Genomic DNA, 112,169 nt, shown 5'->3' on the forward strand with positions numbered 1-112,169 from the left:
TACGCAGTACGTGGCGACGCTGACGGGTCTGTTCACCGGCAGTCTCGGCTACTCCGTGCGCACTGGTACGCCGGTGGGCCAGCTCATCGCCGACGCCCTGCCGCATACGCTGGCGTTGGCCGCGACCTCGGTCGGGCTCGCGATCATCGTGGCACTCATCACCGCATTCGTCGCGACGCTGCCCGGCGCCGGGCGCATCGGCGCGCTGTTTCGCGCGGTGCCCTCCCTGATGGTGTCGCTGCCAGGGTTCTGGATCGCGATCGTGCTGCTGCAGCTCGTGTCCTTCGAGCTCGGCTGGATCAACGTGATTGCGCCGGGCCCGCTCGAGGGGCTCGTGCTGCCGACGCTCACGCTGTCCGTCCCGATGGCGGCCCCGCTCGCACAGGTGCTGATCCGCTCCATCGACGAGGTGCAGCGCAGCCCATTCGTGCAGGTGGCGCGTGCGCGCGGCGCGAGCGAGACCCGCATCTTCTGGTCCGATGTGCTGCGAAACGCGCTGCTGCCGGCGCTGACCATGGCGGGCCTGCTCTTCGGCGAGCTCGTCGGCGGTGCTGTGGTGACGGAAACCGTCTTCGGGCGCACGGGGTTGGGCTCCATGGTGGTCACCGCCGTGTCGAACCGCGACACGCCGGTGCTGCTGGGCGTAGTCCTCATCGCCGCGGTGGCGTACGTGACCATCAACCTCATCATTGACCTGCTCTACCCGGTGCTTGACGTGCGGCTGCGCACCGCCGGCGGACCGTTTGCCGCAACACCGAAGCAGTACGCCAGCCAGTCCGCCGACGCCATCGACGTGCGGGCAATCGAAACGGGACGGGAGTAGCAACCATGCGAACGACGAATTGGAAACAGCATTGGAAACAACCAGGCACGGTTCTCGCACTGCTCGTGCTGCTGCTTGCGTGCGCGTGGGCCCTGCTGCCGGGCATATTTGCCACGCACGACCCATACAAGGGCGTCGACGTAGCCCTTGCAGCGCCGAGCGCGGAGCACTTCTTCGGCACCGACGCCGTGGGGCGCGACGTGTACTCGCGCGTGGTCTACGGCGCGCGCCAGTCGCTGCTCGGCGCGGTGATCGCGGTGGCGGTCGGGCTGGTGTTCGGCACGCTGATTGGCCTGGTGGCGGGCGCGCTGCGAGGCAAAGTCGACACCGTACTGATGCGGATCGTGGACGTCCTGCTCGCTATCCCAGGCATCCTGCTGTCTCTGTCCATCATCATCGTGCTGGGCTTCGGCTCACTACAGGCGGCCTTCGCTGTCGGCATGACCACGGTGGCGACGTTCGCCCGCCTCGCCCGTTCACAGGTGATGCAGGTTGCAGGCACCGACTACGTTGAGGCCGCCTACGGCTCTGGAGCGACGAAGTCCCAGGTGCTGGTGCGCCACATCCTGCCGAACTCGCTCACCCCGGTCATCGCGCTGGCGGCCCTGCAGTTCGGCACGGCGATCCTGCAGCTGTCCATCCTCGGGTTCCTCGGCTACGGTGCCCCGCCGCCGATCCCGGAGTGGGGCCTCATCATCGCCGAAGGCCGCGACTTCATGGCCACCGCCTGGTGGATCATCGTCCTGCCCGGCGTGGCGATCATCGCCACCGTCATGAGCGCGAACCACCTGTCCCAACTCATTCGTACGGAGGCCTAACCCATGCAACCCCTGCAACCTTTACTTGAAGTACGTGGCCTGACCGTCGCGTACGGCAATCAGCCGCCATCGGCGCAAGACGTGTCCTTTTCCGTCGCGCCTGGCAAACTCACCGCGATCGTGGGGGAGTCCGGCTCTGGCAAGACGACCTCGGTGATGGCGACTCTGGGACTCCTCGGCGGATCCGCGCGGGTGCTGGACGGCGCAGTCTATTTCCAAGGCAAGGACATCACGCAGTTGTCTCCGCGGCAGTGGCGTCAGCTGCGCGGTGCGAAGATTGGCTTGGTGCCGCAGGACCCGAACAATTCGCTCAACCCGCTCAAGCCCGTCGGGGCCTCGATCGAGGAGGCGATGGCGGTCCACGGTATTGGCACAGCCGCCTCCCGTCGCGCACGCGCGCTGGAGCTCATGGAGGCCGTCGGCATCGACGACCCGCAGCGCCGCCACGGCCAGTACCCGCACGAGCTCTCGGGCGGGATGAAGCAGCGCGTGCTCATCGCAGCAGCCATCGCGCCCGAGCCGCAGGTACTGATCGCCGACGAGCCGACGTCCGCCCTGGATGTGACCGTGCAGGAAAAGGTGCTGGACGTGCTCGACGAGATGCGTGAGCGCCTCAACCTCGGCATCGTGCTGATCACGCACGACTTGGCGGTGGCGGGTGACCGTGCCGACGACGTGGTGATTATGCAGCGCGGCGTCGTCGTGGAGGAAGGCCCCGCCGCGGAGGTGCTCGCCGACCCGCAAGAGGAGTATTCACAGCGCCTGCTTGCCGACGCCCCTTCGCTCGCCGTCGCGAACGCCTACCACCGGCCAGCGCCGGACGGCGACGTGCTGGTGCGCGTGGATCACCTGCGCCAGGAGTATGGGGACTTCGTGGCCGTCAATGACGTCTCCTTCGAAGTGAAGCGAGGGTCCACGCACGCGATTGTGGGCGAATCCGGCTCCGGGAAGACCACGACTGGGCGGGCGATCTCCCTGTTCCGGGATCCGACGAGCGGCAGCGTCACCATCGGCGGCAACGTCGTGACCGGCGTCGACGACGCCACCCGCCGGAAGCTGCGCTCCACGGTGCAGCTGGTGCACCAGAACCCGTTTTCTTCCCTGAACCCTAAAATGACGGTGGAGGCCATCGTGGCCGAGCCGGTTCGGAACCTGACGGGGGCGTCGAAACGCGAGGCGCGCGCGAAGGCGCACGAGGTGCTGGCGCGCGTGGCGCTGGACCCGCAGCTCTCCTTTGTACCTATCTTCTCGTGTATCAGTGGCCCGCAGCAGTTCGCGCGGCGCACCCCGTCGCAGCTTTCCGGCGGGCAGCGCCAGCGTGTCGCCATTGCGCGTGCGCTCGTGGTGGAGCCGGAGCTCGTCGTGTTCGATGAGGCGGTTTCCGCGCTCGACGTGACGGTGCAGGCGCAGATCCTCCGGCTGCTGGAAGACCTGCAGCAAGAGCTGGGCCTGACCTATATCTTTATTTCCCACGATTTGGCGGTGGTGCGCCAGGTTTCGGACACGGTCAGCGTGCTCAGCCGTGGTACCCAGGTGGAGTACGGCCCGACGGACGACGTCTTCCAGTGGCCGCGCCACGAAGTGACAAAGAACCTGATCCATGCAATCCCGGGCGCGCGCTTCCGCGCCCGGCAGTTAGGAGAATTTAGTGTCTAACATCATCGATACGCTTGCCGACGCCTCTCCGGAACTCGCGCGCCTTCGCAGGCGCCGCCCGGAAGCAGTCGAGAACGCAGAGCTCACGTTTACGGCCCTCTTCGAGCCTGACGACGAGGGCGACGTGCCACTGGCCTGGCGCTATGGTGTCGCCGCGTTCGTGGCCGGGCTCACCGGGCTGACAACTGCGAGCGCGTTCTACCGGGAGTTGCTCGAGGACCTCGAAGACCAAGCCCCCGGCCTCGCCGAGGCCGTCGACGCCGCTATTGCGCGCGGTGCATCCGAGGGGCCGTACTGGCACGGCGACTTCGTCCTGTTCGGTGACGTCATTGGGGAGGCGTCGGAGCAGTTCGCCGCCGCCCTGGACTTCGCACACCTGCTGGTTGTCCACCCGAAGGATTCCACCGCCGCAGCGATTGGGCACCTGCAGTCCGCCGGGTGGAGCGACAACGGCATCGTGACGTTGGGGCAGCTCATCGCGTTCGTGGCGTTCCAGTTGCGTGTCGTACACGGCGTGCGGGTGCTCGGCGGGGTTGACGCTGGTGGGGCGCAGCGGGCGTCGATTAGCGGGCGCGCGCACGGCGTGGCTGACCCCGGCTGGGAGCCCGGGCCGCGCACCCTGCTGCCCGAAGTTGTGGCGCCGACGAAGTTCGTCGAGCACTCCCTGGGCTGGCGCGCGTGGGTGCCCAGCCTGGACAAGTCCGAGTTCACCGACGAGCACCGCGACGCGCTGCTTAAGCCCGAGCGCATCGACATGGAGTACTTCCGGCTGCTCGCGCGCGACCCGGCGGTGCTCAAGGCGCGCACCCTGACTGACCTGGACATTTTCTACAACACCGACGGTGGACTGGGCCGTGCCGAGCGTGAACTCGCCGCGACCGTGGTCTCCCGACTCAACGGGTGCGAGTACTGTGCCTCCGTGCACCAGGGGCGCGCGAAGCAGGAAGGCGGCGACGCCGAGGCGATCTCGCGGCTCCTTGCCGAAGGCGTGACCGCGGACCTGGGCACCCCGCTGTGGAACGCGCTGCGCGACGCCGCCGTGGCGCTCACGCACACCCCGATCGCGTTCTCGCAACAGCACGTCGAAGCCCTCCGCGAGGTCGGCTGCGGCGAGCTCGAGATCCTCGACCTGATCAACTCGGCGGCGTTCTTCAACTGGGCCAACCGCCTCATGCTCAGCCTGGGTGCGGCTGATGTGCCGAAGCGCTACCGCTAGCGCTTCTGGGTGGGCGCTGCAGGGGCTGCGGGCGCGTATGCGAGGCGTCGCGTGCCGTCGACGTGCGGCATGAGCACCCACGCCACCACAAACAACCCACCCGCAAGCAGTGCCAGCCCCCAGCCGGGCAGCGGCGCGATCAGCGGGCTCAGCATGAGCGCCAGCCACCACAGCATCAGCGGCACCACCATGCTGAGCGACGGCACCTGCGAGACGTTGCGGCTGCGCGCAAACTCGGCCATGGCCTTGCGGTACGGGTGTGCCCGGGTGGTGGCGCGGGCGACGAGCACCGCGGCGAGAGCAACGCCAACTTTCACGGCTGCGGGTAGCGGTGCCGCCATCACGCTTATCGACGCCGCTACGCACCCCGCCGCCACCGCCCGCACAACGGGCGGCGTGGGAATTGGGGTGACGCGGTTGCGGAAGTCTGCGTAATACATAGGGCAGAGCGTACCGCATAGGGGCCTGCCTTGTGGCGCTACTATTCGAAATAGTGTTCGACCTTTACTGTTGCCCGTGTCAGGGGCGCGTTGCATACTTACATGCATGAATGGAACACCTATTCGCTTGCGTGAGTTCGCCTCGGACGATGGCGGACAGCTCAGCAAAGCTGAGCAGATTGCGCAACTCCGAGCACAATTAGCCGAGCTCGACGGTGGTGCCGTGCAGGAGCAGATCGGGGGCGAAGGTGTTGTTCCGCTGTCTGCAGAGTTGGCGCGCGTGCTCCCGAACGGGGGTTTACCAAGACGGCAAGTCACACAGGTGAGCGATACGCCGTCGCTTATCGTAGAGATCCTGCGGCAGGTCACGGAAGCCGGAGGATACGCGGCCGTGGTGGGGTGGCCGGAGTTGTCCTACGCAGAGCTCTCGGAGCAAGCGCTGCGCAGAACTGTAGCGGTTCCGGAACCGGGGATGGACGCCATGCATGCCGCAGGGGTGCTCGCCGAGGGGCTAGACGTGGTGGTGCTACACACCCGATGCGAAATCCAGTACACGCCCGCCCAGGCCCGCCCGCTCCTCGCACGTGTGCGCGCCGGGGAGGCGGCGATGCTGTGCGTGAACGCGACGGTGCCTTCGCCTGCATTGCGCATGAGCGCGGACATTGCTAGCTTCCACGGCATCGGGCGCGGCCGCGGGCGCATCGCAGGCATTGACCTGGAGGTGTCCGCGCACGCGAAAGGCTGGAAGCGGCCACCGGCATTACTGACGCTTGGGGTTGTGGCGGGCGGTGGTGCGCACCTGAAGGCGGTGCCCTCATGAGGGTTGCGGCGCTCTGGTTCCCGGATTGGCCCGTGCAAGCAGCCAAGCTCGAAGCCGAGGACACGCTGGAGGAACCGATCGCGATCGCGGTGCAGCACCGTATCAAGGTGTGTTCGCAGGAGGCGCGGCGCGCCGGGGTCCGCCGTGGGATGCGGGTGCGCAACGCGCAGGCCGTCGCGCCTGAGCTGACGGTGGTGGAGGACAACCCGGAGCGCGACGGCCGCACGTTCAGCGCGCTCGCGGGATCCCTGGATGACGTGGCGGCCTCCGTGGAGGTGCTGCGCCCTGGTCTGGTGGTTGCGGACCTCGCCGCGGCGGGGAAGTTCCACGGCGATGAAGATACGGCGCTTGAGATGCTTCTCGACGCCGCCGCACGCCACGGCATTGACGTCATGGCAGGGGCGGCGGATGAGATCGCCACGGCCGTGATCGCCACCCGGAGCTCGCACGTGGTTGCAGCGGGGGAGTCGGCGCAGTTCCTTGCAGTACAGCCACTTCGGGTGCTCACAGCGGAGGCGGCACTCGGCGCGGACCCGGAAACGGTCCGTACCCTGGGCCAGCTGGGCATCCAGACGCTGGGGCAGCTCGCGCAACTGCCGGCCTCTGCCGTGATGACTCGCTTCGGGGTCGCAGGCATCCACCTCCACCGGATCTCCAGCGCGGCCCCGGACCGGCGCGTCGCCCCGGAGCTACCCGTGGAGGACTTCGCCGTCGAGATGACGCCGGAGGCTCTCTCTTCTACACATCTAGATGTGTCTCAGAGACAGATCGTGGGGGAGTCCGGCTCTGGCAAGACGAACTCGGTGATGGCGACTCTGGGCCCACTCGGCGGACCAGCGGGCGTGTTGGTAAAAGAGACACCGCTGCACCAGCGCCTCAAGGGGGCCGGGGTGCACTGCCTCCGGCTGAAAATCTCCGCCGAGCTTGTCGACGCCACCCGGGTCGAGCGCGTGTGGCGCACCCGGGAAGCACTGACAGAGGCTGGCACCGCCGACCGGGTGCGCTGGCAGCTCGACGGCTGGCTCACCAACGGGGGCGCAGGGCCGATCGCCTCGCTCATGCTGGAACCACTTGAGCTTGCGCAACCCGACATGGTGGGGGAGCTGTGGTCCGACGGGGCGTCGGATGAGGGGGCGCGGCGCGTGATCGAGCGGGTGCAGTCCCAGCTCGGAATGGAGGCGGTGCTGCAGCCGGTCGCGGTTGGAGGTCGCGGCGTGGCCGAGCGTATTCAGCTGGTGCCCTATGGGGAGGTGCCGCCGCAGGGCCGCGGGGCGTTCGTCGGCGCCGTTCCGTCACCACTTCCAGCCCGGCTCGGCGGTGGGATCGAACACCCGTCATCGCGGGTGCAGCTGCTGGACAGCGCCGACCAGCCGATACTGCTCAACGCCGAAGTCCTGCTCAGCGGCCAGCCGACAACGCTAGTGTGGGGCAAGCGCTGCTACGACATCACCGCGTGGGCAGGGCCTTGGCCCGTTGACGAAGAGTGGTGGGGTGCGCATCCGACCCGGCTTGCGCGCCTCCAGGTGCTGGGCCACGACCAGGCGGTAGGAACAGGGCAGCGCGGGTGGTTGTTGGTGTGGCACCGGCAGCGATGGAGCGTCGAGGCGCTCTACCACTAGGTGTTAGGACTGCACGATGTCGACGACCAGGCGCAGCGGGTGCTCCAGAATCTGCACCGAATACGGCAGGTCAGAGCGTAGCCCTACGACCACGCGGCTGCGACCCTCGTAGGTGCCGGCGTTGACGACGTCGATAATGTTGCCGGTCTCTGCCGGGGTATCCACCTTGATCTGGTCCGCGTCCAGGCCAAGTTCGTAGGGGTAGACGGTGCCGTCGATGTTGATATTGAGGAACGCGTTGCCGGTCACCTTCAGTGGTTTGCCGGTGATCTCCTGCATCGGGGTGGAGGTGTAATCCACGAACCAGCCCGGCTTGCCCTCGCCGACGAGGTCCACGACAACGCGGTCGAACCCCTCGTGGGTGCCCACACGCACGCCAGCCACGGCGAGCTGAGTAGGCGCGGAAGGCCGCTGAGTCTTCGGGCTCGCGTTCGCGGTACCGAGCGGGCGAAGCTGCGTCGTTGATGGCGCAGCAAGCATCGAGCCGACGCGGGTCGCGGCCTGGTCCTGAGCAGGAGAGGACACGCACCCAGCGAGCACGGCGCCAGCAATACAGGGCGTCAGCGCCGCAACGGCGAACTTCGGTAAGGGAAACACGCAAAATACCGTAGCTAGAACGAATCTCGAAGAGCAAAGCAGAACGGCGAAAAATCAAAAAGGTTATCAAAATGTTAACTGCCCGACTCGGCCCGGTTTAGGTATACCTAATCAATCGGGAAATTTTCGCTACAGTAGGTGACATGACTACAGCCCATGCACGCACACTCTGCTCCGATACGGACAGTGAGCCGCTGCCGGGTACCGCGAAACCCGGCTCGACCTACGTTTTGTTTGAGTGGCCACACAAGTGGAGCCACGACGTACTCGACGGCGACACCTTCGGGGACGAACTGACCGAAAAGTTGAAAGCGCACATGCAGCGCTACAACGCCACCTTGCTGCTTATCCGCCACCCAACGAGGGAAGGCCGCCAGATTGAAGACCACCACGTCTACCTGGTCTTCGCCGACCAGGCAGCAACCGAGGTGCTGCATGTCGATGGGCCTGAGGCGATCCTGGATCTCGACCTGTCAGGCCCAGGGCAAAACAGCGCCAAGTCGCGTACGAAGCCACTCGTCCTGGTCTGTACCCACGCGAAGCGCGACATGTGCTGCGCCATCAAGGGCCGCCCCATCGTCAACGAGCTCGTAGAGAAGTACCCGTTTGGGCATGGCAACGACGTGGTGTGGGAAACCTCGCACATCAAGGGGCACCGTTTCGCCGCCACGATGCTGCTCATGCCGTGGGCGTACAGTTTTGGCCGGATGAACCTCGAGGCTACTGAGGCCATGCTTGAAGCTGCGATGCGCGGCGAGTACTTCGTGCCGGGCAACCGCGGCCGCGGCACCTTCAGCCCGGTAGGCCAGGTGGCGGAAGTGGACGTCGCAACGCAGCTCGCCACCCGAGGGGACAAGGTGCGCTACGGCCAGCTCGAAGTCACCGCCGAGCGTATCGACGGCCCCTCCGCCCACGTCACCGTGACCGACACCGCGACCGACACCGCCTACGAGGTGATGTTGGAGCAGCGCGACGTTGATGCCGTGATGGCATCATGCGGGAAGGACCCGAAGCCCGGCAAGAGCTGGGTCGTCGCTAGTCGCTCCTAGATGTAGCTGGGCAGCACGTCAGCGACCCTGTTGATCACGTGGTCGGTGCGCTGCTGCACCTCGGCGGGCGAGTGGCGGAAGCTATGCGAGTGATCTGCGATTTCGTGCATGGACAGGTCATTCCACGAGTCGCCGAAGGTGTACAGCTCGATGTCTTCGCGTGGGACGTCGAGTAGCTGCAACAGGTCCTGGATGCCCGCACCCTTCGTGCGGCCCGGCGCCATGATGTCGATGAAGTCCTGGTTCTGGGCCACTGACACATGCGGCAGCGCGCGCGTCCACTCGTAGACTTCCGCGCGCAGGTCTTCGTCGTTCGGGATCCACAAGGGGACGACGGCGAACTCGTGGTGGGGAATGTCGGCCGTGGTCATCCTGTCGAAGTTGACGGTAAAGCTACTGCGAGCCTGGGTGTTGTTGCTGAACTCACCATCGACGTGGCCGATCGTGGTGCCGAACACCGCCACCCCATCCGTGTCAGCGAAGTGCGTGACCACCTGTTCGACGATCTCCGGGTCTACAAGGTGTGAGTAGAGCAGGCGCTCGTTGTCGCCGGTGGTTGCGGAGCCACCGTTCGAGAGCACCTGGTAGTCGAAGCGGATGGGGCAGTGGCGCATTCCGAACTCGAGCGCGGTGCGCGAGCGTCCGGTGGCAGAAATGGCGATGTGCCCGGCGTCGCGCCAGGCCTGGATCGCGGCCATGTCGGCCGGGTCGAAGCCGTGCTCGCCCGTGTCAGTGTCCGTGGAATGATGAAGGGTGCCATCAAAATCAAACGCTGCGATTTTCATGGCACCCATCCTAACCAACTGGTCACACCTTAGCGGCGCATCACCTTCTTGGACAGCCAGTTGCCCAAGAACTGCGCCAGCTGCACGATGACGACGATGACGATCACAGCCGCCCACGTCACCTGCGGTTCGAACTGGCGGTAGCCGTACACGATGGCGAAGTCACCGAGGCCGCCACCGCCGATGTAGCCTGCCATCGCGGACATATCGATCACCGCGATGAAGATGAACGTGTAGCCGAGGATCAGCGGACCGAGCGCCTCGGGGAGGATCACGGTGCGGATGATCGTCCACGGTCCTGCGCCCATCGAACGTGCGGCCTCAATCATGCCGGGATCGATGGATACCAGGTTCTGCTCGACAATACGGGCCACGGTAAAGGTCGCGGAGAAACACATCACAAACGTAGCTGCGCCCCGGCCAATCGTGGTGCCCACCACCGACAGGGTGATGGGGTAGAGCATCGCGATCATGATGATGAACGGGATCGGCCGGAAGAAGTTCACGGCGAAGTTAATCACCCAGTACACGACGTTGTTCTGCAGGATGCCACCCGGGCGGGTGGTGTACAAGAACACGCCGAGGATCAGGCCACAGATACCACCGACGAGCAGGGTGATGCCCACCATCCAAAGGGTATCGCCGATGGCGTCTACGAACGTGGGGCCGAGCCGGTCCCAGTTCGGCTGCGCCAGAATGAATTCGTTGACAGCACTGTTCATCGACGTATCTCCTGAATATCCGTGGTGCCCTGCAGCGTGTGCAGGAACTCGTTAATCGCTGCATCGTCGCCGTTGAGGCGGACCGTCATCTTGCCGAAGGAGTGCTCCTGCAGGGTCGTAATACCCGCGTGCACCGGCTGAATCGACACGCCGCGTTGGCGCGCCTTCTCCGCCGCACCGAAGAATCCCGAGTGTTCGGTCAGGTCGACGGTGAAGAGGCGCCCAGGCGCCGCGTTCAGCAACTCGAGCTCCTCGTGCTTGTCTGGGGTGTTGCGAAGCGACGTCGATACGAAGCGCTGCGCGACCTTCGTTTTCGGGTCCGAGAACACCTCGTAGACGGAGCCATACTCGACGACCTTGCCGGCCTCCATTACGGCGACCTTGTCCGCAATCGCGCGGATCACGTCCATCTCGTGGGTAATCACCACGATCGTGATGCCGAGCTCCGCGTTGACGCGGCGCAGTAGCTCGAGCACCTCGTGGGTGGTCTCGGGGTCGAGGGCGGAGGTGGCTTCGTCGGCAAGCAAGAGCGAGGGATTCGTGGCGAGCGCACGAGCGATGCCCACGCGCTGCTTCTGACCACCCGAAAGTTGCTCGGGGTAGTTCTTGCCGCGATCCGACAGGCCGACGAACTCGAGGAGCTCCTCGACGCGCGCCCGGCGCTCCTGCTTGCCCAAACCGGCAAGCTGCAGCGGGTACTCAATGTTGCCCGCCGCAGTTCGGGAAGAGAACAGGTTGAACTGCTGGAAAATCATCCCAACGTTTCGGCGCACTTCCCGCAGACGCTTCTCGCTCTTGCCGACGATATTGGTGCCGTCGAGGAGGAGTTCGCCGCTGGTAGGCATGTCGAGCCCGTTGATCAGCCGCACCAGCGTGGACTTGCCAGCGCCGGAGTAGCCGATCACTCCAAGGATCTCACCAGGCTCGACCGTCAGCGACGCATTGTCGACGGCCACAACCTCGCGCCCACCCGTTGTAAAGACTTTCGATACGTCCCGGAACTCAACCCGGGTGCCGGTTTTCGTCACGGATTACTTCTCCTGAAGGCGTGCGAGGATAGCGTTTGCGTCATCACGGGAGCGCTCAACAGCGACCGCGGTGCCGCGGGAATCCTCCTGGACGGCAGCTGCGACCTCTGGGGAGTTCCACAGCTCTGCGAGGCGGTTGTAGGTCGGGTTGTCCAGGTCCTCAGCGCGTGCAGCGAAGACGTTGATGTATGGCTCGCCCTGCTCGGAAGCCGGGTCATCCTGGAAGATAGCCTGCTTTGGCTCAATGCCAGCGCGCTCCAGCCAGGAGTTGTTGATGATGGCCGGGCGACCCTCCTTGTATGCGGAGGTCGTCTGGGAAGCGTCGACCGGAACGACCTTCACCTTCGACGCTGCCTCGTCGATATCTGCTGGGGACGGTGCCAGTTCATCAGCGCCGTCCTTCAGCGTGATCAAGTCAGCCTGGACGAGGACGTTGATTGCACGGCCCTGGTTCGAGTCATCGTTCGGGATAGCAACCTCGGTGCCTTCGATGCCGTCGAGGGAATCGTGATCCTTCCAGAACAGTGCCAGCGGGTAGATCTCCGTGGTGGACAGCACCTTTAGGTCGTTGCCGGAAGCCTCGTTGTAGGTGGCGAGGTAGAGGATGTGCTGGAACTTGTTCAGGTCAATCTCGCCCTGGGCAAGCGCCTCGTTGACTGGTGCGTAGTCAGAGAACTGCACGATGTCGAGGGTGATGCCGTTGTCTGCCGCGAGGTCCTCGAAGACGGACCATGCCTTCTGGTCAGCGTCGGTGGTACCAATCTTGACGACGGTGTCCTCGCCGCCACCGGCAGCGTCGGTGGTCTTCTCGGCAGAGTCGTTGGAGCAAGCTACCAGGCTGGTAGCGGCGAGGGCTGAAGCTGCGATGGTTGCAATCACACGGTTGAGGCGCATGATGTCTCCTTTATGTCTTTCGTTGGGGAATCATTGATGGTTTGAAAACTTAGCATCTATTGGACCGCTTAGTCTATCCCTGGCTGCAAACGTTGAATATAAATCCACTTGCGCGAGCATTCGAACATGTTTACACTATCGAACATGCGATTCAATGGGGGTGCTCCACTGACATGGTCAAAGCTGGAGCGGATACTGTCTGGGAACGACGTCGGTCCTGTCGTTCCGGTAGATCACCTCACCTTTGCTGGTGAAGCGGAGGGTGAGGGGGTCGGTGGGCGGCGCGGTGGGGTGCCATTCGCCGAGTTGCACGCGGTGTCGTCCTATAGCTTCCTTGGCGGGGCGAGCGAGCCTGAACAGCTGGTCGCGCGCGCTCGGTCGCTCGGTCTTTCGGCGCTTGGCCTGTGTGATCGTGACGGTTTCTACGGTGCAGTGAAGTTTGCGGAAGCTGCTGCTGCGGCCGGGATGCCCACGGTGTTTGGTGCAGAGCTGACGCTGAAAGAGGGGGTGCTGCCCGTCCTGGCCCGTGGTGCGGAAGGGTACCGGAGGTTATCGCATCTGATGTCGCGCGCACACATGGAGGGTAGGCAAAAAGGCGAGCTCTCGTACCCGCCGATGTGGGAAATCGGGGAGTGGCTTGATGGCTCCTGCTTAGCGCTTGGCGGGTGGGAGTGGACCCCGCTATTCGATAAATTGAGCGAGAGCTTCGGGGTGGAAAATGTGGTGAGGGAGTACGTGGTCTCACTCATGCCGGATGACGCCGATCATCACCAACAATTAGACCGCTTCGTTCATCTTCCCGCCATAGTGAGTACCCGGCCTGCCGCTGCGACGCGCCGACACGCGCGCCTCGCTGCAGCGAAACATGCGCTTGGCCAGCGCCGCGCGCTGCGGCAAGACGTTGCTGACCTGCACCCCATGGGGGCGCACTGGCTGCGCAGCGGGCAGCAGCTCGCCCGGCTGCTGCCGGGATGTGAGCCGATGCTGGCCACCACCGTGGAGCTTGCCGAACAGTGCGCGTTTACGCTCGACCTTGTCGCGCCAAACCTACCGGACTACGACACTCCTGCTGGCCACAATGAGATGAGCTATCTGAAGGAGTTGACCTACGCGAGTGCGCAGGTGCGGTACGCGACGCGCCCGGAAAACATCCGTGAGCAGGCGATGAAGCAGATTGCTTACGAACTCAGCGTGATTGAGGAGCTCCAATTCCCCGGCTACTTCTTAATCGTGTACGACCTGGTCGACTTTTGTCGGCGCAGCAATATCCTGTGCCAAGGCCGTGGGTCGGCGGCGAACTCAGCGGTCTGCTTTGCTCTCGGGATCACGAACGCCGAGCCGATCAGCGCTGGCCTTCTTTTTGAGCGTTTCCTGTCGCCGGACCGCGATGGCCCACCGGATATCGATATTGATATTGAGTCCGGCAGGCGCGAAGAAGTAATCCAGTACGTTTACCGGCGCTACGGCCGCGAGCGTGCCGCGCAGGTGGCGAACGTGATTACGTACCGGAGGAAGGGTGCTGTTCGTGACGCTTCCCGGGCGCTCGGGTACCCACAAGGTGCTGCGGATGCCTGGTCAAAAGGACTCAGCGACCCGCCGGAGCAGGTATGTACGTTGGCGGAGGAGTTCATTGGCCAGCCACGCCACCTCGGGATCCACTCGGGCGGGATGGTGATCTGCGACCGGCCGATCGCGGACGTCGTTCCCATCGAGTGGGCGCGCAAGGAACAGCGCTCTGTGGTGCAGTGGGACAAAGACGATTGCGCTTCGGCGGGGTTGGTGAAGTTTGACCTGCTCGGGCTCGGCATGCTGGAGGCCCTGCATCACATGGTGGACCTCGTACGCGATACAACGGGCACCGAGGTGCACCTGTGGGAGCTCGACCTCGCCGACACCAACGTCTACGACATGCTGTGCCGCGCGGACGCCGTCGGGGTATTCCAGGTGGAGTCGCGCGCGCAACTTTCCACGCTGCCACGGCTGAAACCACAGCGCTTCTTTGACCTCGTGGTAGAGGTGGCCCTCATTCGCCCAGGCCCAATTCAAGGCGGATCCGTTCACCCATATCTACGGCGCCGCGATGGCCTCGAGCCCGTTATCTACGACCACCCGGTGCTGGAAAAGTCCCTCGGGAAGACGCTGGGTATTCCGTTGTTCCAGGAGCAGCTCATGCAGATCGCCGTCGACGCCGCAGGATTCAGCGGCCGGGAGGCCGACGCGCTGCGCCGCGCGATGGGTTCGAAGCGTTCTCCAGCAAAAATGGCGGCGCTCAAAGCCCGGTTCTTCGAGGGCTGCAACACCACGAACGGGATCGGGGCGGACGTCGCGGAAAAGCTCTGGAACAAGATCGTCGCGTTTGCCGCCTACGGATTTCCGGAGTCGCACTCGCAATCGTTTGCGTCGCTTGTGTACTTCTCCGCGTGGATGAAGTACTACTACCCGGCGCAGTTCTGCGTCGGCCTGCTGCGGGCACAGCCGATGGGCTTCTACTCGCCCCAGTCCCTGATTCAAGACGCCCGCCGCCACGGCATCACGGTGTTGCCGGTGAGCGTGAATGGGTCCGGCGTACAGGCGCGCTGTATAAATAATGACACAATTCGGATCGGGCTGAATTTGGTGAAGGGGGTCGGGGAGAAGGCTGCGGCCAGGATCGAGGAGGCCGCGCCGTTTACGGACATCGCGGACCTGGCGCGTCGGGCGGAGCTGACCGTGGAGCACGTCGAGGCGCTCGCTAAGGCCGGTGCGCTGGACTGCTTCGGAGGGGAGCGTCGACAAGCAGTGTGGGCTGCGGGTATCGCAGCAACAGAGCGCGACGGGATGCTTCCTGGGCTTTCAGGTATCGACGCCCCAGTGCTGCCCGGGATGACCGCGTTCGAGCTACTCGCGGCCGATGTTGCCGCGACCGGCGTCACCCCTGATGCTCAACCGATGCAGCTGCTGCGCGAACACTTGCAACGGGAGGGGATTCTCCGAGCGGTCGACCTTCGTAGCGTGGAAGACGGTACCCGCGTCCGCGTCGCAGGCGTGGTCACGCACAGGCAGCGGCCGCAGACGGCATCAGGCCTGACGTTTCTGGGGATGGAGGACGAAACCGGGCTGCTGAACATCATGGTGTCGCCGGGGCTGTGGAAGCGGCAGCGTGTAGTGGCGCGCACAGCGCACGCGCTGGTGGTGCGCGGGATTGTCCAAAATGCGTCAGGTGCGGTCAGCGTCGTGGCGGACCGTCTGGAGCAAATCGATGTCGGCCAGTGGCTCTCGCGTGGTTCACGTGATTTTCGGTGAAGTCGCTAGGGTAGGGCCCATGGAACAGCAGACTGACGCACTCGCGAGACCACCGCTACCGGCCTCGGTTGAGCAGATGCACCGCGTATCACCGAAGTACATGGTGCCCATGCTGGTGACCAATACGGTGTGGGCGCTGATTGTCATCGGCGGCTTGCTGTGGGCGCAATGGAAGTACGGCGGCTGGTGGATGTGGGGAGCGGCCGTCTGCGGAGTGTTCTTCATCTGGAAGTACTTCCTTATCCCGTTTCAGGTACGCAACCTGGCGTGGCTGGAAACGAACAACGAGCTGATCCTGAGCCAGGGGAAGATGTGGCACACGCTCACCGTTATCCCTTACGGGCGCATCCAGTTCGTGGACGTCAACACGGGACCGGTGATGCGGATGCTTGGGCTCAAGAAGTTGGTGGTGAACACGGCATCGGTCAGTTCGGTGACCACACTGCCTGGGCTTCCCGCCCACGACGCCGACGCGCTGCGTGACCGGCTTGTGGTCAAAGCACGCGAACAGATGAGTGGCCTATGACGGCGGCCTCTGAGTACCGGCGGGTTCACCGACTGACCCCGTTGCTGCGCGTGTGGGCGACGCTGCTTGCGCTGCTCACGATCGCTGTCTTCAACTTCACGATGCCCCTAGTCAACTGGCTGCAGGACGAAGGCATCGGCATCATGGATGTGGGCGTGGCCGTCGGCGTGTTCGTCGTTGGCCTGCTCGTAGTATTCATTATTTCGCAGCTGTGGTGGGCCAAGATCGGATTCCGCGTTGGCGAAGAAGACATCGAGCTGACGCGAGGGGTGCTCACCACTAAGGTGCGCACCGCTCGCTACGACCGGATCCAGGCAGTCGACGTCATCGAACCGTTCGCGCCACGTCTGTTCGGGCTTGCGGCGGTGCGCGTCGAGGCGGCCGGCGGCAATAATTCGGCCATCGAGATCGCCTACCTGCCCCGCGCGGAAGCGGACGAACTACGCGCCGAGATCCTGCAGGCCATCGCTGCCCGCCCCGGCGCAGCTGCGTCGGCGTTGACGCCCACCGAGCAAGACGTCGAACCGGCTAATACGCTGGTGCCACCAATCCCGATTGGTCGTTCGCTGCTTGCTGCAGCGTTCCAACTCTCAACCATCATTACTGTCGTCTCGAGCGCCGTCCCGCTCTTCACCGATCTCTCGATCACCGCGGCAGTACCGATCCTCGTCGGGTTCGTGCCACAGATCTGGCGCACCATCGACCACTCGTGGCGCTTCAATTCAGTGCTTGACGACGCCACCTCCGGCAGCAACGGGGCCGTCATCAACATGACGTACGGGCTTGCGAACCGCAGGCACCAAGCGGTCCCGCTGCACCGCATCCACGCGGTACAGCTTCGCCAGCCACTGCTGTGGCGCATGTTTGGGTGGTGGACCGTCTCGGTGACTGTGGCCGGGTACGGGTCCGAGCGCAACAAGGCAACTGGCACGTCCAAGCTGCTGCCGGTCGGGACCTTGGAGCAGGCCATGCAGGTCATCGACGCGATCGCGCCACTGTCCGGCGAGGCCATGCGTGACATGTCGTGTGCGCAGCTGCGCTCCCCGCGCACGGCGCGATGGGTCTCACCGATCGACTGGCGACGGCAGACGGTCACGCTGTACCCGGAGGTCACCGTGGTCACGTTCGGTCGCCTGTCCCAGCGGTACCAGATGGTGGAAAACACACACATCCAGGAGCTTTCCTTCACGCAAGGACCTTTGCAGCGCGGGCTTGGCCTGGCGCATGTGCGCTTCGACCTGGTCCCGGGCGCTGTCAAAATGGTGGCGCGGGATGTGCGCGCGGGGGAGGGGCGCTGGCTCGTCGACACCCTGCGCACCCGTACGCTGCCTGGCATGGACGATGCGGTAGCGCTCGCCGAAGAGCCTTAATTGTGGATGGTCAGGCCCCAGTATTGGATGGCGCTGCCGATCTCCATGGCGCCTACGCGAGTCTTATTCGCATCGGACACGTTGGAGTTGACGCCTACGGCCCACACTCCAGAGTTGTCGGCGGCGAAGACCGCACCGCCTGAGTCTCCGCGATCGGTGATGCTGCGGAAGTAGAAGAGGCCGTTGTTTCCGATGCTTTCGAACTCTCCACATGAGTAACCGGTGGTGGCGCCGAGACGGCAGATGGCCATGCCGCGTGCCTGTGCTTCTTGCGGGGTGATCCAGCCGCGGAGCGGAAGATCCAACGGGAGTGTTGAGGAGTACCGCGCATCGCCGGTGATTTCGATCAGCCCGATATCGGCGCCGACGATACCGCCGTATGCGTCCTTCTCCAGATAGGACTCCACCATCTCTCCGACATACGACCAGTTGCCTTGGGCGTCCTGCACGTAGAACTGATCGCCGCGATCGCCACAGTGGCCCGCAGTGATGATGAAGATCCGCTCGCCTTTGGATGCAAGGAAGCCCGTCGAACAGCCCGAGCTTTGTGTCTCGTTGATGATCCTGCCGCCAGGTACGATCCCGCCAGGCTGCTCCAGCCACTTCCAGTCGACGGAGTTGTGGTAGTACACGCCACGGTTGTCGTCGCGGCCCCGCTGCCCAGATGAGTCGTTTCTCGGATCGATGACGTTGCGTTGAATCGGTGGCTCGACGCGTTGGCTGGGGGCGCTTGGGCGTTCGCGGTAGTCCGGCTCTGAACGGTACTGCGTCTGCTGGGCAGAGGTGGTAACAGCTGGTGTCGGAGAGTTCTCGTTAAGCATTGAGGCTATGTCCGAGACTGCGGCGTCTTGCTCGGCGCGCCACGCGTCGAGCTCTTCATCGGAGGACCCCGAACAACCGACCAACAGGGCAGAGACGGCGAGTACAGCGGTCAAACGGGCACGGGATGCAGTCGTAGAGAGCATGGCGGACTCGTTTCAATTAAGGGGCAGGGTAACAGGCACAGATCTTAACAGCTGTAGCAACCCTTCCGCTTAGACTCCGCCGACGAATCCCAACTGCCGCCAGGCCTCGAAGACGGCGACGGACGCGGAGTTGGAAAGGTTCATTGACCTGCGGCTCGGCAGCATCGGGATGCGTAGCTGCTTGGTCACGCGCGGGTGGCTGCGGTGTGCTTCGGGGAGACCGGTCGGCTCGGTGCCGAAGAGGAGGGCGTCGCCGTCGCGGTACTCGACGTCCTGGTAGTAGTCGGTTGCCTGCGTGGTGAACGCGAAGATGCGGGCGCCCGGGATGGAGGCGAAGCAGGCGTCGATAGTCGGGTGAATCTGCACATCCGCTAGGTCGTGGTAGTCAAGGCCTGCGCGCTTCAGGTGCTTGTCTTCGAAGTTGAACCCGAGTGGCTCCACCAGGTGCAGTACGGCGCCGGTGTTTGCGCACAGCCGGATTGCGTTGCCGGTGTTGCCTGGGATGACGGGATTGTCAAAGATAACGTGAAAAGCGCACATGGTTACAGTCTAGGATGGTCACCGTGACTGCGATTAAATTAGACGGAAAACTGTACCGCGAGGAGATCTTTGCGGATCTCAAAACACGAGTTGCCGCCCTGCGCGAGCGTGGGATCACGCCGGGGCTGGCCACCGTGCTGGTTGGCGATGATCCGGCGAGCCAGAACTACGTGCGCATGAAGCACCGCGACTGTGAGGAGCTGGGCATTGCCTCCATCATGAAGGAGCTGCCGGGGGACATCACGCAGGAAGCACTCGAGGAAGTCATCGAGGAGCTCAACAACGACGACGCCGTCACCGGCTACATCGTGCAGCTGCCGCTGCCGAAGCACCTGGATGAGAACCGCATCCTGGAACTGATCGACCCGGACAAGGACGCCGACGGCCTGCACCCGGTCAACCTGGGCAAGCTGGTACTCAACGAGCCTGCGCCACTGCCGTGCACCCCGAACGGTTCCATCAAGCTGCTGGAGCGCTTCGGCGTGGATCTTAACGGCGCGATTGTGTGCGTCATCGGCCGCGGAGTGACCGTGGGCCGCCCAATCTCGCTGATGTTGACCTCGCGCAACGTCAACGCCACGACGGTGCTGTGCCACACCGGCACCAAGGACCTGGCTGCGGAGACGCGCCGGGCGGACGTGGTCATCGCGGCGGCCGGTAAGCCGCACATGATTACGGCGGACATGATTAAGGAAGGCGCCGCGTTGCTGGACGTGGGCGTCTCGCGTGTCGACGGCAAAACGGTCGGCGATCTGCACCCGGATGTGTGGGAGAAGGCCGGTTGGGTCTCGCCGAACCCTGGTGGCGTTGGCCCGATGACTCGCACGTTCCTGGTCCGCAATATTGTGGAGCGGGCTGAGCAGCTTGCCTAACTCGGCAGAAGGGTTGTCGCTGGACAACCCTCATGACATTGGGAACCCGCCCTCGCCTCTGCCTCGGAACGTGCAGGTGGCGATGGTCGGCGTGTTCATCCTGGGGTTTGTCGCCGCAGGGGTGTGGTCGCTGACGGATCATTGGCGGCGTGCCACGTTCACACTCGGGGCGACCATGCTGTGGTGCGCTCTGCTGCGCCTGACGTGCGACTCGCAAGTCATTGGTCTGCTGGCAGTGCGCTCCAAGCGTTTCGATATCGCGTTTGCCACCGGCCTGGGCGCCGCGATGGTGTGGCTAGCCTGGTCGGTGGACGCGCTGGGCTCCTAAAGGGATCTTACGCGCTGGTCAGCGCGATGAAGTTGCGCAAGATGTTGTCCATCTGGCGGGCCTCGACGAGAAACGCGTCGTGGCCAACCGGGGATGACAGCTTGTGCATCCCCAGCAGGTTCCCCAGGTTGCGGGACATGTGTTCCTGCTGGTGGTAGGGGTACAAAATATCCGTATCGACGCCCACAATCATCGTCGGCACCGTCGACGAGTGCAGCGCCTTGTTCAGGCCTCCGCGACCGCGGCCGATGTCGTGGCGGTTCATGGCTTCAGTGAGTGTGACGTAGGCGCCAGCGTCGAAACGTTTGACGAGCTTTTGCCCCTGGTAGTCCAGGTAGCTTTGCACAGCGAAGCGCTGGTCGTGCTCGCGGTAGGGGCCGAGTGGGTTTTCGCCTTCTTGGGCGCTGGTGCCGAAGCGCTCGTCGATTTCGAGCTCACCGCGGTAGGTGAGGTGTGCGATGCGCCGGGCGGCAGCCAGTCCCTCATCGGGGGAGGTGCCGGTGGAGTAGTAGTCGCCGCCGTGCCAGTTGGGGTCGCGCACGATGGCGTAAATCTGAGCCTCCTGGATGCCGATCTGCCAGGCGCTTGCGCGCGCGGAGACCGCCATGACGCAGGCGTAGCCGACAGATTCGGGGTACAGCAGCGTCCACTCCAGGGTGCGCGCCCCGCCCATGGAGCCTCCCATGATGGCATGCACACGGTGGATACCGAGCTGGGTGAACAGGGTGTGTTCGGCGCGGACCTGGTCGCGGACTGAAAGTGCGGGGAAGCGGGACCCCCACGCGGCGCCGTCGGGATGCGTGCTCGCAGGGCCAGTCGAGCCGTAGCAGGACCCGATCACGTTGGTGCAGATCACGCACCAAGTGTCGGTGTCGAGTGCTTTGCCGGGGCCGATCGCCCCGCCCCACCACTCGGCGGCGTTGGAATCGCCGGTTAAGGCGTGCTCAACAACAAGGATGTTGTTGTCGCCCTTCGGGTCACCCCGGAACTGCCCCCACCGCTGGTACGCGATGTGGGCGTCCTGGATAGTGGCTCCGGCTTCTGTGGTGAAGTCACCAATCGGGACTATCTGCAGCTCGCCTTCAGGCGCCAGGTTGGGCATGTTAGATCGCTGCGAATCCGCGCTCGAGGTCCGCAATGATGTCGTCGGCGTCTTCGATACCGACGCTCAGGCGGATGGTTGCTTGGGAGATGCCGGCGCGTGCCAGGCCCTCCGCGTCCGACTGGGAGTGCGTCGTCGTGGCCGGGTGGACCACCAGGGAGCGGACGTCGCCGATGTTCGCCAGGTTCGAGTGCAGCTTGAGGGCGTCGATAAACTTCCAGGCGTTGGTGTGGTCGTCCTTGTCGCCTGCGATCTCGAAGGAGAGCACCGAGCCGGTGTAGCGCAGTCCGAGCTTTTCCTTGACCGCGTAGTACGGAGAGGACTCGAGGCCGGCGAAGTTCACCTTGGCTACCTTGTCGTGCTCGCTGAGGAACTTCGCTACCTTCAGTGCGTTCTCGTTGTGACGCTCCACGCGCAGGCTGAGCGTGTCCAGCCCCTGCAGCGCAACCCACGCGTTGAACGGGGAGAGTGCTGCGCCGGTGTCGCGCAGGATGCCAGCGCGAGCCTTCAGCGCGAAGGCCGGTGCACCGAGGTCCGCGTACTTCAGACCGTGGTAGGCCGGGTCTGGGGTGACGAAGTACGGGAAGACTGGCTTGCCGTCGCGCTCGACGGTCCAGTCGAACTTGCCGCCGTCGACGAGGACGCCTCCGATGGCAGTGCCATTGCCGGTGTAGAACTTCGTAGTCGAAGCGACGACAATGTCTGCACCGAGCTCCAGTGGGCGGACCAAGGCGGCGGTGGCCATGGTGTTGTCAATAATCAGTGGCACCTGGTTGCGGTGCGCGACCTCCGCGACGGTCGGGATGTCGAGGACGTCGGCGATCGGGTTGCCGAAGGTCTCGCCGTAGAACGCCTTCGTGTTCGGCTGGACAGCCGCCTGCCAGCTCTCTGGATCGTCAGGGTTGTCCACGAACGTGACGTCGATGCCGAGGCGTGGCAGCGTCACCTGGAACAGGGTCTCGGTGCCGCCGTAGATGCGAGGCGAGGTGACGATGTGGTCACCTGCTGACGCCAGGTTCGTGATGGCGGCGGTCTCTGCAGCCATGCCAGAGGCGAATGCGGTAGCTGCGACGCCACCCTCGAGGTCCGCGATGCGGTCTTCGAGCGCTTGCTGGGTCGGGTTGGTCAGGCGAGTGTAGATCGGGCCTGGGTTGGAGAGGTTGAAGCGGTCTGCTGCGTGCTGAGCGTTGTCGAACACGTAGGAGGTGGTCATGTAAATAGGCTGGTTACGGGCCCCGTAGTCGCTATCGACGGCCTGCCCGGCGTGGATAGAGCGTGTGGTGAAGGACCAGTCTTTCGTATTGCTGTTGTCGTATTGTGTCATGGGGAACAATGTAACGCTTGGTAGGTTCTGTGTGAACCAAGCTGTCTAGCAATACTGTTTAACCAGGCGATATATGTGAATATAAATAGAATAGTGAAGAGCGTCCAGCGTCACGCTCACCCCGGGCGGTAGTCATGCCAACTTGCTGGTTCAACCATGTTGACAATAGTGACGGTGATGTACGTTCGTGAACCTTCGCGTCGCGCAACGCGGGGTAGGCCTTCGGCGACGGGAGGGAACCGGTGCCGGGTTTTCGCCGTCAGAAAAGACATGGGGATTGACAGAGCACATAAGGCACAACAGCAACGGTGGGAGGAACGGAAGGAAGAGCTACGGCGGGGGATTGTGGACAAGCGGGTTCTTTCCCACAAGGAACTCGACAAACTCCGAGGGCCGTATCGGGTGCTCGACACGAGCATTGTGTATGCAGAGAAGGGCTGGAAAGAGCTGAGGTTCCACGAACGTCAGTGGCTGCGCGTCGAAGCTGCTGCGATGATGAGCAGGGAAGCGGTGTTGGTCGGAAGATCGGCCGCGCGCATGCACGGCATTTGGGTGATTAGTACGACGGAAGAACCCGTCGAACTGTGTCTGCTTTCGAGGGGGAGCCCGCCATCTCGCCGAAACCGGGAGGGGATAATGTTTCGGCGCATGGTGCTGCGTAGCAACGAAATCTCGTTGCGCGACGGCCACCGGGTTACTAACGGTTTCCGAACGTTTGCTGACATCGCCCGCCATTACGGCTTCGTCGAAGGGCTCGTCGCTGCCGACTACCTTCGGTGTAGTGGGTTTACGTTTGAACTTCTTGAACGGGAGGCATCCCAACTTGGCAGGCTAAAGGGCGTTGCCGTGGTCCGGGAGTGCATCCGGCACTGTGTCGCGGATTCCGGTTCGCCCTACGAATCTTTCGCACGTGCCCTGCTGATCCGGGCGGGGATCGGCCCTTTGCTTACGCAGTACGAAGTGGCTGGACGCTACGCGGACCTCTGCGTCGACGGCTGGCTGCTCATCGAGATCGACGGCAACGTGAAATACCAGGGACCCAACGCCGAACGCGCGCGGCAGGAAGAGTTCGAGCGGCAGAAGATGATCGCCAACAGGGGGTATGTCTTCCTCCGCTACTCGCCGTCGTTCTTGCGTCGGTACCCCGATCAGTTCGTCCGCGAGGTCCGCGACACCATCGCTGGCCGCCGGGCTGCGCTCGCGTGAGCAGTCGCTTCTCGACGCCACCACACCCGCAGCCCGCTCTTTGCCGAGGATGGTAACCAGAGGACGGTAATCAGCCGAGTAGAGGTGATCGCCGTCGGCCCAGTTACTCGGCTGATTACCATCCTCTGGTTACCACGTAGAGGTACCATCCTGGGCGCCAGGTCAAGAACCGTAAACGAAACCCCGGCCGCCGCGAAAACGCAGCAACCGGGGCCGATCAAACCGAGGGTTTACTTCAAACCGTCAATCACCTTGTTAAACGTTGCCGACGGACGCATGACGGCAGTGACCTTGGCCTCCTCAGGCCAGTAGTAGCCACCCAAGTCGGCAGGGGAGCCCTGCACCGCGAGCAGCTCTGCGTCGATGGTCTCGGCGTTCTCTGCCAGCGCTGCAGCAACCGGGGCGAACGTGGCCGCCAGGTCCGCGTCCTCAGACTGCGCGGCGAGCTCTTCGGCCCAGTAGCGTGCCAGCCAGAAGTGGGAGCCGCGGTCGTCGATCTCGCCGACCTTGCGCGATGGCGACTTGCCTTCGTTGAGCAGCTTCTCCGTTGCGCGGTCCAGCGCGTCACCGAGGACGCCTGCCTTCTCGTTGCCCTTGGTGTTCTTCTCGTGGCGGAAGGACTCTGCAAGTGCGAGGTACTCGCCGAGGGAGTCCCAGCGCAGGTGGTTCTCCTCCTGGACCTGCTGCACGTGCTTCGGTGCGGAGCCGCCAGCACCGGTTTCGAAGAGGCCGCCGCCAGCCATCAGTGGAACGACGGAGAGCATCTTCGCGGAGGTGCCCAGCTCCAGAATCGGGAACAGGTCGGTGTTGTAGTCGCGCAGGACGTTACCGGTCACGGAGATGGTGTCCTCGCCGCGGCGGATGCGCTCGACGGAGACCTTCGTTGCCTCAACTGGGTTCAAGATGGAGATGTCCAGGCCGTCCGTGTCGTGGTCCTGCAGATATTTCTCAACAAGGGAGATGAGGTTGCGGTCGTGTGCGCGCTCCTCGTCGAGCCAGAAGATGGCCTTCATGCCGGACAGGCGTGCGCGGTTGACCGCGAGTTTGACCCAGTCCTGGATCGGGGCGTCCTTGGTCTGGCATGCGCGCCAGATGTCGCCGGCCTCGACGTCGTGCTCAATGAGTACGTCGCCGGCCTTGTTTACAACCTGGACCTTGCCGTCGGCAGGGATCTTGAAGGTCTTGTCGTGGGAGCCGTACTCCTCAGCCTTCTTCGCCATCAGGCCGACGTTTGGCACGGTGCCCATGGTGGTTGGGTCGTAGGCGCCGTTGGCGCGGCAGTCGTCGATAACCGCCTGGTAGACGCCCGCGTAGGAGGAATCCGGGATGGTCGCCAGGGTGTCCTGCTCCTGGTCGGCAGCGTTCCACATGTGGCCCGAAGTGCGGATCATCGCAGGCATCGAGGCGTCGATAATCACGTCGGATGGTACGTGCAGGTTGGTGATGCCCTTGTGGGAGTTGACCATCGCCAACGCCGGGCCGTCCTTCAGTGCCTGCTCGAAGGCCGCGCGGATCTCCTCACCATTATCGACGCCAGCAAGGCCATCGAGGATCGCGCCCAGGCCGTTCTCGCCGTTCAGGCCAGCAGCGAAAAGGGTCTCGCCGTACTTGTCGTAGACGTCCTTGAAGTACGCGCGGACGACGTGGCCGAAGATGATTGGGTCGGAGACCTTCATCATCGTTGCCTTCAGGTGAGCGGAGAAGAGCACGCCCTCTTCCTTGGCGCGCTTGACCGCGTCGAGAAGGAACGCGTCGAGCGCCTTGGCGGACATGAAGGTGCCGTCCACGACTTCGCCAGCTTCGACAGCCAGGGAGTCCTTGAGGACGGTCTCGGTGCCATCATTGGCGACCAGCTTGATGGTCAGGGAATCGGCCGCCGGCATGATGACGGACTTCTCGTTGTGGCGGAAGTCTCCAGCATCCATGGTCGCAACGTTGGTCTTGGAGTCCTTCGACCACGCGCCCATCGAGTGTGGGTGCTTCTTTGTGAAGTTCTTGACGGCCTCCGGCGCACGGCGATCGGAGTTGCCCTCGCGCAGGACGGGGTTCACGGCGGAGCCCTTCACGGCGTCGTAACGCTTCTGTACTTCGCGCTCTTCGTCGGTGGAAGGATTGTCCGGGTACTCCGGCAGGTCGAAGCCAGCGGCCTGCAGCTCTGCGATGGCCTTCTTCAGCTGGACCAGGGAAGCCGAGATGTTCGGAAGCTTGATGATGTTCGCTTCGGGGGTAGTAGCAAGCTGGCCGAGCTGCGCAAGTGCGTCGTCCATCTTCTGCTCGTCGGTGAGACGCTCCGGGAACTGCGCAATGATGCGGCCTGCAAGCGAGATGTCAGCGGTGGTGACATCGAGTCCCGCCTGAGCGGCGAATGCCTCAACGATTGGCTTGAGGGAATAGGTTGCCAGCAGTGGCGCTTCATCGGTGCGTGTCCAAATGATTTGAGCCATGGTTCTCCTTAAGTATCGCGTCAAATGTGTTGCCTAAACCCACAGCGTACAGCTTTTACATACCGCGTGTCTTGTATTAGCGGGGAAAGGTAGGGTCATGGGCATGGTTTTAAGCATTGCTTCGGTCAACGTCAACGGAATCCGCGCGGCCACGAAGGTCCGCAACGAGCTTAATCACGGGATGCACGCATGGCTCGACGCCTCGTCTGTCGACGTCGTGCTGATGCAAGAGGTGCGGGCAACGCAGCAACAAACCGAGCTCGCGCTGGCGCCTGCGCTTGAGCAAGGGTGGTATCTCGCCGTCGCCCCGGCAGAAACTCCGGGCGCGAAAGGCCGCGCGGGTGTGGGAATTCTCTCACGAACCCCCCTATCTGAGGTAAGTGTTGGTATCCCAGGATTCGAGGACGCGGGGCGCTTCATTGCGGCGACGCTCGAAAATGGTGTGCGGGTGGCATCGCTCTACCTGCCGTCGGGTGCGGCGGAGACGGCCAAGCAGGACGAGAAGTACCGCTTCTTCGACCAGTTCGGCCCGGTGCTCGAGGAACTGCCCGCGAAGTACCCCGACATGGTGATCGCAGGCGACTGGAACATCTGCCACCGCCGCGAAGACTTGAAGAACTGGAAGACGAACCGGAAGAAGTCCGGCTTCCTGCCCGACGAGCGCGCGTTCATGGACTCCGTCTTCGGTGCGTTCCCGGATGACGCCGCGCAGGACCTCGAAGACAAGGAAGCAAGCCGGTGGGCTGGGGCGGTGGAGTATGAGTCGGAGGGGCGTCGACAAGCGAATGAGAGCCCGCAGTGGTTCGACGTCGCGCGCCGCCTGCAGCCCGAGGACGCGCCGTACACATGGTGGACCTACCGTGGCCAGGCGTTTAACAACGACGCCGGCTGGCGCATCGACTACCAGGCCGCAACGAAGTCCATGCTCGAGCGCGCGCAGCGTAGCTGGGTGGAAAAGGCGCCTACGGTTGAGCAGCGCTGGTCGGATCACTCCCCACTCATCGTGGAATACGACATTTAATATGGACGCAGTCAGCACCGATCAGCTCATCACCGCGCTCTTCATCATCGGCATCGTCGCAGAGGCCATGACCGCCGCCGTGTCCGCGGGCCGCATGCGCATGGACCTCTTCGGGGTCATCACCCTCGGCGCGTTGACCGCGCTCGGCGGCGGCACGGTGCGCAACCTGCTGCTGGGGATTTACCCGATGGTGTGGGTGGAAAAACCCGAGTATCTGCTGCTCGTCGTAGTTGCTTCCGTACTGACTGTCCGCATTAGTTGGCTGATGCACCAGCTGCGTCGCGGCTTCTTAGTTGCCGACGCCATCGGGCTCGCCGCGTTCGTTGTTGTTGGTATTCGAATCGCGATTGAGAACGGCCACGGGTTCATCATTGCCTGCGTGGCCGCCATCACCACCGGTGTGTCCGGCGGTATCATTCGCGACGTCCTCTCCGATCGTGTGCCGCTGGTGTTCCGGAAAGAGCTGTATGCGTCGGCGGCGGTGATTGGCACCGTGGCGTGGTGGCTCATGATGATGGCGAGGGTCCCGGAGTGGGTCAACGTCATTGTTACCGTGCTGCTCGTGCTGGGTATCCGCCTGGTTTCCCTGAAGCGTGGCTGGTCACTGCCGGTCTATGTGTACGACGACGAGCGCGTCGCCGAGATCGACCCGAAGTACGCGCTGACCTCTTACTTCTACCGGCGAGCGCGGATGGTGCCGGGGGCGCGCCAGGTCTACCGCGGCATCAAGCGCATGCGCCGAACCGACCCGCGGCCAAACAATAAGACCGACAAAGAGGAAAAAGAATAGGGCAGGTACCGCACGCGCACGTTCCGGTCTACAGTAGGTAGGCATGACTAAAAAACAGCGCGTACTTTCCGGCATTCAACCCACGGCAGATTCCTACCACCTCGGCAACTACCTTGGGGCATTGAAGCAGTGGATTGACCTGCAAGACGGGTACGACGCGTTTTATTTCATCCCGGACCTGCACGCCATCACGGTCGACCAGGATCCGAAGGAGCTGCGCGAGCGCACCATCGCGGGCTGCGCGCAGCTGATCGCGCTCGGCATCGACCCAGAGAAGTCCACTCTGTTCGTGCAGTCGCATGTGCCTGAGCACACGGAGCTGACCTGGGTGCTGCAGTGCCTCACCGGCTTCGGCGAGGCAAGCCGCATGACGCAGTTTAAGGACAAGAGCCAGAAGCAGGGCCAGGATCGCACCTCGGTCGGTCTGTTCACCTACCCGGTGTTGATGGCCGCCGATATTTTGCTGTACTCGCCACAGGTTGTGCCCGTTGGTGAAGATCAGCGTCAGCACCTTGAGCTGACCCGCACGCTCGCCGAGCGTTTCAACTCCCGCTACGGCTCCACGTTCGTTGTGCCGGAGGGGCTGATTCCGGAAGGCTCGGCAAAGATTTACGACTTGCAGGACCCGACGTCGAAGATGAGCAAGTCTGGGCAGAACCCCAAGGGTCTGATTAACCTGCTGGATGATCCGAAGGTGTCCGCGAAGCGGATCCGTTCCGCGGTGACGGATGATGATGGCGTCGTCGCCTATGACAAGGAAAACAAGCCAGGTGTTTCCAACCTCTTAGTGATCCAGTCTGCGCTGACCGGCACCCCGATCGACTCGCTGGTGGCCAGCTACGAGGGCAAGGGCTACGGCGCACTGAAGGTTGACACGGCCGATGCACTTGAGGCCTTTACGACGCCACTTCGCGCCCGCTACGACGAACTCATGAACGACCGTGGACAGCTGGAACGCATCCTTGCGGACGGAGCGCAGCGCGCACGCGAGATCGCGGCGCCGTTGGTAAAAGACGTGTATGAGAAGGTTGGTTTTCTCGCGGGAGCCTAGCAATTCGGTGGCTAGATGGTGGACCTTTCCTCTACGATGGTGTGCTTAACGTAACAAACCAGAAGTAGGGAAGGGACTGTGATGGCCACTTCGACGTCGCCACAGACGGAGTACACCGATCGGCAGGGCATTGAGCGCGCCACGAAGCAGCAAACAGAGGGCGCTGCGGACGAGATTGCGAAGAAGGCTCCGGCGGTCGGGCACCTGATGCGGATGAACGAGCGTTTCTCCGCGCAGGGCGGAAACCAGCTTTCAGCAGGTATTACGTACTTCTCGGTACTGTCACTCTTCCCGCTGGCGATGTTGCTGTTCGCTGCCCTCGGTATGTTTTTGAACGGGCGCCCGGACATCATGCAGCAGGTGCAGGACCAAATCACTGAGAACCTCGAAGGGGGACTCGGCGAGACCGTCAACGAGTTGCTACAGGCAGCGATCGACCAGCGTGGAGCCGTCGCAGGTGTCGGTTTGCTCACAACCCTCTGGTCCGGCTTGGGATGGATGAACAACCTGCGAGTCGGCGTTTCGGCGATGTGGAACCTTGACGCGAATGATGGTGGAAACTTCGTCGTGAAGAAGCTGACGGACCTGTTGGGCTTGATCGGTTTGATTCTGCTCTTCATCGTGGCGTTCGGTGTGACCGCTGTAGGTGCATCCTCCTGGACCTCGCAGGCGATGGAGCACTTCGGTCTCGGTGACTTCCCGGGGGCCCGCCTCGTGGTGTGGGCCGTCGGCCTGTTGGTCGGTGTGCTGGCGAACTTCCTGGTTATGTGGTGGATGGTCACGTACATGCCGCGCACGAAGGTGCCGATGAAGTCCGGCCTGAAGGGCGCGCTGCTCGGCGCGGTCGCGTTCGAGCTGGTGAAGCAGTTCGCAACCGTGATCGTCAGCTCGGCGACGGGCAACCCAGCCGGCGCGATCTTCGGCCCAGTGATTGTGCTGATGGTGGTGCTCTATCTCATCTGGCGCGTTGTGCTCTATGTTTCTGCCTGGACCGCAACTACAGAGGAGTCGTTGGAGCTCGAGCCGGTTGAGGTCCCGGAGTCCGCGATCATTAATGTGCGCGCGGGCGCGTACCAGGACCCTGCTAGCAGCGCCTCGGCATCGGGCAAGGCGCTAGGCATTGGGGCCGCGATTGGTGCTATTGGCGTCGGGATCGTTTCTTTGCTGACGCGAAACTAAGCGCGACGGCGAGTGCGGTAACCACCAGCACGCCGCCGACGAGCGCGATGGAAAGCCAGGGAATGCCACCCTGGCTTTTTGCTGTTCCAGGCTGCTCATCAGCGGTATCGGTCGGCTGCGATGTTGTCGTCGGCGTTCCCTCGACAGGGTTCAGCGACGCCACGTGGGTGTGGCCCTCGGAGGCGTAGGCGTAGGACTCGTGGAGAAGCGCCTGCGCCTGCTGCCACGCGCGCATTTTATCCACCGTGGTGTCCAGCACTACCGCCACCAGACGCACGCCGTCGTGGTCGACTGCGCCTACAAACGTGTGGTTCGCGTCATCCGTGTAGCCGGTCTTGCCGCCGATGCCGTCTGGGTCGTTGAGGTAGAGCTTGTTGTCATTCCACAGCTCGTAGCCCGGGATGTCGCCGTAGCCGGGGAAGGGGTAGGAGGCGGTGTCTGCGATTTCGGCGAACGTCGGGTTGGAAAACGCGGCCCGGTAGGCGAGCGCCATATCCCATGCCGAAGTGGACATCCCAGCCCGATCCAGGCCGGAGTAGGAGGTTGCGCGGGTGTCGAGCATGCCGAGCTCACGGGCCTTCGCGTTGATCTTCGTCAGGGTGGCGTCGTCACCGCCGAGCGCCTGCGCGAGCGCATGGGCGGCGTCGTTGCCCGAGGCCATCAGTAGGCCGTGTAGCAGGTCGTTGACGGTGTACTCGCCGCCGGCCCCGATGCCGACGGCGGAGCCCTCCTGGCCAGCGGACTCCTCGCTGACCACAACGCGCTGCTCGCGGGGCAGCTCGTCAATCGCCACGAGTGCGAGCAGCACCTTAATAATCGACGCCGGTCTGTACCTGCCGTGCGGATCCTTCATCGCAATCACGTCGCCGGTATCGAGGTTGGCGACCAGCCACGCGGACGCGAGCACCCCCTCATCGACATGGAATCCCTCGGGCGCCTCGATGCCGCAGGAGCCCTCGTAGGTTACGGGGAGTGGTTGGAGCGTCTCGGTTTCGCGGGCCTCGGACGTCGATACTGGCTCGGGTGGCCACAGGGAGCGCTCGCAATTGTTCGTGTCCGGCGCGTGGAGGCGGACAGGAGGGACCCAGTTGCCGTAGTCGTCGTAAAACCCGGGGCGGGGTGTGACCGTGGTCGTGACCGTCGTATCCTCCGCCTGCGCAAGCGGGGCAGGGGCGAGAGTCAGGCACAGGGGCGCGCACACGGCGCTTGCGATGCGTATTGCAGTGTTCATCGCAGGCTATCGTACGCCAGGTCACCCACGATATTGGTGAGGCTGCGCTTTGTTGCGCGGGTGTGTAGTTTCAGCCACGATGTAGCGCATGGTTGCGGTTGAAGGCATGAATGAGCGGCTGAACAAGCTGCGCGCGGCGGTGCTCGGCGCGAATGACGGCATCGTCTCGACGGCCGCGGTCGTCGTCGGCGTCGCGGGTGCTACCCCGAACGTTCCCGCGATCGCTACGGCCGGCATCGCCGCGCTGATCGGTGGCGCAGTGTCGATGGCGCTCGGCGAGTACGTGTCCGTGTCCTCCCAGCGAGATATGGAAAACGCCTTCATTGAGCGCGAGCTCGAGCTGCACAAGGAGGACCCGCACGAGGAGTTCGAGCACCTGGTCGCAGGCTACGTCGCGTCTGGTTTGAGCTCGAAGACGGCGCTGAAGGTGGCGAAGGAGCGCACCGCCGAGGACCCCATCAAGGCCCACTTGGAAATGCACTACGGCATCGACGAGGACGACCTTGCGAACCCATGGTCCGCGGCCATTGCGTCGTTCATTTCCTTCTTCCTCGGTGCGTTGCTGCCGCTCGCTGCGGTGCTACTTCCGCCAGACTCGTGGCGTGTGGCGTCGACGTTCATTGTGACTCTCGTGGCGCTGGCGGCAACTGGCGCGATCTCTGCCCGCATCGGTGGCGCGAGCGTGACGCGCGCCGTGCTGCGCCTGGTCATTGGTGGCGCACTCGGCCTTGCTATCACCTTCGGCGCCGGCTGGGCCTTCGGCACCGCGGCGCTCTAAGAGTTTCGCGCTTCGTACTGCTTGACCAGCCGCTCGATGAGTTCGTCGGTGAGTTTGTCGTCCTGCAGAATCATGTCCAGCATCTTGCTGGCGGTCTGATCAAGGTTGCGGTCTTCGTCGTAGGAATCGCCGGAGAGATCCACCCCGATGCCGTCGAGCAGCGACTCGCTTGTCGACGCCCCCTCCGTCACATCCTGCTTGTCCTCAGCATCAATCGCCTCGAACTGGGAGGTGAATTCCTGCAGGAATGCGTCTGCCTCGTGCACGGCCTCTTTACGCCCTTTGCCGCGCTTGACCTCCGATTCGATCCTGCGCTGGAGCGCCTTTTCCATCTGGCGGTGGCGCCAGGAGCGCACGCGGGTCGGCTCGAGTTCACGCGCGATGTTGCGTGAGCGACGCTCCGCTTTCCGAGCCAGTTCCGCGAGGTGTGCCGCGGTCTGGTTTACCGGAGCGAACTCGGAGTTCGTGGAGATCCGCCAGTTTCCGTAGTAGCCGAGCAGGAAGAGTCCGAAACTCACCATCGGGCCAAACACCATCCCGATCGCCATGTGGCCCGTGGCGTGCCCAAGCAACACGATGACAGAGCATGCCACGGCTGGAATGACCGTTGGTTGGTTGTTGCCGAAGACACTCGGCTCGCGGCCGGTGACGACGTCGCGGATCATGCCGCCGCCCGTCGCGGTGAACACGCCCATCATGATCGCAGGCAGGACCGGCAGCCCGTACGTCAGGGCTTTCGACGCCCCGGTGGCCGCCCACAGCGCTGAGACGAAGGCGTCGCCATGGCTTTCAAGCACGCTCCACGCGCGCCCTTTGAAGTATGTAAAGCGCGCGATCACCGCGCCGGTAAAAGCCAGGATGAGGTACTCCGGCTGGCTCATTGCCGCCACGGTGCCTTCGTTGATGAGGACGTCGCGAAGCATGCCTCCGCCGAGTGCGGAGAGCATCGCGATGAAGAAAAACCCGATGATGTCGTAGCCACGGTGGCGTGCGATTGTGCCACCGATGATGCCCATCAGTAAGACACCGGATACATCGAACCAACGATAAATAGCGGAGATTAACGGATCGACCTGGTCCATGGTGGCACATTTTACGTGTGCCAGAATCCGGCGTCTTCGACGGCCTCAGGAATTTAGGCTGCGACTAGAACTTGGAGAAGCGCTTGATGAGCTGCAGCTCCATCTCGTTCCACGCCTCAGCCTTATCCGTAAACGGCGCAGATGGGACGTAGCCTGCGGCTTCGGTGGAGCCTAGCATGTACGCCAGGTAGTCCTGCATGCGTGGGTTTGCCAGGAGGAATGAATTGAGCGAGTCGTCCTTGGCCCAGTCGGCGGCGTCGGCAAGCAGCTCGTAGGCCTTCGCCATCTGCTTGGTATCGACGCTATCGACGCCCTGCTTGATGTCCTGCGCGATGCCGTTGAAGGAGTAGGAGTTGTCCGGGTGGACGGTGACCTCGAGCTCACCAGCGTTGGCCAGGGTAACCAGGTCAGGCCAGGTTGCTACTGCGGCGAGGTCATGGTCATCGTTCTCGATAATCCAGCGTCCAAGGTGTTTGGTTGACGGGAACGTGAAGATTTCACCGTACTTGCCCAGGAATACTGGGTTGGAGCCCAAGTAGGTGCGCAACGTGTAGACGCTCTTGCCCTGGATGGAAACCTTCACTGGGTCGATTCCGGCACGTGCCCACGCGGAGTTGTCGTATGGGTCTTGCGCTTCCTGCTCAGCACGCTCGGCCTCGCTGGCTTGCTGCTTCGCCTCTTCGCGGGCCTTTCGTGCGGCCTCGATAGCTGTGGCAGCCGCGCTGACCGCTGCCGCGTCGATGGAGTCCGTCTGCACCACGCGGACCGACTCATCGAGGGATTTGACTACCTCTTCCCAGTTCGCCAGCACGACGCGGCCGACACCAGACCACTCGTCCAGGCCGTTCTCACCCTGGTAGTGATCAGAGCCGCGGTTGACGTTGCCCAAAATCGAGTGAGAGGCGAAGAAGATCAGTGCTGGCTCTGCCGCCGCTACCTCCGCGAGGGAGCGCGAAATCTGCAACACGCGGGACAGGTGCGAGACGTTCTCGTGGCTTGGGCGGCCAGCCAGCAACTCCGGTGCACCAATGATGTCGAAGTACTGCTTGTCATTCGGCACCACACGGTCGTCGCCCTGGTTGGAGAACTGCTCCCACTTGGGGTGGTCCGCCAGGTCATGCTTCGGCGTGTTATTGACGTATGCGAGCAGCGCCTCGGGAGATTCGAAGACGAGCACCGAGTTTTCATCGCCGAAAAAGGCCTGCCACTCGGAGCCGTGCTCCTTCCAGGTTGGCGCCCACAGGGTGTAGAAATCGCCGTCGGTCAGTGAAAGCTTGACGGGCAAAATAGCACGGGTAATCATGCAGCAAATCTATCACGCTGTTGGACGCCAGAAACCTTTGAAGGCCATTCCCATGTTTTCTGTTCGTACTGGGTTCATCTGAACTGGGTCGCCAGCTTCGATGAGCATCCCGTCACCGGCGTACATGGCAACGTGTCCATCCCACACCGCGAGGTCGCCCGGTTGTAGGTCCTCGTAGCGGACCTGTTGCCCGATATTCTGCTCTTGAGCTAGGCGTGGTAGCTCCACACCGGCCTGCCGATACGCCCAGCTTGTCAGCCCGGAGCAGTCGAACCCGCCGGGCGCAGATCCACCCCACGCGTACCGTGTTCCGAGCTGTTGTTTCGCCGCCGCGACCGCAGCCTCACCAGTTGCCGAGCCACCCCGGGAGGGAGGAGGTCCCGCCTGCTGAACGGCGGCGAGCTGGGTGACCTCGTTCTTAGCGTGAGGGAGTTCGCGGGCTGTGATGTGGCGCTCGAGCTCGTACATGGCGGCTTTTGCTTGCGAGGATGCGGCAATAGCGGGTTGGCTCGCTGCGTATGCCACGATCCCTGAGAGCTGCTTGGCCAGTGGTGCGAGGTCGTTCGCCAGTCCGTTGAGCGTGAGCCCAGCCTGGGTGACCGCCCACGCGACCTGGGCGGCGATCTTGATCCCCGCTCCGATCGCAGTTGCAGGGTTGAGTAGCAGTGGGATGAGCGGCTGGGTGTCTCGGATGAGGTCAACCACGATATTGCTCAGGTCTTTGGCGGCAAAGAACACGAGGCTGCTTGCCTGGCCGAACATCTTCACAATGGTGTCGCGATCTTTCCCCAGCAGGTTCGCAGCATTGCGCAGCGTCTGGCCCGCAGGGTGCGCCCCTACGAACGCGGCAAGGGGCTCGATGGCGGAAAAATCTGGAGTGGACAGGAATGGGAGTTGGGGAAGTGGGGCAGGGACGTGTCGCAGAATGAGCTGCGCTGCCGCGATCGGGTCAATGCCCGCAGCCAGTGCAGCCATCACAACACCGCCTGAAGAAGGTTGCTGAATCGCTCATCAACGCTGATGGCCGCTTTTACAGCCAGGAGCATCGCGAAAGCGACGCGGCTTGCTTCCTCACTCAAAGCCTCGCTTCTCGCGTTTTCCTGCTCCACGGCCTGCGAGAGCGCCTGGCTGAACTCCGCGAGCGGCCACACATTGGGAACCGGAACGTTTGGCAGTGGTTGGAGCGCAGCGGCGTCGTCGCGTAGCGAGTCAGCGTGCGAATGGATCGTTGATTGGTCAAAAGCGAAAGTAGTCATAAGAGGTTGGACGCACAGAGTCAGTAAACGGTTCCCTCCGAATTTCAATTACCATGTGAATCATGGAAATTACCGTTGTTGACCACCCCCTAGCAGCCTCCCGTCTGACACTGATGCGCGATGAGCGAAGCGACAACACCGCGTTTCGTGCCGCACTCGCTGACCTAGGCGCGATGCTGATTTATGAGGCGTCGCGTGACCTGAAAACCGAAACCTTTGAAACCAAAACGCCGGTTGCAACAGCCACCGGCGTTCGCTTGGAAAAGCCCCCAATTATTGTTCCGATCATCCGTGCCGGCCTCGGAATGATTGACCCGGCGTTGTCCATGATCCCGGACGCGCAGGTCGGCTTCATCGGCATGGCGCGCGACGAGAAGACGCACGAGCCGGTTCCATACCTCGAGGCGCTGCCCGACGACCTGTCGGGACAGCCGGTGTTCTTGGTTGATCCGATGCTGGCCACGGGCGGTTCCCTCATCCACGCGATTGAACTGTTGGAAGGCCGTGGGGCAGACGACATTACCTGTGTGTGCATGGTCAGTGCGCAGCCGGGCGTCGACAAGCTGAAGCAGCACGGCGGATCGGTGCGACTGATCACCGCCGTCATTGACCCAGGGCTCAACGAGGACGCGTACATCGTGCCGGGCCTCGGTGACGCCGGAGATAGGTTGTACGGGCCACGCAATATTGACCTCTAGTCAAAGTAACGTGCGTCGGATATAATCACCGGAAGTTTGTTACGTACACGAGGGGGTATACGTGTTCTTTCAGGGGAGTCTTGGCGCACGTTTTTCGGACGTGGATTCGGACCAGTACTGGGCCAGCTATGCGTTTGCGTTAGGGGAGAAGATCCGCGCGCTGCGAACAATGCAGGGGCTATCGCAGGCGTACCTGGCGGAGCGGGCGGGGATCTCTCGTTCGCTGCTCTCTAACCTGGAGCGCAATAGCTACAACAGGAATAGGGCTGCTGATCCCACGCTTTCGACGATCTACCGGATCGCTGCCGCGCTCGATGTTTCGCCCCTGCAGCTGCTTCCAGCGGACGAGGAGCAGATGGACGAACACGACCAGTCGCAAGATTCGGCGGAGATGAGCGTAGAATCATTGCCACAATAAGGCGCAGTGGGAGCCACGCGCACAAATGCTGGGTGAAGGGTGAACATACACAATGACGGCCGGAGGAATTGCGCGCGCGGTAGACCAATGGGTGAAGGAACATCACTTGACAATGGTGGAGTGGCGCCGTCACTTCCACTCCTACCCGGAGCTTTCCAACCAAGAGTTCGCCACCACCGAGTTCATTGCGAAGGTGCTGCGTGAGCACGGTCTTGAGCCCGTCCTCTTTCCCGGCACGGGACTCTACGTCGACCTGGGCCCAAAAGACGGCAAGCGGCTCGCGTTCCGCGGCGACATCGACGCTCTGAAAGTGCCTGAGCAAACCGGTTTGCCGTTCGCATCCCAGCACCCGGGCGTTTCCCACTCGTGCGGCCACGACGTGCATACGACGGTGGCGCTCGCGCTGGCGTGCGCCTTATCGACGGTCCAGCTGCCGCTCGGCGTACGCATCATCTTTCAGCCGGCGGAAGAAGTGATGAACGGCGGTGCGCTCGACGTGATCGAGTGGGGCGCGCTGCAGGATGTCGCGAGCATTTACGCCCTCCACGCTGAACCGAAACTGCGCGTAGGCCAGATCGGTGTGCGCACGGGCGCGATTACCTCGGCGTCGGACGTGCTGCGCATTACGGTCAACGGGCCTGGCGGCCACACCTCTCGCCCGCAGCTTTCGGCGGACGTGGTCTACGCGCTCGGGGCGCTGATTACGCAGTTGCCGGCGCTGCTGTCGCGCCGGGTCGACCCGCGTACGGGCACGGTGATGGTGTTCGGGCACGTCGAGTCGGGCGACGCGGCGAACGCGATCCCGAAGACAGGCGAGCTACTGGGCACGTTGCGGACAGCGGATATCGGGACGTGGCGGATCCTCGAAGATCTGGTCACTGACCTGATTGACCTCGTCGTCGCACCGACCGGGTGCACGTACCACCTCGACTACATGCGGGGCGTGCCACCGGTGCTCAACGATGACGCCGCGACGGCGATCGGGGTACAGGCAGGGCGCAGGATCGACCCACACGCGGTGGTGACCGCGCCGCAGTCCTCGGGCGGGGAGGACTTCTCTTGGTACCTGGAGCGCGTCCCCGGGTCGATGTTCCGGCTCGGTGCCTGGAGCGGTGAGGGAGAGATGCAGGACCTGCACCAAGGCAACCTTGATATTGATGAGCGAGCACTTGAAGTTGGGGTGCGTTTGTTCGGAGGGGTCGTCGAAAAGTACGCCGAAAACCTCAGCTAGTGCAACTTTTGGTTGGTAACGAAGCCGTGGGCGGCCGTGTAGACTAGCCAGGTATTTGTGCGAACGACGAAGACCGTTGAGGAGTATGTAGGTGTCGAAGAAGATCGTCATCATTGGCGGAGGGCCAGCTGGTTACGAGGCTGCGCTGGTTGCATCAAAGTACGGGGCCGATATCACCATTGTGGAAGACAATGGTTTGGGCGGCTCCGCTATCCGCAAGGACGTTGTTCCTTCGAAGAGCTTTATCGCCGGCGCCAACATTAAGACGGACCTTCGCCGTGCAGACGACATGGGGCTCAACCACGGGCTTGGGGAAGCCCAGCTTTCGCTGACCGCCCTGAACGCACGCGTGATCGCGCTGGCTGATAAGCAGTCCAGTGACATCGCTAAGCAGTTGGAGCAGCGTGGCGTGCGCCTTATCCAGGGGCGCGCTCGTTTTACGGACCAACAGCACGGTCACACCACGCACCGCGTGGAGGTGCACTGCGAGGGTAAAGACACCGAGATTATTGATTGCGACATGGTGCTGGTGTGCACCGGCGCGAACCCGCGCGTGCTGCCGGGCGCTGAGCCGGACGGCGAGCGCATCCTGAACTGGCGTCAGATGTACAGCCTGCAGGAGATGCCGACGCACCTGATCGTGGTCGGTTCCGGTGTGACCGGTGCTGAGTTTGTTTCTGCGTTCGCTGAGTTGGGCGTCGAGGTGACCATGGTTGCTTCGCGTGACCGCATCCTGCCGCACGATGACGCCGATGCCGCTGACGTGCTCGAGGAGGTGCTCGCGGGCCGTGGCGTCCACTTGGAGAAACACGCTCGCGTGGAGTCGGTGACGAACACCGGCGACGGCGTGGTTGTGCGCACGACGGACGGGCGCGAGATCGCCGGTTCGCACGTGATGATGTCCATTGGTTCGATTCCGAACACGGCGGACCTCAACCTGGAGGCGGCCGGTGTGGAAGTCGCCCCGTCGGGCCACATCATTGTTGACCGTGTGTCGCGTACCAACGTTGCAGGTATTTACGCTGCGGGTGACTGCAGCGACCTGATGCCGCTGGCATCCGTCGCGGCGCAGCAGGGCCGCATTGCGGTCGACCACGCGTTGGGCGAGGGCGTGTCACCGGTGCGCCTGAAGACGGTGGGCAACGCGGTCTTTACCCGCCCGGAGATCGCCGCGGTCGGTGTGACGCAGCAGCAGATCACCGACGGCGAGGTTGACGCGGACATCTACAAGCTAGACTTGGCGACGAACCCTCGCGCAAAGATGCGTTCCCTCCAGCACGGTTTTGTGAAGATCTTCGCCCGCAAGGGCTCCGGCCAGGTACTCGGCGGCGTGATCGTCGCACCGACTGCCTCCGAACTGATTCTGTCGCTGACCATCGCGGTAGCCAACGACCTGACTGTGCGCCAGCTGGCGAACTCGATGGCGGTATACCCGTCCCTGTCCGGTTCGATTACGGAGGCGGCACGCAGGCTGATCTCTAAGTCTGATCTGGACTAGCGCTCCGGCTAGAACTAGGCGGCCCCGGAAACGCTCGCTGCGGACAGGATGTTCGTGGGCAGGTAGCGCAGCCGGGGCCGATTTTTGTTGCCGATTCGGGGGAGATGTTCAGCCCGTCGGCGTAAATCATGCGCTGGGCGAATGCGATATCGCAGCCCAGCACCACCGCGTGTTCCCGCCGCGGGGAATCGAACCCCACGACGGGGCCCTGCACCATCCGCGCAATCCATAGGTAGGTCCGGCCGTCCGGCATGACGGCGACCTGACGCGTCACTCTATTCGAAGTTTCAAACGCGCGGTGCACGACCCACAACGGGCAGCCCCCACCGTGGCGCGAGAAGTGGAAGGCTGTCGATGACTGCCGCTTCGAAATGTTGCCTGCCCGGTCGGTGCGCACGAAGACGAACGGAATCGCCTCTGCGCCGGGGCGCTGCAACGTCGCGAGGCGTTGGCAGGTTGACTCGAAACCAGTGCCGAAGCGCGCGGAGATGACGTCGATGTCGTAGCGGGTTTCTTCGGCAGCTTGGAGGAGCTCAGCGTAGGGCATGGTGACAGCGGCGGCGAAGTACTGCGCCAACCCGTGGCGCGCGAGCTGGACGGGCTCGGGCTGTGTCGATTCGTCGAAAGTGTCGCGGACGTACTCGTCGATGAGCTCCGCGAAGGCGGTGCGGCCGTAGTGGTAGGCGAGTTCAAAGCACTGCTGGGACTCGGTGAGTCCGGTGCGTAGGCGGATCTCGCGCTGGTCGTGCTGCAGGGTCGAGCGGGGGCCGTGGGCGTATTGGTTGAAGCGCACTTGGATGCCGTATTCCCTGTCGAAGGTTGCCGCGAGGCGTGTCAGTCGCAGTTGCCGGTTCGCGGCGTGCGCTGCGAGCTGTTCGGCAGCAACGTCGAGCTCGTGGAAGTAGTTCTTGTGGTTCTGGAAGAATTCACGCACGAGTGCGTGGGGGTGTTCGGAGTCGGTGGTCTCGGGTGAAGTCAGCGCCCGTAAGGAGTTGGCGATGTCGGGGAAGCGCTGTGCGAACTCGTGCAGTTTCGGCTGCGGGACGTCGGGGAGTAGCTCGGAAAGCTCGTTGACCACGCGTTGGTCTTCATCGGGGGAGAAGAACGTGGTGGAGAGCTGAAACGCGTGGGTGAGTTGGAGGAGCACGCTGACGGTGAGTGGACGCTGGTCGTTTTCGAGCTGGTTGAGGTAGCTCGTTGAGATGTCTATGCGGCGGGCCATTTCGCCTTGTGTGAGTTCGAGTTCATGGCGGAGCGTCTGTATCTTTGCCCCCGCGTACAGCTTTGCCATCGTACCTTTCTCCCATTTTGTATGCGTGTACTGCGTAGTTAACAGAATTTGCACAAGTAGCAGAATTTGTACGCAGAAGTTTACATGCGAAAATCATGGCCCGCATCACATTTGGCTCCCTAGTATGAGCTGCAACATCAACGAGGTTTCGCGGTAGCGGAACTACAACGAAGACGAAGGAGCCAAGATGATCGAACACAACGTGCGCACGCACCGTTCGGCAGAAGATTTCCCGATTGAAGAGCACCTCGCATACAAGATCGCCAAGGTTGCAGCAGACCCGGTAGAGGTTCCAGCTGATACGACTGAGATGATCATCAACCGCATTATCGACAATGCGTCGGTCGCCGTCGCTTCCTACGGTCGCCGCCCAGTCGCGACCGCTCGCGTGATGGCGGAGGCACATCCAGTATCCGAAGGCGGTGCGCAGATTTTTGGTGTCGACGGCTCCTACTCCGCAGAGTGGGCCGCATTCGCCAACGGTACAGCGGTCCGCGAGCTGGACTTCCACGACACCTTCCTCGCGGCGGAGTACTCCCACCCGGGCGACAACATTCCGCCGATCCTCGCAGTAGCACAGCACAAGGGCCTCGACGGTAAGGCGCTGATCCGTGGTATCGCGACCGGTTACGAGATCCAGGTCAACCTGGTCAAGGGTATTTGCCTGCACGAGTGGAAGATTGACCACGTGGCGCACCTCGGCCCATCTGTTGCGGCGGGTCTGGGCACCATGCTGAACCTGGACATTGATACCATCTACCAGGCGGTTGGCCAGGCGCTGCACACTACGACGGCGACGCGCCAGTCCCGCAAGGGCCTCATCTCTTCTTGGAAGGCGTCCGCCCCGGCATTCGCGGGCAAGATGGGCATCGAGGCCGTCGACCGCGCGATGCGCGGCGAGGGCGCACCCGCTCCGATTTGGGAGGGCGAGGACGGCTTCATCGCCTGGATGCTGCACTCCCCAGAACGCACCTACGTGGTGCCACTGCCTGCAGACGGTGAGGCAAAGCGCGCAATCCTGGATACCTACACCAAGGAGCATTCGGCTGAGTACCAGTCGCAGGCCCCAATCGACCTGGCGCGCCGCATGAAGCAGACCATCGCGGATGCCGGTAAGTCCACCGCCGATATCGAGTCGATCGTGCTGCACACCTCGCACCACACGCACTACGTCATCGGTACCGGCGCGAACGACCCGCAGAAGATGGACCCGAAGGCGTCCCGCGAGACCCTCGACCACTCGATCATGTACATCTTCGCCGTAGCGCTCGAGGACGGCACGTGGCACCACGTCGATTCCTACGCTCCTGAGCGCGCGAACCGCCCTGAGACGATCACGCTGTGGCACAAGATCTCCACGGTCGAGGACCCAGAGTGGACGCGTCGATACCACTCGCAGGACCCGGCCGAGAAGGCGTTCGGCGCAAAGGCCGTCATCACCTTCAACGACGGCACCGTCATCGAGGATGAGATGGCCGTGGCGGACGCTCACCCACTGGGGGCGCGCCCGTTTGCCCGTGAGCAGTACATCCAGAAGTTCCGCACGCTGGCGGAGGGGATCGTCGATAAGGAAGAGCAGGACCGTTTCCTTGCGGACGTGCAGAACCTCGAGCAGCTCACCGACTTGAGCAAGCTCAACATCAAGGTGAACGCGGACGCGCAAGCCAATGCTCCTCAGATCCCAGGAGGGATTTTCTAAGATGTTTGTTCCTGATACAACGCCAAATGAGCGCCGACTGGCGCTGCGGGCCTCACTCGAGTCCGCCGAAATTACAAAACTGCCCGGCGCGTTCAATCCGCTGACGGCTCGACTCATCGAGGACATCGGTGGCTTCGAAGGTGTCTACGTCTCCGGCGCGGTGCTTGCCAACGACCTAGGCCTGCCGGATATCGGGCTGACCACACTGACGGAGGTCGCGCAGCGCGGCGGGCACATCGCTCGCGCTACGAACCTTCCAGTGCTTATCGACGCCGACACCGGCTTCGGCGAACCGATGTCCGCAGCACGCACTGTGGCTGAGTTCGAGGCCGCGGGGCTTGCCTCGCTGCACCTGGAGGACCAGGTCAACCCGAAGCGCTGCGGGCACCTCGACGGCAAGGAAGTAGTGCCGCGCGACCTGATGGTGCGACGCATCAGCGCCGCAGTAAAGGAGCGCCACGACGATGCATTCGTCATCTGCGCGCGTACCGACGCAGCTGGCATCGAGGGCATCGACTCCGCAATCGAGCGGGCCAAGGCTTACGCAGATGCCGGCGCGGACCTTATCTTTACGGAAGCGCTCTATACCGAGAAGGACTTCGAGACCTTCCGCAAGGCCGTCGATATCCCGTTGCTGGCGAACATGACGGAGTTCGGTAAGACCAAGCTGCTCTCCGCCGGAACCTTGCAGGACCTCGGCTATAACGCGGTGATCTGGCCGGTGACCACGTTCCGCCTCGCAATGGGGCAGACCGAGGCCATGCTCCGCGACATCGCGGAAACCGGCACGCAGGAGCCGTGGTTGGACCGCATGCAGCACAGGTCCCGCCTATACGAGCTGGTCAAGTACGAAGACTTCAACCAGTTCGACCAGTCCGTCTTCACATATTCCAAGGACACCTACTCGTCCACATTCGAGTAATCCCTATCCCGCATCCCTAACCCAATCCCTATCCCGAAAGGACTTCATCCCATGACCACTCAAGAAATCAAGAAGGGCCTCGCTGGCGTCGTTGCGGACTACACCGCAATCTCCAAGGTCAACCCTGAGACCAACTCCCTGCTGTACTACGGTTACCCGGTCCACGAGCTGGCAGAGCACTGCACCTTCGAAGAGGTTGCGTACCTGCTTTGGCACGGCGAGCTGCCAGACAAGTCGGGCGCAGAGGAGTTCCGCCTCGGATGCATGAACAACCGCGACATCGATGAGGAACTCATCCAGGTCATTAACTACCTGCCGAAGGACTGCCACCCGATGGACGTGCTGCGCACCGCAGTGTCCTTCCTGGGCACCCGCGACGAGTACAAGTTCACCCCGGATGCTGACCACATCCGCAAGATCGGTACCGAGCTGCTGGCGAAGCTGCCGACCATCGTGGCCACCGACATTCGCCGCCGCCAGGGCAAGGGCTACATCGCCCCGAGCAAGGACAAGGGCTTCTCGGAGAACTTCCTCTGGATGGTCTTCGGTGACGAAGAAGGGGCCCCGGCAACCATCCCGTCGGATATCGAGGCATTCGAGAAGACCATGATTCTCTACGCGGAGCACTCCTTCAACGCGTCCACCTTCACCGCCCGCACGGTGACCTCGACGCAGTCCGACGCCTGGTCTGCGATCACCGCGGCGATCGGCGCACTGAAGGGCCCGCTGCACGGTGGCGCGAACGAGTTCGTCATGCACCACATGAAGGAAATCGACGACCTAGCAAACGCGGAGCAGTGGTGCCTGAACAAGCTGAAGAACAAGGAGCTCGTCATGGGCTTCGGCCACCGCGTGTACAAGAAGGGCGACTCGCGCGTGCCGACCATGGAAGCCGCGTTCAAGAAGCTCGCCGCGGAGCACAAGGACCAGGGCGCCGAGAAGTGGGTGGAAATCTACGACATCATGGCGAAGACGATGTACGAGAACACGTCCATCAACATCCGCCCGAACCTGGACTTCCCGTCCGGCCCGTCCTACTACATCCTGGGCTTTGACATCGAGTTCTTCACGCCGCTGTTCGTGATGAGCCGCATCACCGGCTGGACCGCGCACATCATTGAGCAGTACGAGAACAACTCGCTGATCCGCCCACTGTCCGCGTACAACGGCCCGGAGGAGCGTCACCTGGACGGCACCTACCAGCCGCAGTAAGCCAGAACGACGGGTGGTCTGCCTTTGGGGCGGACCATCCGTTTTGTTTGTTTTTATATGAGAGGCGTTGACCGCTGACCCCAACTTGGGGGGTAATCGCTATGGGAACAGATGCAATTGTGCATTTTCCCGTGGTGTGGCGCCAACCTGCGTTAGGATTGTCAGGCCAACCAAATAACATTCAAACTGTCACGTATGTCACAGTATGGAAGGATTGCATCGATGGAGCAGCTCCCCCTGAATGACCTCCCGGCATTCAAAAAGATCTTGGTAGCAAACCGTGGCGAAATCGCGGTTCGTGCCTTCCGCGCAGCATTTGAGACTGGCGCAAAAACCGTCGCGGTGTACCCGCGCGAGGACCGAAAGTCCTACCACCGACCGTTCGCCGACGAAGCCGTACGAATTGGTGTTGAGGGCCAGCCAGTCAAGGCGTACCTGGACATCGACGAAATTATCCGTGCGGCGAAAGAGACCGGCGCCGATGCAATTTACCCGGGCTATGGGTTCCTCTCGGAGCGCGCAGACCTTGCGCGCGCTTGCCGCGACAACGGCATTAAGTTCATCGGCCCAAGCCCAGAGGCGCTTGAGCTGACTGGTGACAAGGCGGCCGCTGTGCACGCTGCTGAGCGCGCCGGGCTGCCGACGTTGAAGGACTCCGAGCCGTCAACTGACCCGGCGGAGCTCGCCGAGATTGCGAAGGAATTCACCTTCCCGGTCTTCGTCAAGGCAGTCGCCGGTGGTGGTGGGCGCGGTATGCGCTTCATCGAGAAGATCGAAGATGTCGAGCGCCTCGCGGCAGAGGCATCCCGCGAGGCGGAGGCAGCGTTTGGCGACGGCCACGTGTACCTCGAGCGAGCGGTCATCCGCCCGCAGCACATTGAGGTGCAGATCATGGCGGACTCCTACGGCAACGTGGTGCACCTGTTTGAGCGCGACTGCTCGCTGCAGCGCCGTCACCAGAAGGTCGTCGAAATCGCTCCGGCACAGCACATCACGCAGGAACAGCGTGAACGCATCTGCCAGGACGCGGTGAACTTCTGTAAGGAGATCAACTACGAGGGCGCCGGTACCGTCGAGTTCCTCGTCGACGAGCAGGGCAACCACGTCTTCATTGAGATGAACCCGCGTGTCCAGGTGGAGCACACCGTCACCGAGGAAATCACCGGCGTGGACATCGTGAAGAACCAGATGTACATCGCTGCGGGCGCGAAGCTCGAGGACGTGCACCTGACCCAGGACCTCATCGAGATGAACGGTGCCGCGCTGCAGTGCCGTATCACCACGGAGGACCCGAACAACGGGTTCCGTCCGGACTCCGGTGTGATCACCGGCTACAGCTCCCCAGGCGGTGCGGGTGTGCGTCTCGACGGCTCCGCAAACGTCGGTACCGAGATCACCCCGAACTTCGACTCCCTGCTTGTGAAAATGACGTGCCGTGGCCGTAACTTCCAGGTCGCCGTCGACCGCGCACTGCGCGCGCTTAACGAGTTCACCGTCACCGGTGTCTCCACCAATATTGGCTTCCTGCGCGCGCTGCTGTCCGACGAGGACTTCCGCTTCAAGCGCATCAACACCGGCTTTATCAACGATCACCCGTTCTTGCTTGAGGCTCCTGCCGCGGCTGACGATGCCGGCAAGATCCTCGACTACCTGGCGAACGTGACCGTCAATAAGCCAAACGGCCCACGCCCGACCTTGATTCGTCCTTCGAAGAAACTGCCGGAGTTCGATTACGGCGACCTGCCACGTGGCTCCCGCGACGACCTGCTGGAGCTCGGCCCGACGAAGTGGGCGGAAAAGATCCGCAACCAGACGGCTCTCGGGGTGACCGAGACGACGTTCCGCGATGCGCACCAGTCGCTGCTGGCAACCCGCATCCGTACGAACACGCTGGTCGCTGCGGCGAAGCACGTCGGCCACATGACGCCACAGCTCGCCTCTGTAGAGGCGTGGGGCGGCGCCACCTACGACGTGGGCATGCGCTTCCTGCACGAGTCTCCGTGGATGCGTCTCGACGCCCTGCGTGAAGCCATCCCGAACGTGAATATCCAGATGCTGCTGCGCGGCCGCAACACCGTGGGCTACACGCCGTACCCGGACTCGGTGACGAAGGCGTTCGTGAACGAGGCGGCGTCGTCAGGCATTGATATCTTCCGCATCTTCGACGCCCTCAACGACGTTTCCCAGATGCGCCCCGCTATCGAGGCTGTTCTGGAGACCAACACCACCGTCGCCGAGGTTGCGATGGCGTACTCGGGCAACCTGCTCGACCCCGCCGAGGACATCTACACGCTGGACTACTACCTGCGTCTGGCCGAAGAGATTGTCGACGCCGGCGCGCACGTCCTGGCGATCAAGGATATGGCCGGCCTGATGCGTCCGGGCGCTGCCGCGAAACTGGTCAAGGCGCTGCGCGAGCGCTTCGACCTGCCTGTTCACGTGCACACTCACGACACGGCTGGCGGCCAGCTAGCGACCTACCTGGCGGCCGCAAATGCTGGCGCGGACATTGTGGATGTGGCGTCGGCACCGCTGGCGGGTACCACCTCGCAGCCGTCGCTGTCCGCACTCGTTGCTGCCTTCGCGAACACCGAGCGTGACACCGGCATTGACCTGCAGGCTGTCAGCGACCTCGAGCCGTACTGGGAGGCCGTGCGCCAGGTTTACGCTCCGTTTGAATCTGGTATTCCTGGCCCGACCGGTCGTGTGTACAAGCACGAAATCCCGGGCGGTCAGCTTTCCAACCTGCGTACGCAGGCGAAGGCGCTGGGCCTGGGCAACCGCTTCGAGCTCATCGAGGACTACTATGCCGCGGTGAACGAGATCCTCGGCCGCCCGACGAAGGTCACGCCGTCGTCGAAGGTTGTGGGTGACCTTGCGCTGCACCTGGTGGGTGCGGGCGTGGACCCGAAGGACTTCGCGGAGAACCCGCGCAAGTACGACATCCCTGAGTCCGTCATCGGCTTCCTGCAGGGTGAACTGGGTACGCCTCCGGGTGGCTGGCCGCTGCTGCGCGACAAGGCGCTCGAGGACCGCCAGGAAGTCGACCACACGGTGGACGTGCCGGAAGAGCTCGCTGGTGACCTTGATTCCGAGGACCACGTGACGCGCCGTGCTGCGCTGGACCAGCTGCTGTTCCCGAAGCAGTACAAGGAGTTCCTGGAACACCGCCGCACCTACGGCATCACGGACCACCTGTCGGACCGCACCTTCTTCTACGGCCTTGTTGAGGGTGAGGAGACGATGATCTGGTACGGCGAGCTCGAGGATCACCTGCCGCCGCTCGTGGTCAACCTTGACGCCGTGGGCGAGCCCGATGAGAAGGGCATGCGCCAGGTCATCCTGACGGTCAACGGCCAGATCCGTCCGATGCAGGTCAGGGACGAGAACGCCGAGTCCACAGTCGCCGAGGTGGAGAAGGCTGATCCGTCGCAGGAAGGCCACGTTGCGGCACCGTTCGCTGGTGTGGTGAACGTGACCGTCAAGCCTGGCGACGAAGTCAAGGCCGGCGACCAGGTTGCTTCTATCGAAGCGATGAAGATGGAGGCCGCGATCTCGGCGACGAAGGACGGCACCATCGAGCGAGTCGCCTTCACGCAGGCAACCAAGGTGGAGGGCGGCGACCTGGTCGTCGTGATCTCCTAAAGGGTTTCTCGCCGCAGTTAGCCGACGTTGCAGTCAAACACCATGACATTGGCATCGTCGGCAACCGTGGTGAAGCCGAACTGCTCGTAACGGTGGCGCGCACGCTCGTTGTCTGGGTCAACCCAGAGAGCGACGCGGGGCGCGCCTTGTTGCGCTGCAAGCTCAATGACTGCGCGTAGCAGTTTCGAGCCGAGCCGGTGGCCTGCGAAGCGGCGTTCCACCGCGATGGCGAGCTCCGGCACGTCGGGGCCGAGGTTTGCGTGGCCTGCATCCGGGTCATCCCAGTAGCGCAGCCACACGCCACCGGCGGGGGTGCGGAACTCATCGCAGGCGATAATGCCGCCGTCGCGCTCCGGGTCCCAGTGGTCCACGTAGTCGGTCACCCCGAGGCGCTCCTCGTGCCCGACGGGCGCGGTTTCATCGCCGAATACGTCCGCAAGAAAGTTCAGGCGCTGCAGGTACATGCGGTCTGATTCGGTGGCTTGGCGTAGAGTAAACGACTTGTTTTGTGTCATGGTGCCACTGTAACGCGACTACTACGGATAGGCGCAGCCAGGGCCGTGCGGTACTCTGTGGCCTATGCGAGGAGGAACTGCACGCGGCATCGGGGCCGTCACTGTGGCGTTGGCCCTTGGTATCTCACACGGGGCTGCGGTCGCGGCGCCGGTGGTGCAGCAGGGGGGTCTGATTGTTGTTGGTAGCAACGTGAAATGCACCGTCGCGATGAATGACAAAAACCAGGGCGTGAGCTACACCAGCGCCCACTGTGGCAGCAACGGGGATCGTGTCACCGTCCAGGGGGCCGAAGGCCTCACCGGAACGTTTATCCCCTCGCCGTTGTACCGCGATGAGGAGGATTACACCGCGAACGACTGGGCCATGGTGGTCTGGGGCGACGGCGTGGCCCTCGGCCCGAACTGGCTCAGCGGAGACACCCTTATTTCCCCAGGCACGACGCTGACCTCGAAGGATCGCGTGTGTACCTACGGCGGGGTGACGAAGGCGAAGCGCTGCGGTTCGTTCGCTGCGCGCCTCGGCAACACGGTGTTCAGTACGCTCCCAAATGGCCAGGCAGGCGACTCCGGTGCACCCGTGTGGGTCGAAGGCAAAGGAATGATCGGGCCGTACTCGGGCGTGAGCAACATCTCCTCATCGTCGGGCGTGCGCGGGCTTTCCCGCGCGGTTCACCCGGAAGACGGCCGCGACTACGGCAGCGATGACGAAATCGAGGTGCTCAAGCGCTGGTTCCATATCGACGGCCCCGTGGTGCACACCGCCAAGCGCCCAGTAGAAACGGCCGCGAAGGCAGGGGCGCAGTTGGGCAAGCGCCTGGACTCGCTGTCCTCCGAGGATGACTCCGCAGTGCGCGGTGTGTTGCCAGTCGTGCTGGCAATCGTGTTGGGCGTACTCGTCGCCGCGGCACCCGACATCGTCTCTATCGTCGAATCGTGGCGCTCAATAGCAGCGGCTAGAGGTCAATAACCATGGTGCCCGGGTGTGGGGCATCGGCAACATCCCGGAAGCCGAATTTCTCATAGACGTGGCGGGCTTTGGGGTTGTCGGCGTCGACAGATAAAGCGAGCTGTCGCGCACCCTTGTCGCGCGCGAGCTCGCAAGCCTGCTCAATCATCGTGCGTGACAGGCCCTTGCCCTGCGCGCGGGCTTCAATCGCGATGGCGAACTCGGGGATATCCGGCCCAAGGTTTGCCCACCCCACGGCGGAGGTATCCTCCCAGAACCGCAGCCAGATCGCCCCGGCCGGTACGCCGAGGGCGTCGTAGACGATGACGCCGCCGTCGCGCTCCGGATCCCAGTCGCCGATGTAGCCTGCGGCGTAGGTGGGGTAGTCACTGAACAGTTCGCTCGATTCATCACCGTGCGCCTCGGCGAGGAAGTAAATACGCTCGAGGTACGTGCGGTCGGACTCGGTGGCCCGACGGAAACTAAAGTCCATGGGCTACTTCAACTCCATGAGCGTTGCGCCCTTGGCCGCTTGAGCGCCCTGCTCGGCGGCCAGGCCCGTCACGACGCCATCCTTGTGCGCCTTGACCGGGTTTTCCATCTTCATCGCCTCGAGCACGACGAGGACGTCGCCCTCAGCGACGGTGTCGCCCTCTGCCACGTTGACCTTGATTAAAGTTCCCTGCATCGGCGCCGTCACGGCGTCGCCGGATGCGGCGGTCTTCGCGGCCGATGCGCGGCGCTTCTTCGGCTTGCGAGCAGGGCCCGCACCGGGCACGAGTGCGGAAGGCAGGGCTACCTCGATGCGGCGGCCGTCAACCTCCACGGCAAACACCTGCTTATCGACGCCTGCTTCGCCCTCCACACCTTCACCATCAGCTGCGGTGACGGCTGGCATCTCGCCATCCCAGGTCTCTTCGATCCAGCGAGTGTAGACGTCGAACGAGGTGCCGTCGCCGATAAAGGCGTCGTGCTCGACCATTGCGCGGTGGAAGGGGATCACGGTCGGGATGCCCTCGACGACGTATTCCGCAAGCGCGCGGCGGGCACGATTCAGCGCTTCCTCGCGCGTTGCGCCGTACACGATCAGCTTGGCCAGCATCGAGTCAAACTGACCGTTAATCGCCGAACCTTCGCGCACGCCGGAGTCCACGCGCACGCCGGGCCCGGCTGGCTCGCGGTAGACGTTGATCGGGCCAGGAGAAGGCATGAAGTTGATAGTTGGGTCCTCGCCGTTGATGCGGAACTCAAATGCGTGCCCGCGCGGCGTTGGGGTCTCCGTGATGCTGAGCTGCTCGCCGCGGGCGATACGGAACTGCTCGCGTACCAAGTCCAGGTCGGTGGTCAGCTCAGTGACCGGGTGCTCTACCTGGAGGCGCGTGTTGACTTCCAAGAAAGACACCAGGCCGTCAGCGCCAACCAGGTACTCTACGGTGCCTGCGCCCGAGTAGCCGGCTTCCTTACAGATCGCCTCGGCGGAGCGCTCAATGCGCTCGCGCTGCTCATCGGTGAGGAACGGTGCAGGGGCTTCCTCGATGAGCTTCTGGAAGCGGCGCTGCAGCGAGCAGTCACGGGTACCCACGACCACGACATTGCCGTGCTGGTCCGCGAGCACCTGCGCCTCAACGTGGCGAGCCTTATCCAGGTAGCGCTCCACGAAGCACTCGCCGCGGCCGAAAGCGGCAACGGCCTCACGGGTCGCGGACTCGAACAGCTCCGGGATTTCTTCCCGCGTATGCGCGACCTTCATACCGCGTCCGCCGCCGCCGTAGGCGGCCTTAATCGCGATCGGGAGGCCGTGCTCATCTGCGAACGCAAGGACTTCCTGTTCGTCTGCGACCGGATGTTTCGTGCCGGGGGCCATCGGGGCGTCGACAGCTTCGGCGATCGCACGGGCCGCCACCTTGTCACCCAGCGTGGCGATAGCCTCGGGGGAGGGGCCGATCCAGGTCAAACCGGCGTCGATAACTTTCTGTGCGAATTCAGCGTTTTCGGCGAGGAAACCGTAGCCGGGGTGAACGGCGTCCGCACCCGAATCCGCCGCCACTTTGAGCAGCTTCGCCATGTCCAGATAGGTCTCTGCGGCGGTTTCCCCGCCGAGGGCGAACGCTTCATCGGCAAGGGAAACATATGGTGCGGCCGCGTCGCTGTCTGCGTACACCGCAACGGACGCGATGCCTTCATCCTGGGCAGCACGAATGATGCGCACCGCGATCTCGCCGCGGTTTGCAACCAACACCTTGGTCACTTGCTGATTGTGAATAGGCACAAAAAATCCCGTCTTTCTCAAAGAGTCTGAGCTTTGCCGAAATATATCGGATTTTGCCACCCTATGTTACAACTTGCCGGTAGGTCCCAGCGATTCTCATAGCGAGGAGTGCATGAAACGCGTCGCGGGGGCGCGCTTAATCATACGTGCCCAGCAGGTAGCTGACGGGGTAGTCCCAGTGTTCGTGAAACTTCTCTGTGTCTCCCGAGACCGCTGTGACCTCTCCGCCGGTGACGCGGAGTTCTGCAGAGTAGTGGTTGACGAAGCCTTCTGCGGTAGACCTGCCGCGCTCCGACCACTCGAAGACAGCAGCGCCATCCCCGAGCGGCTCGATGTTGTCGATGCGACCGAAAGCCTTCATCTCTTTGATCGGTTTGCCGTCGACGTAGAACGCTACTCCGTCGGTAATGGAGGCGCCGGTGCCAGCTGGGCGGTCCTTGTCCCCGAGTGAGCCGCGGAAGATGATCCAGCTCAGACGCTGACACGGGTCGTAGCGATTGTCGATGTCCTCGATCCAGTAGTTGAAGTCGCTGCCATCATCAGCGGGCATGCGCCCGGGCGTCGAGTTGGAGGGGTATGCCTCGCGTGGATCATTGGGTAGCTGGACACACGCATCCGCATTATTCTGCTGCGCTGGCTGCTTGGCAGGCGATGAGGCGGTGTCAGGGGTGTCTGAGGACGAGGGCTCTTCCACCACGGTGGTCTGTGTAATGGTGATGACGGGTGGTGTGTCTGTTTCGGAGCTGCACGCGGTGAAGGTCAGTGGTGCCAATACCGCGAGAGTGGCAGCTGATGCGCGGTTGAAAAGCATGCGTGTCATGGTTTCGTCCTGGGGTTAGATGAGAGGGGTGTGGTGACGCTGCCTGGGTCGGCGTCGGAAAGCATTTGGCGACAGACTATCAGTTTGTGCTTGTCGACGAGCCAGCGCTTACTGCGTGCCAGGGGGTTCGTGCTTGGCGCCGGAACACACAGGACACTCGTCCAAGTGCCTGCTTGCCGACGCCACGTGGCACCCCAGCGTTACACTACGAGGCATGCTACGGATGGACGACTTTGCCTCAGTGATCTATTCGGCGGGCAAGGTTTTCGACAACCTCCGTACCAGACGGCTTGCGACTGAGGAGTTCTTGGCAAATGGCAGCACTGCCGGAATCGCCTCGCGGGCTGACTTGCAGCTGCTCCAAGACCTGCAGGACGCTGCACGAATTGCGCTGCGTGCGAAACACGACCGGCAGCCGGTGACCGCCGAGCTTGTGTGCGCACTCAACGCCGCGATCCTATGCGTAGCCGCGGGGTGCAGACACGGGGAAAGTGATTCCTGGCAGCCAACCTGGCAATGGGTTGGAGAGCAGGAGAGACTCAGAATTAGTCTCTGTAGTTCGCGAGGTAACGGATCTTCGGTGTGATCTCCACACGGCCTTTGCCCTCGCGGTGGCGCTTCATGATGAGCTTGGCCGCGGCGATCTGGCCCGCGTTCGGAGGAACGTTGGTCTTTGGGACGTAAAACTCTTGATTAGGGGTACGGCGCTTTTCCATTTATGTCACCTGCTCTCGGAGTCCCAACTCCTGGTTATTTGCTTGATTAATGAATCGACGAGGTCATTCTCATTATTTCCTAGGAAGGGCGCGTCATCAAGCGCATCGATGGCAGCGACACCGATGGCGACGACTTCTGGCTCTTTTGATACGCAAAGGTCCGTCGCCCAACGCAAATTTGAGTGCCATTCTTTAAGTAAATCTTGCTTTCGTGTGTTCTCAAGAGTTTTCAGGACTCCGTAAAAAGCCACTGCGGCGGGAATTGAGGGTCCCAGCACCTTAGCGCCTAGATCGAGGGCAGCTTCTCGTGTTACTGGGTCCTTGAAGATTAACGCTAAGTAAAACAACCCGGCGAACAAGAACAAGATAATGATCAGAAAATCTTTGACCCAAGTTAAGCCTTGGTCTGTAGTACCCCCACCACGTTTCATGCTCATAAACCATAGCAGACAGCCATGGGCTGAGAGCAGACCTGTGAAGGAGGCTCTTGAGCCCCACAAACACAAACGGGATGGGCTGGGAAGTGGTCCGCCCTGTCCTCGCAAAGCTTGACGTGACCGGTCGTATCACTCTCGCTCAGCCACGACGGCGACTACGCCACCGCCACCTGCCTGATAACCAATATGGCTTAGCGTTCGCCGCGCTCCACTGGCACACGCACCATGTTTCCCCACTCCGCCCACGAGCCGTCGTAGAGCGAAACCTGCTCGAAGCCGAGCACGTGCTTCAGCACGAACCAGGTATGGGCCGCGCTTTCGCCGAGCTGGCAGTAGACCGCAGTCGGTGCAGCTGGGTCGAAGTCTTTATAGACGTGCGCAATGTCATCCCTGCCCTTGAGGCGCGCGTTCGGGAACACGGAGTTGCCCCACGGCACGTTCACTGCGCCGGGGATGTGCCCGTGGCGCAGAGTATCGACGCCACCATCCTGTGCGGCCGCCTCTGTTCCTGCGTAATGCTCGGGCGAGCGGGCGTCGATAAGCTGGGCGGGTGTTTCCTGCAGCAGCTCGGATGCGAAGGCGCGAAGCGGTGCGTCCTGGCGCTCGACTACCGGGTACTCAGTGCGTGGATACTCCGGCACCGCGAAGGAGGTATCGCGCTCTTCGCCCATCCAGGCGTCGCGGCCGCCGTCGAGGATGCGCACATCCGGGTGACCGAACAGCTCAAAGACCCACGCCGTGTAGGCGGCCCACCAGTTGGAGCGGTCGCCGTAGATCACCACGGTATCGTCGCGGGAGATGCCGCGCGCGCTCATGAGTTCTGCGAAGGCCTCGCCGTCGATAAAGTCGCGCTGCACAGGATCATTGAGGTCGTTGTGCCAATCGATCCGGACGGCGCCTGGGATGTGCCCAATGTCGTAGAGGAAGGCGTCCTCGTCGCTTTCGACCACCCGCAGACCCGGCATGCCCAAGCGTGCAGAAAGCCACGCGGCTGACACGAATCGTTCCGGATGTGCGTAGTTCGCAAACTGCGAGTGATCGTCGAGTTCGATGCCCACGGTGGGTTAACCTCCAATAGCAATGGCCAATAACACAGAGCGAAGTTACTTACTGCCCCTCACCCTACATGTCAAGGAAAATAGGTGACGCAAAATTCCGCAAAAACGGGTCCAGTGTGCGCGGTGTCACTCGCGTGCGCAGGGTGTATTCACGGGGGTTATACGCGGTGTGAACTTGGGCACGTTTTCCCAGGCGAGTGCGGAAAAATTCATCCTGCCAAATAAAGTTACTAATTGGAACATACAGACACCCGTTTCCACCCACAAGGTGGGACAATGACTAGAAAGGTGCCCCATGCATAAAGCTATCGTCGTATTCGAGGTCGAGGGCGGCTCGGATAAGTATTTCGACGGACACCGGAAAGACACCATGCCGATCGTCAACGCGATCAAGGCCATGGGATGGCACGCCGAAGTTGTCTTCTACCGCCCCGAGTGGAAAGACGCGATCTACACCTACGTCTCCGAGAACTTTGACGGCTACATCTCCCGCGTAAACCCAGGCAACATCCCTGGCGGCGAGAAGGGCTACTTCGACCTGCTCACCAGCCTTTCCGTTGCGGGCCTGGTCGGTATGTCCACGCCGGGCGAGATGATGGCCTACGGTGCAAAGGACGCCCTGGTGAAGCTGAAGGACACCGACCTCGTCCCGTCCGACACCGCCGCGTACTACGACGTCGAGACCTTCCACGAGACCTTCCCGACGTCCCTGTCCTACGGCGAGCGCGTACTGAAGCAGAACCGTGGCTCGACCGGCGAGGGCATCTGGCGCGTCCGCATCGCTGACGAGGACCTCGCGGCCTCCGTCGAGCCAGGCACCGCGCTGCCGCTGGACACCAAGATCCGCTGCACCGAGGCCGTCGACAACCACACCGAGACGCGTGAGCTCGGCGAGTTCATGACCTTCTGCAACCAGTACATCGTTGGAGACAACGGCATGCTGGTGGACATGCGCTTCATGCCACGCATCGTCGAGGGCGAGATCCGCATTCTGCTCGTCGGCCCGCACCCGGTGTTCGTTGTGCACAAGAAGCCGGCAGAGGGCGGCGATAACTTCTCCGCGACCCTGTTCTCCGGCGCGACGTACACCTACGACAAGCCAGAGGCATGGCAAGAACTCATTGACATGTTCGCTGAGGCCCGCCCGGTCATCGCCGAGAACCTCGGCGGCGACAACATCCCGCTCGTCTGGACCGCGGACTTCATGCTGGCCGACGGCGAGAACGGCGAGGACACCTACGTGCTCGGCGAGATCAACTGCTCCTGCGTCGGCTTCACTTCCGAGCTCGACATGGGTATTCAGGAGCTCGTTGCGCAGGAGGCAATCAAGCGCGTCGAGGCGAAGTTCGCCTAGTCGCGTTTAGCCATAGGCGCCATGGCGCCGACCGGGGTTTAGAGGAGCGTAGCGACGCTGTCCGGGTCGGCGTCGGAAAGCATTTGGCGGCAGCGGTCGTACTCGGCGTCGTCGCCAATGGCCTTGGAGGCCAGGGCGAGCATCGCGATAGCCTTGAGCACCGGCACGTTCGCCTCGTGTGAGGCCGGAACCGGGCCCCAGCCCTTCCAGCCGTTGGCGCGCAACCGGTCGAGTGAGCGGTGGTATCCGGTGCGGGCGTACGCGTAGGCGACGATCGTGTCGCCGTCTGCCAGCTCGCGCTCGGCGCGGGCGGCCCACACGGCGGGGGAATCGGGGTGCGCGACGGCGGGCCGGGGTAAGCGGGCGGCCCACACGGCGGGGGAATCGGGGTGCGCGACGGCGGTGGCGTCGGCAAGCAGGTCGCAGCCGGTGGCTGGGTCTTCTGGGAGGTGGATCGGATCAGGGGCAAGCATGTCGTTGAACTTCATGCCGACTAGGATACCCAGAACTCCGACGCGTCCAGTCCGAAGTGATAGAGGCAGCGCCGCAGCAGCGGCATGGACAGGCCGATGACGCTGGTCGGGTCGCCGTCAATGGAGTCAATAAACCAGGAGCCGAGTGCCTCTAGCGTGAACGCGCCCGCGCACTGCAAAGGCTGACCGGAGCTGGCGTAGGCCACGATGTCGGCGTCGCTCGCCTCGCCGAAGCGGATGGTGGTGCGCACGGTGTCCGTGACCCACTCGCCGTTGTAGGCGACGGCGTGGCCGGTGAGCAGCTCTGCGGCCTTGCCGCGTTGCGCACGCCAGCGCTCGATCGTGGCCTCAACGGTGTGCGGCTTGCCCAGCAGCTGGCCGTCCAGAAGCAGCATGGAATCGCAGCCGACCACGACGTCGTTAGGGAACTCGCCGGCGACGGTCTCAGCCTTAGCGCGGGCGAGGGCGGCGACGGTGTGCGCTGGTGGGGCGTCGACAAGCGAGGCGATCACCGCATCCTCGTCGATGTTGGCGGGCCGAAGCACCGGCTTGATGCCGCCCTGCTCGAGCAACATTCGGCGCGACGGCGACTGTGAGGCGAGAACAATCCGCATGGCTTAGGAGTACGTCGAAGGGGAGAACGCGAGCGGGTTAAACAGAGTCGGCGCATGCACCGGCGATGGCGCTACGCCCCACAGGTTGCGCTGCCCGCGCTTCGCGGCCTGGGCCTGCTGCTGCAGTTGCTCCAGCACGAGGCGTAGCGCCTCGACCTCCTCGGGGGAGGGGTTGCCTTTCACAACGTCGAAGGGGAGGGAAGACATACATTCCTTTCGTGGTTACAGCGGCAGGTTGCCGTGCTTCTTCTGCGGCGGGTACACAACCTTGCGCTCCAGCAGGCGCAGGCCCTCCACGAGTTGGGCGCGGGTGTCGCTTGGTGCGATGACGGCGTCGACAAGGCCGCGCTCGGTAGCGACGTAGGGGTTGAGGTTTTCTTCCTCGTACGCCTGCGTATCGACGCCCAACGCCTCGGCGGCCGTCGGTGCGTCAGCCAGCGCGATCTGCGCGGTCGGCCACGCGAAGACAAGGTCAGCGCCCAGGCCCTTCGAGCCGAGCACCGAGTAGGCGGTGCCGAGCGCCTTGCGTGTGATCACCGTGATGGTGCCGACCTGGGCCTCAGCGAAGGCGTACGCCAGCGTGGACGCAGCGGACAGGGCGCCCGCCTGCTCCTCTTCGACGGTCGGGACGAAGCCTGGGCAGTCCACGATGTGCAGCAGTGGCAGGTTGAAGGCGTCGCAGGTGCGGATGAAGCGCGCGGCCTTTCGGGCTGCGTCGGCGCTCAGGCAGCCGGCGAGCACGCTTGGCTGCGTGGCCACGATGCCGAGCGCCCGACCGTCAATATGTGCGAAGCCGGTGACGACGTTGCCGGCGTGGGCGCCGCCGAGCTCGTAGAAGTCGCCGTCGGTGATCGTCTCGATGACGGTGGTGATGTCGTATGGCTGGGCGTCCTCGTCGGGAACCAGGGAATCAAGCACGCTGGCGTCAGCGCCCTCTGCGGCGTCAGCCACGGGAGCAGCCGCGCGGTTGTTCAGCGGCAGGTAGCTCACGAGCTTGCGCACCTCGTCGACAGCCTGCTCATCGGTGCTGACGCGGATGTTGGCCACACCAGTGGTCGCGGCGTGGACGTCGGCGCCGCCGAGCTGCTCCGCGGTCACCTCGCTGCCAGCGACCTTGGAAGCCACATCGGTCGCAGCTAGGTGCAGGCTCGCGCCGTCGACCATGATGCGCATATCGGCCAGTGGGACGGTGGTGGCAGCAAGCGTGGCCACCTCACCGGCAACCACGGCGATCTGCGGCACCAGGCCAGAAGCCTGCGTCGCGGCACGCAGGATCTTCGCCTGCATATGCGCCGTGACGACGCCCTCCTGCCAGCGCGGGCCGAGCGAGTCGTAGAACCCGATCACCGGCACGCCAGTCTTTGCGGCCAGCTCGTAGACTTTGAGGATCTTCTCGGCGTACACCTCGCCGATACCGCCGTCGAAAATGGTGGCATCCTGGGAGAACACGCAGACGCGGCGGCCGTCGATGAGGCCATAGCCGGCCACGACACCATCCGTCGACGGCTTGGTGCGGTCCATCTTGTACGCCTCGACGCGGTGGCGTGCCAGCGCGTCGACCTCCACGAAGGAGCCCGCGTCCAGCAAACGCTCGACACGCTCACGCGCAGTCAGGTCCCCGGCCTCGTGGACCGCGTCGATCGCGTCCTGGCCAAGCGGCGCCTGGGCCTCGTCAAGCCGGTTGCGCAGATCTTGGATACGGCCTGCAGTCGTCGACATGTCAGGTTTGGAAGAAGATTTATCGCCCATATCGCCTCAGTCTAACTAGCACGGAAAGAAAACCACATTATAAATCGCGCGGCGGGGCCCTTATGTTTCAGGTGCCAGGACGCCAACACGGCACGGGCAACGCGCTTAGCGCATGCTCGGGTCCTTGAAAATGCTCCACGCAGCTGAGATCAGCGGCAGCTGCAGCGGAAGTCGACCGATGCTGATCACCTGCTTTTGCCACGGCTTGTTGCGCCACTGGCGGGCCATCTCGAAGTTCGCAGGCCACACGGCCAGCAAGAGCGCTGCTGCGAAGCCACCACCGAGTTTGCGCAGCTTCGGCGCACGTTTCTGGTGTCCCGCATGTGACGCCGGGCCAAGCTTGGGCGCGGCCAGCAGCACAGCAGCTGCCAACTCCGCGGCGCCGGACGCGTAGGTATACGTCCGGGCCTCACCTGGGAGGGACTCGGGAACGATCGAATCGAAAGGTTCTGGTTTGATGAAGTGCAGGATGCCGGCCACCCCGAACGTCGGGATGAGTGCCTTGCGGAGGAAACGTTGAATCGTCATGTGTCTAACAGTAGCGCTAGATTAGGTCAACATGAATGCTGAAGAACTGAGCAGGCTCCAGCGGGGCGTCGAAAAGTATTGGCCGGTGGTGCGCTGGGTGGAAACCACCGGGTCGACGAACGACGATCTCCTCAACAAAGGCGAACCCGGCACCGTGCTCATCGCGGGGGAGCAGACGGCGTCGCGCGGGCGACTTGGCCGCAAGTGGGTCAGCCCGAAGGATGCGCAGCTGGCGATGAGCATGGTGCTGCCCATCGACGACAACCCGCCACCGTTCGGGCTGCTGTCGATCGCGCCCGGTGTCGCGGTGACCGACGTCGTGCCGCAGGCCCAGCTCAAATGGCCGAACGACGTGCAGATCGGCGGGAAGAAGCTCGCCGGGATTCTCTCCGGGCTCGCGGACGGGCGCGTAGTGGTCGGCATCGGCATTAACGTCAACTTCGAGCGCGAGCAGCTGCCCATCCCCACCGCAACGGCGCTGAACCTTGAGGGGATCGACGTCGACTTCGTGGACTTCACCACGCAGGTACTGTGCGCGATGGGTGAGCGTTTCTCGCAGTGGCGGCAGCGCGACCCGCAGCTGCTGGCCGACTACCGCAAAGTGTGCAGCACGATCGGGCAGCACGTGCGCATTGAGCTGCATGATGGTGAAGCGATCGGCACTGTCGACGGGGTCAACGATGAGGGCGAAGTGATCATCGACGGCACGGCGTACAGCGTCGGAGATGTGCACCACCTCCGGCCGAAACAGTAGGATCTGTGCCGTGCAACAGTCGCGGGTGAAGTTTCAGCTGGCAGAGGGCGAGGCCGTCCTCGCCGACACGAACCCGCCGTTAACGAGCCTTATTTTCCCGTTGCTCGAGCTCATCGTGATCACCGGGATCGCCTGGATTGCCATCGGTTGGATGGACGTCACCCCGTTTGTGAACCCCCAGGCGCACAACATCGTGGTTGCGGTGTGGGCGCTGCTGTCAGTGTGGCGCTTTGTGTTGCCGGTGGTTCGCCACCGCCGCCAGCGCTTCCTGCTCACCGACCGCCGCATCCTCGCCCGCTCGGCGCGCGGTGCGGTCGACTCCATCCCGCTGCGCCAGATTCATTCTTTTCGACGCCAGCGCGGCGGGCTGTCCATCGCCCTGTGGGGGTTCGACCAGCCGGTGTTCTTCCCGCAGGTGGGGAAGGCGCGTGCGGTGGAGCGTGCGCTGGACGAGAGCCTGCGCCGCCGCTAACTACTCCTTAATTTCCGTTGTGTGCAGCTGGCTGTCCAGGTCGCTCGGGCTGAGGCTGCCTGCCTGGAAGTCTGCCGTGATCGGCAGGTGCAGATCCATGTCGGTGGCGGGGCACAGCTCGATGACGGCGTCGTTGATGGTGTAGTCGAGCACGTGGCCGCCGGCGGTGCGGGCGTCGTCAATGAAGTGGACGTGGCAGCCGGGCACCCCGATGCCTTTGGCGTAGGCGGGCGTGCGGAAGCCGCCGATGATGCCGTGTACGTCGGTGAAGTGGTGCTCGGCGTCATCGCCGATGGCCTCCGTCATGGGGCGGTACGGTTTCTCCTGCTTGGTCACGGTGCGGGTGACCACCTCGTCGAAGGTGCCGGTGATTCTGACGGCGTAGAAGAAGTTGTGGCTCGGCTCGAGCGCGTCGATGAACTCGGCCAGTTCCGCGCGCCGCATCCCTTTCGGCGCGTCGACGCGGATGCGCGGCACAAAGTTGGTGACCACGGTAAACGGTGTGCGCTGGTCAAGGCTTGCGACGCGCGCCTTGCCGTCGCTGGTGAGCTGGTAGCACACGCCGTCGAGAATGATCATCTCTCCGTCGAGCCCGTCGAAGGTGCCAAGGCCGAAGTTTCCCTTGCCGAGGATGTCTCCGATGGTCAGTTCGCCTTCGTAGATGCCGTCGAGAAGCGCGGTCATCAACGAGTTTTGGAAGATGGTATGGCGAACAATCGCGGGATTCGTTTCAGTCATGCCCACATCGTAGCGCCCATAAGGCTAAGGTAGTTCGTTGTGAGAGACGCTCAAGGAATGCCCAGAGTTGCCGTTATCGGTGACGGTCAGCTTGCCAGAATGATGCACACGGAAGCCATCGAACTTGGAATGCAGCCCAGGGTGCTCGCAGGCGCCCCGGACGCCTCGGCCGCCCAGGTGTTTGGTGACGTCCAGCTTGGTGACTACACCAACTTCGACGACCTGCACGCAACCATCCAGGGTGCCTCGGCGATCACGTTCGACCACGAACACGTCCCAAACGAGTTCCTGCAGCGCCTGCTGGACGAAGGTTACAACGTGGAGCCGCGCCCCCAGGCGCTGATTTACGCCCAGGACAAGCTTGAGCAGCGCACCAAGCTCAAGGAGCTGGGGGCACCGGTGCCGCCGTTTGCGAAGTTTGACTCCGTGGAGGACGCCCGCGAGTTCTGGAAGCTTGTCGACGGCCGCGTGTGCGTCAAGGCGACGCGCGGAGGCTACGACGGGCATGGCGTCTGGTTCCCAGAGACCCTGCAAGAGTGCGAGCAGCTGGTCACCGATCTGCTTGAGAAGGGCGTTGTGCTCTACGCGGAAGAAAAGGTGAACTTCGCCCGCGAACTTTCCGCGATGGTGGCGCGCAACCGGGACGGCGAGGTCAAGGCGTGGCCCGTCGTCGAGTCACGGCAGGCGGACGGCGTCTGCCATATCGCGATTGCTCCAGCGCCAGAACTGCCGGCTGATGTGGCGAAACAGTGCCGTGATCTTGCCACCAATATTGCGACCAAGCTTGACGTTACGGGCGTGCTCGCCGTTGAGCTCTTCGAGTGCATCGGGGAGGACGGGGCGTCGAAAATTCTGGTCAACGAGCTTGCGATGCGCCCGCACAACACGGGACACTGGACGCAGGACGGCTGCGTGACCTCCCAGTTTGAGCAGCACCTGCGCGCGGTCCTGAACTGGCCGCTCGGGTCCGTGGATACGCTCGAGCCGGTCACGGTGATGGTGAACACTCTCGGTGCGGAGGAGGATCCGCAGATGCCGATGGAGCAGCGCGTCATCGAGGTGATGCGCCGCTACCCGGAGGCCAAGGTGCACCTGTACGGCAAGAGCTGGCGCCCTGGGCGCAAGATGGGACACGTCAACGTCACCGGCTACGACGCCACGTCCACCTTGGCAATTGCGCAGCACGCCGCGCACTTTATTGTTCACGCGAACTGGTACTAACAGGAGGAGAGTTTCTTCATGAACGCACGCGTTGGCCTCATCATGGGCTCGGATTCGGACTGGGACACGGTTGCGCCTGCCGCAGAGGTACTTGCGGAGTTCGGGGTGCCGTTTGAGGTCGGGGTGGTCTCCGCGCACCGCACCCCTGAGAAGATGCTTGCCTATGCGAAGCAAGCACATGAACGTGGCATCCAGGTCATCATTGCGTGCGCCGGTGGGGCAGCCCACCTGCCGGGGATGGTTGCCGCGGCAACGCCACTGCCAGTCATCGGTATCCCTCGCGCATTGAAGGACCTTGACGGGCTGGATTCTCTGCTTTCCATCGTGCAGATGCCAGGGGGTGTTCCAGTCGCGACGGTGTCTATCGGCGGCGCGAAGAACGCGGGCCTGCTTGCTGTTCGGATGCTCGGTGCCGGGGATCCGGAACTAGTGGACAAGATGGCGAAGTACCAGGCCGACATGGCGGCCGAAGTTGAGCGTAAGGATGCCGCGCTGCGCAGCCGGTTGCTGGGTGAGTAGCAGCCCCATCGTGGTGCTGGGCGCGCGAATTGTCGACGGCCACCCGTCGCGCATGCTGCACGCCCGGCTCTGCAGCGCACCTGTCTCTTATCCACCTCTAGATGGGTATAAGCGACAGGGCAGATCGGCAGAGCGTCGTGTAGGGGGNTGACGACAACGGCTCCGACAAGACCACAGTCGACGAGTCTGGTAAGAAGCCGGTTGATCCGACTGATGAGAAGCAGGGCACTGGCGTCATCGTCAACAACCCGGATGAGGACACCAAGGTTTCGGCTAAGGATGAGGACGGTAAGGATGTTCCTGCCGTGATCAATCCGGAGACCGGTGAAATTGAGGTCACCCCGGGTAAGGACGTCGATGGTCCGATCAACGTGACTGTTGAGGATCCGGATCTTGATGGTGGCAAGCAGGATGTTGAGGTTGAGGTCAACGGCCACAAGAAGGGTGTTGACGACAACGGCTCCGACAAGACGCCACAGACGCGCCCCAGACCGACAAGGACGGTGCCGCAGTGACTGCCGGGGCCAACCAACCCGCAGAAGTCAATGGGGTCGATTTGCATTTTCTCGCGATGATGACACCGCATCACCAGCAAGCCGTGGACATGAGCGAGATCATCCTGGCCGCCGATGGCATCAGCGAAGCCACCGCGGACTTGGCCGAACGGATTAAAATCGGGCAACAAGAAGAAATCGACACCATGGTCGACTGGGCTGAACAATGGGACCAGGGTGACTTGATGGCACATCACGCCCCACACATTGCCAATGGCATGATCACTCCAGAACAGATGGACCAGCTGAAATCACTTTCGGGCGAGGAAGCAGACACCCGGTTCCTCCAGCTCATGCATTTCCATCACGCGGGTGCCGTTGCCATGACCCAAGACCAAATCGACAACGGCGGCTACCAGCCTCTCGTGGAACTGGCTCAACAAATGGTCGACGTGCAAACCGCTGAGATGCACGAGATGGAACAACTCCTGGAAGCCAGAGGCGAAAGCCTGCTGACTGAGTAACCAACCTGGATAAACGAAGCGGGAGCGCGTTAACCCGGGTATAAGTTCGTAGTGCACCTGTAATACGAACACCCATGATCGCCAACTTCAACGCCGCGCAAAGCAAGCAGACCGCCGACGGCTTCTTCTCCGCGCTTTTCGACTTCTCCTTCTCCCAGTACATCACCCTGAAGTTCGCCCGCGTGATCTACCTGATCTCCGCCGTCCTCATCGGCCTGTGCTGGGTCTTCGGCCTTTTGGTGTCGCTGGCTACGTTCAGTGTTGGTTTTGGCACCGGCCTGCTCATGCTGATCGGCTTCCTTCTCTTCGGTACGCTTTTCGCGCTGTTCTCATTGATCAGCGCGCGCGTCACCCTCGAATTCATGGTCTCGGCGATCAAGACGGCGCAGAACACTTCCGAGATCGCAGCGGCGCAGCGTCGTTAGGGGTCGCTAGACCCCGCCCGGCAAACTGTGCAGAGTGAGGCCGCGCGCGGCGGCAGCCTCGCCGAAGCGCGCAACGAAATCGGCCGAGCGCTTGCCGGAGGCGCAGTAGACCACGACCTCGCCCGCGCCACGCAGCTCGTCGAGGAGCGTAAGCGCGGCGTCCGGGTCTTCGCGCCACACCGAGGCCGGCAGGTGGAAGGACGCGTGCGGCAGGTCCTTGATCGCTTTTTCACCGAGTTCGCGCACGTCCAGCGCTGTGGCGTGACCATCCGCGACCTGCGCGAGTAGGCGCGTTTTCTCGCCGTCTGGCGGCAGCATACACGGGGCAGCTTCGGCGACGAGTTCGGTGACCAGCTCGCGCTGCGGGTCGGCAGCGACCTCGAAGCGCCGGAGCGTCCCGGCGAGCGCCTCGTAGACATGGAGCACACCGACCTCGGCGTCCATGCCCGCGAGGTATTTCACGGCCTCCGTGGCCATCAGCCCGCCGACGACCGAGGTCGTCACCCCGAGCACGCCGGCGGTGGCGCAGTCCGGAGCGTCCTCGGGTGCCGGGTGGGTGGGGTAGAGGTCGCGTAGCCCGACCCCGCGTGCATCCGGTCCGGAGTACCACAGCGCGAGCTCGCCGTGGAAGCGCAGCACCGAGCCCCACACCAGGGGCGTGCCGGTGAGTTCTGCGGCGTCGCCGGCGAGGAATTTCGTGGTGAAGGTATCGGAGCCGTCGATGACCAGGTCGTGCTCGCGGAACAGCCCAGGTGCGTTGGAGGTGTCGAGGCGCTTGCGCAGCGGCACGATCGTGGCGTCTGCGCGGTGTCGGCGCAGCTGCTCGGCTGCCACCTCCACCTTGGGCCGGCCCACGTCGGAGGCGCTAAACAGAATCTGGCGGTGGATGTTGGTGTCATCCACCACGTCATCATCAATCACCGTGATCGTGCCGACACCTGTGGCCGCCAGCGCCTGCATCACCGGGCAGCCGAGCCCGCCCGCGCCGATGACAAGCACCCGCGCGCGGTTCAGCGCCTCTTGGCCCGCTAGCCCGAAGCCGGGCAGCAGCGTTTGGCGCGCGGTGCGCCGCAGCTCAGCGTGAGGCAGGCTCATAGGACTTCATCCGCCCAGCTCGCTAGGCCATCAAAGCTTGACGACGCCAACGCCCCTTCCGCATGCGTCCGCCGCGGAATCCGACCCGCATCCCGCGCGAGCCGGCCAGCCTCGACCGCGTGTCGCATCGCACGCGCCATCGCGACCGGGTCCTGGCAACGGTTGACCGCGCTGGCGAGCAGCACGCCGTCGCAGCCGAGTTCCATGGCCAAGGTGGCGTCGGAAGCGGTGCCGACGCCGGCGTCGAGAAGCACGGGCACCTGCGCACGCGCGCAGATCAGCTCGATGTTGTGCGGGTTCAAAATGCCAAGGCCGGTGCCGATCGGAGAGCCGAGCGGCATCACCGCATGCACCCCAACCTGCTCCAGGCGGGCGGCGACGACCGGGTCGTCGGAGGTGTAGGCAAGCACGACGAAGCCTTCGGCGACGAGGAGCTCGCAGGCGTCGACAAGCTCGACGACGTCCGGCAGCAGCGTGTGCTCGTCCGCGATGACCTCCACCTTGACCCAGTTCGTGCCGAGCGCCTCGCGCGCCAGTTGCGCGGTGAGCACCGCGTCGCGGGCGGTGCGGCAGCCCGCAGTATTCGGCAGGGGATCGATGCCGAGCCGGGTGAGCATCTCGAAGACGCTCTCGCCGCCATTGGTGCGGGCGGCATGCCGACGCATCGCCACGGTGGTCAGCTGCGTGCCGCTGGCCACCAGCGCGTCCTCGAGCAACTGCTGGCTGGTCGCCCCGCCGGTGCCCATGATCAGGTGGGAGTCGAATTTCTTGTCGGCGATGTTCAGCACGTCTAGCCTCCTTGGACGGCGGTGAGGATGTCGACGGTGTCGGCGTCGGCAAGCGAGCTGTCCCAGCGACTTGCGGGCACAACCTTGCCATTGACAGCGACGGCGACGCCTTCTGCGTGGCCGACGACCTCCTCGACCAGCGACCGCACAGTCGGCGCGGTGTCGAAGGTATGGGGCTTCTCGTTGATGATGATGCGCATGATGCTCCTTTACAGTTCGTGGCGGCCGGGGTCGCAGTCGGAAATATCGACGGTGGTTTCGCGGTCCAGCCCGAGGTCGGCGCCGACGCGCGCGCCGAGCGCTGCCAGCAGGATGCCGTGGCGGAAATAACCGGTGGAGACCACCAGGTTCTCGCCGCGCAGCCCCAGGTAGGGCAGGTCGTCGGGCGTGCCTGGGCGATTGCCGACGAGCGCCTCAACCAGCTCGCAGTCCTCGATGGCGGGGACGACGCGGATGGCGTCGCGAAGCAGCGTATACACGCCATCGACGGCGGGCCGCACGCGCGCGTCTTCGCGGCTGGTTGCGCCCACGGCGATGGTGCCGTCGGTGCGCGGGATGATGTAGACGGGGCGGTCCTCGACGAAGGCGCGCACGACCCGGCCGACCGGCATGCGGCCGGTAAGACGCAGCATGTCGCCGCGCACCGGTCGCAGGTTCAGCGGCAGACCGAGCGCGCTGGCACCGAGACCGTTGCACGCGTAGATGGTGTCGCCGCGCAGGCTGTCGGTGCTGGTTTCGACGCCCACGCAGGTTTCGCCCTCCCAGCGCAGTGCTGTGGCCTGCTCGCGAACCAGCGTCACGCCGCGCGATGCAAGCTCGCGCAGCAGAGCGGCGGCGAACATGCGCGGGTTGACCTGGTGGTCGCCGGGGATCTCCACCACGCTGGCCAGCTGGGGGCTTAGGCCCGGCTCCTGCGCCCGCGCCTGGCGCAGCGTGAGGCGGTCGACGTCCATGCCGTGGGCGTGCTGGTGCTCGGTGAGCTCGCGCAGGTGGGTAGCGTCGGCGCGGTCGGCGGCGACCACGAAGGTCGACTCGGTGCGGTACCCAACCTCGATGCCCGGCAGGTCTGCGATCAGCGAAGGATAGAGCGCCGCCGACTCCAACATCAGCGGATAGAGCGGCTCCTGGCGGTACTGCACTTCCGCGGCCGGGGCGAGCATGCCGCCGGCCACGTTGGTCGCGCCGCTTGCCGGGGCCGGGTCCGTTGTGATAAAGAGACAGCACTTTCATCGACGCATAACCGGCTTGATTAACGTTGCAGTAACGGGGGACCACGGGGGTTCACGCGCCGGCAATTCGAACGGTAGAGGCGCGGGTCGGGAACGAGCGTAGGTTCTAGTGGATGCCGGCGCATTATAATAAAAATCATTCGCCGGCCACGTTGGTCGCGCCGCTTGCCGGGGCCGGGTCCACCAGCGCGATCCTGCGGGGATCCACCCCGCGGCGTGTGAGCTCGAACGCGGTGGTCAGGCCGATGATGCCGGCGCCGACGATGACGTGCTCGAAACTACTCACGACGCTTCCTCGAAATCCTTGACGATACCCGCCGCCATCGCGCGCGGGTCCTCAGCGTGCATGAAACCGCGGACCATCGCCACGCCGGCCACGCCCGTGGCGGCAAGCGCGGCGGCATCCGTGGCGTGTACGTCGCCGATCGCCACGACCGGTACCTGCGAGGCCTCGACCAGCGCCGGGTAGCCGTCGAGGCCAAGTGGGGCGCGGCCGGAGTCCTTCGTCGGGGTCGGGCGGAAGGGGCCCGCGCCGACGTAATCGATCACGTCGGCGTACGCGTTCGCCGCCTCCACCAGTGCGAGCGTGCCGGTGGTCAGTCCGAGGATCGCGTCCGGCCCGAGCAGTTCGCGCGCGGCGCGCGGGTCCATGTCGTCCTGGCCGATGTGCGCGCCGTGGATGTGGTGGGTGCGCATGAGGCGGGCGGCGAGGGGAACGTTGTCGTCGATAAGCACGCGCGTGCGCGGGTTCGCCGCGGCGACCGCATCGGCGACCTCGCACGCGAGACGCTCGAGGTCGGCTTTGGCGATCGGCTTGCTGCGCACCTGGATCACGCCCGCCCCGCCGGCCGCGGCTTCGGCGGAGACGCGCGCGACATCGGCGGTAGGCTGGCCCGTGACGAAATAGCAGCGTAGGTCGAGCGACTTAGGCATCGCGCACCACCCACGCGCGGTCGGCCTGGTCGAAGAAATCGCGCTCGTAGCGCGAGGCGACCGCACACGCGCGCACCGCCGCGTCCAGGGCGTCGGGGTTCGCCTCAAGGGTGGCCTCGCAGCGGTCGATCGCGCCGCGCACCGCCTCGTAGAAACCGTTGCCCGAGTAGGTGGCCAGCCAGTCGTGGTAGGGATGCGAGGCGTGGTTGTGCTCCGCGAGGCGCGCGCCGACCTCGTAGTAGAGCCAGTAGCAGGGCAGCACCGCCGCCTGCCCGATCGCCGCCGACTCGCCGAGGGCGGAGGCGAGCAGGAAATCGGTGTAGGCGCGTGTGACCGGCGACGGCAGCGTCTCGCGGCCAAGATCGGCGAGCCAGGTGCGTTGCATCTCTTGCTCGTCGGTGATCGCGGCGTCCGCATCCTTTGCCCACGCGCCGCCAAGCGCGTGCAGCGAGCGCGCGTACTTGGTCAGGTAGTAGGCGTCCTGCTCGAGGTAGAACATGAAGTCGGCGTGGTCGAGGGTGCCGTCGGCAAGCGTGCGGATGAACGGCAGCTCCATAATCGCGGTGAGGTACGGCGCCGAGGCGTCCCACAGCGCCTGGGTGTACGGGCCAGCAGGCGTGGCGAGTGGCGCGGTTGGTGGGGCGTCGATGCGCAGGAAGCGCTCGGGGTTGCAGCTGCCTTTTTTACCCAGCATCGCGTGGATAAGGACACGTACGCGGCCTTCGTGCGCAATCGCCTCGTACAGCCAGCGCGACGCCCACTCGGTCGCCGTCGGCGTATCGAAGCCGGCGCCCAGGCGCGTCGCCAGCGCCGAGGAAAAAGAGCAGCCCGTGCCGTGCGTGTTCTTCGTGTTCACGCGGCTCACCGACACGTGGTGCACGCGCTCGGCGGTCACCACGGCGTTGTCTGCGCGCGGGCCGGTGAGGTGCCCGCCCTTGACAATCACGGTTGTGTCCAGCTTTTTCGCCAGCCCCTGCGCCTGCGCGATCGCGGTGTCGAAGTCGGTGGCCGGGTCTTCGCCGGTGAGGACGGCGAGTTCGGGGAGGTTGGGCGTGATGATGTCGGCAAGCGAGGCGAGCTCGCGCAGCGCGACTTCCGCCTCGGGCGTCAGGAGCCTATCGCTTGACGACGCCACCATCACCGGATCCAACACCACCGCGGCCTCTCGTGCGTGTGTGGTGAGGAATTCGCGCACGACCTCGATGATTTCGGTGGTGCCGAGCATGCCGATCTTGATCGCGTCGATCGCCACATCATCGGTGACGGAGCGCAGCTGTGTGCGCAGAAAGTCGATCGGCGGGGTGAAAATCTCCTGCACACCGGTGGTGTTCTGGGCGACCAGCGAGGTCACTACGCTGTAGGAAAAGCCGCCGGCGGCCTGGATGGATTTGATATCGGCTTGGACGCCTGCGCCTCCGGTCGGGTCGGTGCCGGCAATCGTGAGGATGCGGGGCAGGGCAGGTGCATTCATGTGGGACATCCCTTCGCTAGGTTGAGCTAGAGCAGGTTCGACGGGTCTGATCTCAGCACCACTTCGGGGTGCACCCCGTGTCACATTGGTGACACTAGCACAGCGCGAATCCTGCCCTGCGCACGATCGCAGCGGCAAAAACCAGACCTATATTAGGCGTATGGATTGGGCTGCCGGTTCTCTTTTGAGCTGAAAGTGGAATGCTTCTCACAATCGCTTGTTTGTGCAGCGTGTGGGTGTTTATTGTGGGGGGGCATGATACTCGTAGACGCATTAATCGCCGGCGAAGTACCAGTCCGACATGGCGGCTGAAGTTGAGCGTAAGGACGCCGCGCTGCGTGAGCGTCTGCTCGGCGAGGAGTGATTTAGTCTTCGCCTGCGCGCCACTGGCGCCAGCGGCGGACGAGCCACCACAGTGCTGCGACGAACGCAGCAAGCACAAGGCCCGGCCATATCGATGGCTCGGGCCTTGTTACGTTGATGACGGCCTGCACCAGGGCGAGCAGGGTAAAGAACCCAACGAACCCAATCAGCGTCTGCCAGAGCAGGTCCTGGCGCTGTGAAGGCTGCTGCACTTTTTAGATACGGGGGACGAAGTTCAGACCCAGGTGCGGGGCCGCAAAGTAGAGCCACCCGGCCATGAGGGCGCCGAGGACCGCCAGCAGCCCAACCACAACTCCGGCGACCTCAAGCGCGTTTGCTTCTTCCTTGGTCACACCACCGTTTGCGGTGGTGTTGGTGGTGACGTTGGTGGTCACTGTCGTGCCGTTGTTATCGGCGTTGGTGTGCACCGTTGCGGTGGTTTCGGCGTGTGCCGTGCCAGTCATGCCGCTCAGTACCAGGGAGGATGCGAGTGCGGTTGCCGTCGCGATTCGGAGTGTGGTGTGGTGCATAGCTGCTCTTTCTAGGGGCGGGAAGTAATAAAGTGAATACAGCTTAATCTAGACATAAGAAAAATTTAAGTCAGCCCTTCACGCCGCCGGCTGTGAGGCCAGACACAATACGGCGCTGGAATACCAGCACCATGATGATCAGCGGAATCGTCACCAGCGAGCCCGCCGCCATAATCGCAGCGTACGGGTACTCGAAGGCGCTCGGCCCCGAGAATCGTGCAATTGCGACGGTGACAGGTTCAGTCGCCGTGGACGACAGCTGGCGCGCCAACATAAATTCATTCCAGGTGGTGATAAACGCCAGGATGGCCGTCGTGAAGATGGCCGGTGCTGCCAACGGCAGCAAGATGAGGCGAAATGCCTGGCCGCGGGAGGCGCCGTCGACACGCGCTGCTTCCTCGAGCTCCCAAGGAAGTTGCTGGAAGAACGACACCAGCGTGTAGATAGTCAGGGGGAGGGCGAATGAGATGTTCGGGATGATCATGGCACGGTATGTGCCGATCCACCCGAGGTCACCGAACAGCTGGAACAGGGGAGTGACAAGCGCAATGCCAGGGAACATCGAGGCCGCCAAAATAATGCCCGTGATGAATCCCTTGCCGCGGAAGTCCAGGCGAGCAAGCGCGTAGGCGGTGAACACGCCCACGGCGACCGCCAACGCCGTCGTCGCCAACGAGATAATCAGCGAGTTGAAAATCGCCCCGAGGAAGTCATTGCCGGCGTCCGTGGCCAGCGCGTCCCGGTAGTTCTCGAGGGTGACGTGCGTGGGCCACGGCGTGGTATCGAACGTGAACCGCTTGTCCCGCAGCGCCGTGATCACCATCCAATAAAACGGGGCGAGCCCCCAGAACATGATGAAGATGATGCCTGCGTAGTGGCCGAGTCGTTTCATCGCGCTGCCGCCTCCTTCTTCTCCTGCTTGCGCTTCGCGCGCCGGGCTTCACGCTGTTCGTTCGCGCCACCAACGTTCGCTCCGAGGAACCGCACCATGACGAACGCAACCGCGAAGATCAGCAGGAAGATGAGAGTCGACAGCGCCGAGGCCGAGTTGAAGTTGCCCTGACGCATATCCTCAACCACCAGCTGCGAAATTGTCGCGGTAGGGGAGTTCGAGGAGCCCGAAATCATGATGACCGGCAGGTCGTACATGCGCAGCGCGTCGAGCGTACGGAAGAGCACCGCCACCATGAGCGCTGGCCGCATCAACGGCAGGGTGATGCTGGTGAAAGTCTGCCATGCGGAGGCGCCGTCGACGCGCGCGGCCTCGTAGACATCCTTCGGAATCATCTGCAGGCCTGCGAGGATGAGCAGCGCCATAAACGGCGTGGTCTTCCACACGTCGGCGATGATCACCGCGAAGCGTGCCGCCCACGGGTCAGTTGTCCACGCCACGCTCGCGCCCAGCAGCGAGTTCACGATACCGCTCGGTGCGAACATGAACTGCCACAACTTCGCGGTCACCGCGGTTGGGATCGCCCAAGGGATGAGTACGGCCGCGCGGATCAGACCGCGGGCGCGCGACGGCCGGTTCATGATGATGGCCATCCCGATACCGAGCACTGTCTCCAAGGCGACGGTGACCACGGTGAAGAAGAGTGTCACCGACACTGCTGGCCAGAAGTCGGTCGCAAGCACGCCAGGAGGGCAGGCACCCACCACGCCCGACGGCGTCATACAGCGGTTCGACAGCCAGTACAAGTAATTATCGACGCCAGCAAAGCCACCATCGACGAACACTCCGGTAGAGGCGTCGAGGTGCCGGTTGGACTGGAATGAAAGCCATATTGCGCGGACGATCGGGTAGCCGATCACCACCGCCAACACCAGCAAGGCGGGCGCGACGAGCGCTGCTGCCTTCGTGGTATCGCGAGGCTTGGATGGAGATGTGCTCATCGCGGGCCTTTGCAAAGTAGACGGGAAGATGGAGATATACGAACTATAACGCCCGCCCGAACACAGTCCGGGCGGGCGTTCTGCTCATACGACGTATCGTATTAGGAAGCCTGCTTGATAGCAGCTGCCATGTCGGCGGTGGCGTCATCGACGCTCTTACCGGCGGTCAGTGCTGCGTAGGCGTTGTCCTGGATAGCCTTCGAGATCGCAGGGTAGAACGGGGAAACCGGGCGAGGCTGCGCGTTCTCCAGCGAAACCTTCAGTGCTGGCAGGTATGGGTGCTTTGCAACCAGCTCGGCGTCGTCGTAGATCGATGCGAGCACTGGTGGGAAGGATGCTTCAGCGAACGAGAGCTGGTTGTCTTCGTTGATGATGAACTCGATGAAGTCCTTCGCGGTCTGCTTGTGCTTGGAGTTGACGTTGATGCCGTTGTTGTAGCCACCGAGGGTGGAAACCCCCACGCCGTCCTTGCCAACCAGCGGCTGGACCTCAAAGTTCACGCCAGCTTCCTGGGCGTTGGTGTACATGTACGGCCAGTTGATCGCCAGGGCGGTGTTGCCCTCGGTGAACGCGAGGTTGGTTTCCTCCTCGGTTGCTGCCGTAGAGCTCTTGGCGATGACGCCGTCGTTGTACGCGTCAACGAGTGCCTGCAGTCCGGCCTTTGCGGCGTCGGACTCGACGGTTGGCTCGCCGGCGTCGTCAAGGACGCTGCCGCCCCAGCCGTTGATGAAGCCGAGCGTGTTGACGGTCAGGCCCTCGTACTGCTTGAGCTGGGTGGTCAGGCAGTCTCCCTCGACCTCCTTGCAGGCGGCAATGACGTCATCGAAGGTGTCAGGCGCGCTTGGGACCTTGTCGACGTTTCGGAACAGCAGCTGGCCGTTCGTGTTCTGCGGCAGGGCGTAGAGCTTGCCGCCGTAGGTCGCGGAGTCGACGGTGGACTGCAGCAAGCCGGAGGTGTCGATGGCGTAATCGCCCTCGAGTGGCTCGAGCCACTGGTTCGCTGCGAAGTCGGCCGTCCACACAACGTCGAGGGCCATCACGTCGTAGTCGGCGTTACCCGCCTGGAGGGACTGCACGAGCGTATCGCGCTGGTCGTCGGCCTCGCCGGCGAGCTCAGAGAGGGTGACCTGCTCATCTGGGTGAGCCTCGTTCCACTTCTCGATGATCGGCTTGAGCTTGTCCGTGTCATTGCGGCCCATGGCGAACGTGATCGGGCCGCGCTCCGCGCCGCCCTCGGAAGCGGAGGTGCCGGAGTCCTTGTTGGTGTCCGCTGCCTCGTTGTCAGAAGAGCAACCGGTCAGAGCTGCGCCAGCGAGCGCAATTGCACAGAGGGTTGCACCAGTCGTACGGAGTTTCATTCATCCGCCTTTCGTTGGGTCATTTGTGACTCGTGTGAATTCGGTGTCTTCAATCTAGTGAAAAACTGGACCCGGGCGCGCAGAAATCTGCCGAATTACCTACGAACGGGGGAGAAAACGGGGTTAAATGTCCGGTTGTATGTGGTTTACGTGTTCCGCCTGGGCGATGGCTGCGATCCTGTCTTTACCAGGTGTTTCCGCCCCGTCTGTCACCACGACGACCGAACCGCCCCCAGCCAGCGGGGCAAGTACGCGATGTTCGAATTCGTCGGCGCTGTTCCAACCGGCAATCAATACCCGTTGGGGGGAGGCGGGCTGCTCAGCCCCCTGAGGAGCTGCTTGTGACCACTGCGCGATGTCTGCAGTCTGTCCAAAGTACTGGTCGCCGTAGCTGCGCACCGTGGGACTGAAGTCCACGGTTCCAAGTGGCAACGTGCCGCCTGATTCGACGACGCCGCGCCCGAAGGGGTCCCTTGATACAACGACGCACTCGTCCGCATCAGCCCAGGTGTCGACGCGCTCCGCCACGGTAAACACGAGCGGGACATCGTCGCCTGTGCTCGCGAAGATCGGGCGACGCCCAATGTTGTAGGCGCCAAGCGCGATCACCGCAGCCTGCCAGGACACCGGAAGGTCGATCACGATGGGGTCAGAGCCCTCGAGGTCGAACTCCTCGTCCAGCAAGTTGCCCACTTTGCTCAGCCAGTTGTCCAGAGTCAGCGCGGAAAATTCTATGCGGCTGCCCTGTGACTCGTCGTAGACGGTCAGGCGTGGTGTGGCGGGGTCTTCCTGCAATAAGCGTGCCAGCATACTCATGGCAGCCAAGCATAGGTGGCCAAGCTAGTTCACGCAGCGAGGCCCTTGGCCGCCAGCGTCGATCTCCGGGCCCAGACTCATGCCGCTGATGTCGTCGCCAGGTGTGCCGACGGGCACATGCTGTTGGGCATCTTCCGGATCGACCTTCGCGGGGCCGTTGTAGTCTTCCGCGACAACCGCGATGATGCTGCCCGGTTCGAGAGCATTGTTCGCCGTGACTGGGACGCCGCCAAGCATCTCGGCGAGCTTGCGTGCTCGTGGGTCTTCGGGGTCGGCGGCGACCACCTGGGATTCCCAGTAGATTCCGTCCATTGCGTTGGATACATCGGAGACCGTAATGCCTGCGTCGGCCAACCACTCGCCGGTGGCGCGGGCTTGGCCTGGAACGGAGCCCGCGTTGAGGACGGAGACCTGCGCACCTGCAAAGTCTTCGGCCTGCTGGGGAGCTTGCTCCGGTTGGCTGTCCTCGGGGACCTGTTCCTTGGCTGCGGACTCCATGAAGCTGTGGACCTCGTTGATGTCCACGGTCACGATGGATTCGCCGAAGTCGCCGACACCGTTGACCGAGGTCACAGGGATGGTGGTGAAGGTGACGTTGCCGCCCGCCAGGCCGGACATCTGCTGGGCAAAACGCATCACGTCGAGGCTCTGGTCAAGAGTGACCGAGCGCTCCGCCGCGGTTGCCAAGTCGCGCAGTTTCGCTGGGCTTGTCAGCGTGCCTGCGGAGAGCACCTTCTGCACCAACGAGGCCATGTACGCCTGCTGGCGCACGATGCGGTCGAGGTCGCCGCGCGGCAGGTCGTGGCGCTGCCGCACGAAGGACAGCGCCTGAGCGCCGTCGAGCGTTTGCTGCCCGGCAGGGAAATGTGCGCCGGAGAGTGGCTCGTCGACCGCGGCGTTGAGGCAGACGTCCACCCCGCCAACCGCGTCCGTAAGAAGGACGAAGCCGAGCAGGCCTACCTGCGCGTAGTGGTCTACTTCCACGCCGGTGAGGTCATTGATGGCGTCGATAAGCCCGAGCTGGCCTGCGCGTGCAACCTCTTGCTCGAGTGCCGGGCCCTCTGGCTTGCCCGCGGCGATGAGCTCCTCGCGTTTGGCGGCGGCGTGCGCACCGTAGACACCATTGATCTTCATGTTTCCGTAGTCGTCGGTGTGTACGTACGTATCGCGCGGGATGGAAACTGCCGTGGCCCGCGAACCGTCGTCGGGCACACGGATAATCATGATGGTGTCCGTGTTGATCTCACCGTCGGCGACACCCGCGTTGAGGTGCGCCAACTCGGACTCGCTCAAAGGGTTGCCTTGGGCGTCGGTGCGGGAGTCCGAACCGACCAGCAGGATGTCCATCGCGCCGTCGATCTGGTCCTTGTCGCTCTGCCCACGTCCCGCGTTAATCCGCAGCTCAGAGGCGCTGAGCTGATTGCTGACCCTGCCGACAGTGAAGTAGCCGACGGCCGACACCGTCAACGCAACGGCAGACAGCACCGCAAGGGTTGTCTTCACAACCGGGTGCCCCAACTGCGAGATGTCACGCATCTGCGATGGGGCGGGCTGGATGTCGCGCGCAGGCCTCAAGGAGTCAGTCACAGGGCGCAATTATACAGGGTGCGAAAACAACAAAAGACACGTGCGTGGGCGAGTTCAAGATGCTTCTCACACTTTTGGATGGGTAAGCTGATTCGCATTGTGTACATGAAGGCTGGCCGAGAGGACCGATAGGAGGGGCAGGCAGCTATGACAGCTCCACTCGCCGTGGTGGCGGTGACGTACTCGCCAGGCAAGCACTTGGCGCAGCTCATCGCTTCGCTTGACGACGCCACCGAGGGTCAAACACTGCTTATCTGTGCAGATAACGGCTCTACCGACGGTGCCCCGGAGGCTGCCGCACGTGAACACGACAACGTCGAACTGCTGCGCACCCGCGGCAACATCGGGTACGGCGCTGCGATCAACGCCGCGGTCCGGGAGTTGCGGCCACGCCGCGAGCGGGGAGAGATCAACGGTGACTACTTCTTGATCTCCAACCCGGACGTGGTGTTCCAGCCGGGAAGCGTGGACACGCTGCGCGCCTGCATGGACGCGCTACCGGAGGCGGGCGCCGTAGGGCCGCGCATTGAGGACTGCGAGGGCAACCTGTACCCAAGTGCGCGAGAGGTGCCGGGCATCATTACCGGCGTGGGGCACGCCTTGTTATATGAGGTGTGGCCGTCCAACCCATTTTCTGCCTCGTACAAGGCGGAGCAACACATGGATCACCAGCGCAGTGCGGGCTGGCTCTCCGGGGCGTGCCTGCTCGTGCGGTGGGACGCCTTCGACGTCATTGGCGGGTTCGACGAGCGCTACTTCATGTACCTCGAGGACGTTGACTTCGGAGACCGCTTGCGCCGCGCCGGATGTGAGAACGTGTACTGCCCTTCCTCGGTCATCGTGCATGACCAGGGCCATGTTGCTAGCAAGTTCCAGCGAGTCACGGTGCCGGCGCACCACACTTCCGCATATCGTTTCCAGTCTGACCGTCACCCGCACTGGTGGCAGGCCCCGCTGCGCGCGCTGCTGTGGGTCGGTTTGAAAGTGCGGGCGGCACTGTTTGTTTCGCGCAGTAAATAAGAAGAACGCTTTGAAAGGATTCCACGTGAATGCATCCCGCACCGTGACCCCGGAGAATACCGACGCGGTCATTTTGGTTGGTGGTCGCGGCACGCGCCTGCGTCCGTTGACGGTGAGTACCCCGAAGCCGATGTTGCCGACCGCAGGGCACCCGTTCCTCTCGCACCTGCTTGCGCGGATCCGCCAGGCGGGGATGCGCCACGTGGTGCTGGGGACGTCGTACCGCGCTGAGGTGTTCGAGGAGTACTTCGGCGACGGGTCCGACTTCGGTCTTGAGATTGAGTACGTTGTCGAAGAGGAGGCGCTGGGTACCGGGGGCGCGATCCGAAACGTTGCCGACAAGCTGCGCTTCGACAACGCGATGGTGTTCAACGGGGACGTGCTGTCCGGTGCTGACCTGAGCAAGATTTTGAACTACCACGCTGAGAAGGACGCCGACGCGACCTTGCACCTGGTCCGCGTACCCGATCCTCGCGCGTTCGGTTCCGTCCCAACCGACGAGGACGGCAATGTGCTTGCGTTCTTGGAGAAGACGGAGGATCCGCCGACAGATCAGATTAACGCTGGGTGCTACGTGTTCCGCCGCGAAGTCATCGAGCAGATCCCGGCTGGTCGCGTGGTCTCTGTCGAGCGCGAGACGTTCCCTGGTTTGCTTGAGTCGGGCGCGAAGATGGTCGGCTACGTGGATACCTCTTACTGGAGGGACATGGGTAGGCCGTCGGATTTCGTGCAGGGCTCCTCGGACGTGGTGCGCGGTATTGCGTACTCGCCGCTGCTGGAGGGCCAGACCGGTGAGGCGCTTATCGACGAATCCGCTGGCGTCGCGGGTGGTGTCATCTTGATGGGCGGCACCGCGGTTGGACGCGGCACGGAGATCGGCGCTGGGTGTCGCGTGGATGACAGCGTCATCTTCGATGGGGTCACCATTGAGCCCGGTGCCGTGATCCGCGATTCCATCATCGCCTCGGGCGCCACGATTGGCGCGAACTCGCGTATCGACGGCTGCGTGATCGGAGAGGGCGCACAGATTGGGGCGCGCTGCGAGCTGCAAGGCGGCATGCGAGTGTGGCCTGGTGTGACGATTCCGGATTCGGGAGTGCGCTTTTCCCCAGATGCGTAAGCGACACGCCGTATGGGTGGAAATTCTGGCTGGTTAGTAAGGGGTAGCCAATTCGCCTACCACATGTAGTACCCCCGTGCTGCACCCCCGTTTCTAGCCCCCTGTGACTGTTGTGACTCGTGTGACTGATGGCGTGCAATTCTTGCGGAAAAGGTCAAGGTTTCACCCCGATAGCTTGCACCTATTTAGTGGTTCGGTGTGTAATCGCATGAGTGCAAGGGTCAGTCGTCGCACCCCTCAAGCGGGTAGACGACGCAGCTGGCCGAAACGAAGAACGACGGAGAAAGGGGACGGCGTGGAAGACATGGCGAATGGTGCTGACATCCGTGGCGTAGCCGCGGTCGGCATGAGCTTCGATGAGCTGTTCGGTGCCGTCGAGCAGGAATGGCAAGATCAAGCGCTGTGTGCTCAAACCGATCCCGAGGCGTTCTTTCCGGAAAAGGGTGGCTCGACTCGCGAGGCAAAGCGAATTTGCAAAGCGTGCGCCGTGCGCGATGAGTGTCTCGAGTTTGCGCTCGAGCATGACGAGCGCTTTGGCATCTGGGGTGGCCTCTCGGACCGTGAGCGCCGCCGCTTGAAGAAGCAGATCGGCTAAACGCCTGCACTACCAGGGAAAGTCTGAATCGATATCCCGCGGGTCCAGGTTGATATACGAAGCAACAAGGGCGGTCAGTACCCAATGAATGAGGGCTGACCGCTCTTCTGCTGTTTCGGTGCGCTGCTCAATCGGGCGGCGAAACAGCACAAAGCGCGCCCGGGTGGGCACCCCGTAACGGTCCACGCCCGCCTGCAAGATTCGGCCGAGTGGGACGGGGCCGTCGGCAACAATCTCATCGCTGAAGCGCGCGACGTCGGGGCTTAGGCGCATCCGGGGGATCGTATCGACGGCTAAGTCCACCGTTGCCAGCTGCTCAAAGTACGCGTTGTGCAGCGGTGCGTACGTGTCCAGTACTAGCTGATCGAACTGCGCGGAGCGGGTTCGATAACGCGGAACGCCAACGGGCAGCAGCGGGCCGCGGGCCCCACGACCGTGGCGGTCCCGCGCGGTCCGAAGGTGGTGAGTTGGCGCGTTCATGCACCCAGATTCTAGAGATGTTGCCGCTGCACCGGGCATGGCGCGCCGGGGCCGTACTACCAAAATCTCAAGTTGGGGTTTAGGCTTAGACGGCGTGAGTACTTTCCGTCGGTGTTGTCGTCCTGGTTGTGGCAGGCCTGCTGTGGCCACGCTGATTTATGCCTACTCGGAATCGACAGCAGTAATCAGCCCGCTCTCGCCGAACCCCGAACCCCATGCGTGGGACCTTTGTGAGCGCCACTCGGCGCACATCACGGCTCCCGTTGGCTGGGAGCTCGTGCGAGTAGAGGCCGTCGATATCTTTGACGACGAAGCCCACGCCCTCGAGGACGAGGAGCTCACGGCGCTGGCGCAGGCCGTCCGGGAGGCGGGCCGGGTGACCACCGGGCTGGTGGACAACGGCGGAGATCCAATCGAGTACGAGGCCACCAAGGACTTTAACGACCCGTCGACTTCGAACCACCCGGTGCACCGCACGAAGCGGATCGAGGAGCACCTCGCCGCGGAGAAAGATGCGCGGCGTTCCCACCTCCACGTGGTCCCTGACCCAGCCGAAGCCACTGAAGACGCCGAAGATACCGGCGAGGAGCACAGCAACTAAGATTGCCTGTATGGCTATTGAGCACACCTATGAGTCCTTGAAGGGCCTTATTAAGGCGTATGACATTCGCGGCGTTGTTGGCTCCACCATTGATGCAGACACAGTCCGCACAGTAGGCGCAGCATTCGCCCACATTCTTTACAGCGAGGGCGAGCGAACTATCGCCGTCGGACACGACATGCGGCCATCCTCGCCGGAGCTTTCCGCTGCGTTCGCAGAGGGTGCGACCTCGCAGGGGCTGCACGTTCTTGACCTCGGACTGACCTCGACCGACGAGCTCTACTACGCAGCAGGCACCTTCGAGTGTGCCGGCGCGATGTTTACCGCCTCCCATAACCCTGCCCAGTACAACGGGATCAAGCTGTGCCGTGCGGGCGCTACGCCGGTCAGTACTGATACGGGCCTGTCCGAGATCAGCCGCATGCTCATCGAGGGGGTTCCGGCGTTTGAGGGCGAAGCTGGGAGCGTCGAGAAGCGGGATGTGCTCGACTCCTATGCGCGTTTCCTCCGGCAGCTTGTGCCGCTGCCGCAGGGCAAGGCGTTAAAGGTCGCAGTCGATGCTGCGAACGGCATGGCCGGGCTGACTGTCCCGGCGGTGCTCGGAGACCTGGATATTCGGCCGCTCTACTTCGAGCTCGATGGCACGTTCCCGAACCACGAGGCTAATCCGCTCGACCCGAAGAACCTTGTGGATCTACAGCGATTCGTTGTCGAAGAGAAGGCGGACATTGGCCTGGCATTCGACGGTGACGCGGACCGCTGCTTCGTCGTGGACGAGCGCGGGGAGGCGGTATCTCCATCGGCGATTACGGCGCTGGTGGCTACTCGTACGCTCGCGACGCACCCGGGCGCGACCATTATCCACAACCTGATCACCTCGCGTGCAGTGCCGGAAATTATCCGTGAGCAGGGCGGAAACCCCGTGCGCACCCGAGTGGGGCACTCGTACATCAAGGCTGAGATGGCGCGGACAGGTGCCATGTTCGGTGGGGAGCACTCCGCGCACTACTACTTCACGGAATTCTTCAACGCGGACTCTGGCCTGGTCGCGGCGCTGCATGTGCTCGCGGCATTGGCGGAGCAGGACAAGCCGTTGAGTGAGATGATGGCCCAGTACGAACGCTACGAGGCGTCCGGGGAAATCAACTCCACCGTCGATGACCAAGAGGCTGCCACCGAGCGTGTTCTTGAGGCACTTGGTGACCGCGTCGCGGACATCGACCGTCTTGACGGGGTTACGGTCACACTTCGCGACGAAGACAGTGCCCCCGGGCCGGTCTGGCTGAACCTGCGTGCGTCGAACACGGAGCCACTGCTGCGACTCAACGTCGAGGCCCCAACGAAGCCAAAGGTCGACGAGATTGTGCGGGAAGTTTTGGCTGTGATTCGCCAATAGTGCAGGTGGTCTTCGTCGCTGTTCCGTGAAACGGCGCCTCGCTGGTATCCTGGAACGCTGTTGTTTCAACCGTTTCAATGCCGACGGAACTGACGGAACTTGCGAAGGAGACACTTATGGAGCACCTACAGGGGGCTCTGCGGAACTACCCGTGGGGGTCGCACACGTTGCTTGCGCAGCTGCGTGGCACCCAGGTGCCCAGCGAGGCGCCGGAGGCTGAGCTCTGGTTCGGCGCCCATAGTGCCGCACCTTCCCAAGTCGCAGGCCGGGGCCTCGACGCCGTGATTGCCGCGGACCCCGAAGGCACGCTGGGCAAGCGCGTCGCGGACCGTTATGGCTCGCATTTGCCGTTCCTGCTGAAGCTGCTCGCCGCTGATGAGCCGCTGAGTATCCAGGCGCACCCGTCGCGCTCGCAGGCGAAGGCGGGGTTCGCGCGCGAGGAAGAAGAAGGCATCCGCCTGGACGATCCGACGCGCAACTACAAGGACCCGAACCCGAAGCCCGAGCTCATCGTGGCGCTCACCCCGTTCGAGGCCCTCGCCGGTTTCCGCCCGCTTGCGCAGACTCGCGAGTTCTTCGCCGCGCTCAACTGCGAGGAGCTTGACCACTACGCCTCGCTTCTCGACGCCACTTCGGAGGAAGCCGGACTCCGTGCGGTATTCACGACGTTCATCTCCCTGCCCGAGGACGTGCGTAAGACTCTGATTGACGCGATCGTTCCGGCCGCCGAGCGCGTCGCGGATGACGTCGGAGCTGGCGCGGCTGGTCCGCTGGCTGCGATGTTCCTGCGGGTCCACGACAAGTACCCGAACGACGTCGGCGTCCTCGCAGCACTCCTGCTGAACTATGTACAGATGCGTCCGGGGGAGGCGCTCTTCCTGCAAGCCGGGCAGTTGCACGCGTACCTGTCCGGGCTCGGCGTGGAGATCATGGCGAACTCGGACAACGTGCTTCGAGGTGGACTGACGTCGAAGCACGTGGACGTGCCTGAGCTGGTCAAGGTGCTGGACTTCTCCACGTTGGAGGACCCGTTCGCGAACACCACCGAGCGCGACAACGAAGTGAGTTTCCATCTGCCGGTGGATGACTTCATTATGAGTGCCCACCGTATCGACGCCGAGCATCCGCTGCTCGTGGACACCGATGGCCCCGCCATCGTCCTGTGTACCGAGGGAACGGTGCGCGCGGGTGACTTCGTAATGAAGCCTGGTCAGGCCGCGTGGATCCCAGCCGCCGACCCGGCTGTGACCTTCGAGGTTGCGGAGGGTACCTCCGCGCAGTGCTTCTACGCGCGGGTCTAGGCAGGCCCCTGCCCGTCAGTTGCGGCGGGGGGTACTGCGTCTTCTGGGGAGGCTGGCTCTTCGGAAGTAGTTGATGCGTCTTCCTGTGAGGCTTGAGCCGACTCTTCGCTCGTTGGTGTTGGTGTGTTAACTGGCAGCGATGTCGTCGCTGCGGCGCCGGGGTGTAGCGCTGACGTCGTGGGGGTGGGAAGCTTCTGCGTCGGCTCAGATGGCAGCACCGTCGGGGATGCCGGCTGCGTCGAGCCAATGGTGGTTGGCGTCGAAATGGTGGTTGGCGCCTGCTGCGTCGCCCGTGGCCGCGAGGTGCTCGACGTGGTACTTGGAACGTTCGGTGCGTCCGGCGTGTCGGGGCGAGGGGAGCGCTGCTTCGGGCGCTGCGGCTCTGCTGTTGGGGCGGGACCAGCTGGGCGCGACGCAGGCGCGGCCGGGGCCACGTTCGACGGGCGGTACTGCTTCGTCGGCTCCGTTACGGCTGGCGCACCGGAAAACGCGTGCGCAGGGGCCAGCGGGTCCGCGGATAGGTTGTAGGCAGACGGCGCAGTCGTGGCAATGTACGCATCGGCGGTGTGAAGCGCTGCGGAGTCGCCCCGGGAAGAGCGTGCAGAGCTCGGAGGGGTCGTCGATAAGGAAGAAGTTGTTGTGGTGGAGGTTGTCTCAATGAAGCCTGCTTGTGTGGTGGCGTTCGAGCGCCCCGGCGAGGACGCGTTCCAGACCACGACTCCCACTGCGATGGCAACGCAGATGCCGAGCGCCATGAACGTGGCGACTCTCCTTTGCGTCTGATTCATACGTTGCCCTTCGCCGCAGAATTTCCAGAATTACAAAACGATAACAATTTCGTTGCTTGAAATGTTTATAGCACGGAAGTCGGACATTGAAAAGAGTGTGTCCACGCGGTTATCAGGTGGGAAGCAGGGAAGTTCGCAATGCGTGCCGTGCCGTGTAGATTGCAGGGTATATACAGCCCCCACCTGAAAGGAAACACTGATGAGCAGCTGGGACCAGAAGATTTTCTCCAACGACGACAACATTGATTTTCTCGACGAAATCGCGGATTTGGACGAAGAAGACATTCTGGAAGCTGTCCGTGACGCCGTCTTGCTAGCCGCTGACCAGGACAGCGCCTCAGATGAAGAACGCACCAACGGGCTCGCTGCGGCGACCATCACCGCGATCTGGGCCGGCGCGCCGTTTTCCGCCGGTGAGATCGCGGAGCGTTTCCCCTTCATCCGCGGCAACAGCGGTGAGCTCGACGAGCAGCTCATCGAGAGCGCAGCCGAGCTTCTTGAGGCTGTTGGCGATGAAGAGGACGAGGACGTCGAACAGTTCTTGGAAGCGCTCGCGTAAGAGGGCCGTTGGGAGGTCTGTGGCATGATCATCGCCATCGAAGGCATTGATGGGGCGGGGAAGAACACCATCGTGAAGCGCATTGTGGAGGAATACGGCGCGGACACGCTGTCCTTCCCACGCTACGAGGACTCGCTGCACGCGCAGCTGGCGCAGGACGCCTTGTACGGCAAGATGGGTGACCTGGTGGATTCCGCTTACGGGATGGCGACGATGTTCGCGCTCGACCGTTTTGGTGCCAAGGCGCAGCTTGAGCAGTACCAGGACACACAAGATCGGATCTTGTTGCTTGACCGCTACGTTGCCTCCAACGCCGCCTACACGGCGGCGCGCACCGGGGATGATGCCGCGGCGGAGTGGGTTGCTGAGCTCGAGTTCGGAAAGCTTGGGCTGCCGAAGCCCGACCTGCAGGTGCTCGTCGCTACCTCCCCGAGCGTTGCGCGGGAGCGCGCGCAGCGCAGAGAAGCTCAGGACGCGACGCGCACCCGCGACCACTACGAGCGCGACGGCGGGCTGCAGGACGCGACGTTTGCCCAGTACAACCGCCTCGCGGAGACTGACTGGGCGAGTCGGTGGATTTCCACGTCGGATGCCACGGCTATTATCCAAGCAATACAAAACGCGCGTTAAGAGGAGCTGCCAATGTCCATGTCGAAAATCCTGGTCGTTGACGACGACCCAGCTATCAACGAGATGCTCACCATCGTGCTGGAGGCCGAAGGCTTTGACTCCCGCCCCGTCACCGATGGCGCCGAAGCCGTCCAGGCCTTCCATGAGTACGAGCCCGACCTGATCCTGCTGGATCTTATGCTTCCGGGAATGAACGGCATCGACATTTGCAAGGCGATTCGCCGCGAATCCTCCGTACCGATCGTCATGCTCACCGCGAAGACGGACACCGTCGACGTGGTGCTCGGCCTCGAGTCCGGCGCGGACGACTACATCACGAAGCCCTTCAAACCGAAGGAGCTCGTCGCCCGCATTCGGGCGCGTCTGCGCCGGACGGATGAGGAGCCGGGTGACGTCATCGAGATCGCCGATTTAGTAATCGACGTCCCCCAGCACATGGTGACCCGCAACGGGGAAGAGATCGCGCTGACCCCGCTCGAGTTCGATCTCCTGTTGGAGATGGCGAAGAAGCCGAACCAGGTGCACTCCCGCGACGAGCTACTGGAATCGGTGTGGGGCTACCGCAACAACTCCGATACCCGCCTGGTCAACGTGCATGTGCAGCGCCTGCGCTCCAAGATTGAGCACGACCCGGAACACCCGGAGATCATCCAGACCGTGCGTGGTGTGGGCTACAAGTCCGTGAAGTAAGAGTGGGAGGTGGCGCTCCTGTTCGCCGTACTGAAACGTAGCAGGGACCGGATCGTAGAGGCGTGGCGCACTTCGCTGCAGGTGCGCTTCGTCGGCACAGTGCTGATCGTCTCCGCCGTGGTGATGATGGTGCTGGGGTTTGCGCTGGCGTCGGTAGTGAGCCAACGTATCGCTGCATCCAAGATTGAGGCGGCGAGCGCGGAGATAGACCGTGCGCGCGTGACCGTCGAGGAGCAGATTAATAACTCGGGGTCCGCGACCTCACTGCAGAGCCGCTTGAATTCGGCGCGCGCCGGGCTGACGCAGCGTGCGCAGCAAAACTCGGAGGCGTCTGCTGTGTATGAGCCTGTGCTGGTGGTAAAGAACCCGAACGGGGTTGTTACGTCCTCGCCGGAGTCGTACCAGATCCCTGACAAGCTGGAGGAATACGTCGCTGAGGGCAATATCGCCTACCAGTTTTCCTCGGTGCAGCGCGGCGACCACTCGTCGTACAATGCCCTGATTATTGGCACCCCGACGACTTCGGATGTGCCGCACCTGCAGCTCTACCTTGTGATGAACATGGACAATGAGGCCTCGACGCTTGCGCTGATGCGGGGCATCTTAGCGACGGCCACGGTGATCGTCAGCGTCCTGCTGGTGGGCATTGCGTGGCTGGCGTCGCAACAGATTGTTGCACCGGTGCGCTCGGCGTCGCGTACTGCGCGCCGGTTTGCTGAAGGCCACTTGCGTGAGCGCATGCCTGTCGACGGCGAGGACGAGATGGCGGTGCTGGCGCTGTCCTTCAACAACATGGCGGACAAGCTGTCGCAGCAGATTGATCACCTTGAGCGCTACGGCGACCTGCAGCGTCAGTTCACGTCCGACGTGTCCCACGAGCTGCGTACGCCGCTGACCACGGTGCGGATGGCGGCGGATATGATCGCCGCCGACGAGGACTCCCTGGAGCCTGGTACCCGCCGCGCTTCCCAGCTGATGACTCGCGAGCTGGACCGCTTCGAGGCCCTGCTCAATGACCTGTTGGAGATTTCCCGCCACGACGCCGGTGTCGCCGACTTGTCCGTCACCCAGATGGATATGAAGTCGCCGATCATGTCGGCGTGGCAGCAGACGCAGCACCTCGCGGACGAGCTCGGCGTGGAAGTTTCCTTCGATATGCCGGAGGAACCAGTGATGATGCTGGGCGAGTCCCGCCGGATCGAGCGCATCGTGCGTAACCTCATTGCGAACGCGATTGACCACTCGGAGGGCAGGCCGGTTACCGTGACACTGCGCGCCAACGAGAGTGCCGTCGCGGTGACGGTCAGGGACCACGGCATCGGGCTCAAGCCTGGGCAGGAGGAACTGGTGTTCAACCGTTTCTGGCGCGCCGACAAGTCCCGCAAGCGCCACTCTGGTGGCACCGGTCTTGGCCTGGCCATTGCCCGCGAGGACGCGCAGCTGCATCACGGCACGCTGGAAGCCGTCGGGGAAGAGGGCGTCGGTGCGCTGTTCCGTCTGGTCCTGCCGCTGGATCCGGAGGCAGGCTTTTCGACGTCCCCTCTGCCCCTCGAGCTGGAACCCGGGGCGGACGCGGACAGCGTCGAAGTGGACGTCGAAACGCAGGACGAGGAAAGGCAGCCAGATGAAGTGCATGAAGCGTAGGTACCTTGCTATAGCGATGAGCACGACGCTGCTCTTGGGCGGGTGCGCGACGCTGCCGTCGAATACTGACCCGCATGTGCTCCGGCCCTACCAGGAGGAAGCGCCGGAGTCGGAGATTATCGGCCCGATCAAGGACCGCGAGCCGGACCTTTTGCTGCGTGACTTCTACGCGGCCTCCGCGATCCCAACCGGCGACTACGAAGCGGCGCGCGCCTTCCTCACTGAGGCCGCGAAGCCCACGTGGAGCGCCAACGAGCAGACGCTCATCGTCGACCGGATCGGGTTGAATACGGTGTCCGGCAGCTCGGGGAGCAAGCGCAGTTTTGCGGTGCATGGCAACGTGGTCGGCGCGCTCGGCAGTGGTGGCGTGTTCACTCCGGAGCGCGGTACCTACGAGGCCACGCTGGAGCTCGAGCAGGTCGACGGCCAGTGGCGCATTTCCTCGTTGCCGCCCGGCGTGGTCATGGAGCGCACCGAGCTGCGCAACCAATACCAGCCTTACAACCTGTACTTCTTTGATCCGACCGGCAAGGAGCTGGTCACCGACCGGCGCTGGGTCTACGCGCCGCGCGATTTCCTACCCAGTACGCTGATCTCGCTGCTGCTCGAAGGGCCGGCTAGCCGCTTGCGCCCCGCGATCATGGGGACGCTGCCATCGACGGTGCGCTACACCGGTTTCGAGGGCGGTGTCTACCACTTTGCGGGCCTCGGCAATATGGACGAGGCCGCGCGCAGCCGTTTCGCCGCACAGGTGGTGTGGACGCTCGCCTCCGCAGGCGTGACCGGCCCGTTTTCGCTCCTCGCCGACGGCGAGCCGCTCATCACCGGCGCCCGCGAACTGACCACCGACGACTTCATCGACGTCAGCCCCGTCGTCGAGCAAGTCGGGGAGAGCACCCTGTACTCGCTTGCCGACGGCCACGTCTCCCAAATCACCGGCGGCGGCCCGCAGCCCGTTGCCGGCGTGCTGGGCAACACGCACAGCGTGGTCACCGCCGACATTTCCGGTGAGGGGCAGTGGGCCGCGGTGTTCAACGTCGGCGACGGCCCCGAAGGCGCCGAGCTGCGCCTCGGGCAGCTCACCGGCGGCAGCGTGGACGTGGTGAAGGCAGAGACCTTCTCGCGCCCATCGTTCGAGCCAAACAGCAAGGCGGTGTGGACCGTTTCGGACGGCAAGCACATCCTGCGCTCCACGCAATCCTCGGCGACAGGGGAGGTCACCACCGAGGAAGTGCACGTTGATCTTCCCGAAGATGTCGACGGCAACATTTCCGTGCTGCGTCTTTCCCGATCGGGCTCGCGCGTCGTCATGGTGATTGACGGCCGCCTGTACACCGGCATCATCGAGCAGCGCGCCGCAGGCGCCGGCGCAATTGTCAACGTTCTCGAGTACAGCTACGAGCTCGGTGGCAGCGTGGTCTCCGCGGACTGGCACCCCGACGGCTCGCTCATCGTTGGCACCTCGAACCCGGCGTCGCCCGTGATGCGTGTGGAGCAGGACGGATCCTCGACCACCGCGCTGTCGCTCGGGAACATCTCCGCGCCGGTGGTGGCCGTGGCGGCGTCGCCAAACATGCTGTACGCGACCGACGCAAACGCCATTTTGCAAATGCCCGTCAGTGGTGCTGACACCCCGATCTGGCGCGAGGTGCCTGGCCTCCAGGGTGTGCGCTCACTGCCGATCATCGCGAGGTAGGCGGCGTGACGCTCGCAGAGGTTGGTGAACTCTTCCTACCGCGCCACTGCGCTGGGTGCGGGACCCCAGGCTCCGTGTTGTGCCCAGCCTGCCGCACTGAACTGTCGGCACTGCCGCGCCGGGTGTCGCCGCAGCACTTGCCGCACGTGCCGGTGTTCGCGCTCGGGCCGTACGGCGGCGCGCACCGTGGGGTAGTGCTCGCGATGAAGGAGCGCAGGAATTTGGCTGTGCGCAAGCATGTCGGGGCGGTGCTGGACGCGGCGCTGACCTTTCTTGAGGTTCGCGGTGAGATTCACCCGGACGCGCTGCTGGTCCCTGCGCCGACGCGCGCGGCCTCGGCAAGGGAGCGCGGCGGGGACCCGGTGAGCGTGATCTGTAAGCGCTCGGGGCGCAAAGTGGTGGACGTGTTGGAGCTCGCGGAATCAACGACTGACCAGTCGGAGTTGGACGCGGCGCACCGCCGGTCCAACTTGGCCGGCGCGGTGCGGATGCGCCGCGGGTGGGAGGCGCTGCACACGGGCACCGGCGCTGGCCCCGTCATTGTTGTTGACGATGTCGTGACCACCGGCGCCACGCTTCAGACCAGCGTGGAAGTGCTGCTCGCGCACGGGTTTGACGTGGTCAGCTGCGTTGCCGTGTGCGCCGCCTAGCCGCGCAGCACGCATGGTGTTCGCTGGTAGCAAACTGGCAGGGAGTTTTACACAGATACGTAGCCATTGGTTATTACCAGTTGTATAGTGGTGATAGACCCAGTTCCAACAACGCTAGGGAGGAAGCAGATGACTTCTGCAGAGCACACCGACGGATTCGCACCAGCAGCCCAGGTTACGATTACTGGCCGTAACGTCGAGGTCCCAGAGCATTTCCAAGAGCGCGTCAACGCCAAGCTCGCCAAGATTGAGAAGCTTGATCCAACGTTGACGTTCTTCCATGTTGAGCTGCAGCACGAGCCGAACCCTCGTCGTGAGGCACAGGCACAGCGCGTGCAGATTACTGCGACCGGCAAGGGCCACCTGGCACGTGCGGAAGCCAAGGAAGACAGCTTCTACGCAGCGCTTGAATCCGCGCTGGGCAAGCTGGAGCGTTCCTTGCGCAAGGTAAAGGTCCGCCGCGAGATTGCTCGTTCCGGCCACCGCGCACCGAAGTCCACCGGCGAAATCGCAGCTGAGCTTGCGCACGAGGCAGAGGATGCTCGCGCAAAGCAGGCGGAGGGCCAGTACGACACTGACCCGTACGCGGGCACCTTTGAGGATGCGCCGCTCGGCCAGGTTGTGCGTCGCAAGCTGCACCCGGATACCCCGATCAGCGTCGATGAGGCGCTCTCCGAGATGGAGCTGGTTGGCCACGACTTCTACCTTTTCATCGATGAAGAGTCGAAGCGTCCAGCAGTGGTCTACCGCCGCCACGCATACGACTACGGTCTGATCACCCTGGCTCCAGAAGATGAAGTCAAGGCAAACGACGAGAAGTAGCGTCGCCACTATATGATTCGTCGCCTGCTTGTGTAAGCAAAAAGCTTGTACGGGCGGGCGGCGTTTTCACATTCTTTTCTTATTGATTCCACCAGTTGTGATTGCCTGTTTTCGTTGACGCGTGCGTACAATGGCCGATTGGTACATAAAAGCAGCGCGTAGAGCTGGCGTGATCGCTTTGTTTTTCTAACTTTTGAAGGATTCTAGAAACGTGTTTGGACTGTCGAAACTGCTGCGTGCGGGTGAAGGGCGTATGGTAAAACGCCTCTCGAAGATCGCTGATCAAGTCATGGATCTCGATGAGGAGTACGCGGCACTCACAGATGACGAGTTGAAGGCCAAAACGGAAGAGTTTAAGCAAAAGATTGCCGACGGCGCTTCGCTCGACGACATTTTGCTCGATGCGTTCGCGACAGCCCGCGAGGCATCCTGGCGCGTGCTGGGGCAGAAGCACTACAAGGTGCAGATCATGGGCGGTGCCGCGCTGCACTTCGGTTCCGTCGCCGAGATGAAAACTGGTGAAGGTAAGACCCTGACCTCGGTGCTGCCTGCCTACCTCAATGGTTTGAGCGGCAAGGGCGTGCACATTGTTACCGTCAACGACTACTTGGCAAAGCGTGACGCCGAGATGATGGGTCGTGTCCACCACTTCCTGGGGCTCGACGTGGGTGTGATCCTGTCCGACATGCGCCCGCAGGAGCGCAAGAAGGCGTACGACGCGGCGATTACGTACGGCACCAATAACGAACTCGGCTTCGACTACTTGCGTGACAACATGACTCGTTCGGTTAACGACATGGTGCAGCGCGGCCACAACTTCGCCATCGTGGACGAGGTTGACTCGATTCTTATCGACGAAGCCCGTACCCCGCTGATTATTTCCGGCCCGGTTGATGGCTCCAGCCAGTTCTACACCGTGTTCGCGCAGCTCGCACCGCGTATGCGCGAGGGCATCCACTACGAGGTGGACCACCGTAAGCGCACCATTGGTATCTCCGAGGAAGGCGTGGAGTTCGTCGAGGACCAGCTGGGCATTGACAACCTGTACGCGCCTGAGCACTCGCAGCTGGTGAGCTACCTGAATAACGCTATTAAGGCGAAGGAGCTCTTCGAGCGCGATAAGGACTACATCATCCGCCAGGGTGAGGTCATGATCGTCGATAGCTTCACGGGCCGCGTGCTGGCGGGCCGTCGCTACAACGAGGGTATGCACCAGGCGATCGAGGCGAAGGAAAACGTTGAGATCAAGAACGAGAACCAGACGCTGGCGACGGTGACGCTGCAGAACTACTTCCGTCTCTACGACAAGCTGGCTGGCATGACCGGTACCGCTGAGACTGAGGCGGCGGAGCTGCACCAGATCTACAAGATGGACGTTGTGCAGATTCCACCGAACCGCCCGAACCAGCGTGTGGACCGCGACGACCTGATCTACAAGACGCAGGAAGCGAAGTTCGCCGCTGTTGCGGAGGATATTGCGGAGCACGTCGAGAAGGGCCAGCCGGTGCTGGTCGGTACCACCTCGGTGGAGCGCTCGGAGTACCTCTCGCAGCTGCTGACGCGCAAGGGCATTAAGCACAATGTGCTCAACGCGAAGCACCACGAGGAAGAAGGCCGCATTATTGCGGAGGCTGGTCTGCCGGCGAAGGTGACGGTCTCTACGAACATGGCTGGTCGCGGTACGGATATCGTGCTGGGTGGCAACCCGGAAATTCTGTTGGACGCGAAGCTGCAGGAGCAGGGCCTCGACCCGTTCGAGGACGAGGAGCGCTACCAGGAGGCGTGGAACGAGCAGCTGCCGAAGGCGAAGGAGCGCTCGAAGCAGCTCGGCGACGAAGTACGTGAGGCTGGTGGCCTGTACGTGATCGGTACGGAGCGCCACGAGTCTCGTCGTATTGATAACCAGCTGCGTGGCCGTTCTGGCCGTCAGGGTGACCCGGGTGAGACCCGTTTCTACCTGTCGATGCGCGACGAGCTCATGGTCCGCTTCGTTGGCCAGTCGATGGAAAACATGATGAACCGCCTCAACGTTCCGGACGATGTTCCGATTGAGGCGAAGATGGTGTCGAATGCGATTAAGGGCGCGCAGTCGCAGGTTGAGAACCAGAACTTCGAGATGCGTAAGAACGTCCTGAAGTACGACGAGGTGCTCAACGAGCAGCGCAAGGTGGTCTACGGTGAGCGCCAGGAGATCTTGGCGTCGAAGGACATCAAGGATCAGGTCCGCCGCATGATCAGCTCGACTGTCGGCGCGTACGTGGATGGCGCGACGATGGAGGGCTACGTCGAGGACTGGGACCTGCAGGAACTCTGGCACGCACTCGAGTCCCTGTACGGCCCGTCGAAGACGGCCCAGGAGCTTATCGACGGCGACGAGTACGGCAAGCCGGGCGAGCTCACCGCTGAGCAGCTTCGCGAGGCACTCATCGACGACGCCCAGGCGCAGTACGATCAGCTCGAGGCGAACGTTGCCGAGATCGGCGGTGAGGAACAGATGCGCAACGTTGAGCGCATGGTGATCCTGCCGATCATCGATACGAAGTGGCGCGAGCACCTCTACGAGATGGATTACCTCAAGGAGGGCATCGGCCTGCGTGCGATGGCGCAGCGCGACCCGCTGGTCGAGTACCAGAAGGAGGGCGGCGACATGTTCAACGCTATGAACGAGGCGATCCAGGAAGAGACGGTGCGCCAGCTCTTCATGATGCGTAAGCAGTTCGAGTCCGCGCAGGAGGAGACTGCGCAGGCCTAAGTTCGACAGGTAGGCCCTGGCCGGGTGGTGTCACTTACAAAACTTTGAAGGACACCAGCCGGCCGTTGTCCATTTTTGCCACGAACCCGAACCGTTTTTGGCCTGTGGCGACGGTGCCGAAGAACTCGCCGCCGTCGCGGGCGTGGCAGGTCACGATGCGCGGCGGGCCCGCGTGTTGCTGCTGGAAGCGCCGGTAGGCGCGGACATTGGTGCGGGCGGCCGTGGAAAAGCGGTCGGCGCGCAGTGCACGGAGGTTTGTGGCTCCGAAGCTTGCTGCGAGCGCTGTGCGCACGAGCGGGGCGACGTTGGATCCGGTGCGGCGAGGGTCGCTGGGTGAGTACCGTGCTTGGCGGCGGCGCGTTTCCGCTGCGCGTCCGGAGCGCTTCGGGGAGGGAACGAGCAGTTGAACGTGCTGGTGGCCAGGGGCGGGGTAGTAGGTCACGGCGGGGTCCTTTCGTATCGTTGTGCACGGTGCGGGGTGCTGGTAGGTAGTATTGTGCACGTTCGCGCCGTGAGGGCGCTAGGAGAATTTGCGCACTTTGGTGTGCACTGCAGAAGAACCGAAAACGAAGTACAGGAATTGAGGCGTCCAAATGCAGGGACTCATTATTGACTACGCAGGTGTGTTGGACCAGGACCCGGAGGACCAGCGCCGCTGGCAGCAGCTGATTGAGGCTGTGAAGGAGAAAGACAAGGCCGTAGGCATTTTGTCCAATGAGGAATCCGAGGGCCAAATGGCGGACGCGGTGCGGGACTGGGAGTTTCGCGGTGTCGTGGATGCGGTGGTGCTCTCCGGCGACATTGGTGCGGAGAAACCGTCCCCGGCAGCGTTCCAGGCGGCGGCGGATGCGCTGGATATTCCGCTCAATGACTGCGTCATGATCGACGATGACATCATGAACGTCCGCTCGGCCGTCGAGTGCGGCATGATCGCGATTTTGCACACGGCGTTTGACCGCACCGCGGTAGAGATCCAGACGCTGTTCAATATCGAGGGAGAGTTTTAATGCGTGTCTACATCCCCGCGACGTTCTCCATGGTAGAGGGACTCGCCGCAGACAAGGTGCTGCACCCGCGCAACGGGTGGGGCTTCGCCGCGACGACGGCGCTGCGCGAGTTCTTCACCTCCGGCGATGAGGAGGAGATCGAGGCAGTAGCGTTTGACGACGCCGCGCTGGCCTCCATCCGTCTGCTGGCGATTGGTGACCAGGATCGGTTCCCGCACCGCCGTGTGGTGATCTCCGCGGACGTGGACGCCGAGGAGGCCGACGACATGGGGGACTCCGTCGTGCGGGTGTCTGGGCCGGTGGGGTTGGAGGACGTTGCGGCGATCCATATCGACCTGGCAGAGGCAGAAGCGGCGACGGCGAAGGCCATCGAACACATCGACGCCGCAGACCTCGGGGACGAGGACGCGGAGCTGGCTGTCGGGGACGCGCAGGACAACTACCTGGCGTTTTACGATGTCAGCGAGCTACCGTTCCTCGTCGAGCTGCTTTAGATCCCACTCGTTGTTGGAGCGCAGCGCGCTGAGTAGGCGTCGCACGGCGGCGACGCGGCGCGACAGCGCCCCTCCCTCGAAGGCGTCCCAGGCGCACTCCGGGTCCGTGGGCGGGCCGGCATGCGTGCAGCCGCGCGGGCATTCCTGGGCTGCCTCGGCGAGCTCGGGGAAGACGTCGATGACTTGGTCGGGGGAGACGTGCGCCAGGCCGAACGAGCGGATGCCCGGTGTGTCGATGATCCAGCCGCCGCCCGGAAGCTCGAGCGCCACGGACTGCGTCGAGGTGTGGCGGCCCTTGCCCACGCCGGAGACGTCGCCGGTTTCGCGTTGCGCGTCCGGGACGAGGCGGTTGACCAGCGTCGACTTGCCCACGCCGGAGTGGCCGACGCAGGCCGAGACGTGGTCGTTGAGGCGTTGTGTGAGTTGGTCGAGGGGATCGTTGATACCTACGGTGAGGACTTCGACGTTGAGGTCCTCGATTTCCGCAATGAACTCGTCGGGGCGCGCGAGGTCCGTCTTTGTCATGCAGACAATGGGGCGCACCCCGCCGACGAATGCGGCGATGAGCGCGCGCTCCACAAGCCCGGTGCGCGGCGGCGGGTCGGCGGCGGCGACCACGATGAGCAATAGCTCCGCGTTGGCGACGACGACACGCTCGAAGGGGTCGGTGTCGTCCGCGGTGCGGCGCAGGACCGAAGTGCGGTCGGCGCGCAGCACGATGCGGGCGAGCGTGTCCTTGCGCCCGCTGGTATCGCCCACAACGCTGACTCGGTCGCCGACTTCGATGCTGGTGCGCTTCAGATGGCGTGCCCGCATGCAGGCAACCAGCGTGCCGTTATCCAGCATGACACCCCAGCGCCCCCTATCCTTCGTGACCACCATCCCGGTGAGCGCGTCCTCGTAGGAGGGGCGGTCCTTGGTGCGGGGGCGCGAGCCGCGGCCGGGCCGGACGCGGACGTCGGATTCGTCGTAATCGCTGAACTTGCGGCGTGCCATGGGGTTCTTTCTATGCTTCTTCGTGCTGGAGCGCGGTGTGCCACATCGTGGGGAAGTCGGGCAGGGTCTTTGCCGTCGTTGCGATGTTTTCCACCTGCACACCCGGGGTGGTCAGGCCGATGATGGCGCCGGCGGTGGCCATGCGGTGGTCGTCGTAAGAGTGCCACGTGCCGCCGTGGAGGGGCTGTGGGTGGATACGGAGACCGTCGTCAAGCTCCTCGCAGGCGCCGCCAAGCCTGTTGATTTCGGTGGTGAGCGCCGCCAGCCGGTCCGTTTCATGCCCGCGCAGGTGCGCGATGCCGGTCAGCTCCGAGGGGGTCGCCGCCTGCGTGGCTAGCGCCGCGACGGTCGGGGTGAGCTCGCCGATGTCTCCCATGTCTAGTCTGATGCCTTGCAGGGTGCCCGGGGTCGGGCCCTGCACGCGCAGTGAGTTGCCGGAAAGTTCGACCTCGCAGCCCATTTGCGCCAGGATGTCGCGGATTACGTCGCCAGCCTGCGTCGTCTGCGTTGGCCAGTGCTCGATGCGCACCTCGCCGCCGGTGATGGCAGCGGCGGCCAAAAACGGCGTCGCGTTCGACAGGTCCGGCTCAATCTCCCAGCGTCGCCCGCGGATCTCCTGCGGGGCGACGTGCCAGGTCGCGTCCTCGCACTGCGTCTCGACGCCGGCTTCGCGCAGCATTGCCACCGTCATATCAATATGCGGCATGGATGGCAGCGAGTCGCCCGTGTGGGTGATGGTGACGCCTTGCTCGAAGCGCGCCGCGGCAAGCAGCAGTCCGGAGACGAACTGGGAGGACCCGGAGGCGTCAATGCTGACGTCCCCGCCTGCGACAGTGCCGGTGCCGTGGACAGTGAAGGGGAGGCGCTCCCCGTCGATATCGGCGCCGAGCTGGCGCAGCGCATCCAGGATGGTGCCCATCGGCCGGGTGCGAGCGTGCGGGTCGCCGTCGAAGCGGGTGGTGCCGTGCGCGAACGCCGCCACTGGTGGCACGAAGCGCATCACGGTGCCTGCCAGGCCGCAGTTGATGTCGCCGCCGCGCAGCGGTGCTGGCTGGACGTGGACGGTGTCGCCGTCGTGGGTGAACTGTACGCCGAGGGCAGCCAGGGCCGCCTCCATGAGGTCGGTGTCGCGGGAGCGCAGCGCCCCGACCAGCGTCGACGGGCCAGAGGCCAGCGCCGCGAGAACATAGGCGCGGTTCGTCATCGATTTCGACCCCGGCAGCGCGAGTGTGGCGCGGACGGGGTCGGCAATGGAGGGGGCTGGCCACAAGTCAGTCATGACGTACATCATAATGGAGGAATGTGTGGCCGTTTCGTTTTGTTTAGCACCGGCGAGCAACTCCTCGGATTCGTCGGCTCTCTCCCAGGCGTGCGCGAAGTTGTAGCGCCCGACGGCACGCCACCCGCCCGCTACAACGTCGCGCCGACGCACCAAGTACCCATCGTGCGCTTCCACGAACACGAGGCGCTCGTCCAAGCCGCGCGCTGGGGCCTTCTCCCGAGCTGGAAGCGCGACGACTCCGGCCCGCCACTGTTCAACGCGCGCGGGGAGACCGTCGCGGTAAAGCCGTCGTTCCGTAGCGCAATGCGCTCGCAGCGCGGCATCATGCTTCTCGACGGCTACTACGAATGGCACGAAAAACAGCCCTACTACGTCACCCCGGAGTCCGGGATGCTCGTCGCCGCCGCACTGTGGGACACCGGCGCTAACCGGCTTTCGACGACCATGGTCACCACCGACGCCGCCGAACGTATCGCGTGGTTACACCACCGGCTCCCGCTGTTCCTCTTGCCTGAGGAAATCGAGCAGTGGACACAAGGCACAGCAGAAGAGGCTCAAGAGCTCATCTCTCCCTCGCGCGTGGCACCGCAGCTGCAGTGGCATGCGGTTGGGCGCGAGGTGGGCAACGTCCGAAACGATTCGCCCGAGCTCATCCAACCGATCTAGGCGCCGATCGGCGCGAACTTCCCGGACGTCAGTTTCGCCAGGTCACCCGGGGTCAGTTGCACGGATAGCCCCCGCTGACCGGCGGAGACGGTGATGGCGTCGAGGGATTCGATGGTGGCGTCGAGAAGCACTGGGAGCCTCTTGAGCGTGCCCAGCGGCGAGATGCCACCCACGACATAGCCCGTGGCGTGCTCAGCCTGGGTGAGCTCCGCCATCGCAGCCTTCTTCCACCCCAGCGCCTTCGCTGCTGCCTTCAAACTCAGGTGCCCAGAGACCGGCACGCAGCACAGGGCGAGCTTTTTCGGGTCCTGCACATTCGACACCACCAGCGTCTTGAGCACCGTCGTAGGATCAAGTCCCAGCTCATGGGCCGAATGCTCACCGAAATTATCCTGGCTCGCGGCGTACTCCAACACCTTATGAGGAGTCTTCGCCACAACTTTCAAAGCACGAGTTCGTTGCATACAGACGATGCTACGTCGCGCGCCCGGCTGGCTACAATGGCCCCTATGGCCGAAACAGACCTCAAAACACGCTTTACTGAGGAAGCGATGCCGCTGCTAGACCAGCTCTACGGCGGCGCGCTGCGGATGACCCGCAACCCCCAAGACGCCGAAGACCTCGTGCAAGAGACCTTCTTGAAGGCGTACAACGCATTCGACAGCTTCAAACCAGGCACCAACCTGAAGGCGTGGATGTACCGAATCATGACGAACACGTACATCAACTCCTACAGAAAGAAGAAGCGCCGACCACTGGAAACCTCGGCCGAGGACGTGACCGACCACCAGCTGTACACCACAAGCTCGCACGATTCGACCGGCCTCGAATCAGCGGAGGTTGAGGCGCTCAAGGCGATGCCGAACTCGCGGATCAGCGAAGCGCTCAACGCGCTGAATGAGGACTACCGCATGGTGGTCTACTACGCGGACGTCGAAGGCATGGCGTACAAGGAAATCGCCGAAGTGATGGACATTCCACTGGGGACCGTCATGAGCCGACTGCACCGTGGAAGAAAACAACTGCGCGAGATGTTGAAAGACGTGGCACATGAACAGGGCATCGGGCTCGACCATGCGGATATGGCGGAGTTGAAGCAGCAGAAGGTGGAGGAGAAGTAATGGCAACAGAACATAACCACGCAAGTGAAGCTGACTGCCGCGGCATGCACCAGCTGCTGTGCGAGCTGTTCCAGCCGGACACGCCACCTGAGCGCGTGGCCGCCATCCGAAAAGAATTGGCGAGCTGCCCTGACTGCCTCCGCCAGCTTGAATCGGAGGAAGCGATCCGTGGCCTTGTGCGCGACTGCTGCGGGCAGGCCCACGCGCCACGGGTATTGAGGGAGCGGATTATCACCTCAATTTCCTACACAGAGGTGCGTATTCAACGGCGTTAACTGCCGCGTGTTGGCGTTGGTTGCCGGGCCCGAACCAGTACAAGCATCATGCTGGTTCGGGCCTTTCATACTTTCGACCCAACCCAACGGGGGTAAAACACGGGGGTGGCAACTGTTCAACGATCGCGAAAAGGTCTGCCTAACGCATCCATAGGGCCTAAGTTTGACTACACCAGACCACGAAAGGTTTTTAGTATAAAAAGGTTGTGTATTAATAGCGTCGGCGACACGTGTCGAATGACACATGTCGTGCCTGGTAATCCCGATTTGTTAAGTATTCTCTTACCCACTGTTGCACTAGAGGGCATAATATACGGGTGGGTTGATTGTTGAACACCCGTCGACAGGTGTCGGTGAGTTTGTTGAACATGTTGGGTTTGCTGCGATGGTTTCTGAGTGTTTTTTAAGCTATGTGTGCAGGTTGTGGGGCTAGATGTGTTGAACAATCCGGGTTTTGTAGGCGTGTTTTTGCCTGTTTGGTTGGGGCGTTGTGGGCTGATTAGCCATGTATAGTTGCGGTGCATAAACTTGGGGTCAGAACAACGAAGGGTTTCATGTTCCACCGGTTGGGTGGTGCGTGATGGAAGGTATAAGGATTGTGACAACGATGATGAACAGCATTGCGCGGAAGGTATGCGTAGCAGCGTGTGTGTTGGCCGTTGCGGCTAATGGTGCACAGGTTGCTCACGCGGAGATGGCTGTTGCTGACTCGTCGGTCACAGTGACCGCTGACGGGCCGGGTGCGGTCTTTCACAACTCGGTAACACAGCCGGGTCGTATTTCGACGTTGAAGTTTACGGATGCCCGCTCCATTGCAGGCAGCCAGGAGTCCTCACTGTACGTGGACTTGCGTGCCGATGGTGCGTTGGTGGATTTAGAGTCTGGCCTTAACGTGGATACCTACCGCGATGGTAACACCCAGGTGGTCATCTACCGCGGTGAAGACCAGGACGCTGGTGTGTCAGTGGAGCGTGAATACCGCTTTGATGGCAACCGTGTCGATGTCATTGTGCGGGTGACCAACAACAAGGATGCTTCAGCGTTTGTGCAGGCGGATCTGACGAACCAGATTAACTCCCAGGTCGGGCTTTCCGGCTCCTATACGGATGGGAAGTTTGTTGTTGCCCCGGCACAGCTTGGCTATGAGACCTCGGTGGCCTTTGATAATGCAACCTCGTCTGGTGTAGCCGATGCGTTCCAGCGCACCACGGCTGCCGGTGAGGTTGGGTTTGTGGATCCAGCAGGGGCCAGCTTCCAGCGTGGTCGTTGGTTTGAGCGCATTGATGCAGGCAACACGTTGACTGCCGCTATGCACATGGAGGTTGCAACCCAGGACAGTGCTGTTGATTCTGATGGTGACGGTCTGCCGGATATGTGGGAACGCGAAGGGGTGACCTTAAGTGATGGTACCGTCATGCCGCTTGATCAGTGGGGTGCTGATCCAGATCGCCCGGATTTGTTCCTGCAGCTTAATTGGATGAACTCGCAGTGGCAGCAGGCTGGCTGCGACACACCTGGTGCGGATGCTGCCATGTGTGCGCAGATGTCGGTGGCAAGCTACCGCCCACACCGCGATATTTTGCAGCAGCTGGTGGACCGCTTCGACCAGTACGGGGTCAACCTGCACATCGATGCCGGTGATACCTACACCAACATTGCAAACTATCCGACGCGTCATGGTGGACAGACTGAAGCCTATGCACCGTACTACTTTGAGGGCACCATCCCGGGTATGAAGCTGGTCGAGAATATCGATACCATTTTGGGTGCTCGTGCGGCAGTCTTCCGCGTTGGTGTTATTGGCGATCAGATGCAGCGTGGCCACTGGGGTACCGGCTTGGCTTTGGTTGCGGATAACTCGTTTTATGTTGCTAAGCATGAGCGCATGCGCACCGATGATCAGCTGCGTAACACGATCATGCACGAGCTGGGGCATACGTTGGGGTTGAATCATAATGGTTCGATGAAGTTCGCCAACGAGGTCCCGCAGTCGGATTACCTGCCGAACTACTACTCGGTGATGAACTACCTCTACCAGTTCACCCACTTTAACTACTCGGATGAAGAATCCGTCTCTGGTGGCCCACTGCCAGAGGTGTGCAACCAGCCGGGCATGGACTGCTACAAAGGTGACTACCGTGTGCCAGCTGACTGGGACAACTTGATGATTAACACCGGCAAGATTGGTAAGGATTACAACTCCACGATCGGTGCTGCCGGTGGCAAGGTTGATGCCAAGGCATTGGCTGCCCAGCAGGAAGCGATGCAGGCGGCAGAAGATGCGCAGGGTTCTGTCAAGGTTGCTGTTGCTGGTTCCCCGCAGCTTCACCGTGGTGAGAATACGGTGAGCTTGAAGGTTGCAAATCCTGGGTTGGATGCAGCCCGGATGCGCCTTGAGGTGATCTACCCGTCTGGGAAGGCCGAGCAGGTTGTCACGGTTGCTGGTCAAGGAGAGGCGACGGTGGAGTTGCCGGTGACGGTGGGTGTGGTCAAGACGTCGTCGTTGCCGTTGGATGTGCGTGTGGTCAATGAGGATGGCTCCCAAGCCTTTGCTGGCCGGTTTGATGTTGCCGCGGTCATGGATGCTGATGTTGATGGTGATGCGATGGCTGGTGCGCCGCGTAAACCGCAGCACAATGCGCAGACTGCGCCGACGACGACGGCGAAGGCTGGTAAGCATGAGGCTTCGCAGCAGTTGACGACGGCGCAGCGTCCAGCGGCGAGCGTTGCTGAGCCGACTGCTCGTGACAATGCTGTCAGCCAGGCTGGTGAGACGAATATTGCGGCGATTGTTGCTCCGATTGTGGTGCTGCTGCTGTTAATTGGTGGTGGTGTTGCCGCGGCGATGTCTGGTGGTCTGCACTTCTAGCCAGTTGTTCTGTGGGGCCTGTGGTGCCGGGAGTGTTCCTGGTGGCATGGGCCCTTTTCGTTGTGGTTGGGGGTTGGGATTGTTCCCTGCAGGTCTGTGGTGCCGGGAACGATCTTTATGGTCACTCGTCGTGAGCTGGGGAAACATAGGTGTTGGTCGACCGGAGTGGGGCTGAAGAACGAGATAGTTCCCGGGGGTGGGAACTATTTTTCAGGAGCGTGGGGAGGTGTGAGGGCGGCGCACCAGATTCCGGGTTTTGCTCTGGCTGGCAATCGGAATCCCCTGGTCGCGCGTGCCCGTGATAGGAATGTGGTGCCCAGCCAACACACAGGCAACTACTGCAGCTAGCAACACGAGCTCATGGCACGAAAAAACTCCCCATCGGCGTGGACTCATGGTCCTTGCCGATGGGGAGTGTTCGCGTTCTTATGCGTTTGGGCGCTTACCGCGGTTCGCGCTCTTCTTGCGACGGTCCTTACGCTTACGGCCACGCTTGCTCATGGTGCCTCCTTTAAATAGCGATGAATTAGGTGCAAACCTAGTTACGAAGTATTCAGTTTATCGTTGTTGCCGCAGTGCGGTGAAATCCCCCGAGGAAATTCTGCGAGAGGCACCGGCAATAGCCGTAGAGCTTAGGCCGACAGGCGTGCGCGGTTGCGTGCGCGGGCCTTGTTGCGGCGCTTCAGTGCGCGACGCTCTTCCTCAGAAAGGCCGCCCCAGACGCCGGCGTCCTGGCCGGTCTCCAGTGCCCACTTCATGCAGTGGGAAGTGACTGGGCAGCGGTTGCAAACAAGCTTGGCTTCGGCGATCTGAGCGAGTGCAGGGCCGGAGTTGCCGACAGGGAAGAAGAGTTCTGGGTCTTCGTCGCGGCAAACGGCTTCGTGGCGCCAATCCATAATAAGTACTCCTTCAAGATCAAAAATGTTTCGTGACTATGTATTTTTTGCGCACCACATTCACAACCCTTTTGGGGCGTGTTGCAAACTAAGTTTGATTCCATTGCCCGGGCGAGTGCTCCGCATCGTGCGGGACTCCACTTCCAGACCTGGCGTTAACCCTGTGGTGACTTAGGGTTAAGGGCTGTGACACCAGCCCGTAATTTTTGCTACTCGAGAATGATGGCACGGTTTTGAGCTTTCCGCTAGGGTTCTGGGCAAAAGTGTGATTGGAATCATATGGATTGTATTCATTGTTGCCGCTCATATGTGGTGTGAGTTTCCTGTGATAGAGCGCTCTTAGCGCCCTGAACTGCATATATAAGAAAAGAATTAGCTGACATATGTGTTCGCTAAGGTCAAATCGGCAATCGTCTGCACCGCAACTGGTGTCGGAATCTGGCCCTGATCATTAGACTCCGTTGTGTGAACAGCAAAGAAAACTCATTGGACCACACTGGCGTTCCGGGCATGCTGCGGTTCGGGGCGGTCGTCGTGTTGCTGCAGTGCTTGGCGATGCTCGGCTACATCATCATGCTGATCTACGCCCAGATTGAAGGCATTAGCGATAGCAGCATTGAATCGAGCGCGGAAGCAAGCCATTACGTGGCGTTGGGCACGGCGGTGTTCCTTGCCATCGTCTTCGGTTTTGTTGCGTTTGTGGCTATCTCGACGCTACGGGGGCGGCCAAGGGGCTCGGGCGCGATCGTGCTCATTGAGGCGATCCTGCTCGGTGTGGCGTTTTATATGTTCCTCGGGGGCGCACACCTACTCAGTGCGGCGACGGCGCTTTCGGCGGTGCTCGTGTTGATTACGGTGTTCCACCCGGCGTCAGCGGCCTACCAAGAGGCGATGTACGAACTGAAAAAGGCCCGCCGCTAGCGAAGCTAACAAAGCTACCAGGCGACGGGCGCGGGGGGATCGGGGTGCTGCGCGGCGTTAGGAGAGGTTCGTGTTGAGAACGACGATCTCCTCGCCGCGCTTTTCTACGATCGTGGTGCCGGCGGAGTCGATGTAGACGGGGCCGGTGTATCCGCCACGATCGACGGGGATGATCTTCTCCACCTTGTTGTCGTCCCAGTTGGCGACGGCGATGCCGGTGTCGGAGGCGTAGAGCAGGCGCTCGCCGGCTGGGAAGCCGGTGCCAAGCGCGCCCTGGAACACGCCGGTAACGCTCAGGCGGGAGGGCTCCATGAGCAGCAGGGTGTCGCCTTCGTGGTACGTCATGTGGTGGGGCAGGTCGGCGACGGGGAGGACGTCGACAATTTGGTCAATCTTCTGCGGGCCGTCCAGTGGCGGGATTTCGGAGGCGGCGAGGTCGTTGCCGTCCTTGTCGTAGGTGCGAACCTTGTGGCTGTCAGGGTCGTAGATCGCGGCCGCGTCCTGGGACACCGCGACGAGGTAGGCGTTCTCGGAGATGTCGACGCTTTCGTACATCTCGGGCTCACGGGAGTCCTCGGGAGTGGTGTTCTGGAACTTGAGCTTGGGGCCGTCGTCGCAGTACTCCGTGGTCGCCATAATGTCGGTGCGGGTCAGCGCGGAGTTGATGGTGCAGGATTCGGGCTGCATGTCCGGCTCCTGCGGGGCCTCGTTGTAGCCGTACTCGACGGTCTTGACCATGTCGGAGCGCCACAGCTCGACGCGGTGGGAGCTGACGTAGCCGACGCGGTCGTTGGACTGCACACGTGTGATCACCTCGGGTGCGATGGCGGAGCGTGTGCCCGCGTACTCGCCGGTGAGCGCGTTAATCGTGACGACGTCCCCACAGCCAGCATTGTCGCGGTACGCTGCGACGACCTTGTCCCACGCATGGCCGAGCAGGCATAGCTCGTTCGGGCGTTTGTAGGTCCAGGCGGTATCGCCGGCCGGCGTGGTTGCGGTGATGGTGCCGTCGTTGTAGGTGATGATCATGCCTGCAGCGATCACGGGTTGGACGCCGGGGGAGGTGTCCGGAAGGCGGAAGGCTTCCTCGATCTTCGAGGGGACGACGGCGAGGCGTCCCGCGTTCTCATATTCCTCCGCCGCCGGCTCCAGGTGAGAGCTGCGGATCGGTGCGGTGAAAAACGCGATGGCAAGGAGGATGATTGCGATCGCGGTGATGACTGCGGTCGCGATCAAGTCGTTGCGGGTGCGACGTAGGGGCTGACTCAACGCCGTTTCCTTCCTGAGCGGTTCGTTCCACGTCTCGTGGAGGGTGTTCTCTCGCCCGAGCGTTGCGGGCGTGCTCCGAGCACTTTACGCGGTTTGCCCACCGTGGATAAAGCCGAGTCCGGAATGTCCAGGGCCTCGAAGAGCTCTTCGGAGGTGGAAAACCACGTTGGGGGCTGGGGCTTGTCGAGGGAAAGTTCCTCGTTGATTGCTTCCCATTTCGCTGTTTCGTCGAGGTCGGCCATGGTCACGGCGGTGCCGGAGTGGCCTGCGCGCCCGGTGCGGCCGATGCGGTGGACGTAGGTCATTGGGTCGTCGGGGACTTGGTAGTTGATCACGTGGGTGACGTCGTCGACGTCGATGCCGCGCGCTGCAACATCGGTGGCGACAAGGATTTCGACGTCCCCTTCGCGGAAGGCGTTCAGGGAGGCCTCGCGCGCACCTTGTCCAAGGTCGCCGTGGACGGCACCGACGGAGAAGCCACGCTGGCCGAGGTCGTCGGCGACGCGCGCGGCGGAGCGCTTCGTGCGGGTGAAGATGATGGTTTTGCCGCGGCCGTTGGCCTGCAGGACGCGCGCGAGCACCTCGGGTTTGTCCATGTGGTGGGCGTAGAACACGACCTGTTTGGTGCTTTCGTGGGTGGAGGCGGCTTCCTCGCCTTGCTCGGCGCGGATGTGGATCGGCGTGTTCATCTTGGAGCGCGCCAGCTGCAGGATCTGGCCGGGCATGGTCGCGGAGAACAGCATCGTTTGCAGTTGGTCAGGTAGGGAGGACCACAGCGTTTCGATGTCGGGCAAAAAGCCCATGTCGAGCATCTCGTCGGCTTCGTCGAGGACGAGGATCGCGACGTGGCCGAGTTGGAGTTCGCCCTGGTGGTAGAGGTCGATGAGGCGGCCGGGTGTGCCCACGACGACGTCGACGCCCTTGTGTAGTGCGTCGATCTGCTCCTGGTAGGGCCGCCCGCCGTAGATGGTGGCGACGCGCACCGGGGTGTACTTCGCTGCCCGCTCCAGGTCGTCGCCGACCTGCACGGCGAGCTCGCGGGTGGGGACGACCACGAGGGCGCGGGGTGTGCCGTCGAGTTCGGCGATGGTGGCGTCGTCAAATACTCGGTCGAGCAACGGGATGCCGAAGCCGTAGGTTTTGCCCATTCCCGTGCGGGCTTGGCCGATGATGTCGCGGCCGTCGAGCGCGAGGGGGATCGCAAGTTCCTGGATGGAAAATGTGCGATGGATATCGAGCTTCTCGAGGGCATCGATGAGTTCGGCGGCGACCCCTAGCTCATGAAAATCGGGTGACTGTTCTCTAGCAGCTGATTTGGACACGCCCTCATCTTAGCTGTAGGCCGTTACAATGGATTGACATCCGTGAAGATGAACAACGATAAGGACGGAAACGAACATATGGATATCAAGATCGGTCTTGCAGACACCGCACGTGAGCTCTCCATCGCGATTGCTGAGGGGCATGAGAATGTGCTCAATACGGTGAAGCAGGCGATTGAGGACCAAACTCCGACGGTGACGCTGGAGGATGACAAGGGAAAGAAGTACTTGGTGCGCACCGAGAAGATTGCGTACGTTGAGCTTGGCTCTGCGCAGGCTCGTTCCGTTGGGTTCATGCGTTAAAACCCGCTACATTTACGACCATGAAGAACAATCACGACACCGACGTTTTCGAGGATTGGGACTTTGAGGACGACGGTGAGTTCACCGCGGTAGACCCGGAAGCGGAGGGTCGGCTTGTGCGCTTCGCCCGCGAGTACGGGTGGCGCGCCTACGCGATTCCGGTGTTAGCTGTGCTGACGGTGTTCGTGATTGTGAACATGCTGCAAAACCCCGACGGGGAGGTGTTTGCGGGAAGCGCTGGTGACAGCGCGGTCGAGCAGCCTGACGGTGACGAAGCCTCGCGCACGGTGAGTGTGCTGCCGGAGGGCCAGCAGGACGTACTGCAGTTGCCGCCGGGAGGTCCGTTCACGGAGACTGGCGAGGGCACCTTTTACGAGGTTGGTCACCCTGGGATGCAGGCTGGCAAGGGGGATGAGCTCACGGTTCGCTTCGTTGTTGAGGTGGAGCATGGGCTCGATACGGCACTGTACGGGGGCAATGAGGCCGTCGCCGCGCTTGTCGACGCCACCTTGAGCGACCCCCGTGGCTGGACCAACGACCCGCGCTTCCGGTTTGAACACGTCACGGCGGCCGATGAGCCATCGCTGAAGATTCGGCTCGCGTCCGCGGCGACAACGCGAGAGTTGTGTGGCGTGCACCTTGAAATGGAGACCAGCTGCCGCACTCGCGTGACCGGCGAGGACACGGTCATTTTGAACGAGGCCCGCTGGGTCCGGGGCGCTGCGCCGTATGAGGGGGATCTGGGTCGCTACCGCCAGTACCTGATCAATCACGAGGTTGGCCATGCGCTCGGCTTCGCGCACCACGAGCCGTGCCCGGAAAATGGCGTGCTGGCGCCGGTGATGATGCAGCAGACGCTGAGCTTGAACAATGCGCAGCTGTACTCCTTTGATAAGGAAGAGGTGTACCCGGATAACCAGGACACCTGCAGGTCGAACCCGTGGCCGTACCCGCGCCCGGCAGTGTTGTAAGTGCTGTAGTTGTTGTAGTTATAAACAGGCGACGAGAGGAAGGCGAGCTGCGCTGTGACTATTCCCGAGCATGTGTTGTCGGCGTTTCAGGTTGATGGGGAGTCGGTGTCGGCACCTGATGTTGCCTGGGGTGAGGCGAAGAAATTTGGGCGCATTGTGATTTCGCAGGCTGCGCCGACGGCGGCGTGGTCGGGCAAGGTGCGTGAGCGCATCGCTGACCACCTTGAGGGGGTGCACGTTGCGCGTCCGGTGCGTGCGACGGACGGGCGCTTCGTAGTGGCTGGCTTCGTGGCCAACGAGTTCTCGCCCGGTGCGCCGGCGGCCCGCGTGGATGAGGCCGTGGCGGCGGCGCTTGCGCTGGAGCGCGCGCTGCAGCAGGCCGAGGTGGCGCAGGAGCTGCCCGAGCGCGATAGCTCTGACGTGATCGCAGAGGCGGATCGCGGCGCGTGGAAGGGGCACGAGGATGCCAGTGCTGAGGGGCTGTGCGTGGCGCACGTGGACGTGCTCTCCCACACGCTGTTTTCGGGCTACGCCGCGCCCGTGCTGACGGATCTTGTACCTTCGGCGCGGCTTCGCCCGAGGGGGTACTCGGCTGCCGTCGTAATTGTCGACGCCCTGCTCGCCGGGGCTGTCGATCCGCGAATCGTCGAGCGCTGGTCCCACATTCCGGACCTTGTGTTCCTGGCGGGGCGCGCGTTGGATTTCCGGATGCGGATGGCGCAGCACGACGGAACGTTCCAGAATGCGAACGCGCGTTCGAAATTTTCGGAGGTTTCCGAGCTCCTTATGTCCCGCTAACATGCCACAATGGTGGGCATGAATGACCAGCAGTCCACCACACCCCGCGCGTTTTTAGTCCCGCGCGAACACCAAGCGCACGATAGAACGTGGTCGCAGCCACTTCCCACCGAGGGGTTATGGAAGGTAACCGGCCAGGCGGGTTCGGGGGTGACCAGCTTTCTCATCGATACGTTTGTGGCGTCGGCGAAGCGGCAGTCGGACGCGGAGGGCGTCTTGTTCTTGACGGATTCGAAGGAGTCCGCCGCGCGGATCAGGGCGGAGATTTCGGAGCGGCTCGCTGATACTGACTTTGTTGCCGACGGCCCGATGGTGCGCTCTGTGCACTCCCTGGCGTTTGCCGTGCTGCGGGAGCAGCAAGAGCAGCTGCGCCTGATTTCTGGCGCGGAGCAGGATGCGGTCATCCGTCAATTGCTGCAGGGACATGTTGAGGATGGCCGGGGGAGCTGGCCCGCGGAGCTGCGCCCGGCATTGCCGATGGTGGGCTTTGCGCGCCAGCTGCGTGACTTTTTGCTGCGCGCGATTGAGCGCGGGCTGGACGCAGAGCAGCTCAAGGTGCTCGGAGCCCGCTACGGGCAGGGGATTTGGGGCGCGGCCGGTGACTTTTTGGAGGAATACCAGCAGGTCATGGCGCTGACCGGGACGGTGCGTTACTCGGCATCCGAGCTGATTGCCAGGGCACTCGACGTGCCGCTGGGGCGGACGTGGCACACCGTGATTGTGGACGACGCCCAGCATCTCTCGCCCGCGGCGGCAAAGTTCGTGCAGCGCCTGCTGCAGGGGGCCACACTCGGGGTTGTGGGTGGTGACTTGGATCAGTCCGTCTACCAGTTCCGCGGGGCAAGCCCGGAGTTCTTTGCCACGCTGGGGGACCTTGAGCACACGGTGATTGACTTAGGGCAGACCAAGCGCGAACCTGAGGTCTCGGTGGCGCTAGCGCAGACGCCGACGGCGCAGCTCGCGGCGGTGGCGGACGCACTTCGTCGCGCGCACCTCGAGGAGGAGGTCGCGTTTCGGGATATGGCGGTCATTGTGCGTTCGTCAGGGATGATTGAGCCCTTCCGCCGTGCGCTGTTGCACGCGGGCGTGCCGGTCGCCCTGAATCCGACGGATGTGGTGCTCAGCGAGCAACGCATTGTTGCCTCGCTGCTGCTTGGGTTGCAGTCGCTGTACACACCGCTGACGGTTGAGCAGTGGCGCGACCTGCTGCTTGGGCCCATTGGTGGTACGGACCCGGTGACGCTGCGCCGCCTGTTGCGCGGCCTGCGGCGTTGGAAACCAGAGGCGCGTGCGGAGGAAACGCTGCGTGACCTTGTTGTTTCCAAGGCAGAGCTGCCGGACTTCGGCGAGGTACTCACTGACCGTGAGCTGCAGATGCTGCACCGCATCCGCCAGGTGTTGGATGCCGCCAGGGAGGTCTACGACGCTGACGGCAGCGTTGAGGAGGTGTTGTGGGCGCTGTGGAACGCCACGGGTTTGGCAGATCACCTCACTGCGGTTGCGCTTCGGGGCGGCACGACGGGCTCGCAGGCTGACCGTGACCTGGATGCGGTCATGGCGCTATTCGACGCCGCCGGTGACTTCACCGAGCGTAAAACCCAGGGTGGGCTCGAGCTGTTCGTGAACAGCATGTTGGAGCAGGAACTGCCCACCGGTGTGCGCGATCGCCGAGCGGCCACGCCGGACGCAGTGGCGCTGTTGACCGCGCATGGTGCGGTGGGCAGGCAGTTTAGCCGTGTTGTCGTTGCCGGAGTGCAGGACCTCGAGTGGCCGAGCCTGGGCGAGACCGGCTCGATTTTCGGCCAGCAGGATCTGGTGGACCTGGTTGACCACGACGTGGATCCCGCCACCCCGGTGTCGCACTTGCGCGAGCGCCTCGAGGAGGAGCGTCGCCTGTTCCACGTGGCGTTGACCCGCGCGACGGAGCGCGTCCTGGTCACGGCCGTCGACCAGACTGACGGCGAGGAGGTCATCGAGCCGTCCCGGTTCGTTGAGGAGCTCTGCGAGGAAACCGGCATATCCCCGCAGCTGGTGACGCTGTCCGCGGAGGACGCTGTGGCTGGGGATGACGGTGCGGAGGCCACGGTTGTGCGCGTACTGTCCCGCGATGATTTCCTGGGGGAGCTACGCCGCACACTCGCGGACGAGGAACACAGTACGGAGGCAGACCGGCGCCAGGCCGCGCGCCAGATTGCGCGGCTGGTGGAGGCCGGGGTGCCGCTTGCGGACCCGGAGCAGTGGTGGACTACCACGGAGCCTTCGACGAATGAGCCCGTTGAAGGGCAACGTTCGCTGTCGCCGTCGAGGATTGAGGCGCTGTTGAAGTGCCCGATGAGCTCGGTGCTCGAGCGCACTCTCGGTTTTGATAGCTCGATGCCGATGGTGATCGGATCGATCGTGCACGCCTACTTCGAGGCTCTCGGCCGAGGCGTGCCGGAAGAGCAGGCTCGGATGCACACGCTGGCCACGTACCGCGCGATTGTTGACGCCCCCGCGTGGCAGGCCGAGGCCCAAGTCCGCGACTTCGAGGCGATGCTGGAGCGCACCAACAAGTGGTGGGAAAACCGTGCGAAGAAGTTCGAGGTTGTGGGCATGGAGGTGCCGATCTCCGTCCAGGTCGCAGAAGACGTCCATATCCGCGGGCGAGCCGACCGGCTGGATAAGGAAGAAAGCGGCAGCGTGCACATCGTTGACCTGAAGACTGGCTCGACGATGCTCTCCGTAGATAGCGCGAAGGAGTGCGAGCAGCTCATGGCGTACCAGCTTGCGCTGAGCCACGGGCAGCTCATCGGTGAGGGCGACGATCTTCGCGTTG

113 protein-coding genes, 1 pseudogene and 1 riboswitch (2 of these 115 running past the window's edge) are annotated in these 112,169 nt (G+C 63.1%); of the genes and pseudogenes, 61 read left to right on the forward strand and 53 right to left on the reverse strand.

Annotation, left to right across the window (positions count from 1 at the left end; translation table 11 throughout):
• The 4 genes in view from BQ4436_RS05840 to BQ4436_RS05855 are tightly spaced (at most 5 nt apart) and all read left to right on the forward strand, a layout consistent with a single transcriptional unit that may run on beyond the window.
• Nucleotides 1-823 carry the 3' portion of an ABC transporter permease gene (locus tag BQ4436_RS05840; RefSeq protein ID WP_083290815.1) on the forward strand. Its footprint begins 191 nt before the window's first position, so only the last 823 of its 1,014 coding nucleotides appear in the window; its start codon lies beyond the left edge, outside the window; its stop codon occupies nt 821-823.
• 5 nt (nt 824-828) lie between these two features.
• A complete protein-coding gene (locus BQ4436_RS05845; protein WP_070975837.1) occupies nt 829-1,641 on the forward strand; it encodes an ABC transporter permease in 813 nt (270 codons plus the stop codon).
• Nucleotides 1,642-1,644: 3 nt separating this feature from the next.
• The gene (locus tag BQ4436_RS05850) at nt 1,645-3,297 is read left to right on the forward strand and encodes a dipeptide ABC transporter ATP-binding protein (protein ID WP_070975839.1); all 1,653 of its coding nucleotides are present in this window, start codon (nt 1,645-1,647) and stop codon (nt 3,295-3,297) included.
• Nucleotides 3,290-4,513 (forward strand): alkylhydroperoxidase domain protein, encoded by a 1,224-nt coding sequence (locus BQ4436_RS05855; RefSeq protein ID WP_070975841.1) that lies wholly within the window; start codon nt 3,290-3,292, stop codon nt 4,511-4,513. The genes BQ4436_RS05850 and BQ4436_RS05855 overlap by 8 nt, the downstream gene beginning before the upstream one ends.
• On the opposite strand, the gene BQ4436_RS05860 is transcribed toward BQ4436_RS05855, so the two are convergent.
• On the reverse strand, nt 4,510-4,953 hold the full coding sequence (locus BQ4436_RS05860) for a hypothetical protein (protein WP_070975843.1): 444 nt from the start codon (nt 4,951-4,953) through the stop codon (nt 4,510-4,512). The two genes, BQ4436_RS05855 and BQ4436_RS05860, sit on opposite strands and share 4 nt — an antisense overlap.
• A 106-nt stretch (nt 4,954-5,059) precedes the next feature.
• Here BQ4436_RS05860 and BQ4436_RS05865 point away from each other — a divergent pair, with 106 nt between their 5' ends.
• Both BQ4436_RS05865 and BQ4436_RS05870 read left to right on the forward strand, forming a co-directional pair.
• Nucleotides 5,060-5,773 (forward strand): hypothetical protein, encoded by a 714-nt coding sequence (locus BQ4436_RS05865; RefSeq protein ID WP_070975844.1) that lies wholly within the window; start codon nt 5,060-5,062, stop codon nt 5,771-5,773.
• Nucleotides 5,770-7,392, forward strand: coding sequence for a Y-family DNA polymerase (locus BQ4436_RS05870; RefSeq protein ID WP_070975846.1), 1,623 nt, complete (start codon nt 5,770-5,772; stop codon nt 7,390-7,392). The genes BQ4436_RS05865 and BQ4436_RS05870 overlap by 4 nt, the downstream gene beginning before the upstream one ends.
• A 3-nt stretch (nt 7,393-7,395) precedes the next feature.
• Here the strand turns inward: BQ4436_RS05870 and BQ4436_RS05875 are convergent, their stop codons facing one another.
• Nucleotides 7,396-7,989, reverse strand: a complete 594-nt coding sequence (locus tag BQ4436_RS05875; RefSeq protein WP_252930963.1) for an AMIN-like domain-containing (lipo)protein — start codon at nt 7,987-7,989, stop codon at nt 7,396-7,398.
• 143 nt (nt 7,990-8,132) lie between these two features.
• Here BQ4436_RS05875 and BQ4436_RS05880 point away from each other — a divergent pair, with 143 nt between their 5' ends.
• On the forward strand, nt 8,133-9,038 hold the full coding sequence (locus BQ4436_RS05880; protein WP_070363020.1) for a sucrase ferredoxin: 906 nt from the start codon (nt 8,133-8,135) through the stop codon (nt 9,036-9,038).
• Here BQ4436_RS05880 and BQ4436_RS05885 read toward each other — a convergent pair.
• From BQ4436_RS05885 to BQ4436_RS05900, 4 genes are read right to left on the reverse strand one after another with little or no spacing between them, the layout of a single operon-like run.
• On the reverse strand, nt 9,035-9,823 hold the full coding sequence (locus tag BQ4436_RS05885; RefSeq protein WP_083329476.1) for an HAD family hydrolase: 789 nt from the start codon (nt 9,821-9,823) through the stop codon (nt 9,035-9,037). The two genes, BQ4436_RS05880 and BQ4436_RS05885, sit on opposite strands and share 4 nt — an antisense overlap.
• Nucleotides 9,824-9,852: 29 nt before the next feature.
• Nucleotides 9,853-10,545 (reverse strand): methionine ABC transporter permease, encoded by a 693-nt coding sequence (locus tag BQ4436_RS05890; protein WP_070975850.1) that lies wholly within the window; start codon nt 10,543-10,545, stop codon nt 9,853-9,855.
• The gene (locus BQ4436_RS05895; protein WP_070975851.1) at nt 10,542-11,573 is read right to left on the reverse strand and encodes a methionine ABC transporter ATP-binding protein; all 1,032 of its coding nucleotides are present in this window, start codon (nt 11,571-11,573) and stop codon (nt 10,542-10,544) included. Before BQ4436_RS05895 ends, BQ4436_RS05890 begins: the two co-directional genes overlap by 4 nt.
• A 3-nt stretch (nt 11,574-11,576) precedes the next feature.
• Entirely contained in the window at nt 11,577-12,467 is an 891-nt protein-coding gene (locus BQ4436_RS05900) for a MetQ/NlpA family ABC transporter substrate-binding protein (protein ID WP_070363016.1), read from the reverse strand.
• A 144-nt stretch (nt 12,468-12,611) separates the two neighbouring features.
• Between BQ4436_RS05900 and BQ4436_RS05905 the strand changes: the two genes are divergently transcribed.
• The 3 genes from BQ4436_RS05905 to BQ4436_RS05915 are packed head-to-tail and all read left to right on the forward strand — an operon-like array spanning nt 12,612 to nt 17,645.
• Nucleotides 12,612-15,749: an error-prone DNA polymerase gene (locus BQ4436_RS05905; RefSeq protein WP_083329459.1), complete on the forward strand. Its 3,138-nt coding sequence runs from the start codon at nt 12,612-12,614 to the stop codon at nt 15,747-15,749.
• Nucleotides 15,750-15,768: 19 nt separating this feature from the next.
• Nucleotides 15,769-16,275 carry a PH domain-containing protein gene (locus BQ4436_RS05910; RefSeq protein WP_255365775.1) on the forward strand — a complete coding sequence of 169 codons (507 nt, stop codon included), beginning with the start codon at nt 15,769-15,771 and terminating at the stop codon, nt 16,273-16,275.
• On the forward strand, nt 16,272-17,645 hold the full coding sequence (locus BQ4436_RS05915; RefSeq protein ID WP_070975853.1) for a PH domain-containing protein: 1,374 nt from the start codon (nt 16,272-16,274) through the stop codon (nt 17,643-17,645). Before BQ4436_RS05910 ends, BQ4436_RS05915 begins: the two co-directional genes overlap by 4 nt.
• On the opposite strand, the gene BQ4436_RS05920 is transcribed toward BQ4436_RS05915, so the two are convergent.
• Together BQ4436_RS05920 and BQ4436_RS05925 are read right to left on the reverse strand one after the other, a co-directional pair.
• Nucleotides 17,642-18,610: a S1 family peptidase gene (locus BQ4436_RS05920; protein WP_070975855.1), complete on the reverse strand. Its 969-nt coding sequence runs from the start codon at nt 18,608-18,610 to the stop codon at nt 17,642-17,644. The two genes, BQ4436_RS05915 and BQ4436_RS05920, sit on opposite strands and share 4 nt — an antisense overlap.
• 69 nt (nt 18,611-18,679) lie before the next feature.
• Nucleotides 18,680-19,150 carry a tRNA (cytidine(34)-2'-O)-methyltransferase gene (locus tag BQ4436_RS05925; protein WP_070975856.1) on the reverse strand — a complete coding sequence of 157 codons (471 nt, stop codon included), beginning with the start codon at nt 19,148-19,150 and terminating at the stop codon, nt 18,680-18,682.
• A 23-nt stretch (nt 19,151-19,173) separates the two neighbouring features.
• On the opposite strand from BQ4436_RS05925, the gene BQ4436_RS05930 reads away from it, so the two are divergent.
• Together BQ4436_RS05930 and BQ4436_RS05935 are read left to right on the forward strand one after the other, a co-directional pair.
• The gene (locus BQ4436_RS05930; protein ID WP_205634833.1) at nt 19,174-20,022 is read left to right on the forward strand and encodes a bifunctional methylenetetrahydrofolate dehydrogenase/methenyltetrahydrofolate cyclohydrolase; all 849 of its coding nucleotides are present in this window, start codon (nt 19,174-19,176) and stop codon (nt 20,020-20,022) included.
• Nucleotides 20,015-20,350 carry a DUF3017 domain-containing protein gene (locus BQ4436_RS05935; protein WP_246814897.1) on the forward strand — a complete coding sequence of 112 codons (336 nt, stop codon included), beginning with the start codon at nt 20,015-20,017 and terminating at the stop codon, nt 20,348-20,350. The genes BQ4436_RS05930 and BQ4436_RS05935 overlap by 8 nt, the downstream gene beginning before the upstream one ends.
• A 7-nt stretch (nt 20,351-20,357) precedes the next feature.
• Here BQ4436_RS05935 and BQ4436_RS05940 read toward each other — a convergent pair whose 3' ends face one another.
• Nucleotides 20,358-21,452 carry a homoserine O-acetyltransferase MetX gene (locus BQ4436_RS05940; protein ID WP_070975858.1) on the reverse strand — a complete coding sequence of 365 codons (1,095 nt, stop codon included), beginning with the start codon at nt 21,450-21,452 and terminating at the stop codon, nt 20,358-20,360.
• Between the two features lies 1 nt (nt 21,453).
• Nucleotides 21,454-22,776: an O-acetylhomoserine/O-acetylserine sulfhydrylase gene (locus BQ4436_RS05945; RefSeq protein ID WP_070975860.1), complete on the reverse strand. Its 1,323-nt coding sequence runs from the start codon at nt 22,774-22,776 to the stop codon at nt 21,454-21,456.
• A 345-nt stretch (nt 22,777-23,121) separates the two neighbouring features.
• Between BQ4436_RS05945 and BQ4436_RS11650 the strand changes: the two genes are divergently transcribed.
• Nucleotides 23,122-23,982, forward strand: a complete 861-nt coding sequence (locus BQ4436_RS11650; RefSeq protein ID WP_143000831.1) for a hypothetical protein — start codon at nt 23,122-23,124, stop codon at nt 23,980-23,982.
• 230 nt (nt 23,983-24,212) lie between these two features.
• Here BQ4436_RS11650 and BQ4436_RS05955 read toward each other — a convergent pair whose 3' ends face one another.
• Nucleotides 24,213-26,426: an NADP-dependent isocitrate dehydrogenase gene (locus BQ4436_RS05955; protein ID WP_070363006.1), complete on the reverse strand. Its 2,214-nt coding sequence runs from the start codon at nt 26,424-26,426 to the stop codon at nt 24,213-24,215.
• A gap of 103 nt (nt 26,427-26,529) precedes the next feature.
• Here BQ4436_RS05955 and BQ4436_RS05960 point away from each other — a divergent pair, with 103 nt between their 5' ends.
• The 4 genes from BQ4436_RS05960 to BQ4436_RS05975 all read left to right on the forward strand — a co-directional run bounded on the left by BQ4436_RS05960 (nt 26,530) and on the right by BQ4436_RS05975 (nt 30,467).
• A complete protein-coding gene (locus BQ4436_RS05960) occupies nt 26,530-27,447 on the forward strand; it encodes an exodeoxyribonuclease III (protein WP_070477798.1) in 918 nt (305 codons plus the stop codon).
• A 1-nt stretch (nt 27,448) separates the two neighbouring features.
• A complete protein-coding gene (locus tag BQ4436_RS05965; RefSeq protein WP_070363005.1) occupies nt 27,449-28,237 on the forward strand; it encodes a trimeric intracellular cation channel family protein in 789 nt (262 codons plus the stop codon).
• A 43-nt stretch (nt 28,238-28,280) separates the two neighbouring features.
• On the forward strand, nt 28,281-29,288 hold the full coding sequence (trpS, locus tag BQ4436_RS05970) for a tryptophan--tRNA ligase (RefSeq protein WP_070363004.1): 1,008 nt from the start codon (nt 28,281-28,283) through the stop codon (nt 29,286-29,288).
• 81 nt (nt 29,289-29,369) lie between these two features.
• Nucleotides 29,370-30,467, forward strand: coding sequence for a YhjD/YihY/BrkB family envelope integrity protein (locus BQ4436_RS05975; protein ID WP_070477651.1), 1,098 nt, complete (start codon nt 29,370-29,372; stop codon nt 30,465-30,467).
• On the opposite strand, the gene BQ4436_RS05980 is transcribed toward BQ4436_RS05975, so the two are convergent.
• Entirely contained in the window at nt 30,427-31,698 is a 1,272-nt protein-coding gene (locus BQ4436_RS05980) for a D-alanyl-D-alanine carboxypeptidase family protein (protein WP_070975861.1), read from the reverse strand. The genes BQ4436_RS05975 and BQ4436_RS05980 overlap by 41 nt on opposite strands.
• Nucleotides 31,699-31,786: 88 nt before the next feature.
• Between BQ4436_RS05980 and BQ4436_RS05985 the strand changes: the two genes are divergently transcribed.
• Complete coding sequence (locus BQ4436_RS05985) at nt 31,787-32,476, forward strand: VIT1/CCC1 transporter family protein (protein WP_070975863.1); 690 nt, start codon at nt 31,787-31,789, stop codon at nt 32,474-32,476.
• Here BQ4436_RS05985 and BQ4436_RS05990 read toward each other — a convergent pair.
• A complete protein-coding gene (locus BQ4436_RS05990; protein WP_070975864.1) occupies nt 32,473-33,558 on the reverse strand; it encodes a trimeric intracellular cation channel family protein in 1,086 nt (361 codons plus the stop codon). The two genes, BQ4436_RS05985 and BQ4436_RS05990, sit on opposite strands and share 4 nt — an antisense overlap.
• Nucleotides 33,559-34,635: 1,077 nt before the next feature.
• On the opposite strand from BQ4436_RS05990, the pseudogene BQ4436_RS12665 reads away from it, so the two are divergent.
• Nucleotides 34,636-34,695 (forward strand): annotated as a pseudogene (locus tag BQ4436_RS12665) (hypothetical protein); the annotation flags it as partial.
• A gap of 178 nt (nt 34,696-34,873) precedes the next feature.
• On the opposite strand, the gene BQ4436_RS06000 reads toward BQ4436_RS12665, so the two are convergent.
• Nucleotides 34,874-35,836, reverse strand: coding sequence for a C40 family peptidase (locus BQ4436_RS06000; protein WP_083329461.1), 963 nt, complete (start codon nt 35,834-35,836; stop codon nt 34,874-34,876).
• A complete protein-coding gene (locus BQ4436_RS06005) occupies nt 35,836-36,117 on the reverse strand; it encodes a hypothetical protein (protein ID WP_070362998.1) in 282 nt (93 codons plus the stop codon). The genes BQ4436_RS06000 and BQ4436_RS06005 overlap by 1 nt, the downstream gene beginning before the upstream one ends.
• Before the next feature lie 62 nt (nt 36,118-36,179).
• On the opposite strand from BQ4436_RS06005, the gene upp reads away from it, so the two are divergent.
• From upp to BQ4436_RS06025, 4 genes are all read left to right on the forward strand, one after another.
• Nucleotides 36,180-36,815: a uracil phosphoribosyltransferase gene (upp, locus tag BQ4436_RS06010; protein ID WP_070477655.1), complete on the forward strand. Its 636-nt coding sequence runs from the start codon at nt 36,180-36,182 to the stop codon at nt 36,813-36,815.
• Between the two features lie 100 nt (nt 36,816-36,915).
• Nucleotides 36,916-37,233, forward strand: coding sequence for a helix-turn-helix domain-containing protein (locus tag BQ4436_RS06015; RefSeq protein WP_255366138.1), 318 nt, complete (start codon nt 36,916-36,918; stop codon nt 37,231-37,233).
• A gap of 52 nt (nt 37,234-37,285) precedes the next feature.
• On the forward strand, nt 37,286-38,464 hold the full coding sequence (locus BQ4436_RS06020) for an amidohydrolase (protein WP_070975869.1): 1,179 nt from the start codon (nt 37,286-37,288) through the stop codon (nt 38,462-38,464).
• Nucleotides 38,465-38,555: 91 nt separating this feature from the next.
• Nucleotides 38,556-39,962, forward strand: a complete 1,407-nt coding sequence (locus BQ4436_RS06025) for an NAD(P)H-quinone dehydrogenase (RefSeq protein ID WP_070975871.1) — start codon at nt 38,556-38,558, stop codon at nt 39,960-39,962.
• On the opposite strand, the gene BQ4436_RS06030 is transcribed toward BQ4436_RS06025, so the two are convergent.
• On the reverse strand, nt 39,943-41,253 hold the full coding sequence (locus BQ4436_RS06030) for a helix-turn-helix domain-containing protein (protein WP_070477662.1): 1,311 nt from the start codon (nt 41,251-41,253) through the stop codon (nt 39,943-39,945). The two genes, BQ4436_RS06025 and BQ4436_RS06030, sit on opposite strands and share 20 nt — an antisense overlap.
• Nucleotides 41,254-41,440: 187 nt before the next feature.
• Between BQ4436_RS06030 and prpD the strand changes: the two genes are divergently transcribed.
• From prpD to BQ4436_RS06050, 4 genes are all read left to right on the forward strand, one after another.
• The gene (gene prpD, locus BQ4436_RS06035) at nt 41,441-42,952 is read left to right on the forward strand and encodes a 2-methylcitrate dehydratase PrpD (RefSeq protein WP_070975873.1); all 1,512 of its coding nucleotides are present in this window, start codon (nt 41,441-41,443) and stop codon (nt 42,950-42,952) included.
• Nucleotide 42,953: 1 nt separating this feature from the next.
• Nucleotides 42,954-43,874, forward strand: coding sequence for a methylisocitrate lyase (gene prpB / locus BQ4436_RS06040; protein WP_070975875.1), 921 nt, complete (start codon nt 42,954-42,956; stop codon nt 43,872-43,874).
• 51 nt (nt 43,875-43,925) lie between these two features.
• Entirely contained in the window at nt 43,926-45,086 is a 1,161-nt protein-coding gene (locus tag BQ4436_RS06045; protein WP_070975877.1) for a bifunctional 2-methylcitrate synthase/citrate synthase, read from the forward strand.
• A gap of 195 nt (nt 45,087-45,281) precedes the next feature.
• Entirely contained in the window at nt 45,282-48,731 is a 3,450-nt protein-coding gene (locus BQ4436_RS06050) for a pyruvate carboxylase (protein WP_255366139.1), read from the forward strand.
• Between the two features lie 17 nt (nt 48,732-48,748).
• Here the strand turns inward: BQ4436_RS06050 and BQ4436_RS06055 are convergent, their stop codons facing one another.
• Nucleotides 48,749-49,246: a GNAT family N-acetyltransferase gene (locus tag BQ4436_RS06055; RefSeq protein WP_070975880.1), complete on the reverse strand. Its 498-nt coding sequence runs from the start codon at nt 49,244-49,246 to the stop codon at nt 48,749-48,751.
• A gap of 64 nt (nt 49,247-49,310) precedes the next feature.
• Between BQ4436_RS06055 and BQ4436_RS06060 the strand changes: the two genes are divergently transcribed.
• A complete protein-coding gene (locus tag BQ4436_RS06060) occupies nt 49,311-50,213 on the forward strand; it encodes a chymotrypsin family serine protease (protein ID WP_070975881.1) in 903 nt (300 codons plus the stop codon).
• Here BQ4436_RS06060 and BQ4436_RS06065 read toward each other — a convergent pair.
• The 6 genes from BQ4436_RS06065 to BQ4436_RS06085 form a co-directional block, all read right to left on the reverse strand.
• Complete coding sequence (locus BQ4436_RS06065) at nt 50,200-50,685, reverse strand: GNAT family N-acetyltransferase (protein ID WP_070975883.1); 486 nt, start codon at nt 50,683-50,685, stop codon at nt 50,200-50,202. The two genes, BQ4436_RS06060 and BQ4436_RS06065, sit on opposite strands and share 14 nt — an antisense overlap.
• A gap of 3 nt (nt 50,686-50,688) precedes the next feature.
• Complete coding sequence (locus BQ4436_RS06070; RefSeq protein WP_070975884.1) at nt 50,689-52,461, reverse strand: acetyl/propionyl/methylcrotonyl-CoA carboxylase subunit alpha; 1,773 nt, start codon at nt 52,459-52,461, stop codon at nt 50,689-50,691.
• A 136-nt stretch (nt 52,462-52,597) separates the two neighbouring features.
• Entirely contained in the window at nt 52,598-53,281 is a 684-nt protein-coding gene (locus tag BQ4436_RS06075) for a hypothetical protein (protein ID WP_070975886.1), read from the reverse strand.
• Between the two features lie 545 nt (nt 53,282-53,826).
• Nucleotides 53,827-53,997 carry a hypothetical protein gene (locus BQ4436_RS12235; protein WP_176754819.1) on the reverse strand — a complete coding sequence of 57 codons (171 nt, stop codon included), beginning with the start codon at nt 53,995-53,997 and terminating at the stop codon, nt 53,827-53,829.
• 5 nt (nt 53,998-54,002) lie between these two features.
• On the reverse strand, nt 54,003-54,434 hold the full coding sequence (locus tag BQ4436_RS06080; protein WP_070975887.1) for a hypothetical protein: 432 nt from the start codon (nt 54,432-54,434) through the stop codon (nt 54,003-54,005).
• 191 nt (nt 54,435-54,625) lie between these two features.
• Nucleotides 54,626-55,492: a sulfurtransferase gene (locus tag BQ4436_RS06085; protein ID WP_070975889.1), complete on the reverse strand. Its 867-nt coding sequence runs from the start codon at nt 55,490-55,492 to the stop codon at nt 54,626-54,628.
• A gap of 295 nt (nt 55,493-55,787) precedes the next feature.
• Between BQ4436_RS06085 and BQ4436_RS06090 the strand changes: the two genes are divergently transcribed.
• On the forward strand, nt 55,788-56,846 hold the full coding sequence (locus tag BQ4436_RS06090) for a Cj0069 family protein (protein WP_070975890.1): 1,059 nt from the start codon (nt 55,788-55,790) through the stop codon (nt 56,844-56,846).
• A 38-nt stretch (nt 56,847-56,884) separates the two neighbouring features.
• Here BQ4436_RS06090 and BQ4436_RS06095 read toward each other — a convergent pair whose 3' ends face one another.
• The 5 genes from BQ4436_RS06095 to BQ4436_RS06115 form a co-directional block, all read right to left on the reverse strand.
• Nucleotides 56,885-57,334 carry a DUF3151 domain-containing protein gene (locus tag BQ4436_RS06095; protein ID WP_070975892.1) on the reverse strand — a complete coding sequence of 150 codons (450 nt, stop codon included), beginning with the start codon at nt 57,332-57,334 and terminating at the stop codon, nt 56,885-56,887.
• Nucleotides 57,335-57,339: 5 nt separating this feature from the next.
• Complete coding sequence (locus BQ4436_RS06100) at nt 57,340-57,933, reverse strand: Maf family protein (protein ID WP_070975894.1); 594 nt, start codon at nt 57,931-57,933, stop codon at nt 57,340-57,342.
• 3 nt (nt 57,934-57,936) lie between these two features.
• Entirely contained in the window at nt 57,937-58,140 is a 204-nt protein-coding gene (locus tag BQ4436_RS06105) for an acyl-CoA carboxylase subunit epsilon (RefSeq protein ID WP_070362979.1), read from the reverse strand.
• 15 nt (nt 58,141-58,155) lie between these two features.
• Complete coding sequence (locus tag BQ4436_RS06110) at nt 58,156-59,682, reverse strand: acyl-CoA carboxylase subunit beta (RefSeq protein WP_070975896.1); 1,527 nt, start codon at nt 59,680-59,682, stop codon at nt 58,156-58,158.
• A gap of 105 nt (nt 59,683-59,787) precedes the next feature.
• A complete protein-coding gene (locus BQ4436_RS06115) occupies nt 59,788-60,210 on the reverse strand; it encodes a DoxX family protein (protein WP_070362977.1) in 423 nt (140 codons plus the stop codon).
• A gap of 31 nt (nt 60,211-60,241) precedes the next feature.
• Here BQ4436_RS06115 and BQ4436_RS06120 point away from each other — a divergent pair, with 31 nt between their 5' ends.
• The gene (locus tag BQ4436_RS06120; protein WP_070975898.1) at nt 60,242-60,964 is read left to right on the forward strand and encodes a biotin--[acetyl-CoA-carboxylase] ligase; all 723 of its coding nucleotides are present in this window, start codon (nt 60,242-60,244) and stop codon (nt 60,962-60,964) included.
• A gap of 10 nt (nt 60,965-60,974) precedes the next feature.
• On the forward strand, nt 60,975-61,436 hold the full coding sequence (locus tag BQ4436_RS06125; RefSeq protein WP_240492739.1) for a hypothetical protein: 462 nt from the start codon (nt 60,975-60,977) through the stop codon (nt 61,434-61,436).
• Here BQ4436_RS06125 and budA read toward each other — a convergent pair whose 3' ends face one another.
• Nucleotides 61,437-62,174, reverse strand: coding sequence for an acetolactate decarboxylase (budA, locus tag BQ4436_RS06130; RefSeq protein ID WP_070362974.1), 738 nt, complete (start codon nt 62,172-62,174; stop codon nt 61,437-61,439).
• 57 nt (nt 62,175-62,231) lie between these two features.
• On the opposite strand from budA, the gene BQ4436_RS06135 reads away from it, so the two are divergent.
• The 5 genes from BQ4436_RS06135 (at nt 62,232) to BQ4436_RS06155 (ending at nt 65,357) form a co-directional block, all read left to right on the forward strand.
• Nucleotides 62,232-63,395 (forward strand): 5-(carboxyamino)imidazole ribonucleotide synthase, encoded by a 1,164-nt coding sequence (locus BQ4436_RS06135; RefSeq protein ID WP_070362973.1) that lies wholly within the window; start codon nt 62,232-62,234, stop codon nt 63,393-63,395.
• An 18-nt stretch (nt 63,396-63,413) separates the two neighbouring features.
• On the forward strand, nt 63,414-63,914 hold the full coding sequence (gene purE / locus BQ4436_RS06140; RefSeq protein WP_070362972.1) for a 5-(carboxyamino)imidazole ribonucleotide mutase: 501 nt from the start codon (nt 63,414-63,416) through the stop codon (nt 63,912-63,914).
• Nucleotides 63,915-64,219: 305 nt separating this feature from the next.
• A complete protein-coding gene (locus tag BQ4436_RS06145; RefSeq protein WP_070975900.1) occupies nt 64,220-64,429 on the forward strand; it encodes a hypothetical protein in 210 nt (69 codons plus the stop codon).
• Nucleotides 64,426-64,932 (forward strand): DUF305 domain-containing protein, encoded by a 507-nt coding sequence (locus tag BQ4436_RS06150; RefSeq protein ID WP_070975902.1) that lies wholly within the window; start codon nt 64,426-64,428, stop codon nt 64,930-64,932. The genes BQ4436_RS06145 and BQ4436_RS06150 overlap by 4 nt, the downstream gene beginning before the upstream one ends.
• Nucleotides 64,933-65,006: 74 nt before the next feature.
• Nucleotides 65,007-65,357: a DUF4282 domain-containing protein gene (locus BQ4436_RS06155; RefSeq protein WP_070975904.1), complete on the forward strand. Its 351-nt coding sequence runs from the start codon at nt 65,007-65,009 to the stop codon at nt 65,355-65,357.
• Between the two features lie 6 nt (nt 65,358-65,363).
• On the opposite strand, the gene BQ4436_RS06160 is transcribed toward BQ4436_RS06155, so the two are convergent.
• The 14 genes from BQ4436_RS06160 to BQ4436_RS06220 form a co-directional block, all read right to left on the reverse strand.
• Nucleotides 65,364-66,452 carry a ThiF family adenylyltransferase gene (locus BQ4436_RS06160; RefSeq protein ID WP_070975905.1) on the reverse strand — a complete coding sequence of 363 codons (1,089 nt, stop codon included), beginning with the start codon at nt 66,450-66,452 and terminating at the stop codon, nt 65,364-65,366.
• A complete protein-coding gene (locus tag BQ4436_RS06165) occupies nt 66,449-67,240 on the reverse strand; it encodes a thiazole synthase (protein WP_070362967.1) in 792 nt (263 codons plus the stop codon). The genes BQ4436_RS06160 and BQ4436_RS06165 overlap by 4 nt, the downstream gene beginning before the upstream one ends.
• A 2-nt stretch (nt 67,241-67,242) precedes the next feature.
• The gene (gene thiS / locus BQ4436_RS06170; protein WP_070362966.1) at nt 67,243-67,440 is read right to left on the reverse strand and encodes a sulfur carrier protein ThiS; all 198 of its coding nucleotides are present in this window, start codon (nt 67,438-67,440) and stop codon (nt 67,243-67,245) included.
• A 9-nt stretch (nt 67,441-67,449) separates the two neighbouring features.
• Nucleotides 67,450-68,412, reverse strand: a complete 963-nt coding sequence (thiO, locus tag BQ4436_RS06175) for a glycine oxidase ThiO (RefSeq protein ID WP_369822033.1) — start codon at nt 68,410-68,412, stop codon at nt 67,450-67,452.
• A 193-nt stretch (nt 68,413-68,605) separates the two neighbouring features.
• Nucleotides 68,606-68,755 carry an FAD-dependent oxidoreductase gene (locus BQ4436_RS11655; RefSeq protein ID WP_083329462.1) on the reverse strand — a complete coding sequence of 50 codons (150 nt, stop codon included), beginning with the start codon at nt 68,753-68,755 and terminating at the stop codon, nt 68,606-68,608.
• The gene (locus BQ4436_RS06180) at nt 68,752-69,402 is read right to left on the reverse strand and encodes a thiamine phosphate synthase (RefSeq protein ID WP_070975906.1); all 651 of its coding nucleotides are present in this window, start codon (nt 69,400-69,402) and stop codon (nt 68,752-68,754) included. Before BQ4436_RS06180 ends, BQ4436_RS11655 begins: the two co-directional genes overlap by 4 nt.
• Nucleotides 69,395-70,873 carry a bifunctional hydroxymethylpyrimidine kinase/phosphomethylpyrimidine kinase gene (locus BQ4436_RS06185; RefSeq protein WP_070975907.1) on the reverse strand — a complete coding sequence of 493 codons (1,479 nt, stop codon included), beginning with the start codon at nt 70,871-70,873 and terminating at the stop codon, nt 69,395-69,397. The genes BQ4436_RS06180 and BQ4436_RS06185 overlap by 8 nt, the downstream gene beginning before the upstream one ends.
• Nucleotides 70,865-70,961: riboswitch (TPP riboswitch) on the reverse strand. It overlaps the preceding gene by 9 nt.
• Before the next feature lie 277 nt (nt 70,962-71,238).
• Nucleotides 71,239-71,448 (reverse strand): PEP-CTERM sorting domain-containing protein, encoded by a 210-nt coding sequence (locus BQ4436_RS06190; RefSeq protein WP_070975909.1) that lies wholly within the window; start codon nt 71,446-71,448, stop codon nt 71,239-71,241.
• Between the two features lie 3 nt (nt 71,449-71,451).
• The gene (locus BQ4436_RS06195) at nt 71,452-71,766 is read right to left on the reverse strand and encodes a hypothetical protein (RefSeq protein ID WP_070975911.1); all 315 of its coding nucleotides are present in this window, start codon (nt 71,764-71,766) and stop codon (nt 71,452-71,454) included.
• Nucleotides 71,767-71,836: 70 nt separating this feature from the next.
• On the reverse strand, nt 71,837-72,658 hold the full coding sequence (locus BQ4436_RS06200; RefSeq protein WP_070477701.1) for a carbohydrate ABC transporter permease: 822 nt from the start codon (nt 72,656-72,658) through the stop codon (nt 71,837-71,839).
• A complete protein-coding gene (locus BQ4436_RS06205; RefSeq protein WP_070975912.1) occupies nt 72,655-73,659 on the reverse strand; it encodes a carbohydrate ABC transporter permease in 1,005 nt (334 codons plus the stop codon). The genes BQ4436_RS06200 and BQ4436_RS06205 overlap by 4 nt, the downstream gene beginning before the upstream one ends.
• A gap of 101 nt (nt 73,660-73,760) precedes the next feature.
• A complete protein-coding gene (locus BQ4436_RS06210) occupies nt 73,761-75,017 on the reverse strand; it encodes an ABC transporter substrate-binding protein (protein WP_070477704.1) in 1,257 nt (418 codons plus the stop codon).
• 123 nt (nt 75,018-75,140) lie between these two features.
• A complete protein-coding gene (locus BQ4436_RS06215; RefSeq protein WP_070975914.1) occupies nt 75,141-75,833 on the reverse strand; it encodes a TIGR03089 family protein in 693 nt (230 codons plus the stop codon).
• A 24-nt stretch (nt 75,834-75,857) separates the two neighbouring features.
• A complete protein-coding gene (locus BQ4436_RS06220) occupies nt 75,858-77,420 on the reverse strand; it encodes an LCP family protein (protein WP_083329463.1) in 1,563 nt (520 codons plus the stop codon).
• A gap of 147 nt (nt 77,421-77,567) precedes the next feature.
• On the opposite strand from BQ4436_RS06220, the gene BQ4436_RS06225 reads away from it, so the two are divergent.
• The 3 genes from BQ4436_RS06225 (at nt 77,568) to BQ4436_RS06235 (ending at nt 80,155) form a co-directional block, all read left to right on the forward strand.
• The gene (locus BQ4436_RS06225; protein WP_070975916.1) at nt 77,568-78,440 is read left to right on the forward strand and encodes a glycosyltransferase family 2 protein; all 873 of its coding nucleotides are present in this window, start codon (nt 77,568-77,570) and stop codon (nt 78,438-78,440) included.
• A 25-nt stretch (nt 78,441-78,465) separates the two neighbouring features.
• Nucleotides 78,466-79,560, forward strand: a complete 1,095-nt coding sequence (locus BQ4436_RS06230; RefSeq protein WP_252930919.1) for a mannose-1-phosphate guanylyltransferase — start codon at nt 78,466-78,468, stop codon at nt 79,558-79,560.
• 304 nt (nt 79,561-79,864) lie between these two features.
• The gene (locus BQ4436_RS06235; protein WP_305083192.1) at nt 79,865-80,155 is read left to right on the forward strand and encodes a WhiB family transcriptional regulator; all 291 of its coding nucleotides are present in this window, start codon (nt 79,865-79,867) and stop codon (nt 80,153-80,155) included.
• A 9-nt stretch (nt 80,156-80,164) separates the two neighbouring features.
• Here the strand turns inward: BQ4436_RS06235 and BQ4436_RS06240 are convergent, their stop codons facing one another.
• A complete protein-coding gene (locus BQ4436_RS06240) occupies nt 80,165-80,635 on the reverse strand; it encodes a metallopeptidase family protein (protein WP_070362954.1) in 471 nt (156 codons plus the stop codon).
• Between the two features lie 37 nt (nt 80,636-80,672).
• Here BQ4436_RS06240 and BQ4436_RS06245 point away from each other — a divergent pair, with 37 nt between their 5' ends.
• The 3 genes from BQ4436_RS06245 to manA all read left to right on the forward strand — a co-directional run bounded on the left by BQ4436_RS06245 (nt 80,673) and on the right by manA (nt 83,933).
• A complete protein-coding gene (locus BQ4436_RS06245) occupies nt 80,673-81,236 on the forward strand; it encodes a DUF3499 domain-containing protein (RefSeq protein WP_083329464.1) in 564 nt (187 codons plus the stop codon).
• A gap of 10 nt (nt 81,237-81,246) precedes the next feature.
• A complete protein-coding gene (locus BQ4436_RS06250; RefSeq protein ID WP_070975918.1) occupies nt 81,247-82,632 on the forward strand; it encodes a phosphomannomutase/phosphoglucomutase in 1,386 nt (461 codons plus the stop codon).
• Between the two features lie 116 nt (nt 82,633-82,748).
• The gene (manA, locus tag BQ4436_RS06255; protein ID WP_070363576.1) at nt 82,749-83,933 is read left to right on the forward strand and encodes a mannose-6-phosphate isomerase, class I; all 1,185 of its coding nucleotides are present in this window, start codon (nt 82,749-82,751) and stop codon (nt 83,931-83,933) included.
• Here manA and BQ4436_RS06260 read toward each other — a convergent pair.
• A complete protein-coding gene (locus BQ4436_RS06260; RefSeq protein ID WP_143000832.1) occupies nt 83,930-84,721 on the reverse strand; it encodes a hypothetical protein in 792 nt (263 codons plus the stop codon). The two genes, manA and BQ4436_RS06260, sit on opposite strands and share 4 nt — an antisense overlap.
• A 199-nt stretch (nt 84,722-84,920) precedes the next feature.
• On the opposite strand from BQ4436_RS06260, the gene BQ4436_RS06265 reads away from it, so the two are divergent.
• From BQ4436_RS06265 to secA, 8 genes are all read left to right on the forward strand, one after another.
• Complete coding sequence (locus tag BQ4436_RS06265; RefSeq protein WP_070362950.1) at nt 84,921-85,280, forward strand: DUF4259 domain-containing protein; 360 nt, start codon at nt 84,921-84,923, stop codon at nt 85,278-85,280.
• Between the two features lie 24 nt (nt 85,281-85,304).
• On the forward strand, nt 85,305-85,910 hold the full coding sequence (locus BQ4436_RS06270) for a dTMP kinase (protein ID WP_070362949.1): 606 nt from the start codon (nt 85,305-85,307) through the stop codon (nt 85,908-85,910).
• An 18-nt stretch (nt 85,911-85,928) separates the two neighbouring features.
• The gene (gene mtrA, locus BQ4436_RS06275; protein WP_070477811.1) at nt 85,929-86,600 is read left to right on the forward strand and encodes an MtrAB system response regulator MtrA; all 672 of its coding nucleotides are present in this window, start codon (nt 85,929-85,931) and stop codon (nt 86,598-86,600) included.
• A 9-nt stretch (nt 86,601-86,609) separates the two neighbouring features.
• Nucleotides 86,610-88,244, forward strand: coding sequence for an MtrAB system histidine kinase MtrB (gene mtrB / locus BQ4436_RS06280; protein ID WP_270049410.1), 1,635 nt, complete (start codon nt 86,610-86,612; stop codon nt 88,242-88,244).
• Nucleotides 88,234-89,940 (forward strand): MtrAB system accessory lipoprotein LpqB, encoded by a 1,707-nt coding sequence (gene lpqB, locus BQ4436_RS06285; protein ID WP_246814901.1) that lies wholly within the window; start codon nt 88,234-88,236, stop codon nt 89,938-89,940. Before mtrB ends, lpqB begins: the two co-directional genes overlap by 11 nt.
• Nucleotides 89,941-89,945: 5 nt before the next feature.
• Complete coding sequence (locus BQ4436_RS06290; protein ID WP_070477717.1) at nt 89,946-90,590, forward strand: ComF family protein; 645 nt, start codon at nt 89,946-89,948, stop codon at nt 90,588-90,590.
• Between the two features lie 129 nt (nt 90,591-90,719).
• Nucleotides 90,720-91,412, forward strand: a complete 693-nt coding sequence (gene hpf / locus BQ4436_RS06295) for a ribosome hibernation-promoting factor, HPF/YfiA family (protein ID WP_070362946.1) — start codon at nt 90,720-90,722, stop codon at nt 91,410-91,412.
• A 211-nt stretch (nt 91,413-91,623) separates the two neighbouring features.
• Nucleotides 91,624-94,164: a preprotein translocase subunit SecA gene (gene secA / locus BQ4436_RS06300; RefSeq protein ID WP_070975919.1), complete on the forward strand. Its 2,541-nt coding sequence runs from the start codon at nt 91,624-91,626 to the stop codon at nt 94,162-94,164.
• 34 nt (nt 94,165-94,198) lie between these two features.
• Here the strand turns inward: secA and BQ4436_RS06305 are convergent, their stop codons facing one another.
• A complete protein-coding gene (locus BQ4436_RS06305) occupies nt 94,199-94,606 on the reverse strand; it encodes a hypothetical protein (RefSeq protein WP_070362944.1) in 408 nt (135 codons plus the stop codon).
• A 151-nt stretch (nt 94,607-94,757) separates the two neighbouring features.
• On the opposite strand from BQ4436_RS06305, the gene BQ4436_RS06310 reads away from it, so the two are divergent.
• Both BQ4436_RS06310 and BQ4436_RS06315 read left to right on the forward strand, forming a co-directional pair.
• Nucleotides 94,758-95,171 (forward strand): HAD family hydrolase, encoded by a 414-nt coding sequence (locus BQ4436_RS06310; RefSeq protein WP_070975921.1) that lies wholly within the window; start codon nt 94,758-94,760, stop codon nt 95,169-95,171.
• Nucleotides 95,171-95,665: a DUF6912 family protein gene (locus BQ4436_RS06315; protein ID WP_070477723.1), complete on the forward strand. Its 495-nt coding sequence runs from the start codon at nt 95,171-95,173 to the stop codon at nt 95,663-95,665. Before BQ4436_RS06310 ends, BQ4436_RS06315 begins: the two co-directional genes overlap by 1 nt.
• Here BQ4436_RS06315 and rsgA read toward each other — a convergent pair.
• Both rsgA and aroA read right to left on the reverse strand, forming a co-directional pair.
• Nucleotides 95,639-96,661, reverse strand: a complete 1,023-nt coding sequence (rsgA, locus tag BQ4436_RS06320; protein WP_070975923.1) for a ribosome small subunit-dependent GTPase A — start codon at nt 96,659-96,661, stop codon at nt 95,639-95,641. The two genes, BQ4436_RS06315 and rsgA, sit on opposite strands and share 27 nt — an antisense overlap.
• 10 nt (nt 96,662-96,671) lie before the next feature.
• Nucleotides 96,672-97,940 (reverse strand): 3-phosphoshikimate 1-carboxyvinyltransferase, encoded by a 1,269-nt coding sequence (aroA, locus tag BQ4436_RS06325; RefSeq protein WP_070976052.1) that lies wholly within the window; start codon nt 97,938-97,940, stop codon nt 96,672-96,674.
• 21 nt (nt 97,941-97,961) lie between these two features.
• Here aroA and BQ4436_RS06330 point away from each other — a divergent pair, with 21 nt between their 5' ends.
• Nucleotides 97,962-98,609, forward strand: a complete 648-nt coding sequence (locus BQ4436_RS06330) for an SOS response-associated peptidase (protein WP_070975924.1) — start codon at nt 97,962-97,964, stop codon at nt 98,607-98,609.
• On the opposite strand, the gene ybaK is transcribed toward BQ4436_RS06330, so the two are convergent.
• Nucleotides 98,606-99,073 carry a Cys-tRNA(Pro) deacylase gene (gene ybaK / locus BQ4436_RS06335; RefSeq protein ID WP_070975926.1) on the reverse strand — a complete coding sequence of 156 codons (468 nt, stop codon included), beginning with the start codon at nt 99,071-99,073 and terminating at the stop codon, nt 98,606-98,608. The two genes, BQ4436_RS06330 and ybaK, sit on opposite strands and share 4 nt — an antisense overlap.
• 45 nt (nt 99,074-99,118) lie before the next feature.
• Here ybaK and BQ4436_RS06340 point away from each other — a divergent pair, with 45 nt between their 5' ends.
• The 3 genes from BQ4436_RS06340 to BQ4436_RS06350 all read left to right on the forward strand — a co-directional run bounded on the left by BQ4436_RS06340 (nt 99,119) and on the right by BQ4436_RS06350 (nt 102,874).
• A complete protein-coding gene (locus BQ4436_RS06340; RefSeq protein WP_176754820.1) occupies nt 99,119-99,730 on the forward strand; it encodes a sigma-70 family RNA polymerase sigma factor in 612 nt (203 codons plus the stop codon).
• Complete coding sequence (locus tag BQ4436_RS06345; protein WP_070362937.1) at nt 99,730-100,005, forward strand: hypothetical protein; 276 nt, start codon at nt 99,730-99,732, stop codon at nt 100,003-100,005. Before BQ4436_RS06340 ends, BQ4436_RS06345 begins: the two co-directional genes overlap by 1 nt.
• A 607-nt stretch (nt 100,006-100,612) precedes the next feature.
• Nucleotides 100,613-102,874 (forward strand): hypothetical protein, encoded by a 2,262-nt coding sequence (locus BQ4436_RS06350; protein ID WP_070975928.1) that lies wholly within the window; start codon nt 100,613-100,615, stop codon nt 102,872-102,874.
• 426 nt (nt 102,875-103,300) lie between these two features.
• Here BQ4436_RS06350 and BQ4436_RS12670 read toward each other — a convergent pair whose 3' ends face one another.
• Nucleotides 103,301-103,375: a 50S ribosomal protein bL37 gene (locus BQ4436_RS12670; RefSeq protein ID WP_100227335.1), complete on the reverse strand. Its 75-nt coding sequence runs from the start codon at nt 103,373-103,375 to the stop codon at nt 103,301-103,303.
• A 131-nt stretch (nt 103,376-103,506) separates the two neighbouring features.
• Nucleotides 103,507-103,770 carry a WhiB family transcriptional regulator gene (locus BQ4436_RS06355; RefSeq protein WP_070362936.1) on the reverse strand — a complete coding sequence of 88 codons (264 nt, stop codon included), beginning with the start codon at nt 103,768-103,770 and terminating at the stop codon, nt 103,507-103,509.
• Between the two features lie 465 nt (nt 103,771-104,235).
• On the opposite strand from BQ4436_RS06355, the gene BQ4436_RS06360 reads away from it, so the two are divergent.
• A complete protein-coding gene (locus tag BQ4436_RS06360) occupies nt 104,236-104,691 on the forward strand; it encodes a hypothetical protein (RefSeq protein ID WP_255366142.1) in 456 nt (151 codons plus the stop codon).
• 57 nt (nt 104,692-104,748) lie between these two features.
• Here the strand turns inward: BQ4436_RS06360 and BQ4436_RS06365 are convergent, their stop codons facing one another.
• On the reverse strand, nt 104,749-105,960 hold the full coding sequence (locus tag BQ4436_RS06365) for an Rv3212 family protein (RefSeq protein ID WP_070975929.1): 1,212 nt from the start codon (nt 105,958-105,960) through the stop codon (nt 104,749-104,751).
• On the reverse strand, nt 105,957-107,282 hold the full coding sequence (locus BQ4436_RS06370; RefSeq protein ID WP_070975931.1) for a DEAD/DEAH box helicase: 1,326 nt from the start codon (nt 107,280-107,282) through the stop codon (nt 105,957-105,959). Before BQ4436_RS06370 ends, BQ4436_RS06365 begins: the two co-directional genes overlap by 4 nt.
• Nucleotides 107,283-107,330: 48 nt before the next feature.
• Here BQ4436_RS06370 and BQ4436_RS06375 point away from each other — a divergent pair, with 48 nt between their 5' ends.
• The 4 genes in view from BQ4436_RS06375 to BQ4436_RS06390 are tightly spaced (at most 54 nt apart) and all read left to right on the forward strand, a layout consistent with a single transcriptional unit that may run on beyond the window.
• The gene (locus BQ4436_RS06375) at nt 107,331-107,585 is read left to right on the forward strand and encodes a DUF3107 domain-containing protein (protein ID WP_240492734.1); all 255 of its coding nucleotides are present in this window, start codon (nt 107,331-107,333) and stop codon (nt 107,583-107,585) included.
• 20 nt (nt 107,586-107,605) lie between these two features.
• Nucleotides 107,606-108,556, forward strand: a complete 951-nt coding sequence (locus BQ4436_RS06380) for a DUF3152 domain-containing protein (protein ID WP_083329465.1) — start codon at nt 107,606-107,608, stop codon at nt 108,554-108,556.
• 54 nt (nt 108,557-108,610) lie between these two features.
• Nucleotides 108,611-109,354, forward strand: a complete 744-nt coding sequence (locus BQ4436_RS06385) for a hypothetical protein (protein WP_070362933.1) — start codon at nt 108,611-108,613, stop codon at nt 109,352-109,354.
• Nucleotides 109,355-109,372: 18 nt separating this feature from the next.
• Nucleotides 109,373-112,169: the 5' portion of an ATP-dependent DNA helicase gene (locus tag BQ4436_RS06390; RefSeq protein WP_083329466.1), read on the forward strand. 266 nt of this gene lie beyond the right edge of the window; only the first 2,797 of its 3,063 coding nucleotides appear in the window; the start codon lies at nt 109,373-109,375; its stop codon lies off the right edge, out of view.

Source organism: Corynebacterium sp. MC3, assembly GCF_900099485.1.
GTDB lineage: Bacteria > Actinomycetota > Actinomycetes > Mycobacteriales > Mycobacteriaceae > Corynebacterium > Corynebacterium pseudogenitalium.

Bases quoted from the DNA above. Each gene is read 5' to 3' on its own strand.
- BQ4436_RS05850 (WP_070975839.1), top strand. From the start codon at position 1,645: ATGCAACCCCTGCAACCTTTACTTGAAGTACGTGGCCTGACCGTCGCG.
- BQ4436_RS06245 (WP_083329464.1), top strand. From the start codon at position 80,673: ATGGCGCGCCGGGGCCGTACTACCAAAATCTCAAGTTGGGGTTTAGGC.
- BQ4436_RS06005 (WP_070362998.1), bottom strand. From the start codon at position 36,117: ATGACTACTTTCGCTTTTGACCAATCAACGATCCATTCGCACGCTGAC.
- BQ4436_RS06340 (WP_176754820.1), top strand. From the start codon at position 99,119: ATGGCCGAAACAGACCTCAAAACACGCTTTACTGAGGAAGCGATGCCG.
- BQ4436_RS05880 (WP_070363020.1), top strand. From the start codon at position 8,133: ATGACTACAGCCCATGCACGCACACTCTGCTCCGATACGGACAGTGAG.
- BQ4436_RS06330 (WP_070975924.1), top strand. From the start codon at position 97,962: ATGTGTGGCCGTTTCGTTTTGTTTAGCACCGGCGAGCAACTCCTCGGA.
- purE (WP_070362972.1), top strand. From the start codon at position 63,414: ATGAACGCACGCGTTGGCCTCATCATGGGCTCGGATTCGGACTGGGAC.
- BQ4436_RS06095 (WP_070975892.1), bottom strand. From the start codon at position 57,334: ATGAAGTTCAACGACATGCTTGCCCCTGATCCGATCCACCTCCCAGAA.
- BQ4436_RS05920 (WP_070975855.1), bottom strand. From the start codon at position 18,610: ATGCTCTCTACGACTGCATCCCGTGCCCGTTTGACCGCTGTACTCGCC.
- BQ4436_RS06185 (WP_070975907.1), bottom strand. From the start codon at position 70,873: ATGAATGCACCTGCCCTGCCCCGCATCCTCACGATTGCCGGCACCGAC.
- BQ4436_RS06270 (WP_070362949.1), top strand. From the start codon at position 85,305: ATGATCATCGCCATCGAAGGCATTGATGGGGCGGGGAAGAACACCATC.
- BQ4436_RS06115 (WP_070362977.1), bottom strand. From the start codon at position 60,210: ATGACGATTCAACGTTTCCTCCGCAAGGCACTCATCCCGACGTTCGGG.
- BQ4436_RS06155 (WP_070975904.1), top strand. From the start codon at position 65,007: ATGATCGCCAACTTCAACGCCGCGCAAAGCAAGCAGACCGCCGACGGC.
- BQ4436_RS05960 (WP_070477798.1), top strand. From the start codon at position 26,530: ATGGTTTTAAGCATTGCTTCGGTCAACGTCAACGGAATCCGCGCGGCC.
- BQ4436_RS06045 (WP_070975877.1), top strand. From the start codon at position 43,926: ATGACCACTCAAGAAATCAAGAAGGGCCTCGCTGGCGTCGTTGCGGAC.
- BQ4436_RS05975 (WP_070477651.1), top strand. From the start codon at position 29,370: ATGGCCACTTCGACGTCGCCACAGACGGAGTACACCGATCGGCAGGGC.
- BQ4436_RS05905 (WP_083329459.1), top strand. From the start codon at position 12,612: ATGCGATTCAATGGGGGTGCTCCACTGACATGGTCAAAGCTGGAGCGG.
- BQ4436_RS05990 (WP_070975864.1), bottom strand. From the start codon at position 33,558: ATGGACCAGGTCGATCCGTTAATCTCCGCTATTTATCGTTGGTTCGAT.
- BQ4436_RS06120 (WP_070975898.1), top strand. From the start codon at position 60,242: ATGAATGCTGAAGAACTGAGCAGGCTCCAGCGGGGCGTCGAAAAGTAT.
- BQ4436_RS06235 (WP_305083192.1), top strand. From the start codon at position 79,865: ATGGCGAATGGTGCTGACATCCGTGGCGTAGCCGCGGTCGGCATGAGC.
- BQ4436_RS05890 (WP_070975850.1), bottom strand. From the start codon at position 10,545: ATGAACAGTGCTGTCAACGAATTCATTCTGGCGCAGCCGAACTGGGAC.
- BQ4436_RS06065 (WP_070975883.1), bottom strand. From the start codon at position 50,685: ATGGACTTTAGTTTCCGTCGGGCCACCGAGTCCGACCGCACGTACCTC.
- thiS (WP_070362966.1), bottom strand. From the start codon at position 67,440: ATGCGCATCATCATCAACGAGAAGCCCCATACCTTCGACACCGCGCCG.
- BQ4436_RS06210 (WP_070477704.1), bottom strand. From the start codon at position 75,017: ATGAAACTCCGTACGACTGGTGCAACCCTCTGTGCAATTGCGCTCGCT.
- BQ4436_RS06000 (WP_083329461.1), bottom strand. From the start codon at position 35,836: ATGGCTGCACTGGCTGCGGGCATTGACCCGATCGCGGCAGCGCAGCTC.
- BQ4436_RS05940 (WP_070975858.1), bottom strand. From the start codon at position 21,452: ATGCCCAACCTGGCGCCTGAAGGCGAGCTGCAGATAGTCCCGATTGGT.
- BQ4436_RS06050 (WP_255366139.1), top strand. From the start codon at position 45,282: ATGTCACAGTATGGAAGGATTGCATCGATGGAGCAGCTCCCCCTGAAT.
- BQ4436_RS05860 (WP_070975843.1), bottom strand. From the start codon at position 4,953: ATGTATTACGCAGACTTCCGCAACCGCGTCACCCCAATTCCCACGCCG.
- BQ4436_RS06030 (WP_070477662.1), bottom strand. From the start codon at position 41,253: ATGGCAAAGCTGTACGCGGGGGCAAAGATACAGACGCTCCGCCATGAA.
- prpD (WP_070975873.1), top strand. From the start codon at position 41,441: ATGATCGAACACAACGTGCGCACGCACCGTTCGGCAGAAGATTTCCCG.
- manA (WP_070363576.1), top strand. From the start codon at position 82,749: ATGGAGCACCTACAGGGGGCTCTGCGGAACTACCCGTGGGGGTCGCAC.
- BQ4436_RS06020 (WP_070975869.1), top strand. From the start codon at position 37,286: ATGACGGCCGGAGGAATTGCGCGCGCGGTAGACCAATGGGTGAAGGAA.
- upp (WP_070477655.1), top strand. From the start codon at position 36,180: ATGGAAATTACCGTTGTTGACCACCCCCTAGCAGCCTCCCGTCTGACA.
- BQ4436_RS06265 (WP_070362950.1), top strand. From the start codon at position 84,921: ATGAGCAGCTGGGACCAGAAGATTTTCTCCAACGACGACAACATTGAT.
- BQ4436_RS06055 (WP_070975880.1), bottom strand. From the start codon at position 49,246: ATGACACAAAACAAGTCGTTTACTCTACGCCAAGCCACCGAATCAGAC.
- hpf (WP_070362946.1), top strand. From the start codon at position 90,720: ATGACTTCTGCAGAGCACACCGACGGATTCGCACCAGCAGCCCAGGTT.
- BQ4436_RS06180 (WP_070975906.1), bottom strand. From the start codon at position 69,402: ATGCCTAAGTCGCTCGACCTACGCTGCTATTTCGTCACGGGCCAGCCT.
- rsgA (WP_070975923.1), bottom strand. From the start codon at position 96,661: ATGGCACGCCGCAAGTTCAGCGATTACGACGAATCCGACGTCCGCGTC.
- BQ4436_RS05900 (WP_070363016.1), bottom strand. From the start codon at position 12,467: ATGCGCCTCAACCGTGTGATTGCAACCATCGCAGCTTCAGCCCTCGCC.
- BQ4436_RS06205 (WP_070975912.1), bottom strand. From the start codon at position 73,659: ATGAGCACATCTCCATCCAAGCCTCGCGATACCACGAAGGCAGCAGCG.
- BQ4436_RS06260 (WP_143000832.1), bottom strand. From the start codon at position 84,721: ATGAATCAGACGCAAAGGAGAGTCGCCACGTTCATGGCGCTCGGCATC.
- BQ4436_RS06160 (WP_070975905.1), bottom strand. From the start codon at position 66,452: ATGAGCCTGCCTCACGCTGAGCTGCGGCGCACCGCGCGCCAAACGCTG.
- BQ4436_RS05925 (WP_070975856.1), bottom strand. From the start codon at position 19,150: ATGTGCGCTTTTCACGTTATCTTTGACAATCCCGTCATCCCAGGCAAC.
- BQ4436_RS05870 (WP_070975846.1), top strand. From the start codon at position 5,770: ATGAGGGTTGCGGCGCTCTGGTTCCCGGATTGGCCCGTGCAAGCAGCC.
- BQ4436_RS12235 (WP_176754819.1), bottom strand. From the start codon at position 53,997: ATGGAAAAGCGCCGTACCCCTAATCAAGAGTTTTACGTCCCAAAGACC.
- BQ4436_RS06200 (WP_070477701.1), bottom strand. From the start codon at position 72,658: ATGAAACGACTCGGCCACTACGCAGGCATCATCTTCATCATGTTCTGG.
- BQ4436_RS06350 (WP_070975928.1), top strand. From the start codon at position 100,613: ATGATGAACAGCATTGCGCGGAAGGTATGCGTAGCAGCGTGTGTGTTG.
- BQ4436_RS05865 (WP_070975844.1), top strand. From the start codon at position 5,060: ATGAATGGAACACCTATTCGCTTGCGTGAGTTCGCCTCGGACGATGGC.
- BQ4436_RS06080 (WP_070975887.1), bottom strand. From the start codon at position 54,434: ATGAGCATGAAACGTGGTGGGGGTACTACAGACCAAGGCTTAACTTGG.
- BQ4436_RS06090 (WP_070975890.1), top strand. From the start codon at position 55,788: ATGCATAAAGCTATCGTCGTATTCGAGGTCGAGGGCGGCTCGGATAAG.
- mtrA (WP_070477811.1), top strand. From the start codon at position 85,929: ATGTCGAAAATCCTGGTCGTTGACGACGACCCAGCTATCAACGAGATG.
- trpS (WP_070363004.1), top strand. From the start codon at position 28,281: ATGACTAAAAAACAGCGCGTACTTTCCGGCATTCAACCCACGGCAGAT.
- BQ4436_RS06355 (WP_070362936.1), bottom strand. From the start codon at position 103,770: ATGGATTGGCGCCACGAAGCCGTTTGCCGCGACGAAGACCCAGAACTC.
- BQ4436_RS06250 (WP_070975918.1), top strand. From the start codon at position 81,247: ATGGCTATTGAGCACACCTATGAGTCCTTGAAGGGCCTTATTAAGGCG.
- ybaK (WP_070975926.1), bottom strand. From the start codon at position 99,073: ATGCAACGAACTCGTGCTTTGAAAGTTGTGGCGAAGACTCCTCATAAG.
- BQ4436_RS06215 (WP_070975914.1), bottom strand. From the start codon at position 75,833: ATGAGTATGCTGGCACGCTTATTGCAGGAAGACCCCGCCACACCACGC.
- BQ4436_RS05945 (WP_070975860.1), bottom strand. From the start codon at position 22,776: ATGACACAATACGACAACAGCAATACGAAAGACTGGTCCTTCACCACA.
- BQ4436_RS06075 (WP_070975886.1), bottom strand. From the start codon at position 53,281: ATGACACGCATGCTTTTCAACCGCGCATCAGCTGCCACTCTCGCGGTA.
- BQ4436_RS06195 (WP_070975911.1), bottom strand. From the start codon at position 71,766: ATGCACCACACCACACTCCGAATCGCGACGGCAACCGCACTCGCATCC.
- BQ4436_RS05915 (WP_070975853.1), top strand. From the start codon at position 16,272: ATGACGGCGGCCTCTGAGTACCGGCGGGTTCACCGACTGACCCCGTTG.
- prpB (WP_070975875.1), top strand. From the start codon at position 42,954: ATGTTTGTTCCTGATACAACGCCAAATGAGCGCCGACTGGCGCTGCGG.
- lpqB (WP_246814901.1), top strand. From the start codon at position 88,234: ATGAAGCGTAGGTACCTTGCTATAGCGATGAGCACGACGCTGCTCTTG.
- BQ4436_RS06110 (WP_070975896.1), bottom strand. From the start codon at position 59,682: ATGGGCGATAAATCTTCTTCCAAACCTGACATGTCGACGACTGCAGGC.
- aroA (WP_070976052.1), bottom strand. From the start codon at position 97,940: ATGACTGACTTGTGGCCAGCCCCCTCCATTGCCGACCCCGTCCGCGCC.
- BQ4436_RS06310 (WP_070975921.1), top strand. From the start codon at position 94,758: ATGCAGGGACTCATTATTGACTACGCAGGTGTGTTGGACCAGGACCCG.
- BQ4436_RS06105 (WP_070362979.1), bottom strand. From the start codon at position 58,140: ATGTCTTCCCTCCCCTTCGACGTTGTGAAAGGCAACCCCTCCCCCGAG.
- BQ4436_RS05980 (WP_070975861.1), bottom strand. From the start codon at position 31,698: ATGAACACTGCAATACGCATCGCAAGCGCCGTGTGCGCGCCCCTGTGC.
- BQ4436_RS06240 (WP_070362954.1), bottom strand. From the start codon at position 80,635: ATGAACGCGCCAACTCACCACCTTCGGACCGCGCGGGACCGCCACGGT.
- BQ4436_RS05955 (WP_070363006.1), bottom strand. From the start codon at position 26,426: ATGGCTCAAATCATTTGGACACGCACCGATGAAGCGCCACTGCTGGCA.
- BQ4436_RS06375 (WP_240492734.1), top strand. From the start codon at position 107,331: ATGAACAACGATAAGGACGGAAACGAACATATGGATATCAAGATCGGT.
- BQ4436_RS06315 (WP_070477723.1), top strand. From the start codon at position 95,171: ATGCGTGTCTACATCCCCGCGACGTTCTCCATGGTAGAGGGACTCGCC.
- BQ4436_RS05910 (WP_255365775.1), top strand. From the start codon at position 15,769: ATGGAACAGCAGACTGACGCACTCGCGAGACCACCGCTACCGGCCTCG.
- BQ4436_RS05965 (WP_070363005.1), top strand. From the start codon at position 27,449: ATGGACGCAGTCAGCACCGATCAGCTCATCACCGCGCTCTTCATCATC.
- BQ4436_RS05985 (WP_070975863.1), top strand. From the start codon at position 31,787: ATGGTTGCGGTTGAAGGCATGAATGAGCGGCTGAACAAGCTGCGCGCG.
- BQ4436_RS06380 (WP_083329465.1), top strand. From the start codon at position 107,606: ATGAAGAACAATCACGACACCGACGTTTTCGAGGATTGGGACTTTGAG.
- BQ4436_RS05885 (WP_083329476.1), bottom strand. From the start codon at position 9,823: ATGAAAATCGCAGCGTTTGATTTTGATGGCACCCTTCATCATTCCACG.
- BQ4436_RS06225 (WP_070975916.1), top strand. From the start codon at position 77,568: ATGACAGCTCCACTCGCCGTGGTGGCGGTGACGTACTCGCCAGGCAAG.
- BQ4436_RS06060 (WP_070975881.1), top strand. From the start codon at position 49,311: ATGCGAGGAGGAACTGCACGCGGCATCGGGGCCGTCACTGTGGCGTTG.
- BQ4436_RS06345 (WP_070362937.1), top strand. From the start codon at position 99,730: ATGGCAACAGAACATAACCACGCAAGTGAAGCTGACTGCCGCGGCATG.
- budA (WP_070362974.1), bottom strand. From the start codon at position 62,174: ATGACTGAAACGAATCCCGCGATTGTTCGCCATACCATCTTCCAAAAC.
- BQ4436_RS06135 (WP_070362973.1), top strand. From the start codon at position 62,232: ATGCCCAGAGTTGCCGTTATCGGTGACGGTCAGCTTGCCAGAATGATG.
- BQ4436_RS05845 (WP_070975837.1), top strand. From the start codon at position 829: ATGCGAACGACGAATTGGAAACAGCATTGGAAACAACCAGGCACGGTT.
- BQ4436_RS06100 (WP_070975894.1), bottom strand. From the start codon at position 57,933: ATGCGGATTGTTCTCGCCTCACAGTCGCCGTCGCGCCGAATGTTGCTC.